The following is a 115,343-nucleotide window of genomic DNA, read 5'->3' as shown; positions in this document are numbered from 1 at the left end:
GCTAGAAACCCTGAAATCGTTCGAGGTGGCCGGGAAAATCAACCGCGTTGCGCTGGACTGGCGAACAGCAGGCGAAATGCCGCATGAGGAATCGGTTTCATTTAAATCCGATGTTGATTTCAGCAAGCTCACCGTGTTGTATCGTGACCCGTCGCCGAAGTCGAACGGGCGAATTACAGGCTTTAAAAACCTCAGCGGCACATTCAAAGGCAGCGATTCCAAAGGTGAATGGACCTTGGCGGGCAGCAATTCTGAAATTTCACTGCCCGAAATATTTGCTGCAGAAATGCTTGCATTTGACGCCATTGAAGGCAAGGGCGCTTGGCGAGATGTGTTCACCGCCAATCAGCCCGCTGAATTTTCAGTGGAGCAACTGAAGGTCAGCAATGCAGACCTTCAGGCCCAGGTGGCCGGCAGTTACCAGTTTCGCAGGGATGAATCGGATGTCATCAACATCAAGGGCACTTTGCCCATGGCCAACATTGCACGGGTGGCCAATTACCTGCCGCTGGTGGTTGGGGCCAGTGCACGGGAATGGCTGACTGAGAACCTGAAAGCGGGCATGGCAAAAAACGGTCAGTTTGAGTTGTCTGGCCGCTTAAGCGATTTTCCTTTTGCTGATCCCAAACACCCCGGTGTGTTTCAAATTGAGGTGCCTTTTGAAGACGGCGAGCTGACTTATGCACCAGGTTGGCCAGGCATTCAAAATGTGAATGGCAAGGCCAGCTTCATCGGCAAACGCATGTTGATTGAGGCGCAGCAGGCCGAAACGTTGGGGGTAGGCCTGAAGGATGTTCAAGCCACCATCGACAATCTGGATGCCTGGGAGCCACTGCTTGAAATCAAGGGGCAGGGCCAAGGCGAGTTGGGCAAAATGGTGGCCTTTGTGAACCAAAGCCCAGTGCGGGAAATTCTGAATGAAGCGCTGATCAACGCCCAGGTGGAGGGCAACGCCAATCTGGATTTGCGCCTGACAATTCCGATTGCCAAACCTGAAGAAACCCAGGTCAAGGGCGATTTGCAATTGAAGGGCAATTCCATCCGGGTGGTGCGCGGCATGCCCGTGGTCAGCAACACCAGCGGGGTTATCCAGTTTTCCAACAAGGGTTTGTTTATCGAGCAACTGCTGGGGCAGGCCTTGGGCGGCCCCGTGGTGGTCAAAGGCACAACCGATGCCAATGGGCGCATGGAAATTCGGGCCAACGGCACCGCACGTGCCAAAGGCCTTGCCCAGTATCTGAACCCCTTGAGCGAACCTTATTTGGCTGGAAGCACCCCTTATTCAGTGGTGGTGGCGACTCGCGAGAATGGCGTGGTAGTGGATGTGAACAGCCAGTTGCAGGGATTGGAAGTGAAGTTGCCTGCACCTTTTGCGAAAAAGGGCGACGCCCGTGTGCCTTTCAAGTTGAACCAAACCGCCTCCGCAAAGGGCGAACGCTGGTTGGTCGATTTGGGCCCGGAAACAAAGCCGCTTGCACAAGTACGCGCCACGGTTCTGGACAATGGCGGGCAAGCAGGCATTGACTCCATGCAGTTTGCAATTGGCGCGCCTTTGGCTGCACCGACGGCAGGCATACAAGGTGATATTCGGGTACCTGCAATTGATTTGGACACGTGGCGCACCATTTACAACGACGTTACTTCCGCGTCTGGCAACAAAGGTTTGATGGGCGAACTGATGGGCGGCCCCACCCCAGAGGCCAATGTGAAGCTGAAAGTTGGAATTCGCACAGAGCGCCTGAATGTGGGCAGTAAATCATTCGAAGGTGTGTCCGTGGCGGCCCGTACCGTGGAAAAGCGTTGGCAGTTCGATGTGAAAGCCAAAGGTGTCGATGGGTACCTGTCCTGGATTTCTGACAAACAGCGGCCCGATGGTGCGGTGCTGGCTCGTTTTAAAACCCTGGTTATTCCCAAAACGCTGGACAGCGACATACGCGATTTGGTTGAAGAGCCTGCCTCCAGCATTCCTGCATTGGATGTACAAGTTGACAATTTCACCTTGAATGATTTGGTTTTGGGCAGCCTGAAATTGATCGCGGTGAATCAAAGCCGTGAGGAACAGGCGCGTGCTGTATTGGGACAACGCCCAAAAGAATGGAAGCTGGAAGAACTTCGCATTGAAAACCCGGAATCGATTACCCGAGCCAAGGGGGTTTGGCAGTACGGCGACAACCTGAAGAACCAGCGTACCGACATTGAAGTGGATCAAACTGTAAAAAATGCAGGCGGTTTGTTGACCCGACTTGGCATGGCCGGTGTTTTCCAGGGTGGCGAGGGTACGCTGCTTGGGCGATTGCGCTGGAATGACGCCCCTACCAATATTGACTACGGTAGTTTGAGCGGACAATTCAAGCTGAAAAGCAGCAAGGGTCAGTTTTTGAAGGCGGATCCCGGTGTGGCCAAATTACTGGGTGTGCTCTCCCTGCAAAGCATGCCACGTCGCTTTACACTTGATTTCAAAGACGTGTTTTCAGAAGGCTTTGCGTACGACACCATGGAAGCTGATGTGGCCATGAAAGAAGGCATTGCCAGCACCCAGAACTTCAAAATGACGGGTCCCAGTGCCACGGTCTTGATGGACGGCACTTTGGACCTTGAAAGCGAAACCCAGAACCTGAATGTGGTGGTGTTGCCCGACCTGAATCCTGCGGGTGGTTCGCTCATTTATTCAGTGATTGCAGCCAACCCGGCAGTGGGCATTGCTTCATTGATTGCCGATTTTGTACTGAAAGACCCGCTGTCGAAAATTTTCTCGTTTCAATACAAAGTAAGCGGCCCTTGGGTAGCCCCGGTTATAGAACGGGTGCGCAAGGGCGACCCGGTGACGCCGCCCACCAACGAGCCAAGCACAAGGAATTAGCATGAGCAAGCCCATGACCGTTGCAAGCCTGCAAATGATTGCAACGCCAGACCTTGATCAGAACCTGGACATTGCGCAACGCCTGATCGGCCGGGCGGGCAAGCAAGGCGCACGCATGGTATTGCTGCCTGAATATTTTTGCCTGATGGGCCACAAAGACACGGACAAGCTGGCCATTGCCGAACCGTTTGGGCGGGGGCCGATTCAGCAATTTTTGGCTGATCAGGCTGTAGTTCGCAACCTTCACATTGTCGCCGGCACATTGCCAATTGCAAGTGAGGTAGACGACCGTGTGTACAACACAAGCCTGGTATTCAATCCGCAGGGCGAGTGCACCGCACGCTACGACAAAATTCACCTGTTTTGCTTCGCCAACGGGCAGGAAAGTTACGATGAGGCTCGTGTGTTGCTGCCGGGAAACACGCCAGTGGTGGCGGATGTGGACGGCTTCAAAATCGGCTTGTCCGTTTGCTATGACCTTCGTTTTCCCGAGCTTTACCGCGCCATGGGTAAAGTTGACCTAATCGTGATGCCTGCAGCATTTACCTACACCACAGGCCGCGCCCACTGGGAGGTGCTCATGCGCGCCCGCGCGATTGAAAACCAGTGTTATGTGCTGGCATGCGGCCAAGGCGGCCTGCACGAGAACGGACGCCGCACCTGGGGTCATTCCATGTTGGTGAACCCGTGGGGCGAGGTTGAGAATGTGCTGGAAGAAGGCGAGGGGGTTGTGCTGGGTCAGCTTGACCCTGCTAAGATAGTTGACGTGCGAAACAGCTTGCCCGCGCTTACGCACCGCGTGCTTTAAAGGATTCAATATGAAAGTAGTAGACCCCGCCATTTCCAACCTGGCCACCGCTCAAAGCCTGTTGTGGACCCCCTATGGTATCGATGAGGGCCACATTCAAAAGGCCTTTGGTGAAATTTTCTCCCACAAGGTGGATTTCGCCGATTTGTACTTCCAATACGGTTGTATTGAAGGCTGGTCGCTGGACGAAGGCATTGTGAAATCGGGCAGCTACAACATTGAACAAGGTGTGGGCGTGCGCGCTGTCAGCGGTGATAAAACAGCGTTTGCGTACTCTGATGACATTTCCTTCAAGCCAATTTTGGCAGCCGCAAAATCGGTGCGTGAAATTGCAAGCCTGGGGAAAACCGCCAACCGCAATCTGAAAACAGGCAAGGGTTTTGCGGGTGCCGAAAGCCGTGCCCTGTATAGCCCCCTGAACCCCATTCCAACGCTAACCTCCACTGAAAAAGTGGATCTGCTCAAACGCCTGGAGCAATTCGCCCGCAAGCGCGACAAGCGCGTGAAACAGGTCATGGCCAATATTGTGGGTGCGTACGATGTGGTGCTGGTTGCCCGAAGCGACGGTGTCCTGGCCGCCGATGTGCGCCCCTTGGTGCGCGTGAATGTGAGCGTGGTGGTCGAGCAAAAAGGCCGTCGCGAAACAGGTTCCTCTGGCGCGGGTGGCCGTTACGATTTTGGTCATTTCAACGACGCATTTTTAATGCACCATGCCCACACCGCGGTCGATCAGGCTTTGATCAATCTGGAAGCCCGTCCTGCGCCCGCAGGCACGCAAACAGTGGTTTTGGGCTCGGGTTGGCCGGGTATTTTGCTGCATGAAGCGATTGGCCACGGCCTGGAAGGCGACTTTAACCGAAAGGGCAGCAGTGCGTTTTCAGGCATGATCGGCCAGCGCGTTGCCGCCAAGGGCGTAACCATTGTGGACGACGGAACCTTGGCCAGCCGCCGTGGCTCGCTCAATATTGACGACGAGGGCAATAAAACCCAGTGCACAACGCTGATTGAAGACGGTATTTTGAAGGGCTACATTCAAGACATCACCAATGCGCGCCTGATGAAAATGCCGGTGACTGGTAACGGTCGCCGAGAAAGTTTTGCCCACTTGCCCATGCCCCGCATGACCAACACCTACATGTTGAATGGCGACAAAACCCCTGAGGAAATTATTGCCAGCGTGAAAGACGGTGTGTATGCCGTGAACTTTGGCGGTGGACAGGTTGATATCACCAGCGGCAAGTTTGTGTTCTCGGCCTCGCTGGCCTACAAAATTGAAAACGGCAAGATTACCTATCCGCTCAAAGGAGCTACCCTGATCGGCAATGGCCCCGACTCGCTCACCAAAATTTCCATGGTGGGCAACGACATGGCATTGGATGACGGCGTAGGCACCTGTGGCAAAGAAGGGCAAAGCGTGCCTGTGGGTGTGGGCCAGCCCACATTGCGCATTGACGGGCTGGTAATGGGCGGTACTCAGTAAACTAGCGTTGGGGTGCGTAGGGGGCGATTGCATCATCCTCTTGCGCCCATTCCGCATGCAAGGCAGCCAGATTGCTTTGGTCCTGGGGTTGTGGGCCTTGCAGCACTTCAATATCACCTGTGAGCTTGTAAAGCAAGTTGGTGTCAATATTCTGCTTTGACAAAGACCAAGGTCCCAATGGCGTCGTCACCAGCAAGTTGCTCGGACCTTGCTCGAGCAAATGGCTGGCGATCTCCAGCGCCTCGAAGCTGTTGTTGTCCAATGAGATGGCCAAACGAGTAACCTCTCTGGCGTTGTGCCGCACTTCATCAGTGCAATTCTCTAGTTTGCGAAGAAAGTCCGCATGACCCTCATTGGGTTCCAGGAAGGTGCTTTTGAGTTGTTGTAAAGCGGACGCGGCGACAGCCTGCGCCTGTGGCAACATCATCCACGATGTGCAGATATTGTTCACCAAGGGAATTAAAATTGCGGTCTGCGCTCTGATTTGCGTGGCTAAGGCCCTGACCGCTTCCACGGTGGGGCGCTGTTGGGCCTGGGGAGGTGCAGGGGCAATATTCAATGGGTTCATTAGAATTGGGTTGATTCCGTTCATGCTCATGATTCGTCGGTTGGTGTATTGAAATTGAACGCCTAAGTGGACCTTACGCTGTCAAAGTTCCTTGTTTTTCAGTGGGATGCCAACCACATCCACCTGTGGCTTGCTAGAATTTCGCTTAGCGCGCTTGCACAGCGGCCATGAATTGATTACATTTAAAAGATGAACACGAATTTCGCGCACTCTTTTTATGCTTTTTTTGGCTTCTTTGCCTGGTTTGGGCAAGCGGCGGAAGAGGGTTGTGCGTAAAAACACATAGTTCAAACAGATCCCGAAACCGCCAGGCCTGAACCTCCTGGCGGTTTTTTTTTGAACCGACACTTTGAACAAAAAGCGCGCCAGCATTCAGGAGAATTGGCATGAACACGGTAACAGACGACTTGAGAATCAAAGAAATTAAAGAACTGACCACCCCTGCGGCCTTGATCGCAGATGTGCCTATCACCGCTGCAATCGCCGACACAGTCGCTGGTTGCCGTTCGGCCCTTCACAAAATATTGCACGGTGGCGATGATCGCTTGATCGTCGTCATGGGTCCATGCTCCATTCACGATGTGAAAGCTGCCATGGAATACGCCAACAAATTGAAGGTCTATCGCGAGAAATACGCAGAAGACCTTGAAATTGTGATGCGCGTGTATTTCGAGAAACCACGCACCACGGTGGGCTGGAAAGGATTGATCAACGACCCCAATCTGGACGGCAGCTTCGAGATTAACAAAGGCCTGCGCATGGCGCGTGAAGTGCTGGTGAACATCAACAGCCTTGGTCTTCCCGCAGGTACTGAATTTCTCGACATGATCACCCCACAGTACATTGCTGATTTGGTCAGCTGGGGCGCCATTGGTGCCCGCACCACCGAAAGTCAGATTCACCGAGAACTCTCGAGCGGTTTGAGCTGCCCGGTCGGTTTCAAGAACGGAACTGACGGCAATGTGAAAATTGCCGTGGATGCGATCAAGGCTGCGCAGCACCCACACCACTTCCTGAGTGTCACCAAAGAAGGTCGAAGTGCAATTGTCAGTACCTCTGGCAACGAAGACTGCCACATCATTCTGCGCGGTGGCAAAGGCCCCAACTACGATGCAGCTTCTGTTGAAGCCGCAGCGGCTGATATTGGCAAGGCCGGTTTGGCTGCCCGCATCATGATCGATGCAAGCCACGGTAACAGCAGCAAGGTGCCCAAAAACCAGGTGGGCGTGTGTGAAAACATTGCGGAACAACTTGCAGCTGGCGATGCTCGCATCATGGGTGTAATGGTTGAAAGCCATCTGGTTGAAGGTCGACAAGACTTGGAGCCTGGCAAGCCTTTAACCTATGGTCAAAGTATTACGGATGGTTGCATCGGTTGGGATGACAGCCATCAAGTACTGGAGACACTGGCACAAGGTGTGCGCAAACGCCGGCTTGCACAGGTTGCTTGATATCCGGGTTTAGCTGCCGTCAATTGTTGGTTAAGAACAGAGAATCCCGCCGGGTTTAAAACCCCGAGCGGGATTTTTGTTGTGCAGAACGAGTTTTGCTGAGTCAATAAGTTGAACTTCTATTGTGCAGAGTTAACAGACTTATCCTTCTGTAACTTTGTGGACTATTCAATATGTATTCAAGTTCTGTTTCCACGAACAACCCCGTGGTTGAACAATTCAACTTGAACAAACAAAATTTGAGCAACTTAAAGCGAGACATTTCTCCCTTGGCCAGTGCAGCTTTGGCGTTGGCCCAAACCGCGAGGGAAATGAAAGCGCATGTAACAGCGACAACCGGTAAATCCAAAACCTTGTTGTTTGCCCCACAGGGTGGCTCTATTCAATCTAAAGATTTGATCAACCTCTTGGGTGATGCCAAAGACACGCTCAAAGATTTCGCATCAAAAGCCAAAAGCCTTGATCAAGAAGTCGATTTCTTTCGAATCATCAAGAAGGTCTGTTTCGAGGTAATCTGGCTGCAGAACGGTTGTATTGAGGAACCATGTTTGCATGATTTTCCACCTAGCGCTCCTTAAATGACTCGGGAGCGCTAACCTTATGCAAAACGCCACCTCAACCCTTCACGCCCAGCTGCGGCATAGCACTGCCGTGCTAGATGGTTTCATTTCTGATGTTCAAACCATTAAAAAGGAGTCCAATGCCTTGACCAAATCGGTCAACTCGCTGGCCAAGGACTATTTAAAGCAATCTAAACGTTTTGCCATTTCACCCGGTGTGGTCAACCCGGTGCTCGAGAAATTGGGCAAATTGGGTGAATGCAGTCAGCTTGTTTACGATCAAGCCGACAACCTGAAAGGATGTCTGGATGCGGTGGTGAGCCGCAGCTACAAACCCGACTTAAAGCGTGCCGACCAAGGTAAGCCTACCAAAGTGTTGGTGCAGGCTGAACAAGAGGCCGCCACTTTCGAGACGCACATTCGCTTGGCAGAAAGTTTGGTCGCCACGGTGTTGCCCCGGCAGGTAGCCCCCGCTTGTCATGGCGCCTTGCCACCCGAGTATCGCAGTCTGGGTAGCATTGTTGATGCTTTGGAAGGCACTCAGGGTTTGATGAGCACTGGCGTGCGCGCGCCGTTGCTTGGCGAACTGAGGGTGGATGCGCTCAAAGCTGCAGCCCTGCACCTGCATGATCAAATTGAAGCAACTGGCGTGCGCACACGAGTTCCTCCTGCAACTCGCGGCCTTTGATTCCATTTTTACAATTTCGGCCAGGCAGGCGGGTTTAATCCACGTTAAGCCCGTCTCCCCCAGTACAATTAAAGTCCTGTAGCAACCGTTTTACCCCGCAGGCACCCCCATGACGACCAAAGTAAAAAAAAGCCAGAACTCTCAATACCTTGGCAATGTAATTCGGATTAAGGGTGCCCGCCAGCACAACCTGAAAAACGTTGACATCGACATTAAAACCGGTGAAATCACCGTATTCACCGGGGTTTCTGGCAGTGGTAAAAGTTCGTTGGTATTCGACACCCTGTATGCTGAAGGCCAGCGCCGCTACGTTGAAACCTTTTCGCCCTATGCGCGCCAGTTTCTGGACCGCATGGACAAGCCCGATGTAGACAGCATTGAAGGCGTGCTGCCTGCCATTGCAATTGACCAGGCCAACCCGGTGCGCACCTCCCGCAGCACCGTGGGCACCATGACTGAAATCAACGACCACCTGAAGTTGATTTATGCCCGCGCCGCGCACCTGCATTGCCGCCAGTGCGGCCAGTGGGTGCGTGAAGACACCGTGGCCACCATCAAGCAATCGATACTGGACAGAGCGGCTGCACAGAACGACCCACGCCTTGTTGTTACTTTTCCCGTGCGCGTGCCTGCAAAATTCACAGCCCAAGAAATTGAAGACTTTTTAAGCGCCCAAGGCTACGCCCGAATTCATCGTGAAACACCGATTAAAAAAGGTCGCAGCGTGGTTGAAAAGCTGCTGGATGTGGTGCAAGACCGTTTCCGTGTGGCCGGGGTTGAGGAAAGCCGCTTTAGCGACGCTGTGGCCAGCGCTTTGCACCGGGGCAAGGGCAAGGTGAATGTGTTTGCCCTGCCTGAAGAAAACGGTGCGGAACAGGAGCCTTGGCGCTATTCCGACGGCTTGCATTGCGCCACTTGCGACCTGGATTATTCAAGCCCGCTGCCCAGCCATTTCAGCTTCAATTCTCCCCTTGGAGCCTGCGACACCTGCCGTGGATTTGGACGCGTGATCGGCATTGATTATGGTTTGGTGATTCCCGACGAAAATAAATCGCTGGAAGAGGGCGCCGTAAAACCCTGGACCACGGAAAGTTTCAAAAGCTGCCAGAAAGATTTGGTGAAATTTGCCAAGAAGCGTGGCATTGCCACCGACATTGCTTACAAGCATTTGCCCGAAGAACACAAGTTGTGGGTGATTGAGGGCGACGCGAATTTTGACGGCAATTGGGACGGCCACTTGTTCTACGGCGTGGCCCGATATTTTGAATGGCTTGAAAGCCGCACCTACAAAATGCATGTGCGGGTGATGCTGAGCAAATACCGCAGTTACACCCCCTGTGGCGATTGCGGTGGCGCACGCCTGAAGCCTGATTCGCTGTTGTGGAAGTTGCCTAGCGATTCCGGCAAACACAGCATTCATGAAATCATGCAAATGCCATTGCTGAAGGTGGCGCAGTTGTTCAAGAATCTGCAACTGCCCGGCGCACTTGATGAAGCCAGCGATTTGGTGTTGCAGGAAATTCGCACGCGCCTGGGTTTTCTCATTCAAGTGGGTTTGGGCTACTTGACGCTGGACAGGCAAAGCCGAACCCTCAGTGGCGGTGAAGTACAGCGAATTAATTTGACCACTGCGCTGGGCAGTTCGCTGGTGAATACTTTGTTTGTACTGGACGAACCCTCGGTTGGCCTGCACCCGCGTGATATCGCGCGCGTGGCCCAAGCCATGCAGCGCTTGAAAGAGGCAGGCAACACCTTGGTGGTGGTTGAGCACGATCCACAACTGATGAACCAGGCTGACCGGCTGGTGGACATTGGCCCTGGCCCCGGAGAAGCTGGCGGCAACATTGTATTTGATGGGGCGCCTTCAAAAATTGAAAAATCGAATTCGCTCACAGCGCGTTATTTGAAAGGCGAATTGAAGGTGGTGGATGCGAGTAAACCACTGGGTGATTCGAAAGAACACATCGTGCTGACCGGCGTGCGCGCCAACAACCTGCAGAACATTGATTTCAAATTGCCATTGAACAGGCTGGTGGTGCTCACAGGTGTGTCTGGTTCAGGCAAAAGCACTTTGGTGCAAGACGTGCTGGTGCCTGCGATTAAAAAAATCAAGGGCGAGCCCACTGAAGCACCGGGTGAGTTTGATTCTTTGGACGGTGTTGAGCACATTGCGCAACTGGCCTTTGTGGATCAAAGCCCGATTGGCAAAACCACACGAAGCAACCCGGCCAGTTATGTGGGTGCATTCGACGAATTGCGCAAGCTGTTTTCCAAAACAAAAATTGCAGTCGAACGAGATTACAAACCCGGTTTTTTCAGCTTTAACAGTGGCGATGGCCGCTGCCCCATGTGTGGTGGCAATGGTTTTGAACATGTTGAAATGCAGTTCTTGAGCGATGTGTATTTGCGTTGCGGTGAATGCAATGGCACACGCTATCGCCCGGAAGCGCTGGAAGTCACGCTTGAGCGAAAAGGCCAGGTGTTGAACATGGCGCAAGTGCTTGAACTGACGGTGGACCAGGCACTGGACTTGTTCGAGAAAGACACCGCCTTGTTGAAAACCCTGCAACCGCTGGCCCAGGTGGGTTTAAATTATTTGCGCTTGGGTCAGCCTGTGCCCACGCTAAGTGGTGGTGAAGCGCAGCGGCTGAAACTGGCTGGATTTCTGGCGAATTTGAAGCCCACTGCAAGCGGCCAGAAGGTTGCTAAGCGTGGCGACTTGTTTGTGTTCGATGAACCCACCACAGGTTTGCATTTTGACGACGTGGCCAAGCTGATGCGTTCACTGCGCCTCTTGCAGGAAGCAGGGCACAGTGTGTTGATTGTTGAACACAACCTGGATGTCATTTGTGCAGCCGACTGGCTGATCGACTTGGGTCCGGAAGCCGGCGAGTACGGCGGTGACCTGGTGGCCCAAGGCACGCCCGAGCAACTTGCGAAACACAAAACCAGCCACACCGGCGTTGCAATCAAGCAATACCTTGCGCAAACCAATTTGCTGGATGCAGCTGATTTGAATAAAGGCAGTGGCGACTGCATGGTGGCCGAAGCCGCCGCGTTGTACGGGTTGAACAATGTACACACCAAACGTGGTTTGACCGATGGCATTGAAATTCTGCATGCCCGTGAGCACAACCTGAAGAATGTCAGCCTGACCATTCCACGCGAAAAGATGACTGTGATTACCGGGCCTTCTGGCAGCGGAAAATCCACGCTGGCTTTCGACATTTTGTTTTCTGAAGGTCAGCGCCGTTACCTTGAAAGTTTGAATGCCTACGCGCGCCAATTTGTGCAACCTGCTGCCAAGCCCGATGTGGATGCTATTTTTGGTATTCCACCCACAGTGGCCATTGAGCAGCGCACTAGCCGTGGCGGTCGAAAAAGTACGGTGGCTACAGTAACCGAGGTGTATCACTTCCTGCGCCTTATGTTTGTGAAGCTGGGCATTCAGCATTGCCCCACTTGCGAAGTGCCCATTGCCCCGCAAAGCATGGACAGCATGCTGGCGCAAATCATGCAGCATTACAAAGGGCAGGAAATTACTTTGCTTGCACCACTGGTGCAGGGGCGCAAAGGCATTTACAACGAGATTGCAAAATGGGCTGTGGACCGCGGTTATGAACGCCTGCGGGTGGACGGGGAATATCTGCCCACCAACCCTTGGCCCAAGCTGGCCCGTTATCAGGAGCACCACATTGAATTGCCGGTGAAAACCTTGAGCATTCAAGCCAAGGGCGAGAAAGAATTGCGTGAGGGGTTGGCACTTGCCCTTGAATACGGCAAAGGCACGGTGATGGTGGAAGCGCTGGGCAAGAAGGGCGAAACACCTTCCATACGCTTTTATTCAACCAAGCGTGCCTGCCCAAGCTGCGCGCGCAGTTTTCCGGAACTTGATCCGCGCCTTTTCAGCTACAACAGCAAACACGGCTGGTGTTCCAGTTGCTTCGGGGTGGGCGAGGAAGTGGAAGGCTTCGATGCTGAAACCACGGGTGAAGAAGGCAAGTGGCTTTCTGAACAAGACAAAAGTGCGGAAGACGGTGCCGAGAATGATGAGGGAACTTACCTTCGCGAAAGCATGGTGTGTGGGTCATGCAATGGCCAACGCTTGAACCCCACCGCGCTGGCCGTGAAATTCAAGAACAGCAATATTGCTGAATTGGCCGACCAAACCGTGAGCGACGCCCTGCAATGGGTGGACCAGCTTGAGCTGGATGAACGTGAAACCGCAATTGCCAAAGACATTCGCATTGAAATGGCCGGGCGTTTGAAATTTCTGAAACAGGTTGGGCTGGATTACCTGCACCTGAATCGAAGCGCTCCCACCCTGAGTGGTGGTGAAGCACAGCGCATTCGTTTGGCTTCGCAGCTGGGCACCAACTTGCGTGGCGTGTGCTATGTGCTGGATGAACCCACGATTGGCTTGCACACTCGCGACAATCACCGCCTGCTGGATGCACTTGAAGAACTGCGCGCCAAGGGCAATACCTTGGTCATCGTTGAGCACGACATTGACACAATGAACCGTGCTGACCGCTTGGTGGATATAGGCCCAGGGGCCGGTAAGCTGGGTGGTGAAATTATTTCCCAAGGCACCGTGGGCGAAGTGACAGCGGATAAAAATTCGTTGACAGGCCGCTATTTGAAAAGCCCGATTCCACATCTTGCAAGCCCCAAGCGGGCAGTTGATCAAGACACTGCACGGCTAAAAATCAAGGGCGCGAAACTCCACAACATCACCGGTTTGAATGTGGATATTCCACTGGGCCGTTTGGTGGCCATTACCGGTGTGTCTGGTAGCGGAAAATCGACACTGGCGCGAGACATTCTGTTGGCCAATATGCGCCAATACGTGGCCAATCAGAACAAGAAAGGCAAGCCGGTTCACAACTGGTTTGCTTGTGAATCGATTGAAGGCGCCGAACAAGTGGCTCGCGTCTTGGAAGTGGACCAAACCCCGATTGGTAAAACTCCGCGCAGTTGCCCGGCCACTTACATTGGCTTTTGGAACCGTATACGCAATGTGCTGGCCGATACCATTGAGGCCCGCATGCGCGGCTTTGCAGCCAACCGCTTCAGTTTCAATGCAGGGCCCGGTCGTTGCCCAGTGTGCGATGGTCAAGGCATGCAAACCATTGAAATGAACTTCTTGCCCGATGTGAAAGTGGTGTGCGAGGCCTGTCGCGGCAAACGATTCAACCCGGAAACCCTACAGGTGACTTGGCGCGACAAAACTGCTGCGGAAATTCTGAACATGAGCTGTTCAGAAGCCGCTCCATTTTTTGAAGCCCACCCAGCGATTGCACAAGCGCTGAACTTGCTGAACGACGTCGGCTTGGGTTACCTCACCATCGGCCAACCCAGCCCAACCTTGAGTGGCGGCGAGGCTCAGCGAATCAAACTGGTAACCGAACTGGTGAAGGTGCGCGAAAACAAGGCGGGTGTGCAAATGAGCCCACCCACTTTGTATGTGCTGGATGAACCCACGGTTGGTTTGCACATGAACGATGTGGAAAAGCTGATCGCTGTGTTGCATCGTTTGGTCGATGCAGGCCACACCGTGGTGGTGATTGAACACGACCTGGATTTGATTGCCCAAGCGGATTGGGTAATCGACATGGGCCCCGAGGCTGGCATTGGCGGTGGGCAGCTTGTGGCACAGGGCAGCCCACAAAACATGGCCAAGGAGAAAGGAAAAAAGGTGAGGCATACCGCGAAGGCCTTGGTGCAGTTTTACGCCAGTCGAGCGACTCGCAATCCATGATTGGATTGCGAGTTTTTCAGCATGCTGACTTCAGAAGGTTTTTTGAATGGCATAGTAAGCACCATAAATTGGCGCTGCCACAACCGCACCACCGATGACGCCAGCCCCCACCACCACTCCGGCTCCAAGTGCAACTGTACCCCCTGCAGCACCTGCTGTGGCAGCAAGTAAACCTTTGGCCAAATTGGATGCGATTGCGGTAAACCGACCGACCCCGGGAGTTTGATTAATAAACGGAATCGACTTGACCAAGTTGGAGTTGAGCGCGCGAGAGACAGAAGAGCGTTGATCGCTTGTCACCCATTGTGTGTTGCTTGGTGGAGCGTTCGCTTGCTCTTTCGCGGCGTTCCATGCATTTTGTACGCTAGTCAATTCGTCCTGAAATGCTTTCAGATCGCCCTCACTGCGCGATTTTTTCAATGATTCTGCTGTGCCGATCAATTCCCTGAATTTGAAATTCTCGTTCCCGGCAGCTTTTGCATCTGTAGTGACAATGATCTGTTTGACCAGTCGGTCAATCTCCCGGTTGCTAGGTAAGTTGTTCGTGGATTGCAAGTTTTTGATTTGATTGATTTGTGCGTCCACCTGAGGCCGAATGTGAATCGCTGTGGCGGTGAGAAATTCTCCAAGCGCTTTGAGTCCATGAAGGTTGTGATTCTTCAGAGACTCCCGTTGCGAGTGTTTCTCGTATTTGTTGATGTGACTCATCATCGAGCCACGTGGCACGTGTCCTTTGTCCAGCGACAAATCATTCTGAACCATGCTGGCAAGGGCCAGTTGGTCAAGCAATCCATCATGGGAATCATTGGTGGCAGGGTTGTTGAACGCCAGTCGATCGAGCAAGTCTTGGTTGTTATTCTGTAGCTTTGCGGTGAGGTCCCTTGCAGCTTGCTCGGCACGGTTTGTTCGTGATTCGTTTTGATTGCCGTTGCCTTCTGCCGGAATCAGGTTGGCAAGCACTGCCACTGCTCGAAACATCGATTCCTTAAAGACTTTCTGACGACTGGCGCCCTTGAGTGCAGTCACATCCTTTTCATAAGTTCGGTTAGTCGTACCGTTTTTGATCAACGCCGCGAGGTCTGTACGATTTTCATCGTTTGTTTTCACCGTGGCCAAGGTAACACCCTGCAGGAACAGGGACCTCAGGTTCTCCGGTGCTGTGTTGTCTGGAACCACGTCCAAGACTTGTTCGAGGTTCTTGAGGTTAAAGTTCTTGGCGTGTTTTTTCAATGCATCTTTTAATTCCAGGGGGTCGTTTGTATTCTGCGTCGCCTTCAGAGCCAATTTGGTGGCAAGCATTTGTGCAGCATTCGTCATTGGAATAGTCAACTTCGCATGGCTTGCAGGGTCGGAGTTGCAAATCGCCTGCATTGCACAGAAGCGCCCCAGAACTTGGCACGCCAAGATTTTCAGTTCATTGTCAATTTGCGCGCCGTTGCCGTTGTTCGTCAATATTTTCAGGGCATGCTGATAGACTGTTTGATCGCCAACTTTCTGGTCATTCACCACCTTGTCCCGTGGGCTTGGCAGGTGTTCAAAGTCAGCTGGCAGAGACGTGGCGGTTCCGGGATTGGCCGCCAGAGTTTCTCCGAGCTTCTGAAAATGAATGCTGTGATTGAGCCAGTCTTTGTTGGCTTTTTTGTCGACGTATAACAAACTGACAGTGTCTTTCAGTTGCTGCTGGGTTTGTTCAAGATGGCGGCTGTTGAAGTTTTCATCACTCGTAAGCACTCGCGCAATTTGCTTGGTATTCCCTCGGGTAGATAGCTCTAGCGTACTTTCTAACATCTTTTGATTGTCGGTACGAGCCCGATTAAGGGCGTCCTGTGCATCATTCAATTCATTACGCTTTGCTTCCAAATCGGCTTCACATTGGCGGATTTGTCCACGAGTTGTAACAACCGCTGCCGAACCAGGGTCTTGGCCAGTCTGTTCAGCGAGTGTGTTGTACAGTTCTTCTATCCGTTGATCCAGAGCGTCAATTTCACCTTTCAATTTGGCGATGGCTTTTTCCTCTGGTGACTGCCTAAGGTGATCCAGTTCCCGCGTGGCATCTTCAACGCGTTGTTCTGCTTCCGCGGCTAGCCTCGTCAGCCTTGCTGCTTGGGCATTTCCGTCTGCCGCATCTCCTTGTGCAGGGGCTTGAGCTGCTTGTAGGGCGCGATCGGCCTCTGTTCGCAGTCTGACGGCCTCGTTGGTGAGTTGTGTGGCCTTGTCCTGTGCCAATTGTTGATCTTGGTTGAGCTCAGTCAGCGCCTTGTGCAAGGCTGATGAAACATCGGCCAGACTTTTTTCCAGTTCAGGGTGTGCGCTCACACAGGTTTTTAAAAAATTGATGTAAGCGTGAAGGAAGCCGAGTTCATCCCGGGAAATGGCGCGTGTGTTGTCGTCGCTGTTGAAGTAATTTTGGATGATCGCCACATTGTCCAGAAAATCCCGCTCCAAGTCTTGGGGCAGGTTGGCAGGAATGGAGTCTTTAAGGGCTTGTGCAGCCTTGTAGATGGCTTGAAGGTTAGGTTTGTCGTCTGTTTTCTTGCTTAATGCATCGCTTAATTGTTTGCATTGTTCAGTGAGCCACTTTTTGGCATCAAAAACCGGCGCTGGCGGGGCAGGGGTTGCAGCAGCAGCCTGGCCTGCGTGCGCGGGGCCTTGAGGCGGCTGTGCTGCTTGGGGGGGTGGCGTGGCGGCTTGGGTATTGCGCGAACGGTGGTTCATCTTCAGCGCATCCAGCAGTTGTCTCGAGACCGCTTTCAATGCGATCCCCAAGTCTTTGAATGCACTAGACAGGTTTTCGGTAGGGTGATCCCTTTGCAGGGCGTGTATTTCACCGACATTGCCGACATTTGGGGCCGCTCTTGGCATTATTCTCTCCGGTTATGTTCACTATCGATTTAAGTGATTCGCTGAGGCCAAAAGTTCACATAACTGCCGGTGTTCCTTAACTTTTTTTCTGCCCAATTTTGCTTTCTTTGCCTGCAATCAGGTTGGCAATGTTTTGTTTGTGCCGGTAAATCAGCAGTGCCGACATAATGGTAATTGCTGCCGCTTGTCCGTTAATACCGAACAGCAGCACGTTGTAAAACACGGCAAACAGCGCGGCAATCAGCGCAGCCAGCGATGAATAACGGAAAAAGTAAGCAATCACGACCCAGGTCACGGCGGTGGCCAGCCCAAGTATCCAATTCAGGCCAAGCAGTACGCCCAGTGCTGTGGCAACGCCTTTGCCACCTTCAAACTTGAAGAAAATCGGATATAAATGGCCGATGAAAGCGGCCAACCCTACCCAAGCGATGTCTGCTCGGCTAAGCTCCAGGTCATCCTGAAAATAGAAGGCCAGCGCAACTGCCGCGGTTCCTTTTAGTGCATCGCCAAGTAAGGTCAGCATAGCTGCTTTTTTGTTTCCGCTACGTAAGACATTGGTGGCACCAGGGTTTTTTGACCCGTAAGTACGCGGGTCAGCCAACCCTACGAATTTGGATACAAGCACCGCAAAGGAAATGGAGCCAATCAGGTAGGCGGCAACAAGGGCAGCAATAAAGTTGATCACGTTTCAGGTATCCCGGCTTTGTTATTCGAATGCCATCATTCTGCCGCAAAGTGGGGGTTTGTTATCAAGCTCGACGGTTCAGTTGTTACAAAAATATTGGGCGGTTCGCGAACTGTCGCCCTTGGCCGGTTACCCAATGATCCTTTACAAAGAGATTCCAACAATGAACCCGAATCCAAACATCAATGCTCAAAATGATCCACTGAATGCAATCCTCGCGAACCTGCCCCCCATTCAAGTACACCAAAATTTTCAGATGAATATGGGTCTCATTCAGGGACATGGTATGGCGCAAGCCGCGCAGAATTTAGCACACCATCTAGCGGCACCAGTTATTCCAGCTCCGTTGGCCATGCCTGCTAATGAGGCGGTCACGCCGCCTGGGCAGATCATGCCGCAGCCGATTCAGCCTCCGGGTGCTCCGCGCCGGCTGGGTCCCGGAATTCATGTTTTTCAGCCGCCAATTGTGATGCGGGGCCTAAATTTGCGAGCCAGGTTTGATGCTGCGGTACAACAGCCGGATACGCCACAGACGATGCAGTCGAATCAATCGACTCAAGTTCGTTTTTCTCCACCCAGTGTGTGTAAGCCGACGATGAAGCGCCCCTACCGAGGTGATGACTCAGACAACTCACCAGGCGCAGGGCGAGGCAGAGGACGTGGGGTTGTGGCTTAAGCCTATCGATTGGCTTTCCAGTTTCCCAGGGGGTGCCCCTTTTCAAGTGCAACCCTTAATTCTTCTTTGGCCACATGGGTATAAATTTGTGTTGTTCCAATGTCGGCATGGCCCAGTAGCAATTGCACCACCCGCAGGTCTGCCCCGTGGTTAATCAAATGCGTGGCAAAGGCATGGCGCAGTACATGCGGACTAATTGGGGTTTCAATGCCTGCCTGCAAGGCGAGCCGCTTGATATTTTTCCAGAAACCTTGGCGGGTCATGGGGGTGCCAAAATGGGTTACAAACAAAAAATCACTGGTTTTGCCCTTCAACAATTCACCGCGAGCCTGCTGCAGGTAAAGCTGAATCGCCAACCTTGCGGGTTCGCCCATGGGTACCAAGCGCTCCTTGTTGCCTTTGCCCAGCACCTTCACCGCCCCAACATTCAGGTCAACGGCTCGCAGGGGCATGTTCACCAGTTCACTCACGCGCAGGCCGCTGGCGTATATGAATTCCAGCATGGCTTTGTCGCGCTGCCCTGCGGCATGGCTTAAGTCGGGTGCGGCCAGCAGGTCCAGCACTTGTTTCTCGCTCAGGGTTTTCGGTATGCGCAGACCGCGCTTTGCACTTTGCAGTTGTGCGCAGGGGTTGTCTTCGCGTTGCTTGGTGGTGTTCAGCCACAGGTAAAACCGTTTGTAGCTGCTTAATTTTCGGTTCAGGCTGGTGGGCTTCAATTCCAGCAAATCGTGCACGTGGTTTCGAATGTGTTCGCTGCTGACCTGCAGCAGGTTTTCAGCAAATTGTTTTTCAAGCCAGTTGCCCAGTTGCTGCAAGTCGCTGCGGTAGGCCTGTAGCGTGGCCTTGGCCAATCCCTCCTCAAGCCACAAAGTGGTGCAGAATTCGTCGATGAGATCGGCATTGCTCTTCATTGTGGTGCTGGCAGCATGTGAAAATAAAGGTCATGATACCTTTAGCAGCACCAAGGAGTTCCGTTTTATGTCGATCGCTGATCTTCGAAAAGACTACACCCAAGCCACTCTGGATGAGGCCGACGCCCTGGCCAATCCATTCGACTTTTTCAAGCTTTGGTTTGATCAGGCCTTGAATGCAGACTTGCCCGAACCCAATGCGATGACGCTTGCGACGGTCAATGCAAAGGGGCAACCCTCGGCCCGTATTGTGTTGATCAAAGGGCTGGACGCGCGCGGTATTACGTTTTTCACCAATTATGAAAGCCGCAAGGGTCAAGAATTGGCCCAAAACCCGCATGCCGCGCTGCTGTTTCACTGGACAGAACTGGAGCGACAGGTTCGAATCGAAGGTCGGGTAGAAAAGTGCAGTCCGGAAGAGTCTGATGCATATTATCTCTCTCGACCGGCAGGCAGCCGTTTGGGCGCGTGGGCCTCGCCCCAAAGCCAGGTAATCAACTCTCGAGAAGTGCTTGAAGCGCGAGTCAAGCAGGCCCAGGAAGAACAACAGGGAGACCCGAAAACACGGCCACCATTTTGGGGCGGCTACCGGTTGGTGCCCGATTTTTTTGAATTTTGGCAGGGTCGGCCTTCACGCTTGCATGATCGCCTGGCCTACACTTTGCAAGGCGATTCATGGGCAATGTCCCGCCTGGCTCCCTAAAGGAATGAGTAAACCAGTTCATGGTCAATAGCAAAACCGGCAAAGCCGCTGCACCTCCACTGAAAGTACTCTTGGTTGATGAAGAACCAGGCCGCGCTGCCATACTGGAACGCGCCTTGCTAGATGCTGGTTATGTGTTGGTATCCCGTCTAAGTTCAGCGGATCGTTTGGCTGAGCATGTGGCGGTGTCCCAACCTGACATCGTGATTGTGGACATCGACTCACCCGATCGCGATTGCCTGGAGAACATGGCGGTACTATCGCGCAGCAATCCCAAGCCGGTCATCATGTTTTCAGATGAGGACAACGAGGACACCATTGCAAGCGCAATCAAGGCCGGGGTAAGTGCCTACGTGGCCGATGGAATGAATCCGGATCGGGTTCGTCCTATTGTGCAGGTCGCGGTGGCACGTTTCCGTGAATTTCAGGCTTTGAAAAACGAGTTGCAGAAAACCCGGGATCAACTTGCAGATCGCAAGCTGATTGACAAAGCCAAAGGCCTGTTGATGAAGCACCGCAATTTCAATGAAGACGAGGCCTACCACGCCATGCGCAAGCTGGCCATGGAGCGCAATCAACGCCTGGTAGACACTGCTCGAAACGTGATTGAGGTGTTCGAGATGTTGGGCGGAGGTGGTTTGTAATGCAACAGGAAATTCGCATCGGCGTCATCGCCCTGACTGACTCAGCACCATTCGTAGTGGCCCAGAAGTTGGGTTTTTTCGAGGACGAGAGTCTGTCTGTAGAGTTGGTCAGGCAGGCTTCTTGGGCCACACTTCGTGACAAACTGGCCTATGGCGAAATTGACGCAGCACACATGCTTTCGCCCATGGCAATTGCGCTGCAGCTGGGTTTGGGTGGTTCCCCCAAGAAGGATGTATTGGCACCGCTGGTGTTGAATCGCAGTGGTAATGCCATCACGGTGAGCAAACCTTTGGCGGCCCTGATTTCCGGGCTTGTAGAGGGTGAAACCCTGGGTTCCAAGTTGCGTGCTGCAAAATCCCGCGGAGAACGTGGTTTGGTGTTTGGCACGGTGTTTCCGTTTTCGATGCACACTTTGCAATTGCGCCGCTGGTTGCGCTCGAATGATGTGGATCCCGATCAGGATGTGCGTTTCGAAGTGGTTCCTCCGGTTCGCATGGTGGCCTCACTTCAAGCGGGTTTAATTGACGCTTTCTGTGTGGGTGAGCCCTACAATTCGTTGGCGGTGAACGAGGGGCTTGGCACCATTGTTGCCACGTCCAACAGCTTGTGGCCCAAAGCCCCTGAAAAGGTATTGGGCTGCACACGCGCTTGGGCCACTGACAATCCCGTCGCCTTGCGTGGTTTGATCAAAGCGCTTCGCCACGCCTGCAATTGGCTGGAAGGTGGGGTTGAAAACCGCGTCAAGGCAGCCGCCTGGTTGTCGACTTCAGATCATGTGAATTTGCCCGGCTCTGTACTTGAAATGGCTTTGTTGGCCACGATCAAGGGTGGAACTGACCCGTTTATCCAGTTTGATGGTGCTGAGTTGACTGGGGACCAGCGCCCTTTGTTTGAATCGCTGGTGGTTGAAACCCATGCTTTGACCAGTTCGAGTCCGTTGGATGCCACACAGTTTGAAAGTGGCTTGAAGCCATTTGGTTTTTAGCTCGGAGAGAAGTATGTGGAGCGCGCATGTCAGAATTTTGCGATTTGCCTGGATTTTGCTCTCTGGCGTCCCGCTTTTTTCTTCTGGCGTGCAAGCGGCTACCCGCACTGACATCGATCATGCAATCGTGCAGTTGGGCAAAGCAGTGCCGAATATGAAGCTTGAGGTTGAACTGACGAAAACCTGGAGCCGGGCCTATGTGTCGGATCGCATTGACGGTGCTTTGCTTACCATGGACCCTGATTTTTTGAACCGCTTGACGCCGGATGGTGTGTTGTTTGTGATAGCCCATGAGTACGCGCATGTGCACTTGGAACATCAGAAAAAGCTGGGTGCGAAAGCCATGGAGCTGGCGGGTATGCCAACCCCCGACATGGCTTTCGATGCGATCGAGCGCAACCCGGCCACCATGGAGAAACTACACGCCATGAATCGCCAGTTTGAGCTGGATGCAGACGAGGCGGCCACCAAATGGCTTGCCAGTTTGGGTGTGGTGGCGTGCACCGAGGACGTGTTGCGCAGCATCGACGGCGCCGACATGATGATGCCTGTCGTGCCCTCACACCCCGGGTACTACAGTCGCAGGCAAATCATTTGCAGAAAATGATCAGTTTGTGAAGTGTTCTCGTGTCAATGACAGCTCGAGTGCAATTTTTGAGGCAATCTGCAATTGATCCGGCTGCGTGCTGAAGCTGTTCAATTGTCTGAAAGACAATTTTTTACTTGGGTTTAAAGCTGTATGTTCAAGCAGTACCCACGCGCACACGTTTTCTTGCCACTTCGTCAAGCCCCCCGGGTTTGACAGTTTGTTATCCACTAGAAATTTCCCCAAATCCAAACGAGTTGCAGGCGGAACTCCTCGCGACATCTGACTTTCGATCAGGTTGCATTTGCTATTGATTGCTTCAATGACTCCTGATTGAATCAGTTGTGTGGCCTGTTGCGAGCCAGCCATCGCCAATCCATTGAACTGACGTTGAGTGGTATTCACTGGCGCATGGTATTGCATGTGCTCAAAGGAGTGTGAGCGGTTCAATTCACTGGTGTTCATGGCTTTCCTGCTACTCGTTCATAAAGTTAAAAGAACGCTTTAGTGAACATGAAGGCCGATCAGTTCCATCTAAACCGCCTGTGCCACCCACTCCACCCAGTGGCGAACGTCCACAGTTGCATCACTTTCCAAATGCCCCAAACAACCAATGTTGGCCGAGGCAATGGCTTGAGGTTTGCCCGCCATTAAATTCGCCAATTTGCGTTTCTTCAGTTCCTTGGAAAGTTCAGGTTGCAATACTGAGTAGGTGCCTGCTGAACCACAACACAAATGCGAATCGGCAACCGGGGTCAGCTTAAAGCCCAAGGTGGTCAACACGTTCTCGATCACACCTTTGATTTGCTGCCCATGTTGCAAGGTACAAGGTGGGTGAAATGCAATCGTGCCCGGGATGCGTTGCTGTTCAATGGCCGCTTTCACCTTGGTGCCAAGGCGGGCCAGTCCATCTGCGTTTTGTTTGGTGATGAATTCGCCAATGTCCAGTGTTTTCTCGCTGACCAGTTTCGCTTTTTCAGCGTACTCCGCATCGTTTTCAAAATGGTGAGCATACTCGCGCACGGTGACGCCGCAGCCTGATGCATTCATCACCAAGGCCTCGGCCTCGCCACTTTGCAGCAAGTTGTACCAGGCGTCGATGTTGGTTTTCATTTGTGCAAGGCCGCCGGCGTGATCGTTCAAGTGAAACTTCACAGCGCCACAGCAACCTGATTCTTGCACCACCATGCTTTGAATGCCCAATGCATCGAGAATCACGGATGTAGCAGAATCAATTGACGGCATCATGGCCGGTTGTACACAGCCTTTCAGCAAGATCACTTTGCGTGTGTGTGCTGTGTTGGCAAAGGGCAGGGTGGCGCGTTTGGCCGGCACTTTTTTCTTGATACTTTCCGGCAGCATGCCACGCACCGCTTTGCCCATGGCCATGCCCGCTGTAAACATGGGGCGGTTGGTCATCAGCATTTTCAGGCTTTCACGGGTCAGCTTTTCAGCCATGGGGCGCTCAACACGCTCATCCACAATTTTGCGGCCAATGTCGATCAGCTGGCCGTACTTCACACCGGAGGGACAGGTGGTTTCGCAATTGCGGCAGGTTAAGCAGCGGTCCAGGTGTTGCTGCGTTTTGCGCGTCACTTGTTTGCCTTCCAGCACTTGTTTGATCAGGTAAATGCGGCCACGCGGGCTGTCCAGTTCATCGCCCAGAATTTGGTAGGTGGGGCAGGTGGCCGTGCAAAAACCGCAATGCACGCATTTGCGCAGAATTGCATCGGCGGCTTTGCCATCGGGGGTGTCTTTGATCCAGTCGGCGAGTTGGGTATCCATGCGTTCTACTTACAAAATGGGTGACAGGCGGTTGATGCTGAACACACCAGCCGGGTCGAATTGTTCTTTCAGACGGCGTTGCAGTTTCAGCATGACCGCATCGGGTTGCTGGAATGCGTGCACGCGTGCGGCGTCGTTGCCGGTGCGGTACAGGGTGGCGTGGCCGCCCACGCGTTTGGCGGTGGCGCGAATTTGCTCTGCCGTTACGCCAGCATCGGCGCGAAGCCAGCGCAGTCCACTGCCCCACTCGTGCACACTTTGACCATGCATGGCCAAATCAACGGTGGTGGGCGGCACGGCCATTCGCCACAAATCGCCTTCGGCTTTGAAGAATGCATGTTGCTGGTCGCGCACGCTGGTCCAGAAGGCTTGCGCCTGCTGGCTTTCCATCTCCTGCCCGCCCATGTTTTTCAGCGCTGCCTGCACGGCAGCACTGGCACCGCGCAGGCGAACTGTCAGCTTGCCGTTGTCGAAAAACGTGGCAGAAATTGGAAGGGGTTTCGATAGCCATTCATTGCTTTGAGCTATTGCTTTGTTCACATCCATGTCGAATTGCAGCGTGGCCTCTGCTGGTGCAACTGGCATCACCTTGATCGACAATTCGGTTGCAATGCCAAGCGTGCCCATGCTGCCGGGAATCACTCGCGCCACGTCGTAACCCGCCACGTTTTTCATGACCACGCCACCGAAGTGCAACAACTGGCCTTTGCCGTCCAGCAAGGTGCAACCCAGCACATAATCTTTCACGCCACCTTTACTCAGGCGTGCGGGTCCGGCAAGGCCGCTGACAATCGCGCCACCAATGGTGCCGTTGGCACCCAGCCTGGGCGGCTCGAACGCCAGTTCCTGCTTTTCAGCAGCAAGGGCAGCTTCCACTTCAGCCAAGGCAGTGCCAGGCTTTACAGTGATCACCAATTCGGTGGGCTCGTATTCCACAATGCCCGCCCATTGGCGCATGTCCACTTCCTCGCCTTGCAGGGGGCCACCGTAAAAATTCTTGGTGCCGCCGCCCACGGGGCGAAGTTGCGTTTTGTTGCGTGCAGCCAGTTCAACCCGTTTGCACAGGTCGTCAATAAAGTCGCTCATGGTCTCGTTCTTTTAAAAGCGGGGAAGGTCTGCGAAAGGTACCTGGCCACCATGTACATGCATGCGGCCATATTCAGCGCAGCGGTGCAGGGTTGGAATGGCTTTGCCGGGGTTGAGCAAACCGGGCTCATCGAAGGCTTTCTTCACAGCGAAAAATGCATCCAGTTCAGCGCGTGAAAACTGAACGCACATCTGGTTGATTTTCTCGATGCCCACGCCATGTTCACCGGTCACTGTGCCACCCACTTCCACGCACAGTTCCAGAATTTCTGCGCCGAAATCTTCAGCACGTTTAATTTCTTCAGGCTTGTTGGCATCGAATAAAATTAATGGGTGCAAATTGCCATCGCCTGCATGAAATACGTTGGCGCAGCGCATGTCGTATTTCTTTTCCATCTCGGTGATGGCATTGAGCACATCGGCCAAGCGGCGGCGGGGAATGGTGCCGTCCATGCAGTAGTAGTCGGGCGACACGCGGCCAGCAGCCGGAAATGCGTTCTTGCGACCCGCCCAAAACTTTAAGCGCTCTGCCTCGCTTTGCGATACCTTGATGGCGGTGGCACCGCAGCCGTTCAGCACGCGGCTCATTTCTGCAATTTCTTCGGCCACTTCTTCGGGTGTGCCATCGCTTTCCAGCAGCAGAATGGCCTCGGCTTCGGTGTCGTAACCCGCTTTCACAAAGGGCTCCACCATTTGGCTGGCGCGCTTGTCCATCATTTCAAGCCCGGCCGGGATAATGCCCGCGGCGATCACGGCTGCCACTGCATTGCCTGCATTGGCCACGTCGTCGAAGCTGGCCATAATCACCTGCGCCAAGGCGGGCTTGGGTACCAGCTTCACGGTCACCTCTGTAACCACAGCCAGCATGCCTTCCGAACCGATCACCAGGTTCAGCAATTCCAGGCCGGGTGCATCGGGTGCTTCGGAGCCGAACTCAACCACTTCACCCTCAATAGTAATGGCGCGAACTTTCAGCACGTTGTGCACGGTCAGACCATATTTCAGGCAGTGCACGCCGCCGCTGTTTTCGGCCACGTTGCCGCCGATGGTGCAGGCAATTTGGCTGGAAGGGTCGGGCGCATAGTACAACTGGTGCTGGGCTACGGCTTCAGAAATAGCCAGGTTGCGCACGCCGGGTTGCACCACCGCACTACGAGATTGCACATCTACTTTTAGAATTTTGTTGAACTTGGCCATGCCCAGCAAAATGCCGTGCTTGTGGGGTTGTGCGCCGCCAGACAAACCTGTGCCGGCACCTCGCGCCACCACGGGCACGTTCAGGCGGTTGGCCAGTTTCAGGATTTCTATGACCTGTTCTTCGGTGTCGGGCAAGGCCACTACCATGGGCAACTGGCGAAACAGGCTTAAACCATCGCATTCATAGGGTTTGGTGTCTTCTACTTCGTGCAATACAGCGTGGGCGGGCAGAATCTTGTTGAGTCCTGCGATGACCTCTGCGCGTTGAGCAGCGTTCAGTACAAAGTCTTCGGTGGGCGCATTCATAGGGGGTACCTCTTTGACAGCTTTTAAGCATACTCAATTATTGTGTGAATGGTAATTGGTGCTTGCCCGAAGCAGTTTTGCTTGTTAGTCAAAAGTGAATTGCCGGTTTGTTTTGCCAACTCGACGTGGGTTACTTGTGTCGCACTGAAAACCGCTGAATCCCTTTTTGACTTTATTCTTGCTCACCTCGCTCGGCAAAAGACATGGCCGAGTCTCGGTGTCGGCTTAACGCCGAACGCTGCGACTAAACTCAAACGGGGCGGTTTTCTTGAAGTGCGTCCCAAGCAATCCCACTGCCGAGTTGGCTTAAAACCTCCCGTGCGCTGCCACTTGCAAGTTCAGCTCCGCCTCACCACTGGCGCAACAGCCCAATTGGCGGCGGTGTTTCGATCGCCTCGCCTTCAAGAAAACCTGCCCGTTTGAATTCACCCGCCACGGTCGGCCAAAGGCCGGCACCGAGACTCGGCCATGTCTTTTGCCGAGCGAGGTGAGTCAGGGTGAATCTCAAAAAGGGAAAACCAGGTTTTCAGGCGGGAGATTGAAACCCAAGCTGATCGGGCTGTAAACAAGGTGATTGAGTTATCGACACCAGCAAGTGAGCAAAAGCCCACCTCGTGCTAACTGTTAGACGTTGCCAACTCACACCTCGGTCGGGTAAACATGCCGTACTCCCGCTTCTCCAGCAGCGTCGGGTTCTCAGCCAATTGCATGGCGCCTGCAAAGGCAATCATTGCCCCGTTGTCGGTGCACAGGCTTAACTCGGGAAAGTAAACCTCTACACCACGCTTGCGCGCTGCTTTCACCAATTGTTCTCTCAGCAATTTATTGGCACCCACGCCGCCTGCAACAACCAAACGTTTATGGTCTTGCTGTAGGCAAGCTGCCAATGCTTTCTTGACCAGTGTTTCTACAATAGCCGCTTGAAAGCTGGCCGCAAGGTCCGCTTTGTCAGTGTCGCTGATCACCATGGTTTCAGAAGGTTGCTTCACACCTGCCAGTTTCATGGCGGTGGTGAGCACGGCGGTTTTCAATCCAGAAAAGCTGAACATGAAGTCCCCACTGTGCAACATGGGGTGGGGAAGCTTAAAGCGCTCCGGGTTCCCACCTTCTGCCAGTTTCGACAGGGCGGGGCCGCCAGGATAGGGCAGGCCGATCATTTTTGCAGTTTTGTCAAAGGCTTCACCCGCAGCATCATCCAATGTTTCACCGAGTAAGGTGTAACGCCCCATGCCCTCCACACCCATGAGTTGGGTGTGCCCACCGCTGACCAGAAGTGCAGTGAATGGGAACGCGGGTGGGTTGGCAGAAAGCAAAGGCGATAGCAAATGCCCTTCCAGGTGGTGTACGGCAATGACAGGCAAGTTTAAGCCCATGGCCAGGCTATACGCGAAGGCACAACCCGCCATCAGGGCGCCGGGCAAGCCAGGACCGGTGGTTACAGCAATTGCGTCCACTTCGGCCATTGAAATGCCTGCTTGCGCAAAAGTGTCTTCCATCAAGGGAATCAAACGGCGAATGTGGTCTCGTGAGGCCAGTTCAGGCACCACACCGCCGTAGTCTTTGTGCATGGCAATTTGTGAATACAGGGCCTGCCCCAGTATGCGGCCGTCGGTGGTGCAGAGCGCCACACCGGTTTCGTCGCAAGAGCTTTCGAAGCCGAGCACAATTTTTGGAGGGTTTTCAAAGGCAATCAATCGGGGCAACCAAAACAGAACCAAACCTTATTTTAGCCTTGCTTCGCTAAGCAATTGAATCTGAAAAGGTTCAAGAGAGGGTAATAGTCGAAACATTACAACTTGGAGACATTTAATGTTGATCGGAGTCACCAGAGTGCTGGGACCCCTGCTGGTGGCAGTTGGTCTTGCGGGTTGTCTGTCGGAAACCGATCCGACAATCGTCGGCAATTCGGGCTCCAGCGGCGGTGGTGGCGTTAGCCCGTCTGAAACTGAGATGCCGTTGCGGGTTAAAAACCAGCAAGCAGCAACAGGCCATATGGCGCGTGTTGAGCAGGTGGTCATTCCGGCTTTTGATGGCACTGACTTGGCGTTGACTGTCTATTTTCCTGAATTGGATGCCGGTGAGGCGACCCCTTTGTTGCTGCACTCCCATGGCTTTGGAGGCACCCGTGCCGCCACACTTGATTTTGACGAAGCCGCGCAAACATCTGAAATTGGTGTGGACACCCTGCAGGTGGCTTACAACGAGAAAAACCCTGTGGCTGGCCGAGCCGGTTGGTATGTAATTTCTTATGATCAGCGCGGCCACGGCGAAACCGGTGGCAATGTCACCATTCTTGATCCTGATTTTGAGGGAAAAGACTTCAAAACCATCCTGGATTGGGCCGAGGCCAATTTGCCCAACCTGGGCTACCGCAGCAAGGCCGGGACGTTGAACCCGGTGGTGGGCACCATTGGTCGCAGTTATGGCGGTGCCTTTCAACTGATTGGTAGCGGGCTTGATTCCCGCATTGATGCCATGGTGCCCAATGGCACCTGGTACGACCTGCGTTACAGCCTGAACCCCGGCGGCGTGCCCAAAACCACCTACCTGAACGGATTGGTGGCGGGTGGTTTGGAAAGCAATCGGGGCCGTTACGATCCATTTTTGTTCCAGGGATTGGCCGAGGCCAACACCACCGGAGTGGTGTCCGACGAAATCGTGAAACGATTGGGCTCGCAAGGTTCCATCTCCTACTGCGATTTGTCGGCCAACCTGCCCAGGGGCTTGACCCTGAAAACCGATGTACCCGCGTTTTTTATTCAAGGTGCCACCGATGTTTTGTTCAACCTGAATGAAGCGATTCAGAACTTTGAGTGCTATCGCAAGGTGAATGCTGACGCAAAATTGTTGTTCGTCAAATACGGGCACCTGCTCAATGCCTTGGGCGTTCAACAAGACCCCAACGTAGCGCTGGAAGGCACCGGTGCCAAATACGCCTTCAATGAAAGCCTGGTTTGGCTAAAAACCGCGCAGAACAAATGCCCCGTAGCCAATTGGGATGCAGCAACTGGCCGCTGTATTCTTCCTCTAAAAAACATGATGTTCCAGTTTCTGGCGCAGCATTTGGTGGGTAGTCGGCAAGCCCGTTCGCCGAGTTACCTGGGTTTCGATCCTCTGCCCTTGCCAGAAATTGCTGCTGTGCTAGAGGACAGCAGAAACGATCCCACTGCGATTGAAGTGAAGTCCAATTCATCGAATCGACCCAAGCTGGAAGGTGTGCGTGTAGCTTCAGCGTTCAGTGCGCCCACGCAGGTGACGGCGGGTGTGGCGGGCCTGTTTACAGGTTTAACCTCAACACAGGCGGCTCAACTTGCGCAGCCTGTTTATGTGGAACTGAACAATGCCAATGAGAAAGGCTGTTTTGTAGGCACGCCCAAAGCCACCGTGAAAGTGGAGCCTATTGGCCCAGCCTCGCCCGAGTCGCCCATTGTTTACCTGGGGCTTGGACTGAAACGCGCGGATGGCACGCAAACCGTGTTGCACGATCAGGTCACGCCCTTGAAGGGGTACGGCGAGAAAGCCATTGATCTGCCCGGCATTTCTGTTCAGCTTAAGGAGGGGGATTCACTCACCCTGACTGTTCAGGGATACAGCCCGGTGTTTGTCAGCAGCTTCAACCGTTTGCCAGTGCCTGTTAGCGTCAGCGCCAGCGTGGCCTTGCCCAATCGGATTCAAGATCCTACAGGCTTCTGCGCACTGTAATCAAACAGCGCACCGTTCTACGCAGAATGGTGCGCTGCACTAGTTGGGTGCCAGCCGCCCAGCCCAATTTCATCCCATTTCAATAAAAACAGCCTCTTTGTGGTGCAAAACCATGTCGAAATGGCTGGCACGACCCTTGCATTAACCCGGATGTAGGTCGTCAACGGCGGCGATCTGCAGGTGGATTGACAGGTCTCCCACGGTTGCGCAAGTGGCCAAGGGAGTTGGACAACGGCGTCCGTGCTGCTTCGTGCAGCCGGAGGCCGTTTTTTTTTGGGTAAATTGGGATTGAATATATGCTGATGTCCGTCAAAAAACAGAAGCTGGTGGTAATTGGTAACGGCATGGCCGGTATCCGGGTGGTTGAAGAGCTGATCAAGCTTGCCCCTGATTTGTATGAAATCACCGTGTTTGGCGCAGAGCCGCATCCCAATTACAACCGGATCATGCTTTCGCCCGTGTTGGCTGGAGAGCAGAAGTTTGAAGAAATCGTGCTCAATGATTGGGACTGGTACACCAGCAACAACATTACTTTGCACGTGGGTCGAGAAGTCACGGAAATTGATCGCGTGAAACGCTTGGTGAAATGTGCCGATGGTACGGTGGCACCCTACGATCGCTTGCTGCTGGCCACAGGCTCTAATTCATTCATCCTGCCGGTGCCAGGTTCCAATTTGCCCGGCGTGATTGGCTACCGCGACATTGCTGACACCGAAGCCATGTTGGAAGCTGCCAAGCATTACAAAAAAGCTGTTGTGATTGGCGGTGGTTTGTTGGGCTTGGAAGCGGCCAACGGTTTGGCCATTCAAGGCATGGATGTGAGCGTGGTGCATTTGCCCACCTGGCTCATGGAGCGTCAACTAGACCCCACCGCGGCAGGCCTGTTGCAGAAAAGTCTTGAAACCAAAGGTTTGAAATTCTTGCTGGCCAAAAACACAAAGGCGCTGCATGCAGGCCCAGATGGTCGCGTTGCGAAAATTGAGTTTGCCGATGGTGATATTCACGATGCTGATTTGGTAGTGATGGCCGTGGGCATTCGCCCGAACGACAAACTGGCCGCGACAAGTGGCCTGTTGTGCAACCGGGGTGTTGTGGTCAACGACACCATGCAAACGATTACCGATCCAAAAATCTATTCTGTGGGCGAATGCGCCAGTCACCGCGGTGTGGCCTATGGTTTGGTTGCACCCTTGTTTGAACAAGCCAAGGTGTGTGCCAACCACCTGGCCCAGTTCGGCATTGGCCGTTACGAGGGCTCAGTCACCTCCACCAAGCTGAAAGTCACCGGTGTTGATTTGTTTTCTGCCGGTAACTTCATGGGCGGTGAGGGCTGTGAAGAATTGCTGCTTTCCGACCCGATTGGTGGCGTTTACAAAAAACTGGTGATCAAGGAAGATAAACTGGTGGGCGCCTGCCTGTATGGCGACACGGTGGATGGCTCCTGGTATTTCAAGTTGATGCGCGAAGGCAAAGCCATCAAGGAAATTCGCGAGAAGCTGATGTTCGGTCAAAACAACATCGGCGACACGGGCCATGAAGGTCAAAGCCAGGCCAGCAAAATGGCAGACACCGATGAAGTGTGTGGTTGCAATGGCGTGTGCAAAGGCACTATTGTGCAGGCCATTAAAACCAAGGGTTTGTTCACCATTGAAGAAGTGCGCAAGCACACCAAGGCCAGCGCAAGCTGTGGTTCATGCACTGGGCTGTGCGAGCAAATCTTGATGAGCACCGCAGGTGCCGATTACTCCGCCACGCCCAAAACCAAACCCATGTGTGGCTGTACCGATCATGGTCACCAGGTTGTTCGTGATGCAATTTTCAAGCATCACCTGACCACCAAAGAAGAGGTGTTCGCCACCATGAATTGGCGCACGCCCAACGGTTGTGCAAGTTGCCGCCCGGCTGTGAACTATTACCTCATCAGTTCTTGGCCTGGCGAGGCGGTGGATGATCCACAAAGCCGCTTCATCAACGAGCGTGCGCATGCCAACATTCAAAAAGACAAAACCTATTCCGTGGTGCCACGCATGTGGGGCGGTGAAACAACTGCCGCTGAATTGCGTCGCATTGCCGATGTGGTCGACAAGTACAACATTCCCACGGTGAAAGTAACTGGTGGCCAGCGTATCGATTTGCTGGGTGTGAAAAAAGAAGATTTGCAAGATGTGTGGAAAGATTTGGACATGCCCAGTGGCCATGCCTATGCCAAAGGTTTGCGCACCGTGAAAACCTGTGTGGGCAGCGAATGGTGCCGCTTCGGAACACAAGACAGCACCCAGATGGGCAAAGACCTGGAGCGCGGTTTGTTCAAAATGTACGCACCTCACAAAGTAAAACTGGCTGTGTCAGGTTGCCCGCGCAACTGCGCAGAAAGTGGCATTAAAGATGTGGGCGTGATCGGTGTGGATTCCGGTTGGGAAATTTATGTGGGTGGCAACGGCGGCATTAAAACCGAAGTGGCCCAGTTCCTGTGTCGCGTGAAAACCTCCGATGAAGTCATGGCGGTGAGCGGTGCTTTCTTGCAGTTGTACAGAAAAGAAGGCTGGTACCTGGAGCGTACGGTGCATTATCTGGAACGCGTTGGTTTGGAACACGTGAAGGCAAAAGTAATTGACGATGTCGCCAACCGCGATGCCTTGTGGGCCGAGCTTCAAGCCGCGCTGGCCATTGAGGAAGACCCGTGGCACAAGCCCAAAGAGGCGCAGGTTGATTTGCGCCAGTTCATTCCAATCCAACTGGCGGAGGTGGTCTAATGTCGGCTTCAGAACTGATTGAACGAAAGGAAACTCAAATGGAATGGATCGACATTTGTGCGGTGGAAGACATCCCCGTGTTGGGATCACGCATTGTGCGTCGCCCCACCGGGCAAGACATCGCTATTTTTCGCAACAGCGAAGAGCAAGTGTTCGCACTGCTGGACGAATGCCCGCACAAAAAAGGCCCTTTGAGCCAAGGCATCGTGCATGGCACCACGGTTACTTGCCCCTTGCACAACTGGCAAATTGGTTTGGCCGATGGCTGTGCGCGCGAACCTGATGAAGGCTGCACAGCCAAGTTCATGGTGCAGGTGGTCGATGGCCGCGTGCATTTGAAAGCCAGTGAAGTGAAAAACCACGGCATCTGAAAGCGATCTCACTCATGACCGACCTGCTGCAACCGATCCAAAACACCAAGACAACCTGCCCTTACTGCGGCGTGGGTTGTGGTGTGGTGGTGCGCGCACAAGGCGGAAAAATAATTGATGTGAAGGGCGATGAAACGCACCCAGCCAACTTGGGTAAGTTGTGTAGCAAAGGCAGCAAGCTGGCTGAAACCGCCACTGTGAACGTGTATGGCCAAGTGCGCGCAAGCCAACCCTTGTTGCGCATTCAGCGCGACCAGCAAGTGGCCCCTACTGATTGGAACACCGCGCTTGATTTCACCGCACGTGAATTTGCGCGATTGATTTCAACCTACGGGCCAGACAGTGTGGGCTTCTACATCAGCGGCCAACTGCTAACCGAAGACTATTACGTGTTCAACAAACTCGCCAAGGGTTTGATTGGCACCAACAACATCGACACCAATTCACGCCTGTGCATGAGCAGTGCAGTGAGTGGCTACAAACGCACATTGGGAGCCGACGCACCGCCCTGCAATTACGATGATCTGGCTTTGGCTGATTGCGTGTTCATTGCTGGTTCGAATATGGCGTATGCCCACCCGGTTGCCTTTCGCCGGCTTGAAGCCTCGCGTGCTGCCAAGCCCGGTCACAAACTGATTGTGGTTGACCCCCGCGCCACCGACACCGCGCTGATGGCTGATTTACATTTGAAAATTCAGCCCGGTACCGACGTAATGCTGTTCAACGCCATGTTGCATGTGATGATGCAAAACGGTTGGCTGGACATGGCCTACATCAACAAACACACGGAAGGCTTTGAGGCCGTGGCCAAAGGCTTGGCTGATTACACACCCAAGCTTGCAGCCAGCGTGTGTGGAGTTCCCGAGGCAGACATTGTACTGGCTGCCACCTGGTTCGCCCAAAGCAACAGGACACTCTCCCTGTATTGCCAAGGGTTGAACCAGGCCACCACGGGAACCGATAAAAACACCGCGTTGATTGCCCTGCATTTGGCCACAGGGCAAATCGGCAAAGAAGGTTCAGGCCCTTTTTCACTGACGGGCCAACCCAATGCCATGGGTGGCCGCGAAGTGGGTGGCTTGTCTACTTTGCTGCCCGCGCACCGTGAATTGAACAACCCTGCACACGTGGCCGAAGTGGCTGCCTTTTGGGGTGTGAAGCAAATTAGCGCCACACCCGGGGCCAGTGCGGTTGAAATGTTCGATCAGCTGGAGCAGGGCAAAATCAAGGCGGTGTGGGTGGCCTGTACCAACCCGGCGCATTCACTGCCCAATTCGCAGAAGGTGGCCCGCGCCCTGCAAAATGCCGAGCTGGTGGTGGTGCAAGACGCCTACTTAACGCCCGCCACCGTGCAATATGCCGATGTGCTGTTGCCCGCCACCACCTGGGGCGAGAAAGAGGGCACAGTCACCAACAGTGAAAGGCGAATCAGCCGCGTGCGGCCCGCTTTGCCCGCCTATGCAGATTCAAAAAATGATTGGCAAATTGTGGTGGAATTTGCGAAGCGCCTTGAGGTTGAATTGCAAAAGCAGGGTGTTGAAAGCCCGCGCATCCACGACGGTGATGGCGCGTTCATGCCCTATGGCAACACTGAAGAGATTTTCAACGAGCACCGCGAAACCACGCGGGGCCGCGACTTGGACATTACCGGTTTAAGTTATGCGGTGTTGGAGACAAAGGGCCCGCAACAGTGGCCCATGCCGGAAGGGCAGCCCGAAGGCAAAGCCCGCCTGTATGAAGATGGGGCCTACCCCACAGCCACAGGCAAGGCGAAGTTCGTGTTTTCAAATTATGAGCCCGTGGCCGAAGAAGCGGATGCGCGTTTCCCCTGGCGCTTGAACACGGGGCGTTTGCGCGACCAGTGGCACGGTGCAAGCCGCACTGGTACTTTGGCTGAATTTTTCTCGCATGAAGCTGAGCCAGTGGTTGCCATGCACCCGGCCGACTTTAAGCGGCTCAACCTGAAGCCCAGCAGTTGGGTGTCGGTTAAATCGCGTCGCGCCACCATCACCCTGCGCGCGAAAGCGGATGAATCAGTTGCGCGCAACCAGGCTGTGTTACCCATGCATTGGGGGCCAGAATTCTTCGGTGGAAAAGCAGGCGTGGGTGGTGTGAATGCGCTCACCATTGAAGCCTTCGATCCGTATTCAAAGCAACCTGAATTAAAACATTCAGCCGTGAGTATTCAGCGCGTGCATTTGCCCTGGCAAGTGGTTGTGTTTGTTCACAGTGAGCATTGGCTTAGCCTGTGGCAAAAGGCCCGTGCGCTGTATGCCGAATTTGATGCGGCAGTGTGTGTGCCTGTGGGCCGTGAACAAACTGGTGTGTTGTTCCGCGCAGCCAGTGCGCAAGCACCTGCGAAAGAAATTATCGATCGCCTTCAAGCCTTGTTTGAATGCCAAGGCGGCGACATCATGGTTTATTCCGACCCACAAACCGATGCGCGCCGCCGCATTGGTCTGAAAGTTCAAGTCGCTGAGCAAGGTCAAACAGCCACGCTGAATAAAGTCTTCCTCGCTGGCAATATTGAATCAGAAGGCTGGCTGAGAAATTATTTCGACCAGCAATTGGATGTAATGCCCCTGCGCAGTTTTCTGCTGGCCCCGGCCAGCCAACCGCCCGGCGTGCAAACCGAAGCGGTGCGTATGGTGTGCAATTGTGTGGGTGTTTCAGAGCAGTCCATTCAAGCAGGCCTTGCCATCGCCTGTGCCAAACATCCGAATGCAAGCGAGAATGAATTGCTTGCTGATTTGCAAGGCCGCATCAAATGCGGCACGCAATGTGGTTCGTGCGTGCCCGAAATTCGCAAACTCATTCGCACACAGGCCAGCCTTGCTACAATAGCGCCTTGAGTTCTTCTTGAGTCGCCATGCCAAATTCCCTTCAATCAGACAAGTTCTCTTGCGCACCATTCATCAAAGAAATTGGTCGAGGGAAGGACGGCGCTCGCGGCTTGCCAAGAGAACAGGCGAAAACCTTGTTCTCTGCCATATTGCGTGGCGAAGTGTCCGATTTCGAACTGGGCGCGGTGCTCATTGCCTTGCGAGTCAAAGGCGAAAGCCACGACGAGCTAATCGGCTTTTTGCAAGCCATTGCCGAGCATTGGCCAGACGAAAGCCATTCACCCCATTTTCACACCTTGCAGGCGCTTGATGCGCAATCACAAGCCAGTGGCAAACCGGTGGTGGTTATTCCCAGCTACAACGGCGCCCGCCGCAAACCCAATTTTACGCCCTTGTTGGCAGGCCTGTTGGCCCAGCGCGGCTACCCCGTGCTCGTGCATGGTTTGCAAAGTGACTTCACCGGGCGGGTGACCAGTGCGGAAGTGTTTGAACACCTGAACTGGAATGCAGTGGACATGCCTTACACCGCACCGGTGTACATGCCCATGGCGCAAATTTACCCGCGCATTGAGGCGCTGTTGCAGACCCGCAAAGTGCTGGGTGTACGCAGTTGTACCCACACTTTGGTCAAGTTGATGGTGCCCAGTGCGTTTACCAATGCCTTGCTGGTGACCAGCTACACCCATCCTGAATTCTGGAATTTGCAACGTGAAGTGTTGTGCGCCACTGGCCACACTGCTTTGGTGTTGCGCGGCCATGAAGGCGAGCCCGTGGCTGCACCTTACCGCAGCCCCCGCATGGACGGTGTGAAGGCCGGTCGCACCTGGTGCATTTCCGAACCAGAAAACCTGTTCACCGAGCAGCCCGACCCACACCCGGACATCGACGCAGAGTCAACCGCACGGCTAATCGAAATGTGGCTGAACAATCCGCAGGAAATGCCGCACGGTTTTGCGCGTCAGCTGGATGCGATTGAAGCCGTTCACCAAGCACCAAACCAATCAATAAGCCATGCAGCAATTTGATCTCATTGTGATTGGTGCTGGCGCGGCTGGTCTGATGTGTGCTGCACAGGCAGGGCAGGGTGGCTTGCGGGTCGCATTGTTGGATCACAGTGAAAAGCTGGCCGAGAAAATTCGCATCAGTGGCGGTGGGCGTTGCAACTTCACCAATGTGAATGTGTCCGAGAACAACTTTATTTCTGAAAACCCGCGATTCGCTCGCTCAGCGTTGAGTCGCTATACCCCGGCAGACTTCATCGCCTTGGTGAAGCGCCACAACATCCCATTTCATGAAAAGCACAAAGGCCAGTTGTTTTGTGATCGCAAAAGCGACGACATCATCGACATGCTGGCTGCCGAATGCAATGCGGGCAAGGTGAAGTGGTTTCGCCCGCACAGCGTGAACGGGGTTGAGCACGATGGCAGTCAGTTCAAATTGAGTACCACTGCCGGGCCGCTGCAGGCGCGAAATGTGGTGGTGGCCACCGGTGGTTTGCCTGTGCCAAAAATAGGTGCAACCGATTTCGGCCTGAAGTTGGCCAAACAGTTTGGCCATTCACTGGTTGATCAGCGGCCTGCGCTGGTGCCGCTTACTTTTGATTCCAGCCTGTGGGAGCCCTTTGTTGAACTGGCTGGCGTGGCCTTGCCCGTGTTTAGCCGTGGCAGCGATTCCAATGCTCCCTGGTTTGATGAAGATTTATTGTTCACCCACCGGGGCTTGAGTGGCCCCGCGGTGTTGCAGGCCTCAACCTACTGGAACCCGGGCAAGCCAATTACCCTGAATTTGTCAGGCAAAGAAACCGATGCAGCTGCACTTCAAACCGATTTGATACAGGCCACCCTGGGCGCAAAAACCAGTGCCGAGAACTGGTTTGCTGCGCAAGTGCCACACTGGCCCAAGCGTTTGGTGCAAGCCTGGCTGAACAAACCTGAATTGCAGGCGATTGCCGGGCGCAAAGTGGCGGAGTTGGGCAAAAAGCAACTTGGCCCTTTGGCGCAGTTAATGGCCGCATGGCAGTTGGTACCCAGTGGCACAGAAGGTTACAAAAAAGCCGAAGTGATGCGGGGCGGTGTCAGCACTACAGATTTGCAGCCCAAAACGCTGGAATCGCGCAAAATTCAGGGCCTATACTTTATTGGCGAAGTGGTTGATGTGACGGGCTGGCTGGGCGGCTATAACTTTCAGTGGGCTTGGGCCAGTGGCTACACCGCAGCCCATGCAATATTGAGCCAAAAATAGTTGAAAATCCTTGAGAAAACCTTCTTTCACATGGTACTATCTCGGTCTTTGCCAGATTCCTGGCGGTAACTCTTTGCACTAACGCATTGGGTTTTGTAGAAAAATATCTGCGAAATCAATGGGTTGGAAGCTAAATACAACTTACGAACACCCGATTGGAGCCATATGCCAAACGTTCGCGTTAAAGAAAACGAGCCATTTGAAGTTGCCCTGCGTCGCTTCAAGCGCACTATCGAAAAAACTGGTCTGCTGACCGAACTGCGTTCACGCGAGTTCTACGAGAAGCCAACTGCTGAGCGCAAGCGCCTGAAGGCTGCTGCCGTAAAGCGTCACTACAAGCGCCTGCGCAGCCAAATGTTGCCCAAGAAAATGTATTGATTCGTTTGGTATGTCACTGAAAGCGCAAATTCTTGAAGACATCAAGCAGGCCATGAAGGCCCGTGAGCAAGCAAAGCTCACCACGCTTCGAATGCTCTCAGCGGCAATCAAACAAAAAGAGGTCGACGAACGCGTCGAACTCGACGATGGGGCGGTCCTCGCCATCATCGAAAAGCAAATCAAACAACGAAACGAAGCCGCCATCCAGTTTGAACAGGGTGGTCGGCCAGAGTCGGCTGAGGCTGAAAAGGCTGAAGCTGCCGTTTTGGCGTCTTACCTTCCCGCGCAATTGTCTGAAGCTGAAGTTGTAGCTGAAATTCAGGCCATTGTTCAGGCTGTGGGCGCAACTGGCCCGCAAGACATGGGCAAGGTCATGGGTGCCGTGAAAGCCAAGTTGGCTGGCAAAGCCGACATGAGCAAGGTTTCTGGTTTGGTCAAAGCCGCTTTGTCAAAATAAGCAAGCGCATCGCAAGCCAACAGCTGTTTCCCTCCCCTTTGGGTTTGTTATTCTAGAAGTCGGGCCATTGGCTCTGATTTTTCTGCGCGTGAACTCACCCAAACTGCATGATTCCTCAAAGCTTTATTGACGATTTGCTCTACCGCCTCGACATCACCGATGTGGTGGGCCGTTATGTGCAATTGAAAGCAGCAGGCGCAAACCTTCAGGGCTTGTGCCCGTTTCACAACGAGAAATCTCCATCTTTTACAGTGAGCCCTTCAAAGCAGTTTTATCACTGTTTTGGCTGCGGTGCGCATGGCAACGCCGTGGGTTTTGTGATGGAACACCTTGGGCTTACTTTTCCCGAGGCTGTTGAAAACCTCGCAGGCAATTTGGGCCTTGATGTGCCTTATGAAAAAGGCATGGATGTACCGGCCGAAGTTCGTTCTGAACGGGAAGAATTGGTGGAGTTGCTGACCCGCGCCGCCAATTATTACAAAGCACAGCTTAAAAAAAGCCCGCTGGCCATTGATTACCTGAAAAACCGGGGTTTGACCGGGCAGGTGGCGGCCCGCTATGGCATGGGCTACGCGCCCGACGGGTATCAAAACCTGGAAGCCGTGGTTGAGAATTACGCCAGCAATACCCAGCTGGATTTGGCTGGGTTGACAAAAATCAGCGACAGCAATCGGCGTTACGATGCATTTCGTGGCCGCATCATGTTTCCCATTCGAAATGCCAAAGGGCAGGTGATCGGGTTTGGTGGTCGTGTACTGGGCGATGAAAAGCCCAAGTATCTGAACAGCCCTGAAACGCCAGTGTTTTCCAAGGGCCATGAGGTTTATGGCCTGTTTGAGGCACGCCAGGCCATTCACAAAATGGGATACGCCCTGGTCACCGAAGGGTATATGGACGTGGTGGCCCTGGCGCAATGGGGCTTTGAGAACGCAGTGGCCACCCTGGGTACAGCGGTGACACCCGACCATGTGTTGAAATTATTCAAGCAAACCGACCGCCTGGTTTTTGCGTTTGACGGCGACGGTGCAGGGCAAAAGGCCGCATGGCGCGCCTTGCAAGCCTGTTTGCCGCATGTCAGCGAGAACAAACGGGCCGATTTTATTTTTCTGCCTGCCGAGCACGATCCCGATTCCTTCATTCGAACCGAGGGGCCTGACGGCTTTGAGGCCATGGTGGCGCAAGCCGCGCCATTGTCGGAATTTTTGACGCGTTATCTGGAACGCAACTACCCCTTGCAGCAAATTGAGGGCAGTGCGGCAGCCATCTCATTCTTGAAACCCTTGATTGTGCAAATGCAGCCCACGGTTTACAGGTCTTCCTTGTTGCGTGCGCTGGCCAATTTGCTGGGTGCCACGCCCATGGAACTTAGCCGGCACCTGGGCTTAAAAAGCCGCGAGGGTGGGGGTGATTACTTCTCGCCGAAGAACAAGGGACAGTTTCAGGGTGGGGCGCAAAACGGACAGCAGGGAAAGTTTTCCAGCAACAAATTTGGCAAAAAGTTTGGCAAGTTTGATGAACAGCCTTTGCAAAACAACTGGGGCCCCAGGCCCACCGCGAAATCGCCTTTGTTAAGCCTGGCTGCGCGGGTTATTCGCGCGCCCCAGCATGTCGAGTTGTGTAATTCGCTGCTTGAGTTGTATGAACGCGATCAAAACCCGGCCCCGGAAGTGCACAGTTTCGTTCATTTGCTTGAAAAAGTCAGAAGCGACCCCAACTTGCTTGAGGCGCGGCTTCAACATGCCTTCAACGACGAAGTGCATCAAAATTGGGTTAACTCGGTTCTGAAAGAAGCACGCGGTTTGGATGATTCCCTCGATTTTGAAACCGAGTTGCGTTCTGGCGTGTATCAATGTAGTGAGCTTTGGTTTAAAGCCGAGCTGGAGCGCTTAACCGCCGAGATGCCCACTCAAGGCGAGCAACTCCGTTGGTATCACGAGTGCATGCAACGCTTCCAAGAATTAAAACAAAAGCGAGTTAATCAGTTATAATTAAGGGTTACGGTGCAGCTTTTGCATCTTTTTGTAGTGCGTTTTTTGCGCACTGAGTGGCTGTTATTGAGTTGTTCAGGGAATGAATGTTCAAAATACTCAACATTTTTTCAAAAACACAGGAACAGAAAGCCAAATCCGGCCACAAAACCAAGTCTGCGAAGTCACAAACCGTGAGTTCTCAGCATACCGATACACACACACAGATTCCTGGTGGCCAAAAGCCGGAGAAGGAATCCTCCACTAAGGCATCCAAACGCAAGGGAGCGTCGTCAATGGCAGGGAAGAAGGTTTCTCCTCAAAAGGCAACTGTAAAAGAAGCGAAAGTAAAAACCGTGGTTAAGAAGACAGAATCCAAGAAAACAGCACCTGTTGCTGAAAAGCCTGTGAGCAAGAAAGCCGCTGCGCCCGCACCTGCACCCGTTGTGGCTGAAGAAAAGCCCAAGCGTGGACGCAAGCCCAAAGTGGTTGAAGCAGCGCCCGAGCCTGTGGCCAAAGCCGCCAAAACAGCGGCCAAGCCTGCCAAGGTGGCTGAGCCGGTCGCCGTTGAGGAAGCACAGCCCAAAAAGCGGGGCCGCAAGCCCAAGGCTGTTGAGCAGGCCGCACCCGTTGCAGCCGAAGCGCCCAAGGGCCGTGGTCGCCCACCGAAGGCTGGCAAGCCCAAGGCCGAGGAAGAGGACGATGAGGACATCGATTCCGGTGCAGATGCATCGCTCGATTCCGACGATGTGCCTGAAGACGATGATTCAGATGCCAAAAAAGCCGACCTGGTGATCATGCCCAAGCGTGGTCGCGGCTCCAAAGCCAAGGACAAAGCGCTGATCAATTCGGCTTACCTCAGCTCGGCCAACGCCACAGTCGAAGAACTTGAATTGCGCCGCAACCAGCTTAAAACCCTGATCAAAATGGGTAAAGAGCGCGGCTACCTGACCTTTGCTGAAATTAACGACCACTTGCCAGACGATGTAACTGATGGCGAAGTGATCGAAGCCATGGTCAGCACCTTCCACGACATGGGCATTACTGTTTACGAACAGGCCCCTGACGCCGAAGCCTTGCTGATGAACGACAACGCACCGGTTGGCACTTCTGCAGAAGACGCGGAAGAAGAAGCCGAAGCTGCGTTGAGCAACGTGGATTCCGAGTTTGGTCGTACCACTGACCCGGTTCGCATGTACATGCGTGAAATGGGCACCGTTGAGCTGCTGACCCGCGAAGGCGAAATTGAAATTGCCAAGCGAATTGAAGCAGGCCTGAAAGACATGGTGCAAGCCATTTCAGCTTGCCCGGCCATTGTTGAAGACGTGGTGGGTTTGGGTAAGCGGATCGCTGAAGGCTTGTCGACCGTGGATGAAGTGGTTGATGGCATTATTGATGACTCGATCACCGAAGAAATGGTGGAAGCTACTGCGCCTGAAGAAACCAACGATGATGACGACAGTGATGACGAGGAAGAAGGCAACGACGGCGGTACTACATCGGGCATGTCGGCTCGCCAGCTCGAGGAGCTGAAGAAGAATTCGCTGGTAGTGTTTGCTGAAATTGAAAAGCAATTTGCCAAATTGAACAAGGTTCGTGCCGACGGCGGTTACAACACACCCGCCTACAAAAAGGCCAAGGAAGCGATCGCCGAGCAGTTCATGAAAATTCGCTTTACCGCCAAACAAGTAGAGCGTTTGTGCAGCATTTTGCGTGAACAAGTCGACAGTGTTCGCAAAATTGAACGTGAAATTTACGACATTGCGGTAAACCGTGTGGGTGTGCCCCGTGAACAGTTCATCGACAAGTTCCGTGGCCATGAAGTAGAGGCGGCTTGGGTTGACACCTTCAGCGCATCCAACGCAGCGTGGGCAGAAACCTGGTTGCGCAATGTGCCTGCAATCAATGAATTGCAGCAGAAGCTGGTTGCCATTCAAGACGCGGTCTCACTGCCCTTGAACGACCTGCGCGCGATCAATAAGCAAATGGTGTCCGGTGAAAACCGGGCCCGCTTGGCCAAGCGTGAAATGATCGAGGCCAACTTGCGTTTGGTGATTTCGATTGCCAAGAAGTACACCAACCGTGGCTTGCAATTCCTCGATCTGATTCAGGAAGGCAATGTGGGCTTGATGAAAGCGGTGGACAAGTTTGAATACCGCCGTGGTTACAAGTTTTCAACGTATGCCACCTGGTGGATTCGTCAGGCCATTACCCGTTCCATTGCTGACCAGGCACGCACCATCCGTATTCCGGTGCACATGATCGAGACCATCAACAAGATGAATCGTATCAGCCGTCAAATTTTGCAGGAAACCGGTATTGAGCCTGATCCAGCCACGCTGGCCGAGCGCATGGAAATGCCCGAAGAAAAAATCCGCAAGATTTTGAAAATTGCGAAAGAGCCCATTTCGATGGAAACACCGATTGGCGACGACGACGATTCTCACTTGGGCGATTTCATCGAAGACAACCACACTTTGGCCCCGCAAGACGCAGCGCAATACAGCAGCTTGCGCTTTGTGACCAAAGACGTGCTGGATTCGCTGACCCCACGCGAAGCCAAAGTGCTGCGCATGCGTTTTGGTATTGAAATGAGCACCGACCACACGCTGGAAGAAGTGGGCAAGCAGTTTGACGTGACCCGCGAGCGGATTCGTCAAATTGAAGCCAAGGCACTTCGCAAGCTGCGTCACCCCAGCCGTTCAGACAAGCTGAAAAGCTTCTTGGAAGGCGAATAACGCTTTTGAAAGGTAAAGTGGGGCTGTAGCTCAGCGGTTAGAGCAGAGGACTCATAATCCTTTGGTCGAGGGTTCGAACCCCTCCGGCCCTACCAGTAAAAACAAGGACTTAGAGGTGAACAGCCCCTAAGTCCTTTTGTTTTCAAACCTTGATCAGCAGGGCGTTGAATTCTCGGATTACTTGCGTGAATGCATCTGCATGCAATGTTTCCAGGCGATGTGCCCGAAGTTTCGCAACATGCTCAAAGGTAAGCGGTTCCGCTTCAATCACACCCATGGTCCAGTTGTCGAACATGCGTTCTTTCATTGGAGAGATTTGAATGATTCGGCTGTCAGTGTGCCGCTTGTCGTCCAGAATTTTCATGTAGGTGCGCAACACGATTTGCTCGGGCCCTTCAAGCACTTGCATGAACATGCCGCCGCCATGAACCAACACGCCAGTGATATCTGCAACCTTGTTGTTTTTTCTGGAGGTCAATAGAATTTCCTTCAGTACTTCTTCACTGAAATCGGACTTGGCTTGGCTGCAATAAAGTAGACGAATCATGAGTAGCGGTCCGAGTAAGGTCTTGGGATTTTAGATATTGCATTTTCTTCCATCATAGTGGTTTACGTGGATGTTCGCCTGTAAGGGAGTGGATACATTCTATGTAGTGATGTTGTCTTTATTAATCAATGTCTTAGTTTTTTTAGGCATAGCGTTCCGGATAAAGTGGTGGCCGAGAATGCTCCGTGACTGCAAATCTATTTTCTCGTTATAGCAGGTACAAATAGCAGCAAATACAACTGGCTCATAAGAGAACCAGACAGTAAGTATTTTTAGTATTTGTCAGCTGTTATTCAGCTAAGGGCAACACAATGAACGCTGAGCAAAAATACCAACAATAGCCGAGAGCACATGGACCGTACCGAGCGACTTTATAAAATCGACCGCATGCTGAATGAACGCAAGGTGGTTGCTGTTGATGTGTTTCTTCAAGAATTGGGAATTTCACCAGCGACATTCAAGCGTGATCTCGAATACCTGCGAGACCGTTTGAATGCGCCAGTGGTGTGGGACAGGGACGCGGGTGGTTATCGTTTTGCACAGCAAGGTGTGGGCGATGCCTATGAACTTCCAGGCTTGTGGTTCAGCGCAGCTGAAATTCACGCATTGCTAACAATGCAACAATTGCTTTCCTCGCTTGGCCCGGGGTTACTAACGCCCCATGTAGAGCCCTTACTTTCGCGGCTAAAAAGCTTGTTGGAACGCGAGGGTTTGTCTGCAGATTCAGTTCAAAGGCGAATTCGAATACAGAAGGTTGCCGCCCGAGCCTACGAACCAAAACATTTCACGCCGATTGCTACAGCCGTGGTGCAGCGCCGCCGAATAATCATTGATCACCACAACAGAAATCGCGGGGATGTGGTTCGCCGTGAGGTGTCGCCGCAGTGCCTTACGCACTATCGAGAAAATTGGTATTTGGACGCTTGGTGCCACCTACGTAATGAGTTACGAAGTTTTGGCTTGGATGCGATTCAGCGCGTCGAGATTGGCGAGTCTGTAGCGCACGACATGAATGAAGCTGAAATGCAGGAAATTTTAGATTCCGGTTATGGTGCATTCACCGGTAAAGACATTGAATACGCCGAGTTGGAATTTACCGCACCGCGGGCGCAGTGGGTTAGCAAAGAAACATGGCACCCAAAGCAAGAGTCCACGTTTCTTACAAATGGCGTTTACCGCCTTAAAGTACCGTTCAGCAACCCGACTGAGCTGGTGATGGATATATTGCGCCATGTTCCCTTCGTAAAAGTTGTGTCGCCGCCTTCGGTTCGCGATCGAGTGCGTAAGGCACTTGAAGAAGGGCTAGAGAATTTGTGATGCGCTTATTTGACTGGGTAACCCATCATGGCTGAACTTATTCCCTCTGCAGATTTAGTCGGCCCGGTACCCGCTAAAAAGCGCAATGAATTCAAAACTGCGCAGCTGTTGGCTGAGTACCTTCCTCCTCACTTCAAAGTATTTCACTCGGTGCACTGGGCTACTCAGAATTGCGACAAAACGTTTCTGGGTGAAATCGATTTCATTGTGTTGAGCCCAACTGGCCGCCTTTTGTTAATTGAACAAAAGAATGGTGGCCTGCTTGAAGGCAAGGATGGTGTTAGTAAGTTGTATGGCGCTCAGCAAAAAAGCGTGAATATGCAAATGAACCGAAACTTGGAAAATTTGCAAACCGCTTTTGAAAACCGAAGTGGCCAAAAACTTGATATTGATTTGTTGATGTATTGCCCTGATTACACAATCAAAGACAAATCAATTGTTGGAATTCCAGCAGACCGAGTTGTTGACCAACCACAAGCGGATGTGCTGCCAGAGATTGTGCAGCATGTGCTCACTGAAAGAGCTACCGCCAGACACACATGTGCTGATGCAGTTTTAATTTCCGCCTTTTTAACCAATCAACTGAACGTACGCTATGACATCGGCTTTTTGGGTGGCTTAGCCAAATCAGCTTACATAGAGCAGGCTGCTGGCTTGTCGGAATGGGTAGGCCAGATGAGCGGAGCGCCGTTTCGTTTGTTGATTAATGCCACCGCTGGATCGGGCAAAACACAGTTGGCACTCGACGAGCTGGCTGCCGCAGAGTCTGTTGGCCAAGCCGCGTTGTATGTGTGCTTTAACCGTAACTTGGCGGAAGACATGAAAAAGGCGACTGGGCGGCCAGATACCTGTACAACTTTTCACGAATTGGCACGTGTGCTGTACGAGTCAAATGGTTTCGATTACAAGCCAAGTGCCCCAGGCTTTGAGCAGAGTGCAGAATACTTTGCCGACCATGTTGAGCAGTTTGCAAACAGCGTAGACGTTTTGCTGATTGATGAGGCCCAAGACTTTGAGGCTCTGTGGCTGAACACCTTGTTTAAGCTTTGTAAGCCCGGTGGGCGCTTGATTGTTTTGATGGATGAAAACCAAAAACTATATTCAAGAGTGAGTGCAGACTTTGGTGGTTGGATAAAAATTGATCACCAGGTGACTTATCGTTGTCCGCGAATTGTGACTGACCATATCAATGAATTTGGCTTGGCTGCCCAGCCAATTGTTAGCAGAAGTGTGGTGGAGGGGCTGCCGTCAATTCTTGAAGTTTTCGAGGCAGGCAATATTGATTCCTTACTGAAAGCCACTGAAAAAGTACTTACGCAGTTGTTGGCCGAGGGGCATGTGAAGGACGAAATTGCATTGCTAACAGTGAAAGGCGCGGAATCTAGTGATTTGCTTAAACATGATTTGATAGGGAAGCATTGTCTTAAAAAGATTGTTGGGCGAACAGTGTCCGGAGATTTTGAGTATTCGGATGGCGAGGTGTTGGCCGACACAGTATTTCGATTCAAGGGGCGGTCCGCAAACTGCGTGGTGCTCACCGAGCTTGATTTTCAGGAGCTGGATGAAAACCGAAAGCGACGACTTTTTGTGGGGATGAGTAGAGCCAGGCTGCGGTTGGCTTTGGTGATGACACAAGAGGCGGCCGGGCTGTTGTTGGGTGAAAGTAACAATTAAATGAGCAGGCTCATGCTGTGAGCTTCATGGTGTTCAAACTGGGTTCATGTTTGGGGATATTCCCAGACAGCCGCCAACAGAATTGGCTGCATAACCCTCTTTATTTGAGACCCACCATGAAGATATATGTCCCGGCGTTGCTTGTTGTGTTGTTTGCCACTGGTTGTGCATCGATCACCAAAGGTACTAGCCAAACCTTGGTTTTTAACTTGGATCCCCAAGAAACACGGTGTACTTTGAGTCGTGATGGTGATGGTGAAATTGGATCGATCAATGCCCGAAATAACACAGTGACTGTGGGTAAGGATAAGGACGATATTTTGGTGAAGTGTCAGGCTGAAGGGCATGCCCAGAAGATTACCCGCTTGGTAAGCTCAGCTGACACGGCAGGTGTCGTGGGTGGGGTATTTATCGATTTGGGTATTACCGACATGGTGACTGGGGCCATGTGGCAGTACCCGAATACGACTACCATCACTCTTGAAAAAGAAAGTGCTCAAGAAAAGAGAACAGAAACAACCTCGATTCGATAACATATTTTTTTGATCGATGTTTCGCTTGCCTTGTGAATGACTTGGCTAAGCGAAATTTATATTGCTCCACAACGTCAATCGAAATCTGATTGAGAAGACAACTTCGATATACGCGGAAGATTTAATGATTACCCCTGAGATTGCAAAAACTATTACCGAGAAGATAGATGGCATCACGCCATTTTTTGCCGAAATTGGACCTAAGAAAGGTGTGGCACATGTTGATAAAACATACCGATTTGGTCGCTCAGGTAGACATATCGCGATTGTAAGAAAGGGCACTCAAAATGGAGTGACCATTTATATGAATCAGAGATCGGTCTCGGGCGATATTTTTCCTGAAAATACCTTTCCTCAGGCGATTGTCACAGAAAGGTATCCCATGGGATATCAAGGTAAAACTGGCGATAAGGGTTTGTCTTCGTCGGCCGCCCGGTTGCCGTCTATCAATCCAAAATTTAATTCTGCTATGCGTGTCTCTGTCTCGACTCCGGCAGAATTTCAACGTGTTTTGAACTGGTATTTTTCTATCAAAGAGTCGTTTACGGTTAAAGAGGCCGAGCGCTTGGTTACTGATTCCAAGGCTGCACAACCGCAGGCGCCTAATTCATCAATGATTACTGACAATGTTCAAAGAACGCTGGAAAGTGATACCACGAACCTTAGTGCAGGCGAACGGGAGGCAGTGGTCAAGGTTCGTTTTGGTCAGGGAGCTTTTCGATCAGCTCTTCTAGATATCGCCGGTGAGGTTTGTTGGATGTCGGGCATCGAGGGCAAAGAGCTATTGATCGCATCGCATATACAGCCTTGGGCGCACTGTGAAAATAATCCAGATGCTAGAGGATGTTGTGATAATGGGCTTTTATTATCATCACTTTGGGATGCAGCGTTTGACGCTGGCCTAGTGGCGTTCGATGAAGAGTGGCGTGTGTTGAAGTCATCGATACTTAGTCAATCTGCTAGGAAATGTCTTGGGCTGGAGGAAGAAAGGTTTCTCCCAGAAAAATTCAGGAATGCTCGGCGTGAGGAATATTTGAAGTATCACCGGAAAGTTGTGTTTAAGGGATAAGTATGAGGAGGATTGTGATTCCGATGTCGTGAGGGTAACTGGTCTCTACTAGTTGAGTTGAGGCCATTCGAGCGAATTGACAGGACTGGCTACAACGCTTGGCAACCAATCTAAAGATTGCTTTTTAATTCCGCATTCCCAAAGTATGAACACACGCCATCCCTGTTCTTTCAGTGCATCAACAGCTGCTCGATCCCGCAAGCTGTTCTGCATGAACTTTTTTTGCCAAAACTCACTGCGAGTAGCAGGCGTCGAAGCATACTTACAGTTGAAGTGACGGTGCCAAAAACATCCGTGAACGAAAATGCAAAGCTTATACCTTTGCATGACTATGTCGGGTTTGCCAGGCAGAGTAGGGACATGAAGTCGATAGCGTAAACCGGCACTGTAAAGTATGCGGCGTACTGCCATTTCTGGTTTTGTATCTGCACTCTGAATATTGCTCATCATTCTGGAGCGAGTTTGCTTATCTACAATATCTGTCATTCGGCCATCATTCCTGATATCTTTATGACCCAAATAAATTCTATTGTAGTCTTATGACCTTAGTTGTCGATTTGTTTGCAGGCCCAGGTGGTTTGGGTGAAGGTTTTGCGAGTCACGATAGTGAATTCGATATCGTAGTCTCTGCCGAGAAAGATCCAGTTGCTCGGCAGACACTTCGTCTACGAGCTTTTTATCGTTATCTAAGCCGTAATAAGCCAGAAATGCTGAAAGACTATTTTTCTTATTGTCTCGGGCAAAGTACCTCGCCCGTGAGCAAGGGTAGCGAGAATGCTTGGGCTCATGCGAATGCTGAAGCTCAAATTATTGAGCTGGGTAGTATTGCGGGCAATACCCACCTTTACGACATTCTGGATAGGAAAGAACTGGGTCATGAACAGCCTTGGGTATTGATTGGGGGCCCCCCTTGCCAAGCCTACTCGCTGGCGGGACGGTCGCGCAACAAGGGTAACAACGAATACAAAGCCGAGGAAGATCACCGTCACTTCCTGTATCGTGAATATCTCAATATCATTGGTCGCTATCAGCCAGCGATATTCGTAATGGAAAACGTGAAGGGTATCCTTTCTGCCAAGGTCGGGAACGAACATATTTTTCACTCAATTCTGCGGGACTTGGCAGCCCCGGGTGAAGCCCTTGGTCTGGCAAAGCACGACCTAAAGTATCGTATCTGTTCACTTGTTTGCGATACCGAGTTTCATGCTGATGATGAGCCATCTGCAATTAATCCCGCTGACTACATTATCCGTGCTGAAAATTTTGGCATCCCACAGGCGAGACATCGCGTAATTCTGCTGGGTATTAGGGAGGACTTCAATTCTGGCTTGCCGCACCCAAAGTTGGCGCCTGTTCAGGAACATGTGAGTGTGGCCCAAGCAATAGGCAAGTTGCCGCCTTTGCGAAGCCGCCTTAGCAAGGAGGTTGACAGCGTACAAAACTGGCAAAATGTAATTCGTTGGTATGCTGCGAATCTGGCTAAGCAATCACGCCCCGCCTTGCAGCCTACGCTCGCAAAGGTCAGTCAATCAGATTTTCGATCAGAACAAATTGGAGCTCTCCGATATGTGGGTGGAGACATTAATTATGATGGACGTACAGGAGTGTCCACTTTAGACGAATGGTTGCTGGATGATCGTTTGGCTGGTTGTTGGCTAAATCATGAAGCGCGAGGCCACATGCGCAGCGACCTTGGACGCTATGTTTATGCCGCTCTATTTGCTCAAGAGCTTGGGGTTTCTCCAAAGGGACATCTAGATTTCAATCTCGAGATGTTGAGACCCGAACACAAAAACTGGGAAAGCGGTAGCTTTGCAGATCGATTTCGCGTCCAAGTAGCAACGCGACCTTCAACCACAATTACTAGCCATATATCGAAAGACGGGCATTACTTCATCCATTATGACCCGCTGCAATGCCGCAGCTTAACTGTGCGCGAGGCTGCGAGACTGCAAACTTTTCCTGACAACTACTTCTTTGAAGGTAATCGTACTCAACAATATCATCAAGTTGGTAATGCTGTGCCTCCCCTATTGGCTAACAAGATCGCTTCTATCGTGGCTAAATTTATTCAGGTTGATCGACAAAGTTGAGTTTTTAATATTATGCTCGTGGTGTTTGCAAAAGTTCACAGTCGACGAAAACAAGCGATCAATCCTCAATGTTAAAAATAGAATGAGAGCATTTTAAATAGGATAAAATTGGTCCATCACCATGCCGTATCGGCTTGACTTACTTTCCAAAAGGCAAGGAAATTTCCATTTTTGCTAAGTTATGGTTTAAAGCCATCAGATAGAGCTTTTTTCTCTGCAAGTATGATTTTCTGGCTTTGTGGACCAGAAGGAATTTTCCTGCTTGACATTGCCGCAGCAAGGCTAAGAAAATCAATTTCGCTCGGTGTCATACTTAAACCTTCACTAGCCCATCGATGTATCTTTGACCAGTAGGAGGCCCCGCGACCAACGACATAAGTTTGCGCCTCAATATCATTCAAAACCTTTTGCTCTCGTCTAGCAGATCTTTGAGCGCTCTCTTTTTCATGAGCATTAACCAGATCTCTTGCCAGATCTCCGTCGAGCAGGACCTCGACTGATTGCAAAATATCTTCCCAGCATTTTTCACGCTTGCACCACTCGGTCACGTTAACGACCTTGTAAGTATCTGCTGCCTTGATGATTCTTGATTGAACCTGATGTGCAATCCGCAGAAGGGCCTTGTTAAGGCTGGTGGAAGTTGCTTGACGATTCCATATTTTCATGAAATCGATATCCATCTGTTTGCTCTTGAGGCGGTGAATCAAAAGTGAAATTGAGTAGGTAACAGTATTGGCCCTGTAACCTTGCGCGTACCAATCCGCCTGTCCCACCAGACGTTCGAGAGTCCGGAAGACGATGGTGGCCCCAATAATTCCCTTAAACCAATCCTCACCAAATGCAACTCCTTCGTCCCCCCATCGCCCGGTAACATTTTCAGCGAAAAACTTGAAGTTTTTTTGAGCCCCTTGGCTAACTATGTGTGGCATACACATGATGGTCACCAATACCTTGGCAATATCAGTTTTATGAATCAATTGTTTCCTAGGGTTCTGAACTTCAAACTCCTTCTTTTTTGAGGTCGTCAGATATGCAGATGCATTGCTATACTGCCCCCTTGCCCTCTCGTAGAACCAGTGGGTCATTTGCTGAGTACCCTCGCCAGCTGGTGCCCATACATTCCGCGAAAAGTTTTCTACACGCCTGTGAAAAGGATGGTTGGAGAAGAAGTCGGCATCGCTTACCTTGTTTTGGCTGTTTGCAAAAAGCGAGATTCGTGGAACGATTGCATCCACTAAATCAGGCTGGACCACAGAGAGCTTCATCTGTACCCGCACTCGATCAAGGTTCTCTGCTTTATCCCGCTTCATGACGTTAAAAATTGATGCTGTTGTTTGGCCTCCATTGACGATCTGCAGATTCTCAAGGCGGTTGAGCAGAATTTGCTCGCCTTGCACATCGAATTCTCCCTTTGCAGCAGTAGCCGAAATGCCATTGTTATAGGCAAAGAACATTTGAGGCTCTTCAAGAATGGTTTTTCGAATACCCTTATTGACGCCCCTAGTGGCCTGAAGAAACGTCCGTACATTTTGCTCTAGAAGCCGACCGCCGTACAGATCGTATATTTCTGCTAGCCAATCCCCTGGAATAACGGTCAGATAAGAATCAAGCTCATTTCCACCCGAATTCGCGGGGAGGCAGGGGAGACCTTTGCCAAACATTTCTTTAAAGTTGATAATGATAGGTTCGGGTTCTCCTGTAGACAGCATCCGTCCAATCGCTAACAGATCCCATACCTTCAAAGCCCACTCTCTATCACCTTTCTTTTTCGTAGGAAGTGTCTTTACCTTATTCGAGAGTTTTGCATTAGAAAGAACGTTTAACCTGATACGAACTATCGACTCTCCCATCTGCGCGAGTTGCCTAGCCAAGCTCCAGATGCTGCTTCCCACATCAACCTCCCACGCAAGATCATTATCAACGGCTCGCTCAAAGAACGTTTCGGCGCGTTTCAAAAAAGTTTCAAGTTGCGTCTGCGTTAGGCTTTGCACTTGAGGATCATCGTGAAAATCGACAACAAACAGATCAAGGGTGGCTTCTTCTTCAGAATAGTTATACCCGTCGACTCGCATGCCCTTATGTGAGAAAAAAGCGGGTTCGAACCCAAGTATAGCCCCTGAATCAACCAACGCCTCAGCTACAACAGATGCAAAAGCAGGTTCGGAAAAATCTGAAGTGGCTAGGGACCTAGCATTTACTTGTTGTAGGATCTCGGCGAGAAAATAATCGTCTTTCATAGGCTATGCGTCGCTCCAATCAAGAGTGGTTTGAAACGGATACAAGGCAGCCAGTTGAATGCCATAATTCACTTCGCTGATACCAGAGCGAACATCAAAGGGAGTGATTCGAGGAAAACCGCCACTAACAATGAATGTATCCCGTTGAATTATTGAAAACTCACGCGAATGATATTCTGGCATTTCAAGATATCCCAAACTCGCCAGTTTCTCTTCGAACTCCTCGACTGCGGAACTCCATGAACTCAGGGCTGTGGCAATGTTGTTAATCAGGGACGCAAGACTCCGCCCGCCGGTTAAATGCTCCGCCAAGTGATATACGCAAAGGAAAAGGTCCGCACTTTCAACCCACAATTGCGCGGTAGAAGAAATACGAATAGTTTGTGGAGACCCTACAAGATGCGACTTGATTTCAAAGACTTTATCATCAACCGTAAAATCCTGAGGAAATCCAGATGGTCCCTTCCACGCCCCCAGTGCATCAGGCCCTAGCCGGGGCAGAAGTTCCTCTTGAAAAAAAATCAACTCTGCAAATAGGCCGCGGATCTCTTGCTCCGATAAAAGGCGTGGGCCACCTTTTGATAGCAACCGTTGCCACTTGAGTAGTCGAGTGCAAAGCGATTCAAGACAGTCAATATCCGAACCCGCAGAAAAGGTTGTCCGCATAAGATCCTTGCAGATCAAGGTAAAAAGATCTACATCCCTCGACTCAGCGAGGATCAACTGAAGTGATGAACTATTGGAAGTCCATTGAACTTTCAAACCCTTCAAGCGAGGTAATTTTCGATGTTCAATACTTGCTGATTTCAATCGCAAAATCAGCATTAGTTGCCCATCATGATTTAATGCGTGGAAAAAATCGAACGGGTGAGCGGCATCTGCTCGCTTAGCGCTGAGTTCGCCCACTCCAGGCCGAGACAAGCCTCCCCAAGGGTTTTCAGTCTTCATCTGCTTCTCCATCACCTTCGTCGACGCCAAAATTCTCTGCCCACCAAGTCGTATTTACCACGTAGGTGACTTCGGTCGTCCTGTATCCGGAATTTGGAAATGCTATTCCCCACGCGACAACATTAGATAAAGCAGCGGCATTTTGTCTCTCCTTGTCAGTTTCTTTGTCCCAAATATCCAAGACGTGAAGCATAAGCAAGGGGCGTGTGCGATGCTGGATGTAGTGATAGTCCGGGATATCACTTTCTTTAGGCCATGATAATTCCGCTGTTCTTCGCTCTGTTTCAGTCATGCCGACCTTGACTTGTCCTCGACTTCCTACCCTCAGAGCCTTGCCACTAACCGCGATATATTCCACACCAGAGGGGCTCCGTTTCCATAATGAAGATCGGGCCTGGACATTTGGTATAAAACCACCAAAGGATTCGGTGGCTTTGGTACCACTTGCGGGGCTAAACAGACATACATCCCAATAAGCAAGCTCGTCTGTTTCCCGTGCTTTAATATAGGCGTTGACTGGTTCCGCCTGTGTGATCAATGCAACATCATCGTGATTCTGGAAGTTGGAAACAAAATTTCGCACCAATGATGCAACAGCCACGTTAGTCCACAAGTACCCAAAATTACCTGTAGTATCCGGCATGCCGATATGGGCTAAAGAATCTAGAAGGTTGCTAAGAACCTTCCTGTTTGTTGCTGTGGCATCAGTTCGCAAACGTTGTGTCTCGATCATTTTCCCGGCAAGGGATACTGAGTGACGTATCTTTTGGCCAGATTTCATCTTGTTTCGGGCTGTGACAATCAAGGATTCAGGGTGTGCTCTGACTTTGAGGCCAAAGTCAACGGGCTTGGCCCCAGCTCGTTCCATTCTGTTGAACTCATGCCTTAACTCATCATTTGCCTCAGAAATATGCGCATACCAATCAATAGCTTCGTCAGTCATATAAATACGACAAGCATCTGAATAACCGTCGCGATATCCGAACCAGCGACCCATCTGCAGTAGCGTGTCGTACATCATTGAGTTGCGCAAAAAATAACTGACGGTAAGTCCTTCCAAAGTAAAACCTCGTGACAGTGCAAATCCTCCGATTGCAATTACATGAAGCCCTTCATTTCTGTAGCGCCTGTAGTCTAGTTTGTCGGGTGACTTACTGTTTACCTTTCTGACCTCAATGGGACCAACTGCCCTTACCAGTGCGGCTTGAATCTCCTTCCACTTTTCGGGTAGTTTATTTTCATATCGTTCTGTCCATGTTTCCTTGAGCTTATTTAACTCAGGGTCGGCAAGGGCCTCTTTTTCGGCTAACCCAGCGTGACCAATACAAGCTGAACGTATCGAGTTTAAATGGTCGGATACAAGGCCAGTCAGTTTTGTCTGCACGTCATTGAAACGCGAGGCGTTCACCAGCATTGACGAATGGCTTTTGTCCTGACCGCGAACGATTCGAATAGCTCTCGACAGCACGAACGTACGTACCGCGTCCTTGAGACTTTCGGGAATTTGCGATAGTGGGTGAGATATCTTGTGCCGCTCAGGCAAGACCTCGGAATGGTCATCCACTGTAACGAGCGTCTCATGCAAATCCCCAGACTCGTGAAATATCCTAGACGCTCCCACATAGTTCGATGGTGCATCAAGAGATATTATGAAATCTCTCGGAAAAAGATCTTCACGCTCCATCGCGTCTTTCCCGTCTGGATCGATGAAGATGTTCGCAAATGGAGTCGCTGTATAGCCTAAGTAGGCATTCTTGTCGAATGAATCGAGGAGTTTGCGGATTCGGTCGTTAATTGCTGAAGGAGAATCTTCTGTCTTTGAAACGTTTACTGATGCGTTGTCAGCCTCATCATCAACTAGAAGCATCGGGATGCTACTAATCCTGGCACCCGCTTGCCGGTTTCTAATCTCCAGCCAGTCAATCAGATTGGCTAGTGTGCGAGAGTTTTTCTTCATCACCAAGACAAGCGGTTCGCTCAGTGACTGCAAGGAAACACCCAAGTCTCTCGCGTTAGCCCTGAAATCATCTGCGCGAGTAGTGAGGCAAATGGGGCGTCGTTCAAGGCCATAAAGACCAACTCCAATAGCGGAATCTTTTCCGGATGTTGCCTCTGAACTGATACCTACGAAACCCTCCTCGATTCGTTCCTGAGTCTGGATTCGCAGATCTTCTTGAATACCTGTGAGAATGACAATGAATTTATATCCATAATCTGCGGCCTTGCAGATAACACCAGTGTAATTGGCCGTCTTTCCCGACTGTACATTTCCTACTATTAAGCCACGCCTCGCCCATCGTCCAGACTTATCTGGATCTTGCATCAACCCCACTACCTTATCCGTATCTTTGTCCAATACACCTAGAACCGCTGTTCCAAATCCCTTGCTACTAAGATACTTTCTATAACGGTCATAGTAGTAAGGAACCATTTCGGAGCGGCGGCCAGGCAGCCATTCCTCAAAATCCGTTTGAATGGTAGAAGCGTCCTGCATCGTAATGGAAAGCTGGGTTTCAATCTGTCGAGCAACTTCCTCGATTTGGCTTTCTGATACTAGATCTGAAAGTTGGGGGAACAGGGGTAACAACGTTTTTAGGACAACCCTAACTTGCTCAGGGGTGCGGTTGGGCATATTCGAAAGCAGGCCGATTGCGCTGTTCTGAAGATTTTGAAATGACATTTTTTTCCTCTTTTATTTAGTTTGCCATCGCACGTTTTGTAATTACGCCAAGTTGTTCAGGGTATCGGTTGAAAGGCTCCATACCTCCTAGCAACGCTATCGCTCCTGTTGTATCAAGTTGCGAATTTGATTGGAGAAGTAAAGTCGCAAGCGAAACCATGGCTTCAATATCCAGCTGGCCAGATTCCAACTGCTTGGGGGCATTTGAGTAATCGCTAAAAAATGTGGCTGCAGGAAAGGCTTGGCCAAACATTCTAAGTATCTGTCTTAAACGAGATCTTTCCGTATCTTGAAGATTTGAAATCAGTTCAGCAATCAAGGGATGTTCGTCATTGATAAGGTACTCAATCTTTTCATTGTGGATCTTTCGGACCCATACGGGCACCGCACCACTTTCTATGGCAACCCTCCCCCTTAACGTATAAGGTCTTTTGGCTCCTGTCCGTATCTGTTCAATGATTTGCTTCAGTCTGTTTCTAACAATTAGCGGCGGATTAGCTCGTGCCTTGCGAACATCAATACCCCACTGATTATCTAGATTGTTAGGGATATCAATTTTGATCCTTGCAAGCTTGGTCAGCTCTTCTTGACGAGCGAGTCTAAACCAACTTCCCCAAATAATCAGGCGACGGTTTCGATAAATATAAAACCCTTGATTCCTAAGATACCCCTCGGGTCCTGCTAGCCGTTCGTACTCTTTTGCAGTTATCTTTGAATGGTGCGGTAATACAAATGCTTGAACGGTAACTTGACTATCCTTGAAACGTACAATCTCGACAGGAAACTTTTGAGTTGCAATATTGGATTCTGCAAAAGGGTCATAAGGCTCGATTGCTGTCCCATTTATAGTCATACTGATTTTTCTCAGTCCGGGTTCCCCAGCCAAGAATCGATGGAAAATTCTCGACAGATGCTGACGCACCGAGAACATCAGTTCATTAAACGCTTCGTGTCCCATTTCGCCAAGCCCAGCAAGCTCTAGACGATCAAGCTTCCGCCACAACACCGTGGTACCCTTGCTAGAGTTAGGTGATTCACAAGGCAGCGAGGACGATTCCTCAGCACTTAGTTCAGTAATTTCCCAGCGGTCAGTTTCTGACACTCGATCAAGGTCCCAGCGCATTACATTCAAGGTCGAAGCTTGGCAAGAAAGTACCGTCAATTCTCGACATTGACTAAAAGAAGCTGTTTTTAATCCCAAACCAAACCTCCCGAGATCATTTTTCTCGCGCTCAAGTCTTGGATCCTTTGATCCAGGCCTTAGTGCTTCGAGCAATTGCGCGCGGCTCATACCCTCGCCATTGTCGATTATGGCAATCCATGGGAGGTCTGCTTCCCAGCCATACCGCAGCTTTATCTCGTTGGCACCTGCAGCAATACTGTTGTCAATGATGTCCGCAACAGCAGAGTCAAAAGAATAGCCAATATCTCGCATGGCTTCGATCATTACGGAGGCACGTGGCGTTAACTCAATGGCTATTATTTGTGGATCATCGCGCATAAATAGGTAGGGCCTTATTAAAAATTAGTAAATTTATTTTTTCAGAATTGAGAAATATTTTTGCCTAATTTGAAAATATTTTTACTAGGAATAAAATTGTATTTTTGTAAAAAGGCGGTGAATTAATTAATTAAATTATGAAGTTAAGATAATAATATCTGCCAAAAAAGTAGATTATATAATTTACATTTTTTTAATTTACAGGAGGTTCCTGTATTTTATTTAGACTACCAAAAAGTAACGTTTGGAATCCTTTAATGTTGATTATTATTTTTCCACCAGTCCAATAAACGTATTTATCAACCCCAACGTCTCCGGCTTCTCACTTCTTACCTCCGCTAGGCCCGGGCTCATCACCACCACCGCCAAGCTCTTGGCCCTGCTCACAGCAACATTCAACCGGTTCCGACTAAATAAAAACTCCAAATACCTTGGCATGTGGTTTTCATTCGACGTGGTCATTGAAACCAGCACCACTTGCGCTTCTTGCCCTTGAAATTTATCCACTGTACCAACCCGTGCGCCTTCAGGAAGGACTCGTTTTAGTAGGTTGACTTGCGCGTTGTATGGTGCAACCACCATGATTTCCTCAGCGTTCATAGGCAGCACTTCACCTTTCGGTCCAATAAAGCGCTGCTCCATCAATTCCAAATACATCCGTTTGATGGCATCAGCTTCTTCAATGCTTCTCTGCGAGTTACCGTCATGCTCCACCGGGAAGCAGTACACCCCAGTTGCTGAAAACTTATTGGCCAGCCAGCCACTCAATATCAGCCCCTGTTTTTCTGTTTGCGGTGCGTTTCGCAATCGGCCTTCGTAGAAGGTGTTGGAAATGTAATTGCACACATCGGGGTGCATCCGAAAGCTTTGGTCTAGGAATACGCCAGTGTCTGCGGGTATGGTCGCCTTGTGGCCTAGTAGGTATTCAAGTGTGGAAAGTCCACTTTCACCAGGGTGATCACCTTGTATGGGTTGGCCCAATTGCATTTGGTCGCCAAGCAGCACAATGTTGTCGGCGCATTGGCCCATGGCCACAGTGTTGGCGGTGGCCACTTGGCCTGCTTCATCTATGAACAGGTAGTCGAAGCAATTCAACAGCTGCCAGCTGGAAAACAGCCAGGCCGTACCCGCTAGCAAATCAGGGGCTTCCTGTTTGGTCAACGCCTCATCGTCAAACAGGTCTTTCTTTTGGCAATTCGTCAGCCCGTAACCTTCAACTTCTTGGTCTTCCTTGCTGCAAATTTTTATGCCGTCGTAGCTGTGCCCCATGCGTTCCAAAACCTGCGCAGTGCGTTCAACCAGGTTGTTGATGGCTTTGTGGCTGTTCGAACTAATCGCTACTTTTTTGCCTTGGCGAATCAGCTCTGCAATCACGTGGCTGCCTGTGTAAGTTTTGCCAGTGCCTGGCGGGCCTTGAACAAATAAACAGCTTTTGTTCATGTTGCTGACCAGGGCCAGTGTTTGTTGCAGTGTGGTTTGCCCGCAGACTTTTTCATCTTGAACCAGAATGTCGCCAGGCATCTTGTTAAAAAAGCGTGGCGGCTGTCGAAGTAAAAACTGTCGAACTGCAGCGTGATCTGAATCACCCTCAATTTCGCTTTCAACGAATCGGCGAACTGCGTCAGCAATAATGTCCGCATCAAACGGGGCGCCTGCTGATATGTGCATGGTTTGCCCTGGATCGATATATTTCAGGGGCAATCGTGTGCAGTTAAGCACCAATTCGCAATTGTCTTCATCAATACTGTGAATGGTGCCGCTAACCATTTCATCCGGGTCGAGTATTTTGATTCCGTCGCCTGCCTTGCATTTGAATTCCTGTTCCGGGAACTTCCATTTGGTTTGGCGGGGTATTTTCCCGTTGACTAGTTTGTCAGCAAACTGAAGGTTGGCGATTACTTCCATGTCATCAAGAAGTTCTTCTACCTCGGCTTCAATGCGTTCGAATATTGCCCACCAGCCTGGCTTGGCAGCCCGCTTGTGGAAGTCGATCATTTGAAAGAGCAGTTGCTGATAACTGCGTGGCAGGTTTTGTGTGCGTACTCCGTTGGCCAAGCGAGCAGGTAGTTCAGCCAAATAGGCCTCATGAATAGCCTGGTTTTGCGCGCGCAGTTCAGCGCGTTGAATGTCTTTGTCGCTCAGTGGCTTGGTTGGCAGTTCGCGATTCTTGTCAAACCAAGCTGCAGTTGCGGGGCGTTGTTTTAACAACCATTGGCGCAGTTCCCAGGTCGATTTGCAGTCGTCGAAGTTGTAGTCTTCGATGCTTTGAAGCAATGCTGGGTTTTGCTCGTGCCGCCAGCGTTCATATACCACGATTGAATCTGCTGCATTGGTTACTTCCACTGTGCGGGCAGTGCTGTAAAACTTCTCGACTTGCTTAATCGAATAGCTGGGTTTGGAAATTCGCAAACCCTCCCGCACCACTTTATAGAGGTCGACCAGCTTGTGGTGGCGAAGCAAATTGTCTACTGAATCTTCATGCACGCCATGAACGCTCATCAAGCGCTTTAGCGCAGTTTTTTCGTAATGGGCATAGTGGTAGATGTGGGCATTGGGATATTGCGCTAATCGATTGTTTACAAAATTCATGAAGTCCGAAAATGCTTGTCCTTCCTCGGGGCGGTTGTGTGCCCAAAACGCTTTGAATTTGGCTTCACCCAGCTCGAAGTAATACACGCCGAACAAGTACTCAAGGCCCTCGGGGTACATTGGGTCGCCTTCCATGTCGAAGAACAAATCGCCTTCGTCGGGCGGGGGCATGCGCTCAAACCCTTTGCCGGGTTCTAGATTGTTCAAGCATTTCGCAACCGCTTCGCCCGTTTCATTTTCATGCACTTGCAAAGCCGCCTGATCGATAAGACGAAGCAGGGTGGGTTCTTGTAGGCCTTTGATCTTCTCTGGCTCAGCCAGTTGCGCTAGGGCCTTCATGGTTCTGACCCCTTGGGCGCTCAGCTTTACGATTTGAGTTTTAGTAATATTCGCAACCTGGCTAAGGTGGTCGTCTTTCAGGCGTTGTTCATCACAACGGTCGCGCCAGTGGCACATGCTGCATAAGTCGCAGGGGTCGGGGTAGGAGGCCGCAGTTGAAGAATGGTTGCTTAGACTGCGTTCGAAATCAGTCTTCAGCTTGCTGTAGTAAGCAAAGTAATCATTCACGCGAAAGGTGTCGCGGTGCCTGTTGCCCAGTTCAACGTGAATTTGTTCGGGTAGTTGCCCGGTGATGTCGCTGAGCAGGTCACTGTAGAAACACAGTTGCACCAAAAATTTGGTTTTCGTGTGGTGTGAAAGTTTGGTGTCGGCCACTTCGTAAACCCAATGCCCAGTTGGGCTTTTCTTATTGGTACGAAGTAGAAAGTCGGCATGTCCAATATAGGTATCACGGCGTAGGGTTGCTTGAAACACCACGTCTGCGCCGCTATGAATAGCTTCCCTGGTTAGTCGAACCTTTTCGGCCAAGTCTTCGGCTTGAATGACAGCAACATTCAAGCCTTGTTCTTGAAGGGCCTTCAAATGCGCGGCCTCGTGCTCCAAACCCTTGTCCATGATTAGTCTCATGGATTCCGTCTCGGCGGTTTTCTCCATGGGCGTATCAAGGTGGCAGCGATCAAGCCAAGTGCGGTGTTTGCACTCGGCGAAGTAAGTTAGATCTGAAGCTGAAAAGAGAATTTGTTGCTTATGTTTTTGCACAACACCTTGCCGAGGAACATTAACGTAATGAGTACTTTAAATAAGTAGTAGCTCAACAGATGAGCCTTACTCAATACTTTCAAGAATGTCGTGTGGATTGAGTTTTTGTAGAAGTTGACAAGTTCTTACATTGTGTAAGTGCATATCTGATGGTGAACTTCGGTATTCGCTAATTCAACAGGCCGTTTATTCCCGATATCGTTTTGTTTTTCCGCCCAAATAATCCAACTCTAAGCATCACCATGATCTCTGGCGACAAACCCCCGATAGCCTTCACCATGCCCGATCCCAAGAAGGCGGACGCATTGGCCGCCTCGCGCCCACCGGAGGTGAAAACCGCCGCAGACCGGGATGGTGCCAGCGTGGTGGTGTCAATCTCAAGGCCAAGGGGCACCATGTTGGTGGACAGTACCACCCCATTTGATGCGGACAAGGTGGAAATGATTCGCCGTCAGCTGAGTGAGGGAGGCTTGAAAATTGATGCCAGCATAGTGGCTGATCGCATGATTAATGATCAAAAAGCACTGTTGGGAGGGTAAATTCTCAAAAGTGTTCACTTAAAAAATCCATTTCAATCAAATAAAAAAATATCAATACAATCAATTATTTAGTCAATAAAATAAGTGTACAGTTGTACTCTTCTGACACTTTATTCTAGTTTTTTCAGCAAAATCTCTTGCGAAAAACAGGCGTTTTTAGTTACATTGGTGCACATCTGTTCACTAACGTGGAAAACGCAATGAGAACCAACAGCCAACTGTCCAACAAAGTAGTCCGCGGACTCTCCAAAATTCTGGGTCAGGAATTCGTTGCCTTCTGGCTTGAGCAAGCGGGCAGCACCCATTCTGCTGACCGCTGCCTGGCCGAGGTGGTGCGCATTGATCGCGAAACAGCCGATGCAGTCAGCCTGTGGCTGCGCCCCAATGCCTTGTTCAAGGGTTTTGAAGCGGGCCAGCACGTGAACCTGAGCATCACGATTGATGGCGTAGTGCACACCCGTTCATACAGCTTCAGCAACGCCCCCACGGAAAGTGGCTTGGTGCGCTTGACGATCAAGCAAACCCCAAGCGGTCTTGTTTCTCGCCACGTTGTGAACAACATGGAAGTGGGCACCGTGGTGGAAGTGGGTGATGTGTTCGGTGACATGACTCTTTCACATACGCAGCCTAATTTGCACACCGAGCGCCCCACCATGCTGTTGCTTGCGGCCGGTAGCGGTATTACACCCATGATCAGCCTGATTGAAACACTGGAAGCCCAAGGCTGGCCGACTGATGTCACGCTGATGAGCTGGGCCCGTAACCCGGAAGACATGTTGTTTGACGCAACACTGAAGGCGAAAACCAACGAACACTTCAAGTATGTCCGCCTGCTGGAAAGTGGTGCGAACCTTGCTGAAGGTGATTTGGCTGGTCGCCCCAACGCCGAGCAGTTTGAAGCTGTTGCTGGTGCACTAGACAACACCGATGTGTATGCCTGCGGCCCCGATGGTTTCATGACTGCGCTGCGCGGCATTTTGGGTGACGCGCCCAAGAGCTTCCACGCTGAATCATTTACCCCCATGGCCTTGAGCATTGACGAGAACGCCGAGGTCAAAACATTCACTGTGACCCTGACCAAAAGCAATCGCATTCTTGAAGTGAGCAACAACAAGCCCCTTTTGAAAGCGCTGCAAGAGCAGGGCATTAATCCACCTCACGGTTGTGGCATGGGCATTTGCAACACCTGTTCATGCGAAAAGCTGACAGGCACCACGCAAAACATGCAGAACAAATCGGTGTGCGGCACCAACAACACGGCGCTGCGTTTGTGTATCAACGCCGCCCAAGGCCCGGTTTCACTGGACCTGTAAAAGCAAAACCTAAAAATACTGGAGCAAATCATGAGAAAAGCTGACCGCAAATTGAGCCCCGCTGAACTGGAACAGTTCGGTGCTGAGATTGAAGCGATTCGCCAAAAGCATTTGGCCGATGTGGGCGAACGCGATGCCAAGTACATCACCAAAATTGAAAAAGCAGTGCGTTACACCGAGATCGCTGGTCGCGGTATGTTGATGGCTGGCATCTTCCCGCCTGCATTCATTCTGGGTACGCTGACACTTGGCGTGTCGAAAATTCTGGAAAACATGGAGCTGGGCCACAATGTGATGCACGGCCAGTACGACTTCATGCAGAACAAGCGCCTGATGGGCCAAACTTATGAGTGGGACACTTGGTGTACCGCCGACAACTGGCGCTACAGCCACAACTATCGCCACCACACTTACACCAACGTGCTGGGTGAGGATCATGACATCGGTTACGGAGTACTGCGCCTGTTCCCTGAACAAAAGTGGGAACCACGTTTCTTGGCGAACGTGCCTTTGATGGTCATTCTGGCTACCTTCTTTGAAAACCTGCTGGCTTTGCAAACCCTTGAGCTTGAAAAAGTAGTCAGCGGCGAGAAAACCCTGAAGGAAACCAAAGACCGTGCCATTCCGACCTTCAAGAAGGCAGGGCGCCAAATTTTGAAAGACTATGTGTTTTTCCCGCTGCTGGCTGGTCCCTTCTTCCTGCCCGTTTTGGCAGGTAACTTTCTTGCCAACATCATTCGCAATTACTGGACCTTTGTGATTATTTTCTGTGGTCACTTCACGGCCGATTCCGAGGTGTTCGACAAGTCGATTATTGATGGTGAATCGCAGGCCCACTGGTATTTGCGTCAATTGAAGGGTTCGTCGAACCTGACAGGCGGCAAGCTGTTCCACATCATGTCGGGCAACTTGAGCCACCAGATCGAGCACCACCTGTTTCCTGAGGTGCCTGCGCACCGCTACGCGGAAATGTCGGTTGAAGTGCAGGAAATCTGCAAACGCTATGGACAGCATTACAACAAGGCGTCCTTGTTCAAACAGTTCTCCACTGTGGTGGGCCGTGCATTCAAGTACAGCCTGCCCAGTTTGAAGCGCAAGAACCGTGAAGTCGTAGCAGCCTGATTACTGCGTATTACGGGTTTTTGTAACCCAATGGCGAATTTCCTGCGTTAGACACCGTGCCCCCTCCCAAGGGGGGCGCAGTATCCATAACAAACAGAGGAAGTCAGCCATGAAAAAATTAATTTCTATTGCCGTATTGTCTGCCGCTGCAGCCAGCCCAGCCTTTGCTGAAGGCCCTTACCTGGGCGCCACTTACAACAGCCTGGGAATTACTGACAGCCGTATCGGCGGAGTCGAGCTTGATGTCGACACCCTGGGTGTGGTCGGTGGCTATGAACTTAGCCCCAATCTGGCGGTTGAGGGTCGTTTGTTGACCGGTGTGGATGAAGAAAACTCAGGCGCATTCCGCGCGAAGGTCGATTCCTACATTGGAGCCAATCTCTTGGGCAAATTGCCCTTGAACAACCAGTTCTCGTTGTATGGCACTTTGGGTTACGGCTTTTTGGATGCCAACATCAGCGGTCCTGGTTTTAACACCAACGACGATGACGGTGCACTCAGCTACGGCGGTGGTGTGATGTACACCGCAGGCAGCGTGAACATTCGCGCCGGTTACGAGATGCTGTACGACAAAGACAATGTTGAAGCTGATGGCCTGAATTTGACAGCCACTTTTGCGTTCTAAACTCAAGTAAATCGGGGGTGTGCCAGCCACGGCCACTCCCTTTGTTCACGCCCTGCGACACTCCTTGAGTGTTTGATCATTCAATGTCGGGAAGAGATGGCTTTTTGTGTTTCTTCTTGGTAGTTTTCTGATGTAACAATGCCGCTACCCTTTTAGGGTGTCCCCGTTCTCAGAGAATGTGAATGTTGCGTCTCGTACTGTTTCTCGGATTTTTGTTGTCGCCGCTTGTTGCGCAGGCCGCAACCTTGCGCATTGGCGTGTCTGAAACCTTGCTCTCTCTGCCCTTGTATGTGGCCCAAGAGGAAGGGTTTTTCCAAAAGCATGGCGTTAATGTGGAGTTTGTGAATTGTGTGGGCGGTAACCGCTGCATAAAAAACATGCTCGAAGGCCAAACCGACCTGTCCACAGCCACCGAGTTGCCAGTTGTGTTCAATAGCTTCACCCGAAGCGACTTTGCAATTTTGACCAGTTTTGTCAGTGTTTCCAACGATTTGAAAGTTGTGGCGCGTGCTGATGCGAAAATAACGCAGCCAGACCAACTTCGGAATAAAACGTTGGGGTATGTCAATGGCAGCGCAAGCCAATATGTGTTGGACTCTGTACTGGTTTATAACGGGATTGATCCAGACAAGGTGAATTTGAAGGCGATCACGCCGGAAACTGCTTTGGCGGCCTTGGCGAACAAGGAGGTTGACGCGCTGTGCATTTGGGAGCCTTTTGCCTCACGCATTGAACTGCAATTGGGCTCTGAAGTGGCACTTGTGCCCATCCCCAAGCTGTACACCGCCACCTTTAATTTGATTGCCATGCAGGGCGTCATTGCCAGCAAACCAAAGGAACTTGAGCGATTGGTCCGTGCCTTGAAGGACAGCACCGAGTTCATACAAACGCACCCCGAGAAAGCCAAAGCCATGGCTGCAAAAAGATTGGGGGTGCCCGTGGTTTTGATCGAGAAAATATTTGATGACTACAGGTTTCGTTTAAGTTTGAATCGCTCTTTACCGCGCACAATGGAAGGGCAGGCGAGATGGGCTTTGCGCGAGGGTCATGTCAAGGGCGACTTGGCCCAGCCCAATTACACCGGGTTTTTCTACCCGAATTTTTTGAAAGCAGTGAACCCGGGCGCTGTGTCGCTCCAATAAAGGGAAGGTTTAGTGCGCGTTGCCACCAAAATCAATCTGGCTATTCTTAGCACCATTGTTTGCGCAGTGGTACTGGTGCTGGGCAATCTGTTTATTCTCAGTGAACAGTTCAAGGGTTTGGAGCAATCACAAAAGGCGCAAAACATTACCCGTTTGTCCTCAAGCCTTTTGGTGCTGACCCAAGAGTATGTGTTGTTCAAATCGCCGTCTGTGGCTGATGCGTGGGTGCGCACGCAAGAGGAGCTGGAAAGACTGATTGGGTCAACCGTGAACTCGTCTGTCGCGCCGCAAGAACTCTCGGACATTCAGGGCAGTCTTGCTGAACTCAAGCCTATCTTCAATGAGTTGAACAACAGCGCGGTGCGCGGCAACAACAATGCAGATTTTCTTGAGCGTCGAGAAAGTTTGATTGTTGAGCGTTTGATTGCAGAAACCCAGGTAATTTCCGAATTGGGTTATCAGTGGGCGACACAAGTGAATGATGCGCAAGCCAGAAACTTGAAGGGCCTTACCTTGTTGGAGTCGGTTGGCCTGGGCAGTTTTGTGGTGGTGATTGCCTTGTTGGTGGTGTTAATGCGCACGGGTGTGTTGAACCCGCTGGCCAAGTTGAAACGCACGGCAGACGAGATCCGCAATGGCAATGAAGACGCGGTGTGTGAGGTGAATGCCAATGATGAATTGGGCGATGTGTCCAAGGCGGTGAACCAGATGGCCCACAATCTGGCACATAAAAACAGGCGTTTGCGCGAGGCCAACGCCCGGGTGGAAATGGCCAGCCAGGCCAAGACAGAATTTTTGTCCAACATGAGCCATGAGATTCGCACGCCGTTGAACGGCATTGTGGGTTTGACTTATTTGTTGAAGGACACGTCCGTGTCGAGTAACCAGAAGCTTTTGCTGGAGAGCCTGGAGAAAACATCGCGCAATCTGATTGATTTGGTCAGTGATGTGCTGGATATTTCGAAAATTGAAGCGGGCAGCATGGAGCTGGAGTCCAAGCCGTTTTCGACACTTGAGTTTATCGACAAGGTGTCTGGCATCATGACCGGCGCTGCTGCCAACAAGCCGATTGAGTTGATCATTGATCCCTCGACCGATTTGCCACGCGAATTGATGGGCGATGAATTGCGTTTCCGGCAAATTGTGGTGAACCTGGTGGGCAATGCAATCAAGTTTACCCAGCTTGGGCATGTGCACCTGTCGCTTCAAGTGCTTTCCAATCAGGGTGGAGTTTGCCGCCTGCGTGTGGAGGTGCGCGACACCGGGGTGGGAATTTCTCCGCAAGGTCAAGCCCATTTGTTCAGGCAATTTCACCAGGCCAATACTTCAGTTGCACGGGAGTTCGGCGGATCAGGGCTTGGCCTGAGCCTGGTTAAAAAGTTGGTGGAGTTGATGAATGGCAGCCTGGGTTTCAACAGTGAGTTGGGGCACGGGAGCACTTTCTGGGCAGAACTGGAGTTTGCGGTACCCCAAGTGACCACCAGCACAGTCAATGGGACCAACGACACTTTGCTGTTGGTGGCAGACAGCGAGTTTCAACGCCAGGCCTTGCTGCATGCTTGTTCCCTGGTGGGCCGCAAATTGGTCTCTGTCAGCAATCTGGATGAAGCACGCCAATGGCTGAGTGCGGCCCATGGTGTGGCTGGCATTGTGCTTGACTTTCCGAAGCAGCAAATTGATAGGCTAGCCTGGGTGGAGTTCGTCAAGACGACCGGACAGGCAGGAGTTTCTTGTGCCGTACTGTTGGGCAGTGACGACACGCGACGCTTGCTGGACAAAGGAATCAGTGAAATTTTCAGCGCCATTTACGTGAAGCCATTGACACCTTTGCAACTGCAAAATGCGTTCAGGACCAATGCCACCGGTTTGGCGGCACGAGGCAATTCAGCTACCGCATTGCGCAACAAAATGAACCTGCTGATTGTGGATGACAGCGATTTGAACTTGAAAGTGCTTGAAGGTATTTTGGTGCGCAAACAAGCCAACATTACCAAGGCCAACAACGGGCTGGAAGCCTTGTCGTTTTTGTTGCAATACGGCCATGGTTTTGATGCGGTGGTGATGGACGTGCAAATGCCTTTGATGGATGGTCTTGAGGCCACACGCGAGTTACGCAAACAGCCTTTTAACGCCGACTTGCCAGTGATCGGTTTGACCGGGGAAGTGGGACCAGAGGATGAGAGGCGTGCTTTGGAGGCCGGGATGAATGCCGTACTTCACAAGCCGCTTCGGCCCGAGGACTTGATGTTTGTACTCAACAAACTGGTGAAACCGGTCGCGGCCTGAAAACGGCTTGCCTACTTGGCGGCCACGATCCACATGTTGTCGCTGGTGGGTTGCCGGTCGGCCAAGCCAAATTGAACCACCTTCATGCCTTGTCGCACGATAAGCGCTTCAAGATTCTCCGGGGTGAAGTAATTCACGTGGTCGGGCAGACGAAATCCACACCATTTTTCAGCGCGAATTTTTCGGTTCCATGAACCATAGTTGGGCACTTTGATGATGACCACGCCGCCGGGTTGAAGTACCTTGGCCACACCTTGCAGCAGGCCGTTGGGTTCAACTTCGTGTTCTAGAAATGCGCTCATCAGCACGCCCGCGAAATGGTTCTCGGGCAATTTTTGAATGCCGTTAAGCGCGTTGTCATGCATGATGCTGCCGCCGCGCGGCTCAACCACCTGGCTGGCGGCTTGGGCAAGGGCTTTGGACACTTCGATGCCGTAGGGCTGGTATTTGGCAGGCAATGTGGCCAGCAGGCCGCCCGCTGCGCAACCAATGTCAAGCACACGCCCACCAGGAATGTATTTATCGATCAGCTCGGGTAGCTTGTTGCGCTTCAGTACTTTCTGTCGAAAGTGCTTAAAGGCACGGCTTAAGCCCTGTTTCACCGGCTCTCGTTCTTCGCGAACCTGGCGTTCGGTTTCCGATGTTTTTTCCCAAGCGAATTCTTCGCTGAGGCGCTCGTAAACCGGAGCACGTTTCAGGTACACAAAATGGCATTTGTTGCATTCAATCATGGGCCATTCGCTGCTGCCGTAGCTCAGGGTCACTGAGTCTTCTGCACTGTTTTGACAAAAAGGGCAACTGCGTGAAACCAGGCGTTGACTGACATCCATACTGAAATTCTCGGTGTTGCTTAATGTTGGGACTAAGCTGGTTTTGTCGAAATGTGATAGCTTGGCTATCGAGCGAATTTGATTGTACATCACTTGTTTTCTGAACTTGGAGGGAATGGATTTGAAACTCTTGCTGAGCTGGGTTTTGCATGCGGTGGCACTGATGGGTGTGGCTTACCTGTTGCCCGGTGTGATTGTCGAGGGGTTTTGGGCGGCGTTGTGGGCCGCGTTGATTCTGGGTTTGGTCAATACCATTGTGAAGCCTGTGTTGTTGATTCTTACCCTGCCTTTGACGGTGCTGACCCTGGGGCTGTTCTACTTTGTTTTGAATGGTTTGATGTTTTACTGGGTGGGTTCCATTCTTGAAGGTTTCCAGGTGAATGGATTCTGGTGGGCTGTGCTTGCGGCTTTGCTGTATTCCTTGTTTGCTACATTCTTAAGCTCGATCCTGTTTCAGGAGAAGGTCAGGATCGAGCGCATTTGAAGCTTATGCGTGTTGAGCCAGCTTGAATTTGCCCATGACAGTGTCCATTTGATTTGACAGGCTTTGCAGCTCGGAAATGACATGGTTTACTTCATGGGCAACCCCTTGGCTTTCTTCGGTCATGCGGGCGATTCGCTCTACTTGCTGGGCAATCAGTGTAGAGGCAGCGCTTTGTTCCTTCAACGCTTCCGTAATTTCAGTGACCGCACGTTCAGCATCGCCGGTGTGGTGGTTAATGGCTTCCATTTGTTGGTCGGCACCCATTGAGGAGCTTTGCCCTGAGTCGATCATCTGGGCCCAACCGGTAACCTGCTCCACAGCGCAACGCGTTTCATTTTGAATGTCCGAGATCAACGCTGAAATACTTTTCGTCGATTCGGCGGTTTTCTCGGCCAGCTTGCGCACTTCATCGGCCACCACCGCAAAACCACGCCCCTGTTCGCCAGCGCGTGCAGCCTCAATGGCTGCGTTCAACGCCAGCAGGTTGGTTTGATCAGCAATGGCGTGAATTACCTGAATGATGCTGGAGATGTTGTCCGACTGGTCGCCCAGCTTGTTGATACTTTGCGCCAGTGTGCCCGAGGCGGTGCCAATCTGCTCCATGGCCAGGCGGGCTTGCTTCACACTCTCGCGACCATTGACTGAGGATTGCCCAGCCTGGCTTGACAAGCCGAGCGCCTGGTTGGCGTGGGTGTGCACCTGACCAATCGACACGGTGAGTTCTTCTACCGACGCTGCAACGGCCGAGGCGGAATCCGTTTGTTCTTGAACGCTGCTTTTGACCTGTGAAGCGGCAGTCACCAAAGTGTTGATGGTGTCTGCCATTCGGGTTGAAGCATCCTTTACCTCGCCCACCAGGCCGGTTTGTTTTTGGCGAATGTTCTCGAGCGCGGCGCGAATTTTACTGATCTCGTTGCTGCCATGGCTTTCAATGGGTTTGGACAGGTCGCCCATGCCAATAATTTTAGCGTGCGCCAAAATTTGGGCAATTTCGGTGTTGGTGTCTTTGAACACCACATAACCAAGCGCAAAGGCCAGTAACAACACAGCCAATGAGCCCGCACCTGCTTGAATCAGCGTGCTGTTCAAACCGGAAATGCGCTCGGTCAAGTCTGCTTGCAAGGTGAGGTTCAGGCTTCGGCTGAGTTCAAAGCCTGTTTTCACGGCGTCCTCAAGCAAGCGAACCATCTCGGCATGGCCAGTGATGCTGTCGTAATTCAGGTCCTTGGCGGATTGTTCCTTGACCCATGCCGAGATGGAGTCGATGCGCTGGTCGATGGTGTCAATTTGTGTGCGTGTTGCGTTGGTAATTGCACCGCCCGCATCGACTGATTTTTTCGTGGCCTCGCGAATTTCCTCCATTGCGCGGCCCAGGGTACCAAGCCTGGAGCGAACAAAACTGAATGTGGCTGCCGAGTCGTTGCCGGGGTCGCGCAGTCGACCTTCCAGTTCAGACAGGTATTCGATGACGCGCGGCAGGTTGAAGGCCATGGGGCTCATCATGTAGTAGCTGGGCAAGAAGGGGTCGAGTGTCAGTTCGCTTTCATCGGCCAACTGACGCACCAAAGTGACCATTTGATTGCCCAACTCTTCAGCCTCGGCCTCGGAGGCGTTGTTGTTTAATGCTTGAGGCAGCAGCGCAGCCAGCCGATCAAGGTTGCTGGCGGTGATGGGCCAAGTCTCTGGCAACCCGGTTTTCGATGCCTTGATGGCTGAACTGAGTTCACCAACGGCTTCAGACTTTTTTTGTGCGCGATCGGTGAGTGCTTTCTGCATCAGCGGGTTGATTTTTTCCAGAAAAACAGCGCCTCGCAACTCGTTTTCAGACGAACTGATCAGTGTGTTGATTTGTGCATACATTTGCTGAAACAAAAATCCGAATGCCAGCAAGAGCGGTAGCGCGATGATGGCGCATTTCTGGGGCAGGGTCAGCGAGTCGAGAGTGCGTTTGAATAACATGGGTCAACCTTCAGGGGGCGGTGAGTTGTGTCCAGAGGCTTTAGTTTGGAACACAACAGACCGTTTGCTATCCCTGTTGAATGGGAACCCGAAATGGTTAGGTGCCGGGCAGCAGAAGGTCGCTTAAACCTTGATACATCAAACGCAAGGCCAGTGCTGTCAGCAGCCAATTCAAAATAATCGTGAATTTTTCCTCGGGTACGCGTGCCAACAGTCTGGCACCCACCAGGTTGCCCGCGAGTGTCGCCACGCCGATGCCCAGCAGCAAGGGCCAATACGCCACCAGGCTGACGTTCAAGCTGGAAAAGGCGATGATTTTAATGCCGTGCTGAATCACCATGGCCATGCCGTGGGTACCCACCACCACTTGCCTTTCCCAGGTCGACTTGGGCAGTACCGACATGACCAGCGGGCCTGTTGCACCCAGCACTAGGCTAAGGCCCGTGGTTATTCCACCCGAAGCCGCAGGCGGCCAGTTTGAAAGGCGCAACCACGCGCTTTTCCATGTGGCCAGAATAATGAACATGCCCAGGACAAGCTGGCCGATTGCAACCGGCATGTACAGTGCAAGCGGCGTAATCAAAGCGCCGCCAACAATTGAACCCAGCAAAAATGGTTTGATGTAAGCCCAGTTGATGAATTTGCGCTGCACCAGTACACGGTTGGCGTTGGACATCAGTTGAGCGGCACCATGCAAAGGGATGAGCAGGGCCGGTGGCACCAGTTGTGCCATCAGTGCAAGAAGCACTACGCCGCCACCAATGCCCATGGCTGCGGTGATGCTGGAGGTGATGAATGCCGCAAGGCTAAGCAGCATCACCAAAGCCAGGGTCATGGTGTGACTTCGATGCTGCCGATGGTGGTGCCGGAAAGGTCAAGCTCGATGGCGTGCGTGCCTGTGTGGCTGGCAGCAATACTGACCAGTGTGGTTTGGTTTTGGGGAAGTGGCACGCGTGCGTCCAGCCCCTCAACAATCAGCGAATCGGTTTGATTGCTGTGTACCAGAAACTGGACTTTTTGCCCTTGTCGCACGTTGGTGCTGAAAGAACCGGTGGTCAGGTTGCCATCGACAATTGACAGGGATTCGAGTGCCTGTGCTGCATCGTCCTGTGACTGGTTGGCCTGTGTCGGCTCTGTGGGCAACGATTGTACGTAAAGGTAAGCCCCGGCCAGCGTGGCGCTGGCCAGGCCGAGGTAAACAAGTGCGCGTTTGTTCATGGATTGATTTGAGGTCGTTTCGCTGTGGTCCTTTCCCACATTTGAATATACACCTCTGCTGAATTGTAGAGTGCCTTCAAGGCCTCGTTGCCACCCTCAAGCCGCAATTCCTCTACCCAGTCTGCCTTCAGACCGTAGTGGGCTTGACCCTCGGTGTTGGCATCAAACACACGTTCACCGCTGGTTTGCTTGTCAAATTTCACAGGGCTCACATTGGTGTTGAATACACCCGCCCAATCGGGTCCCTGGAACAGGGTGAAAGGGTAGGTGATTTGTGGGCGATCAGCGCCGCGCGGGCCTGCTTGTGCACCCAGGCCGTTGGTGTCTGCGCCAAAGCCCATGGCGAAATCAAACTGCTGGCTTTTCAGTGGGGCGATAACTTTCAGGTCTTCAGCCCAACTTTGCGCATTGCCCTGGTAGGGGTAAATAATGCCGCCCGCCGCCAAAATTTTACGGCCCTGCTCCCGGGTAATGCCGCCGTGCGCACCGTGGGTAGACACCAGTGGGTACTTGGGTTGCTGGCGATCAGCCATCTCGATCAGGTCGCCCTTGATGCTTAGCTCCATGTGGTCCACTTCAATGATGATGCCTTTTTCCATCAATCGCTTGAAGGCGTATTTGCCAAGTTCAGTCAGGCCACGGCGGTTGCATTGACGCTGGTTTTCACCCGTGGGGTAAATTGGTGCCACGCCGGGGTTGTTGGCAATCAATGCCTGGGTGAGTGGGTCGTTGCCCAGGCCGGGCGCTGAAGTCATGACTGCACCGGGCTGGCGCAAAATGTAATCGGCGTAATTGTTGTCGCCACCGGGGCAATCGTAGGTTTGCCAGAAGGCACCTGTGTCCAAAAAGTTGCCCACGTTCAGCACAGCACCATCGAAAATGCCGTTGCCCCCGAAGGCGTTGTCGAATTCATGGATTGGGAACATTTGCCGAACGCCGAGCGCATGCAGTCGATCCAGTTGTTTGTCGATCTCAGCCTCGTCGCACAGGTTTTGCCCCAGCTTGATGCCGCAATTAAACAGATGTGAAATTTCAATGCCCAACACCACAGCCAGTTTGCCATCGTTGATCACCTGGCGTGCTTCGGCCGGGCTGGTCACAATACGGAACCAGCCTTTTCCGGGGCCACCCTCCTGAGCATCAATGTAGCTTTCCAGTTGTTTGATGTATTCAATTTGCGTGACTGCACTTTCCATCTCATTGCAGTTTGCAAGGGGCCTGCCTTTGCTTACTTTCACCAAATTACACAGGGTTTCGTTTTCAACCAGGTTGGTCACGAAAATACGCAAGCCGGCTTGCCAGGCCCGTTCCAGCCATTTGTAATACAAGCCTTCATGGGTAAGCGCATCGGCCGCAGGCCAGCTGCGAAAGGTGGGCCAGCCCTGTGTGTCGTGGCTGGCTTGTGGTGAAAACTTGAACAGGTTGTCGACCAGATCAAGTCTGCCCATGGGGCCATGGTTGGCCTCGCAACTACCCAATGCCTGGGTAACACCAAACCGGTGGTGGGGTGTGCCATGGTGCGCGCCGCCCAGGAATGTCGTGGCTGTAATGTGATTGTGAACATCCGCAAAACCTTTCACCGCGCGGTTTAAGCCAGCGCCAGCAAAGGTGCGGCCCTCGGTGTTGGTGACAATTTCCGGAAACTCGGCACAACCGGTTGTTTTTACAAATTTAAACAGGGTTTCTTCGCTGTTGCCCGCGCTTTCGACCGTGCCCAGGCCATTGCTGAACCCGAGCAGGGCCAGTTTCATGGTGTTGCCGCTGTTGGTCAGGGAGAAACCACCACGACCTTTTTCATCCTCCTGTGCGGCCCATTCAATGGAGTCGGAGAAGGCGGTGCTGCTGCCCACAGGGGTGCCTGCCGAGTTGCCAACGGCCTGCATCATGGCGTCGTCGCGGTTGTAAATCATGTACTTGCCCAAGGCTGTCGGCTTGAGGAAAAAGGGGGCGGCATTCACGGCCGTTGATTCTGTGACGCTGTAGCTGCCGTCGCTACTGAGAGCAACAAATTTGTTGTTGGCAAGCGATTGAATTGCGACACACTGGTTTGCAATATTGAACGCGGTGGGGGCCACTTCGACTTCATTGGGTGTGGTCCGCCCATCGGTGTTGCCCGGGGGGTTGTCTGAATCGGAACTGCAGGCGGCCAAGGCTGCGCATAGCGCCAAGGTGCCAAGTAGGGCTTGTCTCATGTCTCGTCTTCCCGGGGTCTTTGTGACTCGATTGGTTCTTTGAATTAATACTGACAATCAGTCATTTCAGATTCAGTAAACACTACCCCCCATTTAGAGGGGGAAAGGGTTTCAGATTCCTGATAAGTCTGCCGTTACTCCATTCGAGGAGAATGCGCCGCATTCGCAACGGAACCAGCACCATGTCAGTTGAACAAACCACCGATAACCCGCAGTTGATCAAGGAACTTGAGCGCCAGTTGCAGGAGTTTCAGGCAAATGCTGACAAATTGAGCAAAGAAGTGGAAAGTTTGCAGGGTTCAAACGCCAGTTTGAATCAGCAACTGGAATCGCAGCGCGCAGAAACTCATCAAATGCAGTTGATGCTGGAGCAAATTCAGCGAGAGATGCGCATGCAGTATCTTGCGGCTGTGAAGTCCTTTTCCAACTTGATGGAGTTGCGTTCGCCACAGCTGGCAGCGCATGGTTTGCGGGTGGCAGAACTGGCTCGCTTGATTGCCAAAGAACTTCACGCCAGCGAATCGGCTTTGCAAGACATTTACGTGGCCTCACTGTTACATGACATCGGAAAGCTGGGCTTGAGCGATGACACACTTTTCAAGCCGGTGGTAGAGTTGAAAGGCGATGCGCGGGTTGCATTGATGAAGCACCCGATGAAAGCGCAGGCCGCGTTTCACGGACTGTCTGAAATGGTGCATGTGTCCGAGATTATTCGACACCATCATGAGCGCTACGACGGGCAAGGTTTTCCCGATGGCTTGGAAGGCGAAGGCATTCCACTGGGCGCACGTATTTTGGCGGTGGCCGAGGATTATGATGAGTTGCAGCAGGGCTGGCTTGCTTCTAAAGCGTTCGACGAGTTACAGGCCCAAACTTTTTTGGTGGGTGCTGCCGGGAAGCGTTACGACCCCAAGGTGATTGAGGTATTGCCCATCGCCCTGGTCAAGTTGAAAGCTGCGGAGAAGGCCAATGAGAAAATTTTGCATGGCGAAGACCTGTACGAGGGCCTTGTATTGGCCCGTGATTTCGAAGGCCCTGACGGGTTCATGTGGTTGTCCAAGGGACAGGTGGTGTCTCGCCATTTCATTGGACGGGTTCGAGAGGCTGAACATCAGCATGGTATTCAGCTGAAAATTTATACGGTGAAAACTGCCAATTCCCGCAATGCGTCTTCCAGTAAAGACGCGACACTGCAGCCCGCGCAGCAGACAGGGCATGTGGCGCTGTAGGTGATTTTTTGCCACCTCGGCGTGGGTTACTTGTGCCGCACTGAAAACCGCTTGATCCCTTTTTGACTTTATTCTTGCTCACCTCGCTCGGCAAAAGGGCGGGCCGAGTCTCGGTGTCGGCTTAACGCCGAACGCTACGACTAAACTCAAACGGGGCGGTTTTCTTGAAGTGCGTCCCAAGCAATCCCACTGCCGAGTTGGCTCAAAACTACCGTGCGCGTCCACTCGCAAGTTCAGCTCCGCCTCACCGCTGGCGCAACAGCCCAATCGGCGGCGGTGTTTCGATCGCCTCGCCTTCAAGAAAACCTGCCCTTGCGTGCCGAGCAGGGCCGGTGTCGCCCGGCATGGGCGACAGAGAACGAGCCCGACCCGCTTTTTAGGAGGGTCGTTCTCAGGCATCGTGAGGTTCAGCAAGGGGAGTACAGGTTTTCAGGCGAGAGATTGAAATTCGCGCCGAGTGGTCAGTTAACGTACAGGCGAGAGATTGAAACCCAAGCCGATCGGGCGTTTAACTCTCAGCGCGTCAAGGAATCAGCACCGTGCAACCTGTCGTGCGTCGCCCTTCAAGTTCGGTGTGCGCCTTCACCACATCCGCCAGCGCAAACCGCTGGTTGATTTGAATTTTCACCGCACCACTGGCCACCACACCAAACATTTCAGCCGCACTTTCCAGCATTTCAGCCTTGTCCACGGTAAACGATGCCACTGTGGGGCGGGTCAGCACCAGCGAACCACGCTCGGCCAGCCACTGCAAGGGCACCGGGTCTACCTTGCCACTGGCATTGCCAAAGCTGACCATCATGCCGCGTGGTTTCAGGCAATTCAGGGAATCCATAAACGTGGCTTTGCCCACGCTGTCATACACCACCGGAACACCTTTGCCATCGGTCAATTCTTTCACGCGGTCTACAATATTTTCTTCGCTGGTAATAATGACTTCTGCACATCCGTTGGCTTTGGCCAACTCGGCTTTTTCGCGCGTGGACACGGTACCGATTACACGGACTCCAAGTGATTTCGCCCATTGCGTGGCAATAGTGCCCACACCACCTGCGGCGGCATGAAACAGAATGGTTTCGCCAGCTTGCACCTTGTACACGCGGCGCAGCAAATACTGCGCAGTGAAGCCTTTCAGCATCATGGCGGCGGCGGTTTCGAAATCAATGCTGTCCGGAATTTTCATCAATGGGTGTGCGGGCATATTGCGCACAGTACTGTATGAACCCACCGGGCCAGAACCATACGCTACGCGGTCGCCAACCTTCAGGTCAGTCACACCTTCGCCAACCGCGCGCACAATGCCCGCGCCCTCGGTGCCGGGGCAGCAGGGCAGCGGTTGTGGGTAAACGCCGGTGCGCCAATACACTTCAATGTAATTCAGGCCAATCGCTTTGTGCTCAACCTGCACTTCCCCGGCTTTGGGTGGGCCTACTTCGATGTCTTCCATTTTCAACACATCGGGTGCGCCTGGGTTGTAAAAACGAACAATTTTTGCGGCTGTAGTGCTCATGTTGTAACTCCTTCTTTTGCTTCTTTTTTCATGCTGAGAAGGGCCACACCTGCAATTACAAGTGCGGTCCCCACAGCATGCCAAACGGTAAATGGTTCTTTTAAAATCCAGGTGCCCAAGGCCAGTGTAGCGATGGGGCCGATCATGCCCAGTTGCGATACCCTTGCTGCGCCGATCAGGCTGATTGCAGTCATCACAGCAAACACGGGTACAAATGTGCAAAAAACCGCATTGACCAGCGACCAGCCCCACACTGGCAGGGGTTGTTCAACAATGATGCTCAGCGGTTGCTGCACATTGATTTGCACCAGTATGGCCGCCGCCGAGACCAAGGTGGCCATGGCGGTAACCCGAATGGTGCCCAAACGTTTCAGCAGCCTTTCACCCACAATCAGGTAACTGGCGTAGCAAATGGCCGACACAAAAACCAACACCACGCCCAGGGCCGTGTTGTCGCCCACCAGCACCGTTTCATGGCCATACACCACGGCCAAGCCAACATAGCTGAGCGCCATGCACATCAGTTGCCACGGCTGGGGCCATTGGTGTTTGATGATGCAGGCGATCAACAGCACGATGGACGGATAGGTGAACAAGATAAGCCGTTCAAGCCCAGCGGTGATGTATTGCAAACCCATGAAATCAAACAGGCTGGCCAGGTAGTAGCCCAGCAAACCCGCCAGCGTGATCAAGCCGTAGTCTTTGGGCGTCATTTTCACGGCGTTTTTTTCGCGCAGTATCGTGAAAACGAGTGCGCCCAAAAACAGGGGCAGCGACAACAACATTCGCATGGCCAGCAGGGTCGAGGCGTCAACCGGGTAGGCGTAGGCCAACTTCACCACAATGGCCTTGCCGGAAAAAAAGATGGCGCCCAAGAGCGCCAAACCCACGCCCCAAGCCGTGGGTGATCGTTCCAGTAAAGCGCGCGTTCGGCTCAAGGCTTGCGCGTGCTTTTACAAACGTTTGATGAGGCTGGACGTATCCCAACGCTGGCCGCCCATGCCCTGTACTTCCGCATAGAACTGGTCTACCAAGGCTGTTACTGGCAGCTGAGAACCATTGCGACGTGCTTCTTCAAGCACCAGGCTCAGGTCTTTGCGCATCCAGTCCACCGCGAAACCAAAATCGAATTTGCCCTCCACCATGGTTTTGCCACGGTTGTCCATTTGCCAGCTTTGAGCAGCACCTTTGCCAATCACTTCCAGCGCTTTGTTCACATCCAGACCGGCATTCATGCCGAACTTCAAGGCCTCGGACAAACCTTGCAGCAAACCGGCGATGCACACCTGGTTGACCATTTTTGTCAGCTGACCACTGCCTGATTCGCCCATCAGCGTCACGGCTTTGGCAAAAGCCGCAATTACATCCTTCGACTGTTCAAAGTCGGGATGAGTTCCCCCACACATCACAGTCAATTGACCATTTTCTGCGCCAGCCTGGCCGCCAGACACCGGCGCATCGATAAATCCAAAGCCGGCATCTTTGGCCTGGTCGAATAACTCGCGGGCAATTTTTGCGCTGGCAGTGGTGTGGTCAATAAAAACCGAACCTGGCTTCATGCCGTGAAAGGCGCCATTGATGCCGGTGCAAATTTGACGCAAGTCGTCGTCGTTGCCCACACAGGCGAACACGAAATCCTGATCAGCCGCTGCTTTTTCGGGAGTGGTTGCCATTTTGCCGCCATGCTGTGCCACCCATTTTTCGGCCTTGGCCGAGCTTCGGTTGTACACAGTGACCTCGTGACCTGCCTTGGCCAAATGACCCGCCATGGGGTATCCCATTACACCCAAACCCAGAAAAGCTACTTTGAAACCCATATTAACCACCTGAAAAAGTTTTAGTTCTTGTTTGAACTGTATCGGAATAGAAGCGCTATTGCGCTTCGGATCATCCCTAGGTTTTGCGATTTGATACGATCAGGGCTTGTTGAATTGTTGGGTGGTTCAAACCGTGAAAATCTGGGTCGACGCCGACGCTTGCCCCGTTGCCGTGAAGGAAATCATTTTTCGTGCAGCCGACCGAACCGGCATTGAAACCACCTTGGTGGCCAATCAATACATTCGCACGCCACCCTCGAAGTTCATCAAGCTTTTGCAGGTACCGCGAGGGTTTGATGAGGCCGATGACGAAATTGTGCGCCGCGTTGAGGCGGGCAATTTGGTGATTACCAGCGACATTCCGCTGGCCGCACAACTGGTGGACAAAGGTGCGCAGGTACTTAGCCCGCGTGGGGAAATGTTCACCGCCGAAAACATCAAGGCCTTGCACACCATGCGTGATTTCATGGACACCATGCGGGCAAGCGGGGTGGACACGGGCGGCCCACCTGCTTACAGCCAGGCAGACCGCAAAACATTCGCGAGTCAGTTTGACCGGATCATCGCGAAGTTTCCCAAAAACATTTAGCCTTTTTCGACCGTCACTTCACTGATCACAATCACCGGGCTGGCATTGGTGTAGTTGGGAATGTCGCCCATGATTTCTTGGGCATGCGGGCCGAATGCGGCTTGAAATGCTTCGACGGAATCCACCAGCAAATGCCCCATGGCCACAAACGCAGGCGCATCGCCTGCGCCGCCAGCCAAGCCTTTGTCCACGGTGTAATGGTGCAGTGCCTTGCCCATTTTGCTTTTTACCAAGGGCATGTGCGTGGTTTTGTAATACTCGTGGTCAAAGCTGACGCCTTGCGCATTGGGGTACATCACGCTGACTTTAATCATTTTGGTTTGTCTCCTCGACTGCCTCTATTTGATCCAGACCTGCTTGGCGTTGACAAACTCACGAATGCCGTGTGGCCCAAGCTCGCGTCCATAGCCCGATTGCTTGATGCCACCACTGGGCAAACGGGGGTCGGTTTTCACAATACCATTCACTGCAACCTGACCTGCCTGCAACTCATTGACTGCGCGCATGGCTTTGCTGGTGCTGGCAGTCCATATACTAGAGCCCAAACCGTAGTTTGTGTTGTTGGCAATGGCCAAGGCTTCGTCTAAATTTTCAACTGCCGTCACCGCCATCACTGGGCCGAAAGTTTCCTCTTCAAATGCGCACATGCCCGGTTTGACATCAGCCAGCAAGGTAGGCGGGTAGTGGTAGCCGGGCGCATCGGGCATTTCGCCGCCCAACAAACACTTCGCACCTTCCGAAATGGTTTGCTGAACTTGCCGGTGCAGGTTGTCGCGCAGGTCTTTTCGGGCAATCGGACCAATGTCGGTTGTCGCATCCAGCGGATCGCCCAGCTTTAATTTGGCCAGCCGTACTTTCAACAAGGTGGTGAATTCTTCATACACCCTGGCTTCAATCAAAATACGTTTGGCCGCAATGCAGCTTTGCCCTGCATTGATGATTCTTGACAACACCACAATATCGGCGGCGCGTTCCAGGTCGGCATCGGCCAGCACAATACAGGGGTCTGATCCACCCAATTCAAGCACGGCTGGTTTGAGTTCCGACGCAGCTGTGGCAGCTACCTTTCTGCCTGCTGCGCTTGAACCGGTAAAACTAACCGCCATGATTCGGGAATCCCGAATGGCCTGTTCCACATGCTCGGTTCTAAGCGGCAAATTCACCACCACGCCCGCAGGTGCGCCCGCTTCCTTGAACAAGTCAGCCAAAGCCTGTGCCGTGGCTGGCACATTCGGGTCGTGCTTCATCACGCAGGTGTTGCCTGCCATCAAGGCTGGGGCCAGGTAGCGAAAAGCCAACCAGGCTGGTGCGTTCCAGGGCAATATGCCCAACAGCGCACCCAGGGGCTGGTATTTCACATAGCTTTCGGATGCATCGGATGCAATCCATTCGTCGGCCAAATGTTTGCCAGCGTGTTCGGCATAGTATTCGCAGCACGTGGCCGCTTTTTCCACTTCTGGCCCGCCTTCTTTAATCGGTTTGCCCATTTCCTGCGCCATCAGCTCAGCCAGCTTGCTTTTGTTCTTGCGCAATTGCGCAGCCACCGCATGCAGCACTTTGCCGCGTTCGGCAAACGATTTTGCTGACCAGGCAGGAAATGCAGCAGCGGCCAGTCCAATTTGCGCACTAATTTGCTCACCTTGCAAGGCAAGGTGTTCGTTGATTTTTTCGCCAGTGAATGGGTTGGTTGAAGTAAGCATGGCAGTGGTCATACAGCTTGGTCCTCCTGCGTATTTGTGTCTGTAGCGGTGTCGGTGGTGGCTTTCTTCTTTGTGGGTGCTGAGTTCACCGCACTTAGCGTGTGTACGTTTTTCTCCGGCTTTACGGTGAAATCCCGGTCCAGCGAGAAGAAGGACTCACAACCGTTTTTGGTGATGATGATGGTGTCGGAAATGCCGCAGGTTTTGTCACCATCCACACCCCACATCCACGGAATAATGTGGAAGGTCATGCCTTCCTCGAGAATGGACGATTCGCCCTGTTTCAGACTCATGATGTAGCCTTCATCCCAGCTGGGCGGAAAAGCAATACCGATTGAATAACCCGAGCGGGTAATCAGCCTTGCACCAATGTCGTTGTGGGTGATGATGTTGCGGATCATGTTGTCGGCATCTGAAACAGTCATGCCCGGTTGCACATATTCATGCACAGCATTGAGCGCCTCCTTCATGGTTTCTTGTGCCTTGTACATGGAATCGCTAAGTTCGCCCAGCACTGCTGTGCGCATCATGGCCGTGTGGTAACGCCGGTAGCAGCCACCCACTTCCAGAAACACATGTTCGCCGGGTTTCACTACGCGGCCTTCCCAGGTGGCATGGCCAATCATGGTTCGCGGCCCGCTGGTCACGTAAGGCATCACAGAAGGGGGTTCGCCCCCGGCCTTGAACATGGCCACTGAAATGGCTGCGCCAATGTCGTTTTCGGTCACACCCGCAGCGCACGCTTCCAGGCCTGCCTTCATGCCTGCTTCTGTGGCATGTGCGGCTTTTCGCATCAATTCAATTTCAACAGGCGATTTGCGCAAACGCCCCTGTTCCACAATCCCGAAGCAGTCCAGCAGCTTGCCCTTGTTCAAACGGGTGTGCACAAAGTCTTGCTGGTACGCCGGGAAAAAGTAGCTGTTGCGCTCGTACCCAATTCGTTTGTCAATCAGTTTGAATTCGCGCAAAGCATCCAGCAGCATTTGAATTGCATCGCCAGTGTCGGGGTAGGGGCGCGATTGCTCCACCCAGGTGCGCGCAAACACATTCGATTCTTCCAGCGCACGCGTGATCATGAAGGGTTCATCTTCAAGCGGCACCACCAGTGCCTGAAAGAAGGAGTAACCGGTGGTTTGGTAATCCGTCAGGTACATGATGTTTTCAGGGTCGGTAATCACCACCGCATCCAGCCTGCGCTGCGCAATTCGTGTGCGCAGTTCAGCGATGCGGCGTTCGTATTCCTCGAAAGGAAATGTCATGTCATCGCGTTTTCTCATGCAGCCTCCATGGCGCGGTTCACCGCTTTGATCAGGGTGTTCAAACCTTCTTCCAGGTCTTCATCCGGAATGGTCAAGGGCGGAATCAGTTTGATCACGCGCCCGCCCGTGCCACAGCTGGCAATCATGAGCCCGTCTTCAAAGCATTGCTTTACGATGTGTTTTGAAATTTCAGTGCTGCCTACATTCAAGCCCAGAATCATGCCTTTGCCGGTCAGTTCAAGCACAGGGTGACGGTCGACCAGGCCTTGCATGGCGGCATGCATTACTTTGGCCTTACGTTTCACTTCATTCATCAGTTCATCATTCTCGAAGTACGTCAGTGCTTCCCGCCCAGCCACGAAAGACAGGTTTTGTCCCCGGAATGTGCCTGTGTGTTCGCCTGGTGCCCAGTGTTTGTCAATTTCGGGTTTCACCAAATTCAAGGCCATTGGCGTGCCCCAGCCACCCACACCTTTGGCCAGGCAGACAATGTCGGGATCAAGACCCAATTCATCGAAGCTGAAGTAGGTGCCGGTGCGGCCACAACCCACCTGAATGTCATCAACAATCAGCAAGGCGCCCACTTCTTTGGCAAGGGCTTGCAATTGCTGCAGCCACTTGCCACTGGCCACTTTCACGCCGCCTTCGGCCTGAATCGTTTCAATCAAAAATGCAGCGGGTGGTGCCACGCCGCTGGAGGTGTCGGCGTACAGCGCGCGCATGCGTTCAATGCTTTCGTCGCCACAGCCCAGCGTGCAGCCCTTGCACAAAGTTTCACAACCAAACGCCTGGTGGGTCACGTGTTGAAGAGGCACACCCGCAGCTCCGCGGAAGTAGGCATTGGCGGTGCAGGCCAGTGAACCCAGTGTCATGCCGTGAAAGCCATGGGAAAACGACACAATTTGTTGTCGACCTGTGACTCGGCGCGCAATTTTCAAAGCCGCTTCAACCGAGTTGGTGCCTGTGGGCCCCATGAACTGCATTTTGTGTGGCATGTTGCGCGGTTTCAGCACCACTTCTTCAAACTTTTCAATGAATGCACGTTTGGCCACGGTGGCCATGTCCAGGCTGTGCGTAACACCGTTGGATTGAATGTAATCCACCACTGCTTTTTGCATGCGCTCGTTGTTGTGACCAAAATTCAGCACACCGGCGCCTGCAAAAAAATCGATGTATTCTTTGCCGTTTTCGTCGGTTTGCCTGGAATTCAATGCTTTGTCGAACACCACTGGGTAGGTGCGGCTGTAGCCGCGCACATCGCTTTCTCGTCTCTCGAAAGTTTGCATAGTCATTTACATCACTCCTTCTTGTTGTGTTGATTGGGGTGCGCCCACCAACTGCGCATACAGACGGGTGACTGGCTCAATCAAGTCATCATTGAAATCGTAAAACGGGCTGTGGCAGGGGTAAGCCTGCTGCCCGGGCCTGCCTGCTCCGATCAAGGCAAATGCGCCTGGAATTTCCTGCAGGTAGTAGCTGAAATCCTCAGAGGCCATGATCGGTATGGGAATCTGCGTGTCGAGCGAATCGTCACCGTTTTGCGTGCACCATGTTTCGCGCACGCGTCGTGCCTGTTTTGCATGGTTAACAGTTGCGTTGTAGCGAGGCTGAATGGTGACTTCGGCATTCACGCCATGGGCGCGAGCCGTGTGCTCGACCACCTCAACAATCAAGGCGTTGATGGCATCGCGTGTGGCATGGTCGGGCACGCGAATGCTGCCACCCAGCACAGCCTGCTGAGGAATCACAGTGAGCCCACTGGGTGCGTTAAATGAAGTCACACTGAGCACGGCAGCTTGCTGAGGCGCTAGCCTGCGCGCCACCACCTGTTGCAAAGCCTGCACCATGGCGCTGCCCGCAAGCACGGGGTCGCGGCACAATTCAGGTTGGCTGGCATGCCCGCCCTGGCCAGTTACCGTAATCTCGAATGTACCGTTGCCACACATCACGATGCCGTCGGGGCACACCAATTTTCCGTAGGGAATGGCAGGCCAGTTGTGCCAGCCGTAAATTTCGTCAATGCCCTCTAGCGCGCCGTTTTCAATCATGCGCGAGGCACCGTGTCCGCCTTCTTCGGCGGGCTGAAATATCAGGGTGACGGGGCCAGGCAAGGCGTGTTCAATACTTTTCAAGTACCTGGCAGTGGCCAGCAGCACGGCAGTGTGTCCATCATGCCCGCAGGCGTGCATGCAGCCCATTTGGCGCGAAGCCCATGTTTTACCGGTTTGTTCGTGGATGGGTAGTGCGTCAATGTCGCCCCGCAAGGCAATGTGTGGGGTGCTTAAAGAACCGGCACCAGTATTCAGGCGCGCTAGTGTCCCGGTGCCCGCGCAGGGCGTCCATTCGATGTTCAGGTCGCTTAGCGCTGTTCGAATTTTCTGCGCTGTGCGTGTTTCATGCCAGCTCAACTCAGGCTCGCTGTGTAGCTCTCGCCTGAAATCGATGGCCTGGCGAATCGTGTTTTGCCAGAACGCGGACATTGCCCTCCTTGTGCTATTAGGTAGCCCTTTACCGTAACATAGTAGGGACTTCGCTTAAACCGTTGAAGTTCCGGGATTACCCTTTATAAAGTGAAATAAATTGCTTTGACCAAGCTGGGTCTAGGTCAAGGCTTTGATACCTTCGGACAATCGTAGAATGGAACTGTGGGCGCACCGCGGCAGCGGAAAAGGTGAACTTGAAAATACCTTGAAAGGTTTTGAAATTGCACGAATTGCAGGGTTCAAAGCAGTTGAATTTGACGTGATGTTGACTGCCGATGGCATTCCCATGATTCACCACGATTGGGTGATGGGGCGCTGCGCCCGATCGGTTGACCCAGCCATGGCTGCCACCGATCCGCTCACCCGTTTTGATAGCCTTCGTGCCCGGGATCTTCGGCATTACTCGGTGAAAGGCGAACCCATACCCAGCCTTGTACAAACCATCGAGTTTTGTGTAAACCACGGCATGCGCGCCAATGTGGAATTGAAAGCCACCCACCCAGCCAATGCAATTGCCTTGGGCAAGGCGGTGCGAGCGGCCATTGAAAATTTGCCGCACGATCAACAGCGGTTAATTGGCCAACACTGGGTATTCTCCAGCTTTTACCACGCCAGCCTGTTGCCGCTGCAGGGGTATGACCTTGCTTTGCTGTACGAACAACTGCCCGACAATTGGGCGCTGCACGCCGATGCACTGCACGCCAGTGCCATTCACCTGCACTGGAGCGGGGCTGAGCCCACCGCACTGCGCCGCATACACACCACCGGGCGGGTGGTTCGGGTTTACACGGTGAACGGTGCGGAACAGGCGAAAACGCTGCAAGCCTTGGGTGTAAAAGGGCTTTTTACCGATCGAATGACCTTATAATCGAGGGTTAAACCAAAAACCGCATGCCGCTTTATTCAGGAAGGTAGCCCCAACATGAAAGTCGCTGATATTCGCGAAAAGTTTCTTGATTTCTTTGCCAGCAAGGGCCACACCAAGGTGGCTTCAAGCAGCCTGGTGCCGGGCAATGACCCCACCCTGTTGTTCACCAACAGCGGCATGGTGCAGTTCAAAGACGTATTCACCGGCAAAGACAAGCGCCCTTACACGCGCGCCACTTCCAGCCAGCGCTCTGTTCGCGCAGGCGGCAAGCACAACGACCTTGAAAACGTGGGCTACACCGCGCGCCACCACACCTTCTTTGAAATGCTGGGCAACTTCAGCTTTGGCGACTACTTCAAGGAAAACGCCATTCAGTATGCTTGGGAACTGCTGACCACGGTATACAAGTTGCCACCTGAGCGCTTGTACGTGACTGTTTACCAAGAAGATGATGAGGCTTACAACATCTGGAACAAGCAAGTGGGTGTGCCCGCCGAGCGCATTATTCGCATTGGCGACAACAAGGGTGCGCGCTACGCTTCGGATAACTTCTGGCAAATGGCCGACACCGGCCCTTGCGGCCCCTGTACTGAAATTTTTTATGACCACGGCCCTGAAGTGTGGGGTGGCCCACCCGGAAGCGATCAAGAAGACGGTGACCGCTACATTGAAGTGTGGAACCTGGTGTTCATGCAGTTTGACCGCAGCGCCGATGGCGTGTTGCACCCGCTGCCCAAGCCCTGCGTAGACACCGGCATGGGCCTGGAGCGCATTGCCGCCGTGTTGCAGCATGTGCACAGCAACTATGAAATCGATCTGTTCCAAACCCTGATCAAAGCGGCAGCGCGCGAGGTGACTGCGCAGGGCAATGCTGTTGAATTGACCAACAATTCTTTGCGAGTGATTGCCGACCACATTCGTGCCTGCTCATTCCTCGTCGTCGATGGTGTCATTCCGGGCAACGAAGGCCGAGGCTACGTGCTGCGCCGAATCATTCGCCGCGCCATTCGCCACGGCTACAAATTGGGTTGCCGCAAGCCATTCTTCAATGCCTTGGTGCCCGATCTGGTTTCTGAAATGGGCGAGGCCTATCCCGAGCTGGCCAAGGCCGCCAGCCAGGTTCAAAGCATCTTGAAGGCCGAAGAAGAGCGCTTCTTCGAGACCATCGAAAACGGCATGGCCATTTTGGATGCGGCTTTGGGCGCACTTCCCAAGGGTGGTGTACTCGATGGCGAAACCGCATTCAAACTGCACGACACTTACGGTTTCCCGCTAGACCTGACCGCTGACGTGTGTCGCGAGCGTGAAATGAGTGTGGACGAAGCCGCCTTTGATGTTGCAATGGACAAGCAGAAGCAGCAAGCCCGTGCCGCTGGCAAGTTCAAGATGGATGCTGATTTGGCCTACAGCGGTGTGTCCACGGAATTCAAGGGCTACGAGCAACTCGAAGTGGCCAACGCACGAATCACTGCCATTTATGTGAACGGCACTTCAGTAAACAGCATTGCAGTCGGCCAACAAGGTGTAATCGTGCTGGATCAAACCCCTTTCTATGCAGAAAGCGGTGGTCAGGTTGGCGACCAGGGTGAAATTTCCAGCGGCGCAGCCTGCCTGAATTTGTTCCGTGTATTGGACACCCAAAAAATTCAAGCCAATGTGTTTGGCCACCACGGTGAGTTAGTCACAGGCGAGCTAAAAGTGGGCGATGCTGTGGGTGCGCAAGTGGACCAATACCAGCGCAACCGCACCATTCGCAACCACAGTGCAACACACCTGATGCACAAGGCTTTGCGCGAAGTGCTGGGTGAACATGTTAGCCAGAAAGGCTCACTGGTAGACGCTGAAAAAACCCGGTTTGACTTTGCACACCACAGCGCCATGACACCTGAGCAAATTGCCCAGGTGGAACGCATCGTGAATGAAGAAATTTTGGCCAATGCGGAAACACAGGCCCGCATCATGGACATTGAAAGCGCGAAAAGCGCAGGCGCCATGATGTTGTTTGGCGAGAAGTACGGCGACACCGTGCGTGTGTTGGACATTGGAACATCGCGTGAATTGTGCGGCGGCACCCACGTGCAGCGCACGGGCGACATTGGCCTGTTCAAAATTACCAGCGAAAGCGGCGTGGCCGCCGGTATTCGTCGCGTAGAAGCCACCACAGGTCTGGGTGCCATGGAATTTGCACAGAAGGCGCAAGCCCAGGTGGATGCAATTGCGCAAAGCCTTCGCGTGCCCGCCACTGAGGCCACTGCAAAAATTGGTCAGATGATGGACCAGGTGAAAAGCCTTGAGAAAGAACTGGACCGTTTGAAAAGCAAACTGGCGGCAAGCCAGGGCGATGACCTTGCTGGGCAAGCTGTTGAAATCGACGGCGTGAAGGTACTGGCTGCCAAGCTGGACGGTGCGGATGTGAAACAGCTGCGCGAAGCCGCTGACAAACTGCGCGACAAACTGGGCAATGCTGCATTGGTGTTGGCCACGGTGCTGGAAGGCAAGGTCAGCTTGATCGCGTCGGTGAGCAAAGACGCAACCGCCAAAGTAAAGGCGGGCGATTTGGTCAACTTCGTGGCCCAGCAAGTGGGTGGTAAAGGCGGTGGTCGCCCCGACATGGCGCAAGCCGGTGGCACGCAGCCGGAAAATCTGGATGCGGCTTTGGCCAGTGTGGTCGATTGGGTAAAAACCAAATAAATGAGCAAAGCCATTTATCAGTACTGCCCCATGTGCGCCACCAAGCTGCACGAATTGCAGCATTCCGGCCAACCACGAATGGCCTGTGGTGCGTGTGGTTTTGTGCAGTGGGGCAACCCGGTGCCTGTGGTGGCCGCTTTGGTGGAATACCACGACAAAGTGCTGTTGGCCCGCAATGTGGCCTGGCCCGCGCATTTTTACGCGCTGATTACCGGCTTTTTGGAACGCGATGAAACACCGGAGCAAGGTGCCATTCGTGAGTTGAAGGAAGAAACCAACCTGGACGCGGTTGAAAGCAGTTTGATCGGTGTGTACCCCTTCCCGATGAAAAATGAAGTGATTATTTGTTATCACATCAAGGCGATGGGGCAAATTAATTTGTCTGAAGAGCTGGCCGACTACAAACTCGTCGAACCTGCCGAATTGCGCCCATGGCGCATGGGCACAGGGCTGGCCATGGCCGACTGGTTAAGTGCACGTCAGCTGCCTGTCAACTGGATTGAATTAAAATAAGCGTAGTAAACCAAGGAGTAAAGAGACATGAATTTTGACCGTGAAGTGGATGCAAGTGGCCTGAACTGCCCATTGCCCATCTTGAGAACCAAAAAAGCCCTGGCTGAAATGCAAAGCGGGCAAGTACTTAAGGTGACTTCCACCGACCCAGGTTCAGTGCGCGATTTCGCCATGTTCGCCAAGCAAACCGGCAATGAGCTTGTCGAGCAGGCTGACCAGTCTGGCTCGTTTATTTTTTACATGAAGCGCCGCTAAGCTGGCTGGCATCTTGTGAGCGTTGTTCTCGGCAAGCCCGAGGTGCCCAAACATTGGCTGCTTGATGCCAATGTAATTTTCTCGGAATGGACTCGTTGGCTCATGGTGGCGCTGGCTGAACGCCACAATGCCACCTTGTATTGGACCCCCCACATTGAGAGTGAGTGTTATCGCAATTTGCTGCGGTTGGGTCGTTTGCACCCGCAAGATGCCGACATTGAACGGACAGAATTGCCTGCTCGCCTGAATGCCACTTTGTTGCCCCAGGTGCATGAGCCCTACCTGGCGGATGTTCGGCAAGTGGATGAGAAAGACCGCCATGTGGCTGCCTCGGCCCTGGCTCTGCGCCACAAGGTTCAGCAACCGGTGGCCCTTCTGACCTGGAATTTAAGAGACTTTCCAAGAAAGCCTTTGTTAAAGCTGGGTTTGGTCCGACTTTGCCCAGACGAGTTGTGCCTTGAGCTTGCGAAAACCACGCTGGAAATTCAAGCCACACTCTTGCGTACCGTCGAGTTGATGCAAGCTGGCTTGGCATCGCATCCACCCCAAACTCCCACAATCTATCAAACCAAAGCCATGCCATTGCCGCAAAGTGACCATGAATGGGGTGCCTTTCTTGCCAGAAATCGCATGCACAAGACCGCCAGGCGGCTCACCCGTCCAAACTGACTAACCCAATCTGGTTAGTTCGATCAAGCCACTGTCGTCATATCATTGTAAAAAGCCTATTTTCGGATTCGACATGCTGCGACTTATTTACACCTCTGTTCAAGTGCCGGGATTTGATCGCCCGGCTTTTGAGCATTTGTGCGAGCAGGCCGCCACCATCAATAGCAAACTTGGCATAGAAGGTTTGTTGTTGTGCAACGGAGTTGAATTCATGCAGTGCCTGGAAGGTCCCAAGGAAGCGGTGGTTCAGGTGTACCGAAAAATTGTTCAGGACCGCAGGCATTCGGACATCCGTTTGTTGGTGTCTGAGCCCACCAACGATTTGATGTTTAAAAAATGGTCGATGATGGGTTTGGTCACGAGGCCGCAGGACAGCTTGAGCGCGGAGTCCATCGCATATACACTGCTTGATCATCGGCTGTACCGTCCATGGAGGTCCTTGGGCCTTGGTGCTGCTGATTTGATCTATGAATACGCCAAAGTCAAAGCCGAGCTCGAGAAAGCAGGTGAAGTGGGCCTGCTGAGCAAAGTTTTTGAAGTGTATGAACCTTGAAGCTGGTAGGTTGCAGTATGACAATTCGTTCTCTCATTTCAGCGGTCGCAGTGGTCGCGTTGATTCCCTTGTCTGTTCAGGCACAAAATCTGGTCAAAATCACGCCCTTGGGTGGGCAGGAAGGTGAGTTTTGCCGCTTTGATCGCGCCATGATTTTTGAAGACCCCAACGGCACCCGCATTTTGTACGACGCTGGCCGCACCGTGGCCGGAGCCGAGGATCCCCGTTTGGGGAAAATTGATGTGGTCTTGGTCAGCCACATGCATGGCGACCACTTGGGCGACCGGCACAACCCGGCACCCAATGCTGGAAGTTGCGACAAACCTGATATTTCCGCCAGTGCTTTGCCCAATTCCAATAGCGTGAACATCGCAGTAAAAACCGGTGCGAAAATTGTGACTGGCAGTGAAATGCCTTCGTTCTTTGCTGCCAAGTTGAAACAAGCGGGCGGCGACGAAAAAAACTCCGTGTTGGTTCGTTTCGGTGCCATGCAAACCATCAACGGTGTTGGTATTACCACCGTGCCTGCAGCCCACAGCAATGGCATTGCTGGCGATTTTGTGGGACAACGTTTGGGTGAGTTGCTAAAGGAAACCGGTATAACTGCCTACGCTGGCCCACCCACAGGTTATGTGGTGAAGTTCAGCAATGGTTTGACTGTGTACCTGAGTGGTGACACAGGCATTACCGGCGAGCAAAAAGAAGTGGTGGGTGAATACTACAAACCCCAGTTGGCGGTGATGAATATTGGCGACACTTTCACCACGGGCCCGCGAGAGGCCGCCTACGTGGTCAATGAGTTGGTAGAGCCCAAGGCCGTGATCGCTTCGCACGCCAACGAGGTTGCTACTGCAAATGGCAAAGTGATCGCGGGCACCAAAACCGAGCAATTCATGAAAGCCAGCAAGGTGCCTGTGCATGTGCCCTTGAGCGGAAAAACCATGAGCTTTGATGGCAAAGGGAAGTGCACGGCAGGTTGTTAATCAACTTGCTGCGTTGAATCAAAAAAGAGCACCGCGAGGTGCTCTTTTTTTAGCCCAATTTGCTGAGCTGACTTTCCAGCTTTTCAAGCAAGGCACTGAACTCGGCCAATCGCGCTTTTTCCTGATCCACCACAGCAGCAGGTGCGCGGTCTACAAAGCTGGCATTGCCCAGTTTGCCGTTGCACTTGGCAATTTCGATGCGGATTTTTTCCGCCTCCTTGCCAATGCGTGCACGCTCCGCTTCCACATCAATTTCAATGTGCAGCATCAATTTCAGTTCGCCCACAATTTGCACGGGCGCCATTGAATCGGAAGGCAAGGTATCAACCACATCTACCTTGCTCAGCTTGGCGAGTGCAGCCAGCACTGGGGCGGTTTTCTCCAGAAACGTGCGTTGCTCGGCATTGCCTTCACAGCTGGCAATCAGTGGTGCTTTTTCAGCCGGGCTTAAACCCATTTCTCCGCGCAGGGCGCGAATGGCATCCACCGTGGCTTTCAGTTGGGCCACAAAGCTTTCCGCTTTTTCGTCAATACGGCTGGGCACGCTGACCGGGTAAGCCTGGGTCATCAGGTTGGCTTGAACGCCTTCTTCGCGACGGCCTGCCACCACACTTACTGTTTGCCACAATTCTTCGGTGATAAACGGAATAATGGGGTGGGCCAAACGCAAAATTGTTTCCAGCACGCGAACCAATGTGCGGCGCGTGGCCCGCTGCTGTGCAGGTGTGCCATTGGCAATTTGCACCTTGGCAATTTCAAGGTACCAGTCGCAGTATTCGTCCCACACAAACTGGTAAATACTTTGAGCAATCAGGTCGAAGCGGTAGGTTTCAAACCCTTGCGCCACATCGGCTTCCACACGTTGCAAGGTGCTGGTGATCCAGCGGTCGGCCTGTGAAAAATCAAGGTAACCACCGGGGGTGCAGGCGTCTGCATCGTGATCGCTCAAACCACAATCCTGGCCCTCGGTGTTCATCAATACAAAGCGCGTTGCATTCCACAACTTGTTGCAGAAGTTGCGGTAACCGTCGCAGCGCTTCTGATCAAAGTTGATGTTGCGGCCCAGTGTGGCCAGGCTGGCGAAGGTAAATCGCAATGCATCTGCACCGTAAGCAGGAATACCCTCGGGGAATTCCTTGCGAGTTTTCTTTTCAATCTTCGGTGCGTCTTGTGGTTTGCTCAAGCCCGTGGTTCGCTTCACCAGCAGGGTGTCCAAATCGCAGCCATCAATCAAATCGACTGGGTCTAGGGTATTGCCCACCGACTTGCTCATCTTCTTGCCTTCAGCATCGCGCACCAGGCCATGCACATACACGGTGTGGAAGGGAACCTGGCCGGTGAAGTGGGTGGTCATCATGATCATTCGGGCCACCCAGAAGAAAATGATGTCAAAGCCTGTCACCAACACGGAGGAGGGCAGGAAGTGCTTCAGTTCGGGTGTTTGTTCAGGCCATCCCAAGGTGGAAAAGGGCACCAGCGCCGATGAAAACCAGGTGTCCAGTACGTCGTCGTCGCGCTTCAGTACGCCCGTGTAGCCTGCTGCTGCGGCCTTGCTGCGGGCGTCTTCTTCAGTGCGTGCAACGAATACCTGGCCGTTGTCGCCATACCAGGCCGGAATTTGGTGGCCCCACCACAGCTGACGGGAAATGCACCAGTCCTGAATGTTGTTCAGCCACTGGTTATAGGTGTTCACCCACTGCTCGGGCACAAATTTCACTTGGCCTTGTTCCACGGCATCAATGGCTTTTTGTGTAATGCTTTTGCCGGTTGCATCGCCTTCTGCGGCTTTGGTCATGGCCACAAACCACTGGTCGGTCAGCATGGGTTCAATCACCACGCCGGTTCGGTCGCCTTTGGGAACCATCAGCTTGTGGGGTTTGATTTCACCCAGCAGGCCTTGTTCTTCCAGGTCGGCCACAATTTGTTTGCGGGCCACAAAACGGTCCATGCCCACATACTTCGCCGGCGCGTTGTCTGCAATCGTTGCATCCAGGGTCAGAATGTTGATCAGCTCCAGCTTGTGGCGTTGGCCCACGGCGTAGTCGTTGAAGTCGTGGGCTGGGGTTACTTTCACCACGCCGGTACCAAAGCTGCTGTCCACATACTCGTCGGCAATAATCGTCAACTCTCGGTTGCACAAGGGCAGTTGCACTTTTTTGCCAATCAGGTGCTGGTAGCGTTCGTCATCGGGGTGAACCATCACAGCGGAATCGCCCAGCATGGTTTCTGGTCGGGTGGTGGCCACGGTGAGGTGGGTCAAGCCTTTGACCGGGTCTGCTTCAACCAGTGGGTACTTCAGTTCCCACAGGTGGCCTTCGGTTTCCACGCTTTCCACTTCAAGGTCAGACACAGCGGTTTTCAGCACCGGGTCCCAGTTCACCAGGCGCTTGCCACGGTAAATCAGGCCTTGCTCAAACAGGCGAACAAATACTTCGGTGACCGATTTGGACAAAGCGGGGTCCATGGTGAAGTACTCGCGCTGCCAATCAACACTGGCGCCCATGCGGCGCATTTGTTCGGTAATTTTGCTGCCGCTTTCGTTTTTCCATTCCCAAATTTTTTCAACAAACTTTTCGCGACCCAAATCGTGGCGGGTTATGTTTTTCGCCGCCAATTGGCGCTCAACCACAATTTGCGTGGCAATGCCAGCATGGTCTGTGCCAGGTTGCCAAAGGGTGTTGTGGCCACGCATGCGGTAGTAGCGGGTCAGGCCATCCATGATGGTTTGGTTAAACGCATGGCCCATGTGCAGCGTGCCGGTTACGTTGGGTGGTGGCAGTTGAATGCAAAAGTCGGGTTTGCCATCCACCGTGGTGGCCTTGGCATGGCCTTGGCGCTCCCATTCAGGGCCCCAGTGGGATTCAATGGCATTCGGGTCGAAACTTTTGGCAAGGGTCATGGCAGTGGTATTGAAAAATGGACAACGTCAACAAGGGCTTAGCCCGTCATTATAGCGTTTGCGGGTGTGCTCCCGGCGTTAAGTAGTTTGGTCTGGGCCAGGAAAGCCCCTTTATTCCCCAATTTCGGTCCCCCTTTTGTGCTGCACAATGTTCATACGTCCGACTGGGTGGCTGTCTTCTATTAGCCCTGTTCGAGTGAGGCTTTTTTAGAAATACGACGCTATGTTGTAAACCAATGACAGTTCAAAGAGGGGTTTCTCATGTTGAGTTCAATCAGTGCAAAATTCAGTGCCAGTTTGGTCACAGTGATTTTGTTGGGTGTCTTGGTGGGTGGCTTGGGTGTATTGAACAGCAAGCGGATTATGGACGCCAATGCCAAAAACGAATTCACTCACGAAGTCATCGAGAATATTTTGGGGGTTCGAGAGAACCTGGTGAATATCGAAACGGGTGAACGCGGATTCTTGCTGCGTGGTGATGAAGCCTACCTTGTTCCTTACAACGAGGGCAAAGAGCAGGTTCGAAAACACCTGGACAAGGCCGGCGAATTGACAGCCAAAAACCCGGTGGTAACCGAGGAGTTGCGGATGTTTAACGCGCATTATCGTACCTGGCTAAACTCCGTAATTGATCCATTGATTGATGCCAAACGTTTGGTCATCGAGGGTAATCTGGCCCCGGAAGATTTCAATGCAATGGTTGATTCAACACCGGGCAAACCGTTGATGGACAAAATGCGTGAGACTTTGGCCAAAGTGGAAGCTGAAGAGTACCGATTGTTGAAGCTTCGCCAGGAGGCCAGCCAGGGCGTCTATACGCGGTCCATCTTCATTACAGTCGCTTTGACACTGTTTGCATTGCTTGTCGGTTTAACCCTGAATTTTTTGATCTCCCGCATGTTCAAACGCAAATTGGGTATAGCCACCGTGCACATTAACGCCTTGGCTGAGGGCAAGCTGAACAGCAATATCAAGGTTGAGGGCAAAGACGAAGTTGATGCTCTGTTGCTTGCACTGGGCAAGGCGCAAACCAATTTGCGCGGCTTGATTGAGGGTATTCGAGGCTCGACAGCATCACTGAATGAAAGTGCAAGTGCGGTGCGTACCTCGTCTGATGAAATGAACAAGGCGGCCTCTGAGCAAGCGGATGCCACATCGTCCATGGCTGCCGCGGTTGAGCAATTGACGGTGTCCATTAGTCAGATCACCGAGAACTCCAACGATGCTTCACACACTGCCATGCAGGCCAAGCAGTCTGCTGACCAAGGCAGTATTACTCTGGGTCAGGTAGTGGAAGGTATTCGAAAAATTGCCAGTTCGGTGCAGGGCAGTGCCGGCACAGTGCGTTCGCTTGAGCAGCAGTCCAATGAAATTTCCGAGATCATATCAACAATTACCGACATTGCTGACCGCACCAACTTGTTGGCCTTGAATGCTGCCATTGAGGCAGCACGCGCAGGCGAAAGTGGCCGCGGATTTGCGGTGGTGGCTGATGAAGTGCGCAAACTGGCTGAGCAAACCAAGGGTTCTTCTGAACGTATTTCAACCATGGTGTTCCAGATTCAAAGCATCACCCAACAAGCGTCCAAATCGATGGAAGATTCGGTGGGTATGGTGAAGCAGGGCATTGAACAGGCAGATTCTGTGTCCGGAACCATTGACCAGATCAAGGCCAATGCCGACCGCGTGAACGAGGCAATTCAGGCCATTACCGTGTCAATGAAAGAGCAAAGCAATGTGAGCGTAGAGATTAGCCGCAACGTGGAACGAGTGGCACAAATGACCGAAGAAAATACGGCTGCCATTGCACAGAACAAATACGTGGCAGGTCAAATTTCAGATTTGGCCGGCAGCTTGACCCAGTCTGTGCAGGTGTTTAAAACCTGATTATTTTTTCAGCGCGTCCAGCACAATCTTTTCAAACTCTTGCATTAACTGGGGTTTGATTCGAAGCAGGGCGCGTTCGAACAGTTCGGGCAACTGGGCCCGCAAAATTTCAATTTGCGGGTCTGAAAGTCCACCAGCGCGTGCGCCGGTGGACTTTTCTATTTCCTGCAAGCCGCTTTCAATCACCTCAGTCAACAAGGGTGGGCCGCCATCGAAGTGCTCACTCATGATTTCAATTCCTTATCCGTTGGCCCGGTCAAAGGTGTTCAAGGGGTAGCCGCGTTCTTTGTAAAATTTGTAGCGCTGGCGGGCCAGTGCCTTGTTGTCTTCGTCGGTACCCACAATTTCAACCAGGCGTTCAAACCGGGCAAAAAAGGGTGGCCATTGCTCATCAAGATTGATCAGCAGGTCGTAATGGACAATGTCGTCTGCCTTGTCAGTGAGCACAATGGGCGTGTCTGCCACACCGGGGTGACCCGAAACAACATGGGGCAGAAAGTCTTCCTCGGAAAACGTCCACAGCAGTTTGTCCAGGTTTTCAAGCACCTCGGGGCGGGTGCTGTAGCACACAATTTTCAGGCCGCTGCCGTACGCCTTCCGGATCAACCGGCAGGTGTACAGCAGGTGGTCTGAAACATTCAAGTGAAAGTCGATTCGTGTCAATTCAAAACCCTCAGGCCTTCGCACGCTTCATGACAAACTCGGCCAACATGGGCACAGGGCGACCACTTGCACCTTTGGCCTTGCCGGAATGCCAAGCGGTACCGGCAATGTCCAGGTGGGCCCAGCTGTAAGCCTTGGTGTACTTTTGCAGGAAGCAGGCGGCTGTGACGCTGCCTGCGGGTGGACCACCAATGTTGGCCATGTCGGCAAAATTGCTTTTCAGCTGTTCGTGGTATTCCTCGTCCAAAGGCATGCGCCATGCAGTGTCCAGCGCGTTTTGACCCGCTTTGAACAATTCATTGGCCAGGTCGTCGTCGGGGCTGAACAAGCCGGTGTTCACATGGCCCAAAGCCACGATACAAGCGCCGGTCAGGGTGGCTACATCGACCACAGCGGCCGGGTTGAAGCGTTCTACATAGGTCAGGGCATCGCACAGAATCAGGCGGCCTTCGGCGTCGGTGTTCAAAATTTCAATGGTCTGGCCACTCATGGACACCACCACGTCGCCTGGTTTGCTGGCATTGCCTGCGGGCATGTTCTCGGCGGTGGGCACCACCACGATCAGATTCAGGGCCAGCTTCATTTCCGCAGCAGCTTTCATGGTGCCTAGCACGCTTGCTGCGCCACACATGTCGTACTTCATTTCATCCATGCCCGCGCCGGGCTTCAGTGAAATACCGCCGGTGTCGAAAGTAATGCCTTTGCCAACCAGCACCACCGGGGCCTCTTTGGGGTCTTTGGCGCCGTTGTATTTCAGCACAATCAGCTTGGGTGGCTCGCTAGACGCCTTGCCCACTGACAAGAGGCTGAACATGCCCAGTGCTTCCATTTTCTTGTGGTCCAGCACGTCCACGCCCAGCTTGTACTGCTTGGCCAGCGCTTTGGCGGTCTCGGCCAGGTAATTGGGGGTGCAAATATTGCCAGGCAGGTTGCCCAGGTCTTTGGTCAACTGCATGCCGTTGCCAATGGCCTGGCCAACGGCAGCCCCTTTTTCAACCGCGTCTTGGGTTGATTTTGTGCAGGCCAACTCGAAGGCTGGTGGTGTGGTCGCATCGTCATCCTGCTTTTTACAGGCTGAGAAGCTGTAAAAGCTCTCGGTGATGGTGCGTGCGCACAAAGCGGCAATGTCTTTGTCGCTGCTTTTCTTGGGTACTTCCTGGTTCACAGCGAAAAACACCTTGGCGGGTTTCAAGCCTTTCAGCGCCTCGCAGGCCACAGTGGTGGCTTTGCGCAGGGTTTTGCTGTTTAGTTTGTCGGCCTCATCCAGCCCCACCAGCACATACACAGGCGCGCCAGCTTTTGCGGTGTTGAAGACCACACGGCAACTGCCAGTGTTACCCAGGTTTTTGTCAGTTTTACAAGCGTTGGCCACCAGGCCCTCAGTGTCAATGTCGGCCCGCTTTGCAGCAGCGGTCAACTCGCCGCCTTTGTACACCGCCACCACAGCCACATCGCAACCTTTTGCCGGCACTGGCCCGCCAGCAGTCACTTTTGCAACTGCGCCCGTGCCAGCCTTGAAGCTGAACATGGGTGGTGGTGTGGGCGCCGCTTTTTTGGCTGCTCGGGGAGAGGAAGGTTTTCTGGCTTTGGGGGTGGCGGGTGTTGCTGTCATGGTGTTCCTTCTTGCGATTAATGCTCGACCATTCAAAACGAATGCATGCGACAATCTACCATTATTAACAAGCTGGGTTGGCGAGTCAAAGCGCAGCCCGCCTGCATTGCATGCTGTTTCGATCCACTTTTCGAAAAGACTTCGCACAAACCGCAGGGGCCACCTTCGTGGCCCTGTTCACCATCATTGTGACCACAGTGTTGGTGCGCACCCTTGGCCAGGCTGCCGGGGGCAAAGTCGACAACGCCGAAGTATTTACCCTAATTTTGCTGGGCGGGCTTCAATACCTGCCAGCCGCCTTGGTGATCACCGTGTTTATTGCGGTCATGGGCGTGGTGTCGCGCGCCTTCAAAGAGCAGGAAATGACCGCCTGGTTTGCCTCCGGGGTGTCACTTTTTTCCCTGGTGCGGCCTGTGCTTCGCTTTGCTGTACCTCTCACTGTTCTGGCCATGATTTGCTCGGTGTGGCTTACGCCTTGGGCCAAGGCTGAACTGGATGCCGCAAAAGACCGTTTTGCCAAGCGCAACGATGTGAGCAAGGTTAGTGCAGGGCAATTTCGCGAGTCGGGTGAAGGCAACAGGGTGTTCTTTGTCGAACGACAATCGGAGGTGACCAAACAGGTTGAAAACGTGTTTGTAGTCGATTCCAAAGGGAATACCCGCACGGTGGTGTCTGCGGCGCGAGGCAGTGTGGAAGTAGACGCAAACGGTCAGCCGTACTTGGTGCTCAGTGGCGGCAGGCGTGCCATGCTTGATGGCACTGGTGAACGTTTTACGAGTACCGAATTTGAAACCTACGGCCTGGCCATCGACAACACCCTGGGTGCTGCCCCCAGCTTTCAGCTGCAACACCGCCGTGTTGATTTGCTGGTTGCCGACTTTTCACCTGCAGCGCAGGGCGAATTGTTGTGGCGTGTCAGTTTGCCTTTGTCTGCCTTGGCGCTTGGTTTGCTGGCCATTCCACTTGCATTCGTGAATCCGCGTGGCGGCAATTCACTGAACCAGCTTTTTGCTCTCTTGATTTATCTCACATACAGCAATGTTGTGTCGGTCACCCAAAGCATGGTGACGAAGGAAACCCTCGATTTCTGGGTGGCTTTGGTGCTGCCGCATGCGGGCGTGTTACTGATGTTTTATGTCTTGATGCTGAAGCGGAATCGCCCTGCGGGCGCCTCTTTGTTTCAATGGCGCAGGTCGGCTCGTTCTCTCGATTTGCAGGATGTCGTGGCGGGGCAGGAGATTAAGCGATGAAAAAGCCTTTCACCGTACCGCATTCCTTGCTGGTTTACTTTCGCAGCGAACTCTACAAAGCCATCACATTCGTGATGGTGGCTTTTGTCGGTTTGTTTGCATTTTTCGACTTGATTGCCGAGGTGGACCGTTTGAGTTTGCCTGGTACCAGCTGGTTCTATTATTTCATCGCCGTGTTGTTGGGTTTGCCCGCACGGGTCTATGAAATTGCGCCGATTGCCGCGCTGATCGGCTCAATTTACGCCTTGGTACAGCTGGCCGCCAGCAGTGAATTGACAGCCATGCGCGCAGCAGGTTTAAGCACCACCAGCATGCTTAAAATGTTGGTTCGGATTGCAGCGGGTGTGGTGGTAATTACCGTGCTGTTCGGTGAGGCAGTGGCTCCTTTGGCCGAGAGGGCTGCAGTACCCATGCGGGCCAAAGCACTGGGTTACGAGGTAGACCGTGATTTCCGCAGTGGTTACTGGATGCGCGACACCTACAGTGCTCCTGATGCAGAGTCGCGGGTGCGTTTCGTGAATTTTGATTCATTCAACAAAGACGGTGAATTGCTCAAACTGGAGTACTACGAACTCGACCCTGAGTCCAGAATTCGTGCGTGGGTACGTGCCGAAAGCGCGAAGTTTGACCCGGACAGCGGCGACTGGGAATTGCGCAATGTGCTGCTTCAGCGTTATTTCGACGAGGCAGTTGGCAACCCGGATGCCGCACGTGCCGGCTTAACCATTCAGGCCAGTGAGTTCGAGTCGCTTGAAACCATGCAATGGACCTCGAACTTGTCGCCTGAGCTGTTGACCGGCTTGTTTGTTCGCCCCGACCGGATGAGTGCCTGGCAGTTGTACAACTACTCGAAATTCTTGAGCAGCAACCTGCAGGCCACCGACAACATCGATTTGGCCTTTGCCAAAAAAATCATGTACCCGTTTGCCATTCTCATCATGATGATGATTTCCCTGCCTTTTGCCTACCTGCATTTCCGCTCGGGCAGTGTCAGCGTGAAGGTGTTCGCGGGCATCATGATTGGCGTAGGTTTTCACTTGGTGAATAATTTGTTTTCCCACCTCAGCATGGTGGCCAGCTTCCCGCCGTTCGTCAGTGCGGCTTTGCCCAGCTTGCTGGGCTTTGTGGTGGGCATGGGGGCATTGTGGTGGGTGTCGCAACCTGCGCCTTGGCGCACTTTGAATGTATTGAGGAATCGATGAGCAGTACCGGAAACAAAGCAATCGTGTTGTTCGGTCATGGTGCACGCGACCCGCAGTGGGCTGAGCCCATGAAGCGTTTGCAAAGCATGTTGACTACCCAACTGCCCAATGTGCAAGTTGAACTGGCATTTCTCGAATTGATTGCACCCAGCCTGCCCGACACGGTGGATTGTATGGTGCAAGGCGGCGTAAAGCATATTCAAGTGGTGCCAATTTTCTTTGGAAAGGGCGGGCACTTGAAAAATGATTTCCCGGTGATCATGGCAGAAATGAAAGCCAAACACCCGGGTTTGAACATTGAGGCCACAACCGCTGTGGGTCAGTGGGATGCAGTGTGGCAAGCAATTGCCACTGAAATTGTTCAGCAGGTTTAATCAATAAAACAAACAGGAGACTTCACATGAAGAAATGGTTGCTGTTGGCTGCGCTGTGTTTTTTCATTCCCGCCCATGCACAATCGACCGAGGCAGCTTGTCAGGCCAAAGCGGTCAGCAAAGAAGGCAAGCCATTGAATGGTGCCGCAAAAAATTCGTTCATGAAAAAATGCCTGGCTGACAACAAAGCCAGTTGTGAAGAGCGTGCTGTGGGCAAGGATGGTAAAAAGCTGGCCGGTGCCGCCAAAAATTCATTCATGAAGAAATGCGAGGCAGCAGCCGGTTGAGTGTTGTGTGGTTACTGTATTGAAAACACAGTGGCCTTCTCTTTCAGGTGACTGAGTTGGCGTATCAACAGGTGGGCTTGCACGTCAGTGTGCCAGTCCACTTTTCCGTTGGTGAGCAACTCAATCCACTGAGGCAAATCAAACTTTGGCGTCTGGTTGTTCACGGTGTAAAGACTCAACCAGTGTTCGCTCTCCGGGTTCAAGCCCTTCACGCTCAGGATTTGCAAGTCAGATCCTATCTCAGTCAGAAACGAGATTTCACCAACACTCAGTTTGCCTTTGCCATGCATGCAAAAGTAGTTTCCCCGTCTCGCAATTTGTCCTGAATATTGCAAACCAGATGGGAAGTGGATGTTTCCCATCCGGTATTGATTGTCAACCACCAGCCATTTGGCGTGCATGCCTTGAGCGTCCCGGTAATCTTCTTGGTATTTGCTCTGTTTGTCGTAGTGCTGGGGTCTGATAATCATGAAGTCGTGCCCACCGTCTCCGGCGTTGACAACAATGTCCAGGTGTTTGGGGTTGTGCATCACCGAGTAGCCTGTCCCCACCAGATACCGGGTGAGGTTGGGACTGTCGTACACCAACTCGCGTGGCTGTGTAATGCGACCGTGTGACATGCCTTGACCGCAAAAGTAAACATGCTCTATTCGCGCAAATGCCTGTTGATTGTCGCGATTGATGAGGTGTTCCCGGACAAGCCCATGCGGCATTAGTATTCTTTGTTCGGACATGACTACACCCCAAGAGGCCTGATCCTGATGGTCCAGGCCAATGGCCCCCTGCGCCAGCACAGCCGCATTCTGCACCTTGAATGCGCCAGACCAAGCGGTGTCGTGATTTTTGGTGGACACCCCGGCCTGGTTCAATGTACCGACGGCTCGCCCAGTGGCAGTGAGGTAGCCTGTAAATGACCCGGTGCCGCACTGTTGTTGATGGACGAAACCCTCAAAGCCAGCCGGTGGCCATTGTGTGTTGTTATTCCAGATTTTTGGCAAAAAGCGGTAGCTGCCGTTCAATCGTTTGCCCAAAAGATCCGCCATGTGAGGAAGGAGGTTGACCGGCAGCGGATCAGAGGTGTCCGAAGCATCAAATACGATCGCCGGTATTTTTTGTTTGTCCAGATACAGGCTGCCCAAAGGCAATAACTGGTTGCCAACCACTGGACCTTTCCACCTGAACGAAACTGCACCAGCCCCCTGTACTTCTCCCCAACCTGTAATGGCGTGTTGATGGACGTTCCATGGCAAGGCGCTCTTGAACTGCATGGGGCCGTAGGGCGCGATGTGCAAAACACCATGTGATTGAACCTCGCTCACCTTGGGCAGAACACCCCAGACATTCTCGAATTGGGAAACCTCAGAGTCCGTGGCAGAGGCACTGATTTGGTAGCTCAGTTGCAGACAGGTTTTGCCGCGTGGGTCCGGAATATGCAACTTGCACAGTTTGGGCTGGTGATCCCGGATGTCGTGTTCAATGTAGAGTCCGTGTGTCAGTGTGTGGTCAGTGAGGGTTCCGGTTTTCAGAGACTGAGCAGCCTCCACGAGAGAGGATGATTTCAACAGTTGATGGCCGTTGAAAAGCCCCTTGGCAGCCCAGTGATTGTGCTCCAGATCAATGCCCGGTGTCATGCTGGCGCACAAGTCGCGACCCACCTGAAGCAGACCGCGCAAGCCCGTCGGTGTATTTTGTGTGCCAATGCAGATCAAAGTGCCATTGAAACTGAAGTGACCGGATCCACTGGTTTGTCCCGAAAACATCGATCCGTCTTTCCACAGTACATGCAAGGTGGATGTACCACCCTGTGTCTGTGGCATGAGAGAGCCGAAGGCATGCTCGGTCAACCAGTGTTTGTGTTGGCCCGCTGTCACGGTCACAGTCGACTGTCCAAGCGACACATTCAATGCCATGTCAGGCAGCTCGATGTCCAGTGAATCCAGCTTTGCATGCACCACGCCGCGCAGGAGGACGGGAATTTTTTCCGCTTGAAGGCGTTGGCTCAATTCAAGCAGTTGCCTATACAGGCCTTGGGTGAGTATCGGGTCTTTAGCCTGTTTCAATTCAATCGTCGCGCCCGGCCTCATGCTACGCAGTACCATGGAATGTCGGGACAACAGGGCAAGAAAATCGAACGAGGTGCAGGGGCTCGATGAGGGTGGCGTGAATTCGTGAGGCGTTTTGCATTGATGGATTGCACACACCACAGTTCGCCAATCGTCGCTGGCAATTCCCAGTTGTTCCAGCACCGGTATGGCACTTCGCAAACCATCCACACCTTGCTCTTTGATGACTTGAACCAGGGCAGACATGATCCGGTTTTTCTCGAACTCTGGCGGGTTTTCGCGTTGTGGGGGCGACAGTCGATCCAGCCAGAAGTGAAGCGATGCTTGTGCATCACCTTGCAGCCAACCCAGCATGTGCGCTGCTCGCCTGGCATGTGTCGGCTCGTCGCTTTGTGCAAGCTCTTGCAGGTAGTGGCCCATCACGGTCTGCAACTCGTGTTCGGGTATTTCGTCGATTTGTGGCCACTGGTCGATCAGTTCAAAAAAGCGGTTCGCGGCAGGCAACTCCGCACCAATCGCACTCGGGATTTGAGCGCGGGCATTTTGCGCAATTTCACTGTGTGCGTTCAGCACATGTTTGATGGAGTTTTTGAAATTGATGCCAATTTGGCAAGCTTTGCACAGCCGGTCCAGAACAATGTGTTGAGTGTCCAGATCGGCGATGGCTTGTTGCAGTTGAGCCAGGGTGTTGAATTGACTCCATGACAAAAGTTCCGATTCAAGCGCCGGATGATTTCCGGATGTGGCTTGATCAATCAAGGGTAGCCAGAATGCGAGCCTGGATGCGGTGTTCAATTGGCTGTTGGGGTACTCATTTTGCAGCACACGCAGATAAATGCTGTCAATCCCGGCCTGTGTGGCTTGTGAAACGAATTGGTTTGCCAGCGCAGGTTGAAGCAGCGTGGCTTTGGGGGTTTTGCAAAGTCTGTAACTGAGCCGTGCCAGCCCGTCATCGATGTCGGTGTTAAACCAAAGCAGTTGATTGTGTCCCAGCCATTCCACCAAGCTGGGGTGCCATGAATCCACCATGAAAGCCTTGCGTTTGGCCCAGTTGAACTGGATCCCTTTGGAGGCATGAATGGTGTCGTGAGACAGTGTGGGTTTGTTGGTGAAGTTCAGGTCCAGTGTGCTTGAATTGGCACGAGGGCAGCCCACGTGAATGATGAGTCGCTTCCATGCGCCTTCCAGCGCATGGCTGACTTTTCCGAACCAGATTTTTTGTTCGAACGCCTGTCTGGTTCTTCGTGTTTCACCAGTACGGGACATCAGAAAATCGTGTATTTGCTCGAGAAGTTGGTCTTTCTGGTCGTTCTCTTGCAAAGGCAATTGAAGATCAATGTCTTCAGGTGGTGTTTCGTTTTTCCACCGATGAACAGATGATCCTTTGAGTATCGCTTCGGGCACATTCAGTGTTTGAAGCAATTCCAGCAGTGAGAACCGAGCCTGGCCCTGTGAATGGCGGCTCGCCACTGTCAAGGTTTTATTGAGAAAGGCAGAAAAGTTCTTGAACGATGTTTCTGATCGATAGGGGGATTCAAAAAATTCGTGGGCTGGCCGGGGGTTGGCGCTAAGCGGGTGGGACGTTGGCATGAAAAATTGGCTCGACTAAGGGCGTGTTGTGTGCCCAACAGCACACAAAGCCATTGAGTAGCCAGCCAGGGGTTTTAGTTCATGCTGCCTGGACAGGGGGCAACAGCGGGATGTCGTCTGCGCTTTGTGCGCGTAGCTGAAGGCACGCCTTAGCCAAGGCCTGGCCAATCAAAATCAGGCAAGGCCCATCGGTCAGTTGTTCAGCAGAAAACAAGGGCAACTTGCCGAGGTTCAGTGGAGTGAATTTTTCGCTGGGCAATGACACGCTTTCGCACAAAATAACAGGTGTGTTTGCGTTGCGCCCTTTTTCAAGCAGTGCGGCAGCCCACGGACCCGCCTGACGCAGACCCATGTACACAGCCACGGTGTCATTCTCGGTGCCAGTGAATAATTCCGTGCTGGGTACCTCATCGGCACCCACAGAAGGGGTTGTGAATGTGACGCTGCGCGCAATGCCACGTAAGGTCAGGGACGCTTGCAAACTGCTGGCTGCAGCCAGTGCTGCAGTCACCCCGGGCACCACTTCAACAGTATGGCCGGCAGTTTTGAGTGCGGTAATTTCCTCGTCGGCGCGACCAAACACCATGGGGTCACCCCCTTTTAAACGCACCACAAGTTTGAATTGGTCGGCCGCCTCAACAAGCTGTTTGTTAATGAAGTGTTGGGCAGTGGATTTCTTGCCGCAGCGTTTTCCAACGGCGACCAGTTTTGCATCGGGGTGTGCTTCAGAAAGAAGAGAGGGACTGACCAGCGCATCGTAAAACACGCAGTCTGCCTGCATCAACAGCTTCAGGCCACGAACGGTGATTAAATCCTCCGCTCCAGGTCCTGCTCCAATCAACACAACGCGTCCCATCTCAAAAGTCCCTATTTAAGAACAAGCAACCAACAACCGGGTGAAGGGTCGTTGCTTAGTTCTTTGCAACGATCATGCCAGCTGCCACGGTTTGGTTGGTGGCGCTGTCAATCAGGATAAAACTGCCTGTTGCGCGGCATTCGGTGTACAAATCAGCCACGATGGGCTGAGCCAGCACCAATTCAATCTGCGCAATGTCGTTCATTTGCACCGTTTTGGTGCTTTCCCCGTGCAGCAAGGTGTGAATGTCGAGCACCAAATTCACCGCCTTGATTTTGGCCTGGGTTTGGCGTGTGGTTTGCTTGATCCAGTACTTGCGCGCAGGGTTCAATGGTTCATTGTCCAGCCAGCAAATGTCGGCCGTCAATGATTTCACCGGGGCGTGGTTCACGGTGTCGCCACTGCTGACAATTTGATCGCCACGGGACACGTCCACATCGCGGTCCAGCACCAGTGTTACACATTGGCCCAAATGGGCTTCAGGCAAATCGTCGTTCAAAAACACGATGCGAGACACCACGGCGCTTTGGCCGGAAGGATGAACCACCACGGTGTCGCCAACCTTCACGCTGCCGCCCTCAACACGGCCCATGTAGCCGCGAAAATCCTCGGCTTTGTGTCCGTCGTGACGCGCCACCAACTGCACCGGGAAGCGGAAACCCACCTTGTGAGCCGCTTCAGCGCGGTCTGCACGGCTGGGAATGTTTTCCAGAATGGGCAGCAAGGGCTGACCGGTGTACCAAGGCGTTTTTGGGCTGGCCGTCACCACATTGTCGCCGGTCAGGGCTGAAATTGGCAGCACCAGTGCTTCTTGTACACCCACGGTGATTGCCAGTTCTCTAACGGCTTTTTCAGTCGCAATGAATTTTGCTTGATCAAAATCAACCAGGTCCATTTTGTTCACGGCAAACAAAATGGCAGGTATGCCCAGTTTGCCTGCAATCGCGCTGTGGCGTTTTGTTTGCGCCAGCAGTGTGGCTTTCAGGCCTTCGGCGCTTTCTTCGAAGGTAACGCGGGTAATGTCGACCAGCACAATAGCCACGTCGGCGGTGGATGCACCAGTCACCATGTTGCGGGTGTACTGCTCGTGCCCCGGCGTGTCGGCCACAATAAACTTGCGCGCAGGTGTGGCGAAATAGCGGTAAGCCACGTCGATGGTAATGCCTTGCTCGCGCTCCGCTTCCAGACCGTCGGTCAGCAGGGAAAAGTCGATTGCATCACCTGCGGTGCGCTTGTTTTTCGCCTTGGAAATGGCGGCCAGCTGGTCAGCAAAAATGCCTTTGCTGTCAAACAACAGGCGACCAATCAAGGTTGATTTTCCGTCGTCGACAGAGCCAGCGGTGATGAAGCGCAGCACACCATGGTCTTGGGTGCTCAGTTTCAGGGCTTCGTTAATTGCGTTCATGGTATTCATCTCGATTTAGAAATAGCCTTCTTTCTTGCGGCGCTCCATGGAGGCCTCGGAAGTTTGATCGTCCATGCGGGTTGCGCCGCGCTCGGTAATGTCGGTCACTGCAGTTTCAGTGATGATTTCAGCGGGCGTGGCTGCGGTACTTGCCACCGGGCAGGTGCAGGTAATGTCGCCCACCGTGCGGAAGCGAACCACACGTGTTGTAACCGTTTCACCAGCCTTGGGTTGAGTCATTTCTGTGATGGGCACCAACAGGCCGTTGCGCTCGATCACTTCACGTTCGTGGGCGTAGTAAATGTTGGGTAACTCCAGCTTTTCACGCTCAATGTATTGCCACACGTCCAGTTCGGTCCAGTTGGAAATGGGGAATACACGCATGTGTTCACCCGGGTGTACACGTGTGTTGTAAAGGTCCCAAAGTTCGGGGCGCTGGTTTTTCGGGTCCCATTGACCAAAGCCATCGCGGAAGGAAAAAATGCGTTCTTTCGCGCGCGCTTTTTCTTCATCCCGGCGGGCGCCACCCATGAGTGCATCAAAACCAAATTCTTCCTGGGTTTCAAGCAGGGTTACGCTTTGAAATGCATTGCGGGAGGCTTCCGGGTGTGGCAGGCGAATGGTGCCTTTTTTGATGGAGCCTTCCAGTGAACGAACAATCAGTTCCTCGCCCAGTTGTTTGGCTTTCCAGTCCCGAAACTCGATCACTTCAGGGAAGTTGTGTTCGGTGTCAATGTGCACCAAAGGAAACGGAAACTTGCCAGGGCGAAATGCTTTTTCGGCAAGGCGCAGCATCACGATGGAATCTTTGCCACCTGAGAACAACATTGCGGGACGTGCGCATTCGGCGGCCACTTCGCGCATGATGTAGATGGCTTCTGCTTCAAGCCAGTCCAGGTGGGACATGGTGTGTTTTTGCGTGCTCACTTGCGTGCTCATGATTGCTCTCGACTTGTTTTCTTCAATTGTTGAATTCAGCTTATTTTTTCAAATTGGCATTGTGCAAACCGCATTCTTTGCTGGTGGGGTCTTCCCACCACCAGCGGCCTGCGCGAATGTCTTCACCAATGGTGATTGCGCGGGTACAGGGCTCGCAGCCAATCGATGGGAAACCTTCGAAATGCAGCTTGTTCACGGGCACATCGAACTGGCGAACATAGGTCCACACATCGGCTTCGCTCCAGTCAGCCAGAGGATTGAATTTTTCAATGCCACGGTCAGCATCGAATTCCCGAACTGGCAAGGTAGCGCGTGTTGCAGCTTGCGCCTGACGTTGGCCGGTTACCCAGGCCTTTGCACCTTGCAGCGCGCGGGCCAGCGGTTCCACTTTGCGAATGCCGCAGCATTCTTTGCGCAGCGCCGTGCTGTCATAAAAAGCGTCGGCACCTTTGGTGTTCACATAGGTTTCAACTGCGTCGGCTTTTGGTTCAAACCACTGTACGGTTTGACCATATTTGGCTTGCAGGGCAGGGGCTACATCAAGCGTTTGCTGGTGCAGACGACCCGTGTTCAGGCTGAACACACGAATGTTCAGTTTCAGGCGCGCGATCACGTCGAACAACACATTGTCTTCAGCCGCCAAACTGCTGGCCAGGGAAATGCTGTCAAATTCCTGAGCGGCTTGGGTCAACAATGTTTCCAGCGCTTGAACTTTTGCCGCAATGTCAGTGGCGGGTTGGTGCGGGCCACGAAACACGGCGATTACCTGTTCTTGCACAGCGTTGTTTTCCGTTGCTGCTTCAACACTGTGGAAGCGCGACTGTGCTGAAGTATTCACTGCATTCATGCTTATGCTCCTGCGGCGGCAGCCCTGCGGTTGAACACGGGCAAGGAACCATCGGCACTGGTTTGGTAAGGAATGGTGAAATCAGCAAACGCATTCAATGCGTCTTGAAGCGACTTGCCTTCCTTGATGTCGAATTGCGTGAAACCGCAACGTGCCAGGTAGAAGAATTGATCGCGCCACACGTCACCGAATGCACGAATTTCGCCGGTGAAACCATAACGCGTGCGCAACAGTACCGCGCCCGAATAGCCTTGGCCGTACTTGAACACGGGGAAGTTGAATGCAATCAGCTTCAGTACATTCACATCGCCTTGCAACTGCTCGGGATTGTCTTCTGGGTTCAGGTAAACACCCAACTCGCCGGCTTGTGCGCGTTCAGAAAGTTCGGCTTTGTTGGCTTCCCAAACAGACAGGTGCACCAGCACTTTGCCGTCGGCAGGGACTGCCACGGGTGCTTCGTCAGTACCTTGTTCAATCACCACAAATTCATCGGCAACAATTTCAGCGTCGCCGTTCAGTGGTTTAACAATAATGTTTGCCATTTTATGCAGCCTCCTTGTTGGCGTACACGTGGTCTTTGAAGGGCTCAGCGCCAATGCGGTCGAGCGTGTCGATGAACAGTTCATCTTCATGACGCTCACGCACATACACTTCCAGCAACTTCACAACCACGCCGGGTACGTCTTCGGCATAGAAGGATTTACCAATCACTTTACCAATGGACGCATCGTTGCCCTGACGGCCACCCAAGGTAACCTGGTACCACTCTTCGCCATTTTTATCGACACCCAAAATTCCGATGTTGCCGATGTGGTGGTGACCGCAAGAGTTGATACAACCCGAAATGTTCAGGCTGAGATCACCCAAATCAAACTGGTAGTCCAGATTGTCTACGGCCTCTTGGATGCCCAAGGCAATCGGAATGGATTTGGCATTGGCCAATGAACAGAAATCGCCGCCGGGGCAGGCAATCATGTCGCTGACCAAGCCAATGTTGGGCATGGCCAAATTGTGTTCTTTCAAGGTGCTCCACAGTTCGAACAAGTCTTGCTCGGCCACATCGGACAGCACAAAGTTTTGTTCGTGCGTGACACGCAATTCACCGAAGGAATACTGCTCAGCCAAGTCGGCGATCAGGTGCATTTCATCGGTGGTGGCATCGCCTGGGGCAATGCCGGGGCGCTTCAGCGATATGCTGATGGCCACATAACCCGGCTGGCGATGTTCGCGTGCATTGCGCGTTAACCAACGATCAAAACCCACATGCTTGGCGCGCAAGCCACGATTTTGCTCGGCAATGGTTGCCACTTGTTCGGCACTGAACTGCTCGTAAGCAGGTGCAGTGAAAAACGAGGACACACGGTCAAATTCTTTTTGGGGAATAACGGACACACCGCCTTTGATGTGTTGCCATTCTTCTTCCACCTGCTTGGCAAATTCCTCAGGGCCAATGGCACGCACCAGAATTTTGATGCGGGCTTTGTACAGGTTGTCGCGGCGACCATAGCGGTTGTACACGCGCATTACTGCTTCGATGTAAGTCAGCAGTTCTTGCCAGGGCAAATCACTTTTGATCACGGAACCAATCACGGGTGTGCGGCCCAAACCGCCACCTGCCAACACCTGCGCTACCACCTCACCGGCTGCGTTGCGCGTCAGGTTGACACCGATGTCGTGCACTTGCACTGCGGCACGATCTTCTGCCGCACCATTCACTGCAATTTTGAACTTGCGTGGCAGGTGGGCGAATTCTGGGTGAAAGGTGCTCCACTGGCGAATCAGTTCGCAAAATGGGCGAGGGTCTACAAATTCGTCTTTCGCGATACCCGCGAACGGGTCGCTGGTGGTGTTGCGAATACAGTTGCCGCTGGTTTGAATGGCGTGCATTTCAACTTCAGCCAATTCAGCAAGAATGGCTGGCACATTCTCCAATGCAGGCCAGTTGTACTGAATGTTCTGGCGGGTGGTGAAGTGCGCATAGTTGCGGTCGTACTTCGCCGAAATGTCGGCAAGCTTGTGCAATTGTTTTGCGCCCAGCAAGCCGTAGGGAATGGCCACGCGCAGCATGGGCGCATGGCGCTGAATGTACAGGCCGTTTTGCAGGCGCAGGGGACGGAACTCTTCGTCTGTCAGTTCGCCTTTCAGGAAGCGCTCGGTTTGGTTGCGAAACTGAGCCACGCGTTCGCGTACAAGGGCGTGGTCGTAGTCGTCGTATTTGTACATTTACATCACCAGTTTTGCGGCCACGGCGGTGAGGGTCGTGGCCAATACCCCGCGCAAGAACCTTTCCGGCACTGCGCGACTTAAATAACTGCCCACTGTGATACCAGGGATAGACCCCAGCAGCAGTGCGCCCAACAAACCAAAATCAACGGTTCCCAAACTGAAGTGACCAAACGCAGCCACTGTGGTGAGGGGCACAGCATATGCGATATCGGTACCCGCAATTTCGGATGCCTTCAGATGCGGGTACAACATGATCAGCACCATGGCGCCAATTGCACCTGCACCGATCGATGACACTGTGACCAACATGCCAATGACTGCAAATGCAACCACGGTCGCGATGGTACGCGTTTTGTCTTGCAATTGGGCTTGCGGGTGGTTTTGCAGCCACTTCACAATCTTTGTTTTGAAAATAAGCACACCGACAGTCAACATGACGCAGATGGAAATGGACCAGCGAATGAACGCATCAATCGCGCTGCCTTTGCCGGCGTTTTGAATGTCAAGCCCGTGCAAAATGGCAATGGTAATCAGCGAGGCGGGCACACTGCCCAAACATGCCAGGCCTACGATGCGCCAGTTCACAGTGTTGCGAAGGCGATGCACCAATGTGCCAGCACCTTTGGTAATCGCCGCAAATGCCAGGTCGGTACCCACGGCAGTTGTGGCGGGTACGCCGAACAACACAGTGAGCAACGGTGTCATCAGCGAGCCACCACCCACGCCGGTAAGGCCGACCAAAAGGCCGACCGCCAGGCCAGAAGCAACGTAGACTAAATCAATGTCAAAAGGCACGTGAAAGCTCGATGAAAATGGTTTTTTGGGACTTGAAGTGTAGGCGCTTCCCCTTATAATTCAAACGATAATATTTCCATTTATATATTCCCCTGTGGAATAAAGGGTTTTTATGAACTTGCATCAGCTTCGATTCGTTCGGGAAGCGGTTCGCCATGATTTCAGCCTGACCGATGCGGCCAAGGCGCTGTTTACTTCTCAGCCGGGTGTATCCAAGGCGATCATCGAATTTGAAGAAGAGCTGGGCTTTCAAATTTTCAAGCGACATGGCAAACGCCTTAAAGGTTTAACGCCGCCGGGTGAATTGGTTTACCAAGCCTGTGAGCGGGTGTTGGCCGAGCTTGAGAACATCAAGCGCGTGGGTGAGGAATTTGCTGCGCGTGAAAGTGGGCAATTGACTGTGGCGGTTACTCACACACAGGCACGCTACGTATTGCCACAGGCTGTGGCGGCTTTCCGCAAGAAATTCCCGAAGGTGAAGCTGATTTTGTTGCAGGGCACACCCGAGCAACTGGCCCAATGGGTGCGCAAAGACCAGGCTGACTTGGCAGTGGCCACCGAAGCTTTGGCCGATGAGCCTGATTTGGTGACCTTTCCCTGTTATGACTGGGGGCACATTGCCATTGCACCCAGCGGTTCGCCCCTATTAAAACCTTTTGTGGAGGGAGGGCGTCAAATCGCGCTGGCCGATTTCGATCAAATGCCAGTGATCACCTACGAAACCCACTTTGCCGGGCGCAAGAAAATTGATGCTGCATTTCAGAAAGCCGGGGTCAACATCGATTTGGTGCTGGAGGCGATTGATGCGGATGTAATTAAAACCTACGTGGGCTTGGGTTTGGGCGTGGGCATTATTGCTGAAGTGGCTTTTGATGCCTTGAAAGACAAAGGTTTGATGGCAGTGCCGGTTGATCACCTGTTTGGTCGCAACACCACGCGCATTGCTTTGCGGCAGGGTGTGTTCATGCGAACGTTGATGTATGAATTCATCGCGGTGTTTGCACCGATGTTGACGCCAAAGCTGATTGACCGCGTGCTGGGCGGTGGGCAGGCCTACGACATTTGATGCGGTGTGGTTTGGGTATGTGGCGTGGTTCGGTTATGCGGTGTGCTTGATTTGCTCGGGGCGCAGTGCCTGTTGCGACGGAAAATCTGTTGGCCCCAAGCTGAACCTTGCCTTGCCTGAAGCCGCCCCTCGAAAAAAGCGGTCGGGGCGGCTTCTGCCCCAAGGGGCACCGGCCTGGCTTGGCACGCTTGGGCAGATTTTCCTGACTGTCGCC

General features: G+C 52.6%; 91 protein-coding genes and 1 tRNA gene (1 of these 92 cut by a window edge). 50 read left to right on the top strand and 42 right to left on the bottom strand.

What is annotated here, in order from left to right; translation table 11 throughout:
• The 3 genes in view from FCS97_RS13035 to tldD are tightly spaced (at most 10 nt apart) and all read left to right on the top strand, a layout consistent with a single transcriptional unit that may run on beyond the window.
• On the top strand, positions 1–2,860 hold the 3' portion of the coding sequence (locus FCS97_RS13035; RefSeq protein WP_138518864.1) for a YhdP family protein. The gene continues 1,187 nt to the left of window position 1, outside the view; only the last 2,860 of its 4,047 coding nucleotides appear in the window; the start codon falls outside the window, past its left edge; its stop codon occupies positions 2,858–2,860.
• Position 2,861: 1 nt separating this feature from the next.
• Positions 2,862–3,668: a carbon-nitrogen hydrolase family protein gene (locus FCS97_RS13030; RefSeq protein ID WP_138518863.1), complete on the top strand. Its 807-nt coding sequence runs from the start codon at positions 2,862–2,864 to the stop codon at positions 3,666–3,668.
• 10 nt (positions 3,669–3,678) lie between these two features.
• Entirely contained in the window at positions 3,679–5,148 is a 1,470-nt protein-coding gene (gene tldD, locus FCS97_RS13025) for a metalloprotease TldD (RefSeq protein ID WP_138518862.1), read from the top strand.
• Position 5,149: 1 nt separating this feature from the next.
• Here tldD and FCS97_RS13020 read toward each other — a convergent pair whose 3' ends face one another.
• Together FCS97_RS13020 and FCS97_RS16620 are read right to left on the bottom strand one after the other, a co-directional pair.
• Positions 5,150–5,740 (bottom strand): hypothetical protein, encoded by a 591-nt coding sequence (locus FCS97_RS13020; protein ID WP_138518861.1) that lies wholly within the window; start codon positions 5,738–5,740, stop codon positions 5,150–5,152.
• Positions 5,741–5,797: 57 nt separating this feature from the next.
• Entirely contained in the window at positions 5,798–6,073 is a 276-nt protein-coding gene (locus FCS97_RS16620) for a hypothetical protein (RefSeq protein WP_138518860.1), read from the bottom strand.
• A gap of 29 nt (positions 6,074–6,102) precedes the next feature.
• On the opposite strand from FCS97_RS16620, the gene aroG reads away from it, so the two are divergent.
• The 4 genes from aroG (at position 6,103) to uvrA (ending at position 14,176) form a co-directional block, all read left to right on the top strand.
• Positions 6,103–7,167 carry a 3-deoxy-7-phosphoheptulonate synthase AroG gene (gene aroG / locus FCS97_RS13010; RefSeq protein WP_138518859.1) on the top strand — a complete coding sequence of 355 codons (1,065 nt, stop codon included), beginning with the start codon at positions 6,103–6,105 and terminating at the stop codon, positions 7,165–7,167.
• 173 nt (positions 7,168–7,340) lie between these two features.
• A complete protein-coding gene (locus FCS97_RS13005) occupies positions 7,341–7,745 on the top strand; it encodes a hypothetical protein (RefSeq protein ID WP_138518858.1) in 405 nt (134 codons plus the stop codon).
• 22 nt (positions 7,746–7,767) lie between these two features.
• Positions 7,768–8,415, top strand: a complete 648-nt coding sequence (locus FCS97_RS13000; RefSeq protein WP_138518857.1) for a hypothetical protein — start codon at positions 7,768–7,770, stop codon at positions 8,413–8,415.
• Positions 8,416–8,524: 109 nt separating this feature from the next.
• On the top strand, positions 8,525–14,176 hold the full coding sequence (gene uvrA, locus FCS97_RS12995; protein ID WP_138518856.1) for an excinuclease ABC subunit UvrA: 5,652 nt from the start codon (positions 8,525–8,527) through the stop codon (positions 14,174–14,176).
• A 30-nt stretch (positions 14,177–14,206) separates the two neighbouring features.
• On the opposite strand, the gene FCS97_RS12990 is transcribed toward uvrA, so the two are convergent.
• Positions 14,207–16,621 carry a hypothetical protein gene (locus FCS97_RS12990; RefSeq protein ID WP_138518855.1) on the bottom strand — a complete coding sequence of 805 codons (2,415 nt, stop codon included), beginning with the start codon at positions 16,619–16,621 and terminating at the stop codon, positions 14,207–14,209.
• A gap of 493 nt (positions 16,622–17,114) precedes the next feature.
• A complete protein-coding gene (plsY, locus tag FCS97_RS12985; RefSeq protein WP_138518854.1) occupies positions 17,115–17,723 on the bottom strand; it encodes a glycerol-3-phosphate 1-O-acyltransferase PlsY in 609 nt (202 codons plus the stop codon).
• Here plsY and FCS97_RS12980 point away from each other — a divergent pair.
• Complete coding sequence (locus FCS97_RS12980) at positions 17,716–18,399, top strand: hypothetical protein (protein WP_138518853.1); 684 nt, start codon at positions 17,716–17,718, stop codon at positions 18,397–18,399. The two genes, plsY and FCS97_RS12980, sit on opposite strands and share 8 nt — an antisense overlap.
• 2 nt (positions 18,400–18,401) lie before the next feature.
• On the opposite strand, the gene xerD is transcribed toward FCS97_RS12980, so the two are convergent.
• Positions 18,402–19,310: a site-specific tyrosine recombinase XerD gene (gene xerD, locus FCS97_RS12975; RefSeq protein WP_138518852.1), complete on the bottom strand. Its 909-nt coding sequence runs from the start codon at positions 19,308–19,310 to the stop codon at positions 18,402–18,404.
• 67 nt (positions 19,311–19,377) lie between these two features.
• Here xerD and pdxH point away from each other — a divergent pair, with 67 nt between their 5' ends.
• Genes pdxH through FCS97_RS12955 form a run of 4 tightly spaced genes read left to right on the top strand, consistent with a single transcriptional unit; the run spans position 19,378 to position 22,250 of the window.
• Positions 19,378–20,013 carry a pyridoxamine 5'-phosphate oxidase gene (gene pdxH, locus FCS97_RS12970; protein ID WP_138518851.1) on the top strand — a complete coding sequence of 212 codons (636 nt, stop codon included), beginning with the start codon at positions 19,378–19,380 and terminating at the stop codon, positions 20,011–20,013.
• Positions 20,014–20,033: 20 nt separating this feature from the next.
• A complete protein-coding gene (locus tag FCS97_RS12965; protein WP_138518850.1) occupies positions 20,034–20,657 on the top strand; it encodes an ANTAR domain-containing response regulator in 624 nt (207 codons plus the stop codon).
• Entirely contained in the window at positions 20,657–21,643 is a 987-nt protein-coding gene (locus FCS97_RS12960; RefSeq protein ID WP_138518849.1) for a CmpA/NrtA family ABC transporter substrate-binding protein, read from the top strand. Before FCS97_RS12965 ends, FCS97_RS12960 begins: the two co-directional genes overlap by 1 nt.
• A gap of 13 nt (positions 21,644–21,656) precedes the next feature.
• A complete protein-coding gene (locus FCS97_RS12955; RefSeq protein ID WP_138518848.1) occupies positions 21,657–22,250 on the top strand; it encodes a DUF2201 family putative metallopeptidase in 594 nt (197 codons plus the stop codon).
• Here FCS97_RS12955 and FCS97_RS12950 read toward each other — a convergent pair whose 3' ends face one another.
• The 5 genes from FCS97_RS12950 to tsaD form a co-directional block, all read right to left on the bottom strand.
• Positions 22,251–22,694, bottom strand: a complete 444-nt coding sequence (locus FCS97_RS12950; RefSeq protein ID WP_138518847.1) for a hypothetical protein — start codon at positions 22,692–22,694, stop codon at positions 22,251–22,253.
• A 69-nt stretch (positions 22,695–22,763) separates the two neighbouring features.
• Positions 22,764–24,014, bottom strand: a complete 1,251-nt coding sequence (glcF, locus tag FCS97_RS12945) for a glycolate oxidase subunit GlcF (RefSeq protein WP_138518846.1) — start codon at positions 24,012–24,014, stop codon at positions 22,764–22,766.
• A 9-nt stretch (positions 24,015–24,023) separates the two neighbouring features.
• Positions 24,024–25,100: a glycolate oxidase subunit GlcE gene (glcE, locus tag FCS97_RS12940; RefSeq protein ID WP_138518845.1), complete on the bottom strand. Its 1,077-nt coding sequence runs from the start codon at positions 25,098–25,100 to the stop codon at positions 24,024–24,026.
• Between the two features lie 12 nt (positions 25,101–25,112).
• Entirely contained in the window at positions 25,113–26,603 is a 1,491-nt protein-coding gene (locus tag FCS97_RS12935; RefSeq protein ID WP_138518844.1) for an FAD-linked oxidase C-terminal domain-containing protein, read from the bottom strand.
• 617 nt (positions 26,604–27,220) lie between these two features.
• A complete protein-coding gene (gene tsaD, locus FCS97_RS12930) occupies positions 27,221–28,270 on the bottom strand; it encodes a tRNA (adenosine(37)-N6)-threonylcarbamoyltransferase complex transferase subunit TsaD (protein WP_138518878.1) in 1,050 nt (349 codons plus the stop codon).
• 142 nt (positions 28,271–28,412) lie between these two features.
• Here tsaD and FCS97_RS12925 point away from each other — a divergent pair, with 142 nt between their 5' ends.
• From FCS97_RS12925 to FCS97_RS12875, 11 genes are all read left to right on the top strand, one after another.
• A complete protein-coding gene (locus FCS97_RS12925) occupies positions 28,413–30,305 on the top strand; it encodes a CocE/NonD family hydrolase (protein WP_138518843.1) in 1,893 nt (630 codons plus the stop codon).
• Positions 30,306–30,601: 296 nt separating this feature from the next.
• Positions 30,602–33,058, top strand: coding sequence for a nitrite reductase large subunit NirB (nirB, locus tag FCS97_RS12920; RefSeq protein ID WP_138518842.1), 2,457 nt, complete (start codon positions 30,602–30,604; stop codon positions 33,056–33,058).
• Positions 33,058–33,429, top strand: coding sequence for a nitrite reductase small subunit NirD (nirD, locus tag FCS97_RS12915; protein ID WP_138518841.1), 372 nt, complete (start codon positions 33,058–33,060; stop codon positions 33,427–33,429). The genes nirB and nirD overlap by 1 nt, the downstream gene beginning before the upstream one ends.
• 14 nt (positions 33,430–33,443) lie before the next feature.
• Complete coding sequence (locus tag FCS97_RS12910; RefSeq protein WP_171035314.1) at positions 33,444–36,281, top strand: nitrate reductase; 2,838 nt, start codon at positions 33,444–33,446, stop codon at positions 36,279–36,281.
• Positions 36,282–36,298: 17 nt separating this feature from the next.
• Complete coding sequence (gene ybiB / locus FCS97_RS12905; RefSeq protein WP_138518840.1) at positions 36,299–37,297, top strand: DNA-binding protein YbiB; 999 nt, start codon at positions 36,299–36,301, stop codon at positions 37,295–37,297.
• Positions 37,284–38,513, top strand: coding sequence for a BaiN/RdsA family NAD(P)/FAD-dependent oxidoreductase (locus tag FCS97_RS12900; protein ID WP_138518839.1), 1,230 nt, complete (start codon positions 37,284–37,286; stop codon positions 38,511–38,513). The genes ybiB and FCS97_RS12900 overlap by 14 nt, the downstream gene beginning before the upstream one ends.
• A 165-nt stretch (positions 38,514–38,678) precedes the next feature.
• Entirely contained in the window at positions 38,679–38,891 is a 213-nt protein-coding gene (gene rpsU, locus FCS97_RS12895) for a 30S ribosomal protein S21 (RefSeq protein ID WP_105027193.1), read from the top strand.
• Between the two features lie 10 nt (positions 38,892–38,901).
• Complete coding sequence (locus tag FCS97_RS12890) at positions 38,902–39,348, top strand: GatB/YqeY domain-containing protein (RefSeq protein ID WP_138518838.1); 447 nt, start codon at positions 38,902–38,904, stop codon at positions 39,346–39,348.
• A 107-nt stretch (positions 39,349–39,455) separates the two neighbouring features.
• Entirely contained in the window at positions 39,456–41,336 is a 1,881-nt protein-coding gene (gene dnaG / locus FCS97_RS12885; RefSeq protein ID WP_138518837.1) for a DNA primase, read from the top strand.
• A gap of 275 nt (positions 41,337–41,611) precedes the next feature.
• A complete protein-coding gene (rpoD, locus tag FCS97_RS12880; RefSeq protein WP_246066342.1) occupies positions 41,612–44,053 on the top strand; it encodes an RNA polymerase sigma factor RpoD in 2,442 nt (813 codons plus the stop codon).
• Between the two features lie 19 nt (positions 44,054–44,072).
• Positions 44,073–44,148 (top strand) — tRNA-Ile (locus FCS97_RS12875).
• A 47-nt stretch (positions 44,149–44,195) separates the two neighbouring features.
• On the opposite strand, the gene FCS97_RS12870 is transcribed toward FCS97_RS12875, so the two are convergent.
• Complete coding sequence (locus tag FCS97_RS12870; RefSeq protein ID WP_138518835.1) at positions 44,196–44,600, bottom strand: BLUF domain-containing protein; 405 nt, start codon at positions 44,598–44,600, stop codon at positions 44,196–44,198.
• 351 nt (positions 44,601–44,951) lie between these two features.
• On the opposite strand from FCS97_RS12870, the gene FCS97_RS12865 reads away from it, so the two are divergent.
• From FCS97_RS12865 to FCS97_RS12850, 4 genes are all read left to right on the top strand, one after another.
• Positions 44,952–45,917 carry a helix-turn-helix transcriptional regulator gene (locus FCS97_RS12865; protein WP_138518834.1) on the top strand — a complete coding sequence of 322 codons (966 nt, stop codon included), beginning with the start codon at positions 44,952–44,954 and terminating at the stop codon, positions 45,915–45,917.
• Between the two features lie 27 nt (positions 45,918–45,944).
• Complete coding sequence (locus FCS97_RS12860; protein ID WP_138518833.1) at positions 45,945–47,591, top strand: nuclease-related domain-containing DEAD/DEAH box helicase; 1,647 nt, start codon at positions 45,945–45,947, stop codon at positions 47,589–47,591.
• A gap of 26 nt (positions 47,592–47,617) precedes the next feature.
• Complete coding sequence (locus tag FCS97_RS12855; RefSeq protein ID WP_138518832.1) at positions 47,618–48,124, top strand: putative periplasmic lipoprotein; 507 nt, start codon at positions 47,618–47,620, stop codon at positions 48,122–48,124.
• Between the two features lie 124 nt (positions 48,125–48,248).
• Positions 48,249–49,193: an HNH endonuclease gene (locus FCS97_RS12850; protein ID WP_138518831.1), complete on the top strand. Its 945-nt coding sequence runs from the start codon at positions 48,249–48,251 to the stop codon at positions 49,191–49,193.
• A 48-nt stretch (positions 49,194–49,241) separates the two neighbouring features.
• Here FCS97_RS12850 and FCS97_RS12845 read toward each other — a convergent pair whose 3' ends face one another.
• Entirely contained in the window at positions 49,242–49,679 is a 438-nt protein-coding gene (locus tag FCS97_RS12845; RefSeq protein WP_138518830.1) for a very short patch repair endonuclease, read from the bottom strand.
• Between the two features lie 53 nt (positions 49,680–49,732).
• On the opposite strand from FCS97_RS12845, the gene FCS97_RS12840 reads away from it, so the two are divergent.
• A complete protein-coding gene (locus FCS97_RS12840) occupies positions 49,733–51,286 on the top strand; it encodes a DNA cytosine methyltransferase (RefSeq protein ID WP_138518829.1) in 1,554 nt (517 codons plus the stop codon).
• Between the two features lie 179 nt (positions 51,287–51,465).
• Here the strand turns inward: FCS97_RS12840 and FCS97_RS12835 are convergent, their stop codons facing one another.
• From FCS97_RS12835 to FCS97_RS12815, 5 genes are all read right to left on the bottom strand, one after another.
• The gene (locus tag FCS97_RS12835; RefSeq protein WP_138518828.1) at positions 51,466–53,523 is read right to left on the bottom strand and encodes an AIPR family protein; all 2,058 of its coding nucleotides are present in this window, start codon (positions 53,521–53,523) and stop codon (positions 51,466–51,468) included.
• Positions 53,524–53,526: 3 nt separating this feature from the next.
• Positions 53,527–54,471 carry a PD-(D/E)XK motif protein gene (locus tag FCS97_RS12830; RefSeq protein WP_171035313.1) on the bottom strand — a complete coding sequence of 315 codons (945 nt, stop codon included), beginning with the start codon at positions 54,469–54,471 and terminating at the stop codon, positions 53,527–53,529.
• Positions 54,461–57,151, bottom strand: coding sequence for a Z1 domain-containing protein (locus FCS97_RS12825; RefSeq protein ID WP_138518826.1), 2,691 nt, complete (start codon positions 57,149–57,151; stop codon positions 54,461–54,463). The genes FCS97_RS12830 and FCS97_RS12825 overlap by 11 nt, the downstream gene beginning before the upstream one ends.
• A 16-nt stretch (positions 57,152–57,167) precedes the next feature.
• Positions 57,168–58,598 (bottom strand): ATP-binding protein, encoded by a 1,431-nt coding sequence (locus tag FCS97_RS12820; RefSeq protein ID WP_171035312.1) that lies wholly within the window; start codon positions 58,596–58,598, stop codon positions 57,168–57,170.
• A 321-nt stretch (positions 58,599–58,919) separates the two neighbouring features.
• Entirely contained in the window at positions 58,920–62,339 is a 3,420-nt protein-coding gene (locus FCS97_RS12815; RefSeq protein WP_138518824.1) for a TM0106 family RecB-like putative nuclease, read from the bottom strand.
• Positions 62,340–62,581: 242 nt separating this feature from the next.
• Here FCS97_RS12815 and flgM point away from each other — a divergent pair, with 242 nt between their 5' ends.
• The 6 genes from flgM to FCS97_RS12785 all read left to right on the top strand — a co-directional run bounded on the left by flgM (position 62,582) and on the right by FCS97_RS12785 (position 69,366).
• Positions 62,582–62,878 carry a flagellar biosynthesis anti-sigma factor FlgM gene (gene flgM / locus FCS97_RS12810; protein ID WP_138518823.1) on the top strand — a complete coding sequence of 99 codons (297 nt, stop codon included), beginning with the start codon at positions 62,582–62,584 and terminating at the stop codon, positions 62,876–62,878.
• Positions 62,879–63,078: 200 nt separating this feature from the next.
• Positions 63,079–64,191 carry a ferredoxin reductase gene (locus FCS97_RS12805; RefSeq protein ID WP_138518822.1) on the top strand — a complete coding sequence of 371 codons (1,113 nt, stop codon included), beginning with the start codon at positions 63,079–63,081 and terminating at the stop codon, positions 64,189–64,191.
• A 30-nt stretch (positions 64,192–64,221) separates the two neighbouring features.
• Positions 64,222–65,313 (top strand): fatty acid desaturase family protein, encoded by a 1,092-nt coding sequence (locus FCS97_RS12800; protein ID WP_138518821.1) that lies wholly within the window; start codon positions 64,222–64,224, stop codon positions 65,311–65,313.
• 109 nt (positions 65,314–65,422) lie between these two features.
• Complete coding sequence (locus tag FCS97_RS12795; protein ID WP_138518820.1) at positions 65,423–65,938, top strand: porin family protein; 516 nt, start codon at positions 65,423–65,425, stop codon at positions 65,936–65,938.
• Between the two features lie 182 nt (positions 65,939–66,120).
• On the top strand, positions 66,121–67,080 hold the full coding sequence (locus tag FCS97_RS12790) for an ABC transporter substrate-binding protein (protein WP_138518819.1): 960 nt from the start codon (positions 66,121–66,123) through the stop codon (positions 67,078–67,080).
• Positions 67,081–67,092: 12 nt separating this feature from the next.
• Positions 67,093–69,366, top strand: coding sequence for an ATP-binding protein (locus FCS97_RS12785; protein WP_138518818.1), 2,274 nt, complete (start codon positions 67,093–67,095; stop codon positions 69,364–69,366).
• Positions 69,367–69,377: 11 nt separating this feature from the next.
• Here FCS97_RS12785 and FCS97_RS12780 read toward each other — a convergent pair whose 3' ends face one another.
• Entirely contained in the window at positions 69,378–70,196 is an 819-nt protein-coding gene (locus tag FCS97_RS12780) for a class I SAM-dependent methyltransferase (RefSeq protein ID WP_171035311.1), read from the bottom strand.
• Positions 70,197–70,317: 121 nt separating this feature from the next.
• Here FCS97_RS12780 and FCS97_RS12775 point away from each other — a divergent pair, with 121 nt between their 5' ends.
• Positions 70,318–70,680, top strand: coding sequence for a phage holin family protein (locus FCS97_RS12775; protein ID WP_171035318.1), 363 nt, complete (start codon positions 70,318–70,320; stop codon positions 70,678–70,680).
• Between the two features lie 3 nt (positions 70,681–70,683).
• On the opposite strand, the gene FCS97_RS12770 is transcribed toward FCS97_RS12775, so the two are convergent.
• The 4 genes from FCS97_RS12770 to FCS97_RS12755 form a co-directional block, all read right to left on the bottom strand.
• The gene (locus tag FCS97_RS12770) at positions 70,684–72,639 is read right to left on the bottom strand and encodes a methyl-accepting chemotaxis protein (RefSeq protein WP_138518815.1); all 1,956 of its coding nucleotides are present in this window, start codon (positions 72,637–72,639) and stop codon (positions 70,684–70,686) included.
• Positions 72,640–72,736: 97 nt separating this feature from the next.
• Positions 72,737–73,474, bottom strand: a complete 738-nt coding sequence (locus FCS97_RS12765; RefSeq protein WP_138518814.1) for a sulfite exporter TauE/SafE family protein — start codon at positions 73,472–73,474, stop codon at positions 72,737–72,739.
• Positions 73,471–73,857 carry a hypothetical protein gene (locus FCS97_RS12760; protein WP_138518813.1) on the bottom strand — a complete coding sequence of 129 codons (387 nt, stop codon included), beginning with the start codon at positions 73,855–73,857 and terminating at the stop codon, positions 73,471–73,473. The genes FCS97_RS12765 and FCS97_RS12760 overlap by 4 nt, the downstream gene beginning before the upstream one ends.
• Positions 73,854–76,049, bottom strand: a complete 2,196-nt coding sequence (locus FCS97_RS12755; protein WP_138518812.1) for an amidohydrolase family protein — start codon at positions 76,047–76,049, stop codon at positions 73,854–73,856. The genes FCS97_RS12760 and FCS97_RS12755 overlap by 4 nt, the downstream gene beginning before the upstream one ends.
• A gap of 182 nt (positions 76,050–76,231) precedes the next feature.
• Between FCS97_RS12755 and FCS97_RS12750 the strand changes: the two genes are divergently transcribed.
• Positions 76,232–77,278: an HD-GYP domain-containing protein gene (locus FCS97_RS12750; RefSeq protein ID WP_171035310.1), complete on the top strand. Its 1,047-nt coding sequence runs from the start codon at positions 76,232–76,234 to the stop codon at positions 77,276–77,278.
• Positions 77,279–77,801: 523 nt separating this feature from the next.
• Here the strand turns inward: FCS97_RS12750 and FCS97_RS12745 are convergent.
• From FCS97_RS12745 to FCS97_RS12735, 3 genes are read right to left on the bottom strand one after another with little or no spacing between them, the layout of a single operon-like run.
• Positions 77,802–78,788 carry a quinone oxidoreductase family protein gene (locus tag FCS97_RS12745; RefSeq protein WP_138518810.1) on the bottom strand — a complete coding sequence of 329 codons (987 nt, stop codon included), beginning with the start codon at positions 78,786–78,788 and terminating at the stop codon, positions 77,802–77,804.
• Complete coding sequence (locus FCS97_RS12740; RefSeq protein WP_138518809.1) at positions 78,785–79,726, bottom strand: DMT family transporter; 942 nt, start codon at positions 79,724–79,726, stop codon at positions 78,785–78,787. The genes FCS97_RS12745 and FCS97_RS12740 overlap by 4 nt, the downstream gene beginning before the upstream one ends.
• Before the next feature lie 15 nt (positions 79,727–79,741).
• On the bottom strand, positions 79,742–80,605 hold the full coding sequence (locus FCS97_RS12735) for an NAD(P)-dependent oxidoreductase (RefSeq protein ID WP_138518808.1): 864 nt from the start codon (positions 80,603–80,605) through the stop codon (positions 79,742–79,744).
• Between the two features lie 133 nt (positions 80,606–80,738).
• On the opposite strand from FCS97_RS12735, the gene FCS97_RS12730 reads away from it, so the two are divergent.
• Positions 80,739–81,194 carry a YaiI/YqxD family protein gene (locus FCS97_RS12730; RefSeq protein WP_138518807.1) on the top strand — a complete coding sequence of 152 codons (456 nt, stop codon included), beginning with the start codon at positions 80,739–80,741 and terminating at the stop codon, positions 81,192–81,194.
• Here the strand turns inward: FCS97_RS12730 and FCS97_RS12725 are convergent.
• The 5 genes from FCS97_RS12725 to doeB2 are packed head-to-tail and all read right to left on the bottom strand — an operon-like array spanning position 81,191 to position 86,633.
• Positions 81,191–81,508 carry an EthD family reductase gene (locus FCS97_RS12725; RefSeq protein WP_138518806.1) on the bottom strand — a complete coding sequence of 106 codons (318 nt, stop codon included), beginning with the start codon at positions 81,506–81,508 and terminating at the stop codon, positions 81,191–81,193. The genes FCS97_RS12730 and FCS97_RS12725 overlap by 4 nt on opposite strands.
• 24 nt (positions 81,509–81,532) lie before the next feature.
• On the bottom strand, positions 81,533–82,906 hold the full coding sequence (locus FCS97_RS12720; protein ID WP_138518805.1) for an NAD-dependent succinate-semialdehyde dehydrogenase: 1,374 nt from the start codon (positions 82,904–82,906) through the stop codon (positions 81,533–81,535).
• Entirely contained in the window at positions 82,903–84,171 is a 1,269-nt protein-coding gene (gene doeA / locus FCS97_RS12715) for an ectoine hydrolase (RefSeq protein WP_138518804.1), read from the bottom strand. Before doeA ends, FCS97_RS12720 begins: the two co-directional genes overlap by 4 nt.
• Positions 84,168–85,445: an aspartate aminotransferase family protein gene (locus FCS97_RS12710; RefSeq protein WP_246066340.1), complete on the bottom strand. Its 1,278-nt coding sequence runs from the start codon at positions 85,443–85,445 to the stop codon at positions 84,168–84,170. Before FCS97_RS12710 ends, doeA begins: the two co-directional genes overlap by 4 nt.
• Entirely contained in the window at positions 85,446–86,633 is a 1,188-nt protein-coding gene (gene doeB2, locus FCS97_RS12705) for a N(2)-acetyl-L-2,4-diaminobutanoate deacetylase DoeB2 (RefSeq protein WP_138518803.1), read from the bottom strand.
• A 157-nt stretch (positions 86,634–86,790) separates the two neighbouring features.
• Between doeB2 and FCS97_RS12700 the strand changes: the two genes are divergently transcribed.
• From FCS97_RS12700 to FCS97_RS12670, 7 genes are all read left to right on the top strand, one after another.
• Positions 86,791–87,504: a glycerophosphodiester phosphodiesterase family protein gene (locus tag FCS97_RS12700; protein ID WP_138518802.1), complete on the top strand. Its 714-nt coding sequence runs from the start codon at positions 86,791–86,793 to the stop codon at positions 87,502–87,504.
• Between the two features lie 54 nt (positions 87,505–87,558).
• Entirely contained in the window at positions 87,559–90,195 is a 2,637-nt protein-coding gene (alaS, locus tag FCS97_RS12695) for an alanine--tRNA ligase (RefSeq protein WP_138518801.1), read from the top strand.
• Entirely contained in the window at positions 90,196–90,708 is a 513-nt protein-coding gene (locus tag FCS97_RS12690) for an NUDIX domain-containing protein (RefSeq protein ID WP_246066332.1), read from the top strand.
• A gap of 27 nt (positions 90,709–90,735) precedes the next feature.
• The gene (locus tag FCS97_RS12685; RefSeq protein ID WP_138518800.1) at positions 90,736–90,963 is read left to right on the top strand and encodes a sulfurtransferase TusA family protein; all 228 of its coding nucleotides are present in this window, start codon (positions 90,736–90,738) and stop codon (positions 90,961–90,963) included.
• A 15-nt stretch (positions 90,964–90,978) separates the two neighbouring features.
• Positions 90,979–91,632, top strand: coding sequence for a PIN domain-containing protein (locus tag FCS97_RS12680; RefSeq protein ID WP_138518799.1), 654 nt, complete (start codon positions 90,979–90,981; stop codon positions 91,630–91,632).
• Between the two features lie 73 nt (positions 91,633–91,705).
• The gene (locus tag FCS97_RS12675) at positions 91,706–92,185 is read left to right on the top strand and encodes a BLUF domain-containing protein (protein WP_138518798.1); all 480 of its coding nucleotides are present in this window, start codon (positions 91,706–91,708) and stop codon (positions 92,183–92,185) included.
• 17 nt (positions 92,186–92,202) lie between these two features.
• A complete protein-coding gene (locus FCS97_RS12670; RefSeq protein WP_138518797.1) occupies positions 92,203–93,168 on the top strand; it encodes an MBL fold metallo-hydrolase in 966 nt (321 codons plus the stop codon).
• A 49-nt stretch (positions 93,169–93,217) separates the two neighbouring features.
• Here FCS97_RS12670 and FCS97_RS12665 read toward each other — a convergent pair whose 3' ends face one another.
• The gene (locus FCS97_RS12665) at positions 93,218–96,067 is read right to left on the bottom strand and encodes a valine--tRNA ligase (RefSeq protein WP_138518796.1); all 2,850 of its coding nucleotides are present in this window, start codon (positions 96,065–96,067) and stop codon (positions 93,218–93,220) included.
• 261 nt (positions 96,068–96,328) lie between these two features.
• Here FCS97_RS12665 and FCS97_RS12660 point away from each other — a divergent pair, with 261 nt between their 5' ends.
• Entirely contained in the window at positions 96,329–97,954 is a 1,626-nt protein-coding gene (locus FCS97_RS12660; protein ID WP_138518795.1) for a methyl-accepting chemotaxis protein, read from the top strand.
• Here the strand turns inward: FCS97_RS12660 and FCS97_RS12655 are convergent, their stop codons facing one another.
• From FCS97_RS12655 to FCS97_RS12645, 3 genes are read right to left on the bottom strand one after another with little or no spacing between them, the layout of a single operon-like run.
• Positions 97,955–98,182 (bottom strand): hypothetical protein, encoded by a 228-nt coding sequence (locus FCS97_RS12655; RefSeq protein ID WP_138518794.1) that lies wholly within the window; start codon positions 98,180–98,182, stop codon positions 97,955–97,957. It abuts the gene before it with no gap.
• A gap of 12 nt (positions 98,183–98,194) precedes the next feature.
• Complete coding sequence (locus FCS97_RS12650) at positions 98,195–98,617, bottom strand: DNA polymerase III subunit chi (protein WP_138518793.1); 423 nt, start codon at positions 98,615–98,617, stop codon at positions 98,195–98,197.
• Between the two features lie 10 nt (positions 98,618–98,627).
• Complete coding sequence (locus FCS97_RS12645) at positions 98,628–100,229, bottom strand: leucyl aminopeptidase (RefSeq protein WP_171035309.1); 1,602 nt, start codon at positions 100,227–100,229, stop codon at positions 98,628–98,630.
• Positions 100,230–100,306: 77 nt separating this feature from the next.
• Here FCS97_RS12645 and lptF point away from each other — a divergent pair, with 77 nt between their 5' ends.
• From lptF to FCS97_RS12625, 4 genes are read left to right on the top strand one after another with little or no spacing between them, the layout of a single operon-like run.
• Positions 100,307–101,479, top strand: coding sequence for an LPS export ABC transporter permease LptF (lptF, locus tag FCS97_RS12640; protein ID WP_138518792.1), 1,173 nt, complete (start codon positions 100,307–100,309; stop codon positions 101,477–101,479).
• Positions 101,476–102,681: an LPS export ABC transporter permease LptG gene (gene lptG, locus FCS97_RS12635; RefSeq protein ID WP_138518791.1), complete on the top strand. Its 1,206-nt coding sequence runs from the start codon at positions 101,476–101,478 to the stop codon at positions 102,679–102,681. Before lptF ends, lptG begins: the two co-directional genes overlap by 4 nt.
• Positions 102,678–103,055: a sirohydrochlorin chelatase gene (locus FCS97_RS12630; RefSeq protein ID WP_138518790.1), complete on the top strand. Its 378-nt coding sequence runs from the start codon at positions 102,678–102,680 to the stop codon at positions 103,053–103,055. The genes lptG and FCS97_RS12630 overlap by 4 nt, the downstream gene beginning before the upstream one ends.
• Positions 103,056–103,081: 26 nt before the next feature.
• Positions 103,082–103,342, top strand: coding sequence for a hypothetical protein (locus FCS97_RS12625; protein ID WP_138518789.1), 261 nt, complete (start codon positions 103,082–103,084; stop codon positions 103,340–103,342).
• A gap of 11 nt (positions 103,343–103,353) precedes the next feature.
• Here FCS97_RS12625 and FCS97_RS12620 read toward each other — a convergent pair whose 3' ends face one another.
• The 8 genes from FCS97_RS12620 to FCS97_RS12585 all read right to left on the bottom strand — a co-directional run bounded on the left by FCS97_RS12620 (position 103,354) and on the right by FCS97_RS12585 (position 114,063).
• A complete protein-coding gene (locus tag FCS97_RS12620) occupies positions 103,354–106,995 on the bottom strand; it encodes a hypothetical protein (protein ID WP_138518788.1) in 3,642 nt (1,213 codons plus the stop codon).
• 79 nt (positions 106,996–107,074) lie between these two features.
• Positions 107,075–107,851, bottom strand: a complete 777-nt coding sequence (cobA, locus tag FCS97_RS12615) for a uroporphyrinogen-III C-methyltransferase (RefSeq protein WP_138518787.1) — start codon at positions 107,849–107,851, stop codon at positions 107,075–107,077.
• 55 nt (positions 107,852–107,906) lie between these two features.
• Positions 107,907–109,256, bottom strand: coding sequence for a sulfate adenylyltransferase subunit 1 (locus tag FCS97_RS12610; protein WP_138518786.1), 1,350 nt, complete (start codon positions 109,254–109,256; stop codon positions 107,907–107,909).
• 15 nt (positions 109,257–109,271) lie between these two features.
• A complete protein-coding gene (cysD, locus tag FCS97_RS12605) occupies positions 109,272–110,195 on the bottom strand; it encodes a sulfate adenylyltransferase subunit CysD (protein WP_138518785.1) in 924 nt (307 codons plus the stop codon).
• 40 nt (positions 110,196–110,235) lie between these two features.
• The gene (locus FCS97_RS12600; protein WP_171035308.1) at positions 110,236–111,042 is read right to left on the bottom strand and encodes a phosphoadenylyl-sulfate reductase; all 807 of its coding nucleotides are present in this window, start codon (positions 111,040–111,042) and stop codon (positions 110,236–110,238) included.
• Positions 111,043–111,044: 2 nt separating this feature from the next.
• Positions 111,045–111,584, bottom strand: a complete 540-nt coding sequence (locus tag FCS97_RS12595; RefSeq protein WP_138518784.1) for a DUF934 domain-containing protein — start codon at positions 111,582–111,584, stop codon at positions 111,045–111,047.
• Between the two features lies 1 nt (position 111,585).
• The gene (locus FCS97_RS12590; protein ID WP_138518783.1) at positions 111,586–113,265 is read right to left on the bottom strand and encodes a nitrite/sulfite reductase; all 1,680 of its coding nucleotides are present in this window, start codon (positions 113,263–113,265) and stop codon (positions 111,586–111,588) included.
• Entirely contained in the window at positions 113,266–114,063 is a 798-nt protein-coding gene (locus FCS97_RS12585; RefSeq protein WP_138518782.1) for a sulfite exporter TauE/SafE family protein, read from the bottom strand.
• A 112-nt stretch (positions 114,064–114,175) separates the two neighbouring features.
• Between FCS97_RS12585 and FCS97_RS12580 the strand changes: the two genes are divergently transcribed.
• Complete coding sequence (locus FCS97_RS12580; RefSeq protein WP_138518781.1) at positions 114,176–115,129, top strand: CysB family HTH-type transcriptional regulator; 954 nt, start codon at positions 114,176–114,178, stop codon at positions 115,127–115,129.
• Positions 115,130–115,343: the final 214 nt, after the last annotated feature.

It is taken from the genome of Limnobacter alexandrii (genome assembly GCF_005871185.1).
Classification (GTDB): Bacteria; Pseudomonadota; Gammaproteobacteria; order Burkholderiales; family Burkholderiaceae_B; genus Limnobacter; species Limnobacter alexandrii.
Note: the sequence above shows the minus strand (reverse complement) of the source record. Positions and strands in the feature narration are given on the sequence as shown.

Coding starts and splice junctions, on each gene's coding strand:
- FCS97_RS12955 (WP_138518848.1), top strand. CDS start 21,657: ATGTGGAGCGCGCATGTCAGAATTTTGCGATTTGCCTGGATTTTGCTC.
- FCS97_RS13000 (WP_138518857.1), top strand. CDS start 7,768: ATGCAAAACGCCACCTCAACCCTTCACGCCCAGCTGCGGCATAGCACT.
- FCS97_RS12580 (WP_138518781.1), top strand. CDS start 114,176: ATGAACTTGCATCAGCTTCGATTCGTTCGGGAAGCGGTTCGCCATGAT.
- FCS97_RS12735 (WP_138518808.1), bottom strand. CDS start 80,605: ATGGGTTTCAAAGTAGCTTTTCTGGGTTTGGGTGTAATGGGATACCCC.
- flgM (WP_138518823.1), top strand. CDS start 62,582: ATGATCTCTGGCGACAAACCCCCGATAGCCTTCACCATGCCCGATCCC.
- FCS97_RS12625 (WP_138518789.1), top strand. CDS start 103,082: ATGAAGAAATGGTTGCTGTTGGCTGCGCTGTGTTTTTTCATTCCCGCC.
- FCS97_RS12910 (WP_171035314.1), top strand. CDS start 33,444: ATGACCGACCTGCTGCAACCGATCCAAAACACCAAGACAACCTGCCCT.
- FCS97_RS12700 (WP_138518802.1), top strand. CDS start 86,791: ATGGAACTGTGGGCGCACCGCGGCAGCGGAAAAGGTGAACTTGAAAAT.
- FCS97_RS12710 (WP_246066340.1), bottom strand. CDS start 85,445: ATGACTATGCAAACTTTCGAGAGACGAGAAAGCGATGTGCGCGGCTAC.
- FCS97_RS12925 (WP_138518843.1), top strand. CDS start 28,413: ATGTTGATCGGAGTCACCAGAGTGCTGGGACCCCTGCTGGTGGCAGTT.
- FCS97_RS12685 (WP_138518800.1), top strand. CDS start 90,736: ATGAATTTTGACCGTGAAGTGGATGCAAGTGGCCTGAACTGCCCATTG.
- FCS97_RS12620 (WP_138518788.1), bottom strand. CDS start 106,995: ATGCCAACGTCCCACCCGCTTAGCGCCAACCCCCGGCCAGCCCACGAA.
- lptG (WP_138518791.1), top strand. CDS start 101,476: ATGAAAAAGCCTTTCACCGTACCGCATTCCTTGCTGGTTTACTTTCGC.
- FCS97_RS12645 (WP_171035309.1), bottom strand. CDS start 100,229: ATGACAGCAACACCCGCCACCCCCAAAGCCAGAAAACCTTCCTCTCCC.
- xerD (WP_138518852.1), bottom strand. CDS start 19,310: ATGAAGAGCAATGCCGATCTCATCGACGAATTCTGCACCACTTTGTGG.
- glcF (WP_138518846.1), bottom strand. CDS start 24,014: ATGGATACCCAACTCGCCGACTGGATCAAAGACACCCCCGATGGCAAA.
- uvrA (WP_138518856.1), top strand. CDS start 8,525: ATGACGACCAAAGTAAAAAAAAGCCAGAACTCTCAATACCTTGGCAAT.
- cobA (WP_138518787.1), bottom strand. CDS start 107,851: ATGGGACGCGTTGTGTTGATTGGAGCAGGACCTGGAGCGGAGGATTTA.
- doeB2 (WP_138518803.1), bottom strand. CDS start 86,633: ATGTCCGCGTTCTGGCAAAACACGATTCGCCAGGCCATCGATTTCAGG.
- FCS97_RS12670 (WP_138518797.1), top strand. CDS start 92,203: ATGACAATTCGTTCTCTCATTTCAGCGGTCGCAGTGGTCGCGTTGATT.
- FCS97_RS12770 (WP_138518815.1), bottom strand. CDS start 72,639: ATGTTATTCAAACGCACTCTCGACTCGCTGACCCTGCCCCAGAAATGC.
- FCS97_RS12835 (WP_138518828.1), bottom strand. CDS start 53,523: ATGAAAGACGATTATTTTCTCGCCGAGATCCTACAACAAGTAAATGCT.
- alaS (WP_138518801.1), top strand. CDS start 87,559: ATGAAAGTCGCTGATATTCGCGAAAAGTTTCTTGATTTCTTTGCCAGC.
- nirD (WP_138518841.1), top strand. CDS start 33,058: ATGTCGGCTTCAGAACTGATTGAACGAAAGGAAACTCAAATGGAATGG.
- FCS97_RS12965 (WP_138518850.1), top strand. CDS start 20,034: ATGGTCAATAGCAAAACCGGCAAAGCCGCTGCACCTCCACTGAAAGTA.
- FCS97_RS12865 (WP_138518834.1), top strand. CDS start 44,952: ATGGACCGTACCGAGCGACTTTATAAAATCGACCGCATGCTGAATGAA.
- FCS97_RS12935 (WP_138518844.1), bottom strand. CDS start 26,603: ATGAATGCGCCCACCGAAGACTTTGTACTGAACGCTGCTCAACGCGCA.
- FCS97_RS12790 (WP_138518819.1), top strand. CDS start 66,121: ATGTTGCGTCTCGTACTGTTTCTCGGATTTTTGTTGTCGCCGCTTGTT.
- FCS97_RS12800 (WP_138518821.1), top strand. CDS start 64,222: ATGAGAAAAGCTGACCGCAAATTGAGCCCCGCTGAACTGGAACAGTTC.
- FCS97_RS12840 (WP_138518829.1), top strand. CDS start 49,733: ATGACCTTAGTTGTCGATTTGTTTGCAGGCCCAGGTGGTTTGGGTGAA.
- rpoD (WP_246066342.1), top strand. CDS start 41,612: ATGGCAGGGAAGAAGGTTTCTCCTCAAAAGGCAACTGTAAAAGAAGCG.
- aroG (WP_138518859.1), top strand. CDS start 6,103: ATGAACACGGTAACAGACGACTTGAGAATCAAAGAAATTAAAGAACTG.
- FCS97_RS12870 (WP_138518835.1), bottom strand. CDS start 44,600: ATGATTCGTCTACTTTATTGCAGCCAAGCCAAGTCCGATTTCAGTGAA.
- FCS97_RS13005 (WP_138518858.1), top strand. CDS start 7,341: ATGTATTCAAGTTCTGTTTCCACGAACAACCCCGTGGTTGAACAATTC.
- cysD (WP_138518785.1), bottom strand. CDS start 110,195: ATGAGCACGCAAGTGAGCACGCAAAAACACACCATGTCCCACCTGGAC.
- FCS97_RS12830 (WP_171035313.1), bottom strand. CDS start 54,471: ATGAAGACTGAAAACCCTTGGGGAGGCTTGTCTCGGCCTGGAGTGGGC.
- tldD (WP_138518862.1), top strand. CDS start 3,679: ATGAAAGTAGTAGACCCCGCCATTTCCAACCTGGCCACCGCTCAAAGC.
- FCS97_RS12750 (WP_171035310.1), top strand. CDS start 76,232: ATGTCAGTTGAACAAACCACCGATAACCCGCAGTTGATCAAGGAACTT.
- FCS97_RS12720 (WP_138518805.1), bottom strand. CDS start 82,906: ATGACCACTGCCATGCTTACTTCAACCAACCCATTCACTGGCGAAAAA.
- FCS97_RS12900 (WP_138518839.1), top strand. CDS start 37,284: ATGCAGCAATTTGATCTCATTGTGATTGGTGCTGGCGCGGCTGGTCTG.
- FCS97_RS12845 (WP_138518830.1), bottom strand. CDS start 49,679: ATGACAGATATTGTAGATAAGCAAACTCGCTCCAGAATGATGAGCAAT.
- dnaG (WP_138518837.1), top strand. CDS start 39,456: ATGATTCCTCAAAGCTTTATTGACGATTTGCTCTACCGCCTCGACATC.
- FCS97_RS12675 (WP_138518798.1), top strand. CDS start 91,706: ATGCTGCGACTTATTTACACCTCTGTTCAAGTGCCGGGATTTGATCGC.
- nirB (WP_138518842.1), top strand. CDS start 30,602: ATGCTGATGTCCGTCAAAAAACAGAAGCTGGTGGTAATTGGTAACGGC.
- rpsU (WP_105027193.1), top strand. CDS start 38,679: ATGCCAAACGTTCGCGTTAAAGAAAACGAGCCATTTGAAGTTGCCCTG.
- FCS97_RS13020 (WP_138518861.1), bottom strand. CDS start 5,740: ATGAACGGAATCAACCCAATTCTAATGAACCCATTGAATATTGCCCCT.
- FCS97_RS12755 (WP_138518812.1), bottom strand. CDS start 76,049: ATGAGACAAGCCCTACTTGGCACCTTGGCGCTATGCGCAGCCTTGGCC.
- doeA (WP_138518804.1), bottom strand. CDS start 84,171: ATGAGAAAACGCGATGACATGACATTTCCTTTCGAGGAATACGAACGC.
- FCS97_RS12690 (WP_246066332.1), top strand. CDS start 90,196: ATGAGCAAAGCCATTTATCAGTACTGCCCCATGTGCGCCACCAAGCTG.
- FCS97_RS12795 (WP_138518820.1), top strand. CDS start 65,423: ATGAAAAAATTAATTTCTATTGCCGTATTGTCTGCCGCTGCAGCCAGC.
- ybiB (WP_138518840.1), top strand. CDS start 36,299: ATGCCAAATTCCCTTCAATCAGACAAGTTCTCTTGCGCACCATTCATC.
- FCS97_RS12630 (WP_138518790.1), top strand. CDS start 102,678: ATGAGCAGTACCGGAAACAAAGCAATCGTGTTGTTCGGTCATGGTGCA.
- FCS97_RS12860 (WP_138518833.1), top strand. CDS start 45,945: ATGGCTGAACTTATTCCCTCTGCAGATTTAGTCGGCCCGGTACCCGCT.
- FCS97_RS12655 (WP_138518794.1), bottom strand. CDS start 98,182: ATGAGTGAGCACTTCGATGGCGGCCCACCCTTGTTGACTGAGGTGATT.
- FCS97_RS12590 (WP_138518783.1), bottom strand. CDS start 113,265: ATGTACAAATACGACGACTACGACCACGCCCTTGTACGCGAACGCGTG.
- FCS97_RS12820 (WP_171035312.1), bottom strand. CDS start 58,598: ATGATCGAAGCCATGCGAGATATTGGCTATTCTTTTGACTCTGCTGTT.
- FCS97_RS12765 (WP_138518814.1), bottom strand. CDS start 73,474: ATGACCCTGGCTTTGGTGATGCTGCTTAGCCTTGCGGCATTCATCACC.
- FCS97_RS12850 (WP_138518831.1), top strand. CDS start 48,249: ATGATTACCCCTGAGATTGCAAAAACTATTACCGAGAAGATAGATGGC.
- FCS97_RS13030 (WP_138518863.1), top strand. CDS start 2,862: ATGAGCAAGCCCATGACCGTTGCAAGCCTGCAAATGATTGCAACGCCA.
- glcE (WP_138518845.1), bottom strand. CDS start 25,100: ATGAGCGACTTTATTGACGACCTGTGCAAACGGGTTGAACTGGCTGCA.
- FCS97_RS12600 (WP_171035308.1), bottom strand. CDS start 111,042: ATGAATGCAGTGAATACTTCAGCACAGTCGCGCTTCCACAGTGTTGAA.
- FCS97_RS12595 (WP_138518784.1), bottom strand. CDS start 111,584: ATGGCAAACATTATTGTTAAACCACTGAACGGCGACGCTGAAATTGTT.
- FCS97_RS12780 (WP_171035311.1), bottom strand. CDS start 70,196: ATGGATGTCAGTCAACGCCTGGTTTCACGCAGTTGCCCTTTTTGTCAA.
- FCS97_RS12745 (WP_138518810.1), bottom strand. CDS start 78,788: ATGAGCACTACAGCCGCAAAAATTGTTCGTTTTTACAACCCAGGCGCA.
- FCS97_RS12825 (WP_138518826.1), bottom strand. CDS start 57,151: ATGTCATTTCAAAATCTTCAGAACAGCGCAATCGGCCTGCTTTCGAAT.
- FCS97_RS12960 (WP_138518849.1), top strand. CDS start 20,657: ATGCAACAGGAAATTCGCATCGGCGTCATCGCCCTGACTGACTCAGCA.
- FCS97_RS12725 (WP_138518806.1), bottom strand. CDS start 81,508: ATGATTAAAGTCAGCGTGATGTACCCCAATGCGCAAGGCGTCAGCTTT.
- FCS97_RS12660 (WP_138518795.1), top strand. CDS start 96,329: ATGTTGAGTTCAATCAGTGCAAAATTCAGTGCCAGTTTGGTCACAGTG.
- FCS97_RS12890 (WP_138518838.1), top strand. CDS start 38,902: ATGTCACTGAAAGCGCAAATTCTTGAAGACATCAAGCAGGCCATGAAG.
- FCS97_RS12950 (WP_138518847.1), bottom strand. CDS start 22,694: ATGAACACCAGTGAATTGAACCGCTCACACTCCTTTGAGCACATGCAA.
- FCS97_RS12665 (WP_138518796.1), bottom strand. CDS start 96,067: ATGACCCTTGCCAAAAGTTTCGACCCGAATGCCATTGAATCCCACTGG.
- FCS97_RS12805 (WP_138518822.1), top strand. CDS start 63,079: ATGAGAACCAACAGCCAACTGTCCAACAAAGTAGTCCGCGGACTCTCC.
- FCS97_RS12855 (WP_138518832.1), top strand. CDS start 47,618: ATGGTGTTCAAACTGGGTTCATGTTTGGGGATATTCCCAGACAGCCGC.
- FCS97_RS12610 (WP_138518786.1), bottom strand. CDS start 109,256: ATGAACGCAATTAACGAAGCCCTGAAACTGAGCACCCAAGACCATGGT.
- pdxH (WP_138518851.1), top strand. CDS start 19,378: ATGTCGATCGCTGATCTTCGAAAAGACTACACCCAAGCCACTCTGGAT.
- FCS97_RS12760 (WP_138518813.1), bottom strand. CDS start 73,857: ATGAACAAACGCGCACTTGTTTACCTCGGCCTGGCCAGCGCCACGCTG.